This is a genomic window from Rhizobium sp. NFR07 (genome assembly GCF_900111905.1).
In the GTDB taxonomy this organism is placed as follows: domain Bacteria; phylum Pseudomonadota; class Alphaproteobacteria; order Rhizobiales; family Rhizobiaceae; genus Neorhizobium.
In genome coordinates, this window is record NZ_FOKM01000010.1 from 172119 (window position 1) to 265358 (window position 93240).

Below are 93240 nucleotides of genomic sequence, written 5' to 3' on the forward strand. Positions count from 1 at the left end.
TCCGCGCCCGCCCTCGCCGAAGTGGTCGGCAAGGTCGGGGTCGACTGGATCGGCAATGATATCATCGTCGAGGCGGTGCCGGACCCCGAGGTGAAGGGCGTGACCTGCCACGTCACCTATTTCGACCGCAGCGTCATCGATCGGCTGAAGAACGGCAACTGGTTCGAGGATCCGTCCAACAACTCGATCGCCTGCCGTCAGACCGGGCCGGTGGAGATCGGCGATATCGAGCTGGACGAGGGCGGAGAGGAAGTGTTCCGCCAGGGGCGCTCGCTGATCTGGAAGGACCTGCTCGTCAAGCGCATCTACGACAAGACGAACGACACGCTGATCTATCTCGCCCATTCGCGGCAGGTGGTGAACGGCTCGGCCAAGATGGCGATCTCGACCGTGCCGCTTTACGGCCAGCAGGTCACCTGGACGAAGGGCAAACCCTGATCCGGTTACGGTCTCCATATAGAGACTTTCGCGGATCAGCGCATATAGACAGTCCAGCGGCCATTGCGGCCCTCGTCTATGGCGATGACATTCCTGAGCTGGATATTGCGCCTCAGCAACTCGTTTCGCAGCGCGTCGTTGCTGCGAAGTTCGGCCTGGGCGCGGGCGATGCGGGCCGGCGTGGACGGGAAGCTTGCGTGCTTCGACATGCCGTCGAGCGACGGGTTCGTATAGACGATCATCACGCGGTTCTGGCCGGTGGGCCTTGACGTCTGTGCCTCAACAGCATCAGCCGAGACGAGGGCAATCAATGCTGCAAACGAGAACACTCTGACCATGGCCATCCTCCAATATCCCCACCAATCTAGCTGCCGTCCGGCCTCCATCGCTTGGATGGTTCGGCTGTCTCGGACTGCTGGAAATCTGGATGGCAAACGAGGGGCCTGCAAGGTCAGCCGTATGTCAAATAAAGTTTACCCTCCGGCGGAGGCCCGCCGGAGGGTATAAGGAAATCCAAATCTGCCGATGGATGATCAGGCTGCTTCGCGCGAAAGCTCTTCGGCGATGACGGTGTCGAGGTTGAGGAAGCAGACCATGGTCTTTTCGAGCGCCACGATGCCGCGGCAGAAGTCGCGCTGGGTTTCCGGAATGATTTCCGGCGCCGGCTGCAGGTCTTCGCTCTTGATCGTCATCATGTCGGAAACCTGCTCGACCAGAAGGCCAACCAGCTTGCCGGCGATATCGGTGACGATGATGGCGGAGCGCTCGGACGGCTCGGTCATTTTCATGCCGAGGCGGCAGGCCATGTCGATGACCGGGATCACCGCGCCGCGCAGGTTGATGAGGCCGAGAACGTAGGGCGGCGTGTGGGGCATCGGGGTGACCGGTGCCCAGCCGCGGATTTCACGGATCGCCATGATGTCGATGCAGAATTCCTGATCGCCAAGGTGAAAGGAGACAATCTCGAGATAGGCGCCGGACTGCTTGATCGCATTGCTCATGTGTGAACTCTTCCGTTGGTCTGGAGCCGAAGGTGTCTGCATGGCACCGGGCGTCGTGATTCCGTTATTGACCAATCATTGACCGCGATAAGTGAAAAACAAGTGAATCCCCAAGTGAAACGGGCGAGTTAGCGTCGGCTTGCAAAGAACAGCCCCACGTTCTGTTCAGCCGCGATAGGTTGCTGTAGACTTTTGCGCATGGAGCACAATCCGAGCCGTAACCTTGCCTTGCCGACCTCCGTCCTTCTCTGCCTCGCGGCGGTGGGTGTGTCGGCATGGGCGTTCTGGGGCTGGGTGACGTTCGGTTCGTCCATTCTGCTCTCGGCGGGCGAAACCGCTCTGTCTTGGTGCTTCTGATCAGACACGGCCGTTCTTGAGGCATAAGCGCGCGGGCGCCCTTCTCAACGCTCTGTTGAATTGCGCGGCTCGGCCGTTGGGTCTATCCATGCGTCCATCGATTTCGGGAACACGAGACGCGGAATGAAAAGCATTCGGATTGCATTGTGGGTCGCGGCATTCGCTCTGGCGGGCGTGCTGGTGTGGTTGACGCTGGAAGTCACCCGGCAGAAGCAGGATATCGCGGAGGGGCCGTTCGGCGTTCCCTTCACGCTTGTCGCCCAGGACGGCCAGCCGATTACCGAGCAGGCATTCCGCAACAAGCCGACCGCGGTCTTCTTCGGTTTCACCCATTGCCCGGAGGTTTGCCCGACGACGCTGTTCGAGCTGAACGGCTGGATGCAGAAGGTCGATCCGGACGGCACGAAGCTCAATGCCTATCTCGTCAGCGTCGATCCGGAGCGGGACACGCCTGAAATCCTCGGCCAGTATGTTTCCAACGTCAGCGACCGGATCAAGGGCATTTCGGGCGATCCTGCCGCCGTCAACGCGATGATCAAGGGTTTCAAGATCTATGCCAAAAAGGTGCCGGTCGATGAGGCCGATCCGAACGGTGACTACACCATGGATCACAGCGCCTCCGTTTACCTCCTCGACAATGGCGGCCGTTTTGCCGGCTCCATCGCCTACGGGGAAAATGCCGAAACGGCGGAGAAGAAGCTTTCCAACCTGATCAAGGGCTGATCGCGTTCGCGGTTGAATGCTGACCGCAATCTGTGGCAATGCTCTGCGCAACCATCAGCAGAGAGAAAAAGACCGTGGCCGAAATTCGCCTCTATGTAACCGCGACCGAAGAAACGGCGGGCATCATTCTCGATCTTCTTTCCGACGAGTTCGGCGAGGAGGATTACGCGATCGCCACCACCGAGGTGGACGAGAAGCGGGATCTCTGGGAAGCCTCGGTCTATCTCATGGCGGACGAGGAGGATGTGATCCGCGAGCGGATTGCGTCGGCTCTCAGCAAGGCGTTTCCCGATAGCCCGATCGAGCGCGAAGTCATTCCGGACGTGGACTGGATCGCCAAGTCGCTGGAGGGGTTGAAGCCCGTGCGTGCCGGGCGCTATCTCGTTCACGGATCCCATGACCGCGACAAGATCCGCCCCAACGACATCGCGATCGAAATCGACGCGGGCCAGGCTTTCGGCACCGGCCATCACGGCACGACGGCGGGCTGCCTTGAAGTGATCGACAAGGTGCTGCGCGCACGCCCGGTCAACAACGCGCTGGATCTCGGCACCGGCAGCGGTGTCTTGGCCATCGCAGTGCGCAAGGTCAAGAAGATCCCGGTTCTCGCGACGGATATAGATCCGATCGCCGTGCGCGTGGCGCGCGAGAATGCAAGGCGCAATGGCATCGTTTCCGGCATGCGGATGGAGACGGCCCCGGGCTTCCATTCCGTCGCTTTCCGGGAGGAGGGGCCATTCGACCTCATCATCGCCAATATCCTCGCCCGGCCGCTGATGAAGATGGCGCCGGAACTGGCCCACCATCTCACTCCGGGCGGTTCCGTCATTCTTTCGGGTATTCTGGCGGCACAGCGCTGGAAGGTGATTGCGGCCTATAAGGGTGCCGGCATCCGCCATCTATCGACCATCTGGCGCAACGGCTGGGTGACGATGCATCTCATCAACGGCTGATTGTGCGACGCACAATTGCATCTAGCGCATGCCGCATGCGGTTTTCGGATACTGAAAACAAAAAGAGGCGGCATTTGCATGCCACCTCTTGCCGACCTGAAGTCGACCGTCCCGCGAGCCAGGGAGGATACGCTCGAGCGGGAGACTTTCCTGCGGTGAGCGGCATTGCCGCTCGACCAGCTTAGAAGATGTAGCTGGTCGCGCCCTTGCGGCGAAGTTCTTCGCGGCTGGTGCCGAGGCTCTTCAGCGTCTGCTCGTCAAGGCCCATCAGGGCGCCGTTGACGTAGCGGGCTACCTGGCGCTCGCGAGCCACGACGACGCGGTTGAGGGCGTTGCGGAAGAAGGAGTTGGCCATCGATTTTGTCCTTTGATGTGAGTGCTTCGTCACTCTGTCTGGACCGGAATATAAGATGTTACGAAATGCCTAGTGAGTAGGCTTGCGTCATTGGTGTTATGCGTTGAGCGCATAAGGTGGTTTTCCTGACGTCATTTTCTTTTCGCGCCTGCACAAATATCATCCGATATGCCTGCAAGCGGTCCTTGCACTGGCGGTTGCGAGCTTAATTCTATTAAGTGCGAGCATTCGCTTTCCTGATTCAGATCACTCGGAATGTCCGCTCATGTTTCAATCCTTCGACAGCACTTCCACCCCCCAGTTCGGACGCGAGCGCGTCAACGCCATCCGTGCCCGGTTCGATGACCTTGGTATCGACGGCTTTCTCGTGCCGCGCGCCGACGAATATCAGGGCGAGTATGTGCCGAAGTGCGCGGAGCGGCTTTCCTGGCTGACCGGCTTTACCGGGTCCGCGGGCGTGGCGCTGATCACCCGGTCGCAGGCGATCGTCTTCGTCGACGGGCGCTATGTGACCCAGCTTGCGGAGCAGGTGGACGGCAGCGTCTTCACCGGCGGCGACCTCGTCAACGAGCCGCCGCATGTCTGGCTGCCTGCCCATGCGCCAAAGGGTTTTAGGCTCGGCGTCGATCCGTGGCTTCATGGCGGCACGGAGCTGAAGCGGCTGGCAAAGGCTCTTGCGGAAATCGGCGGCTCGATCGTTGTGCTGAACGAAAATCCGCTCGACAAAACTTGGAGCGATCGTCCGGCCGAACCGCTGGGTGCCGTGGCCGTGCAGCAGGATGCCCATGCGGGCAAGCCGGCGGCTGAGAAGATCGCCGAGATTGCCGCCGGCTTGAAGGCCAAGGATATCGCCGCAGCGCTGATTGCCGACCCATCATCGGTGGCCTGGATATTCAACATCCGCGGCGCCGACGTGCCGCATACGCCGCATCCCTTGTCGCGCGCGCTGATTACGGCAGACGGCAGGGTGGAAATCTTTATCGACGAGCGCAAGCTCGGCGAGGAGGCGAGGGCGCATCTGCAGCCGTTGGCGACGATCCAGGCGCCGGCGACGCTGACCGACCGCATCGGCATTCATGCCGCCGATGGAGGTCGTATCCTGGTCGATCCGGAACTGACGGCGCTGGCGCTGATAGGAGCGATCGAAAGCGCCGGTGGCGTCATCGTCGAAGGCACCGATCCCGCCCGCCTGCCGCGTGCGATCAAGAACGCGGTGGAGCTGAAGGGCTCGGCGGACGCGCATGTGCAGGATGGCGTTGCCATGGTCGAATTCCTCTACTGGCTCGATCAGGCGGAGCCGGGCTCGCTCACCGAGATCACGGCCGTGCAGGCTCTGGAGGCATCACGCTCGCGGGTCGGCCAGAACATGCAGAACCCGCTGCGCGATGTATCCTTTGACAGCATCTCCGGTGCCGGCGAGCATGCGGCCATCATGCACTATCGCGTGACACGGGAAAGCGACCGCAAGATCGAGGCTGGCGAGCTGTTCCTGATCGATTCCGGCGCGCAATATATCAACGGGACCACGGATATTACCCGCACGGTCGCGATCGGCGAGGTGCCGGAAGACCGCAAGCGTTTCTTCACGCTGGTGCTGAAGGGCATGATCGCGATCAGCACAGCGCGCTTCCCCAAGGGTACGCGCGGCTGCGACCTCGATCCGCTGGCGCGAATCGCACTTTGGAAGGCCGGTGCCGATTTTGCTCATGGCACGGGCCATGGCGTCGGATCCTATCTCTCCGTGCATGAAGGGCCGCAGCGCATTTCACGATTGGCGACTCAGGAGCTGCTGCCCGGCATGATCCTGTCGAACGAGCCCGGCTATTATCGCCCAGGCCATTACGGGATCCGCATCGAGAACCTGATCTTCGTGCGTGATGCGGAAGAGGTCGAGGGCGGCGACATGCCGATGCGTTCCTTCGAGACGCTGACCTGGTGCCCGATCGATCGCCGCCTTGTGGTCGCGTCCCTGATGACGGCTGAGGAGCTCGCCTGGCTGAACACCTATCACGCCACGGTTCGCGAGAAGCTGATGCCGCTTCTGAACGATGACGCCGTGCAGGCCTGGCTCGAAGCCGCGACAGCACCGATCGAGGGTTGATCCGGTCGGGTTAGAGGCCCAGACCGAAACCATAGCGGGCGGCCATCACGGCTGCCCAGCCGGCGGCAAGGATGGTTAGGCCCGGAAAGCGCAGACAGACGATCAGCGCCGCCGCCATGGCGATCTTGATATCCCAGCCGCCGTTGAAGAAGGGTGGGGCGACGAGCGTCGTCAGAACCGCTGCCGGCACGGCGTTGAGCGCGGATTCGACCCGTGGCGGGATACGCTTCATGCTGGCCATCAGCACATAACCGCCGATGCGCGTCAGATAAGTGGCGATGCCTGCCATGACGATCAGAAGCAGCGTGTGGCTGTCGATGGAAAACGCACTCATGTCGGACGTCATTTACATGGCCTCCTTTTCGAGAGGCGAGACGTCCGGTTCCATCTCCGGTTCGGCAATGGCTGGAGGCGGCAAAATGGCGGCAACGGCGATGCCGAGCACAGCCCCGACGCTGATATGCCAGGGCGAGCCGACGATGTGATAGGCGGCGACCGAGCCGATGCCACCCGCCAGCATGACGGGCAGGAAGTTGTGGCGCTTGCGGAAACCCATCACCAGGCCGAGGAAGTAGACCGGCAGCAGCACGTCGATGCCGAGCGCTTTCGGATCGCCGATCATCCGGCCGAAAAAGGCACCGATGATCGTGTTGATAACCCAGCCGCACCAGACGATGGAGCCCATTGCGATATACCAGGGAAAGCTTACCGGCTTGCCGGCATCGCCGCGTTTAACGGCCTCGGCGAACTGGGGGTCGACCAGCAGGAAGAAAGCGAGCCATCGTTCTGCGTGCGGATAGCGGCCGATGACCGGCGCAAGCGCTGCAGAATAGAGGACGTGGCGGAAATTGACTGCCAGCACTGACAGCACGATCACCCAGGCGGCGACATGCTGGCCGAAAAGCTCGATGCCGACCAGCTGGCTTGCACCGCCATAGACAATAGCGCTCATCAGCGCGGCTTCGGTCAGGCTGAAACCGTTGTCGACGGCGATCGCGCCGAAGAGGATGCCGAATGGGGCGGATGACAGCGCCACCACAACGCCGTTCTTGAAGCCGTCCCTGACCTGATCACTGGTATCCATGCAGTCTGTTCCAATCCGTCCGTCCGCACCATGGCGAACGTCTCCTCCAAGGCGAGCATCAGGGGCGCGCCGATCCTGCCCGGCGTTTAGGCGCAGACGTGGCGGCTGACAAACGAATTGCGCTTATTCAATCATCTATTTCGATGAACTGTAGGGCAAAGGAAGGGCTGCTCTTTGGTTAGGGGGCAGGGCGCGCTCAGTCGGCGAGGATTTCCTTGCTGGTGACGATGCCGATGCCTTTCGAGCGCATCTCGTCGATCGCATCGGCCACGCCCTTAGGATCGATGCCGCGGCTGGCATCCGAGACGAAGCGTACCTTGACGTCAGGCAGCATGTCGCGGGCGTCAAGGGCCGAGAATTTGACGCAATAGTCGGTTGCCAGACCACAGATGTCGAGTTCCGTGATCTGCTGCGCCTTGAGGTAACCGGCAAGCCCGGTCAGGGCCGCTTGGTCGTTGTCGCGGAAGGCGGAATAGCTGTCGACGGCCGGGTTCTCGCCCTTCTGCTGGATGTAGTCGATCTCGTCGGTCTCAAGGTCGGGATGGAATTCGGCGTCGGAACTGCCCTGGACGCAATGGTCCGGCCACATGACCTGGGGCTGGCCCGAGAGTTCGCCCATGTCGAAAGGCTTCCTGCCGGGATGCTGGGAGGCGAAGCTTCCGTGGTCGGCCGGATGCCAGTCCTGCGAGGCGGTGATGACGTCGTAACCACCGTCCCGGATCAGCCGATTTGCCACCGGAACGACCGCATCACCGTCCGCGACGGGGAGGTTTCCACCAGGGCAGAACCCGTTCTGGATGTCGACCAACAACAGCGCTTTCATGGTTGCTCTCCCGTCTCCAAGCTATTGTGACAAGGTCTCGGCGGGCGGGCAAGCGAAATTTCCCAATCAATTCAGAGCTGTCATTGAAATTATCTTCTTCATCTAAATTAGAAATGGCTTATTAAGCATATTGGAAAATGATAATTCTTACCGGAGTTGGAGAGTTGTCATGAAAAGGCTCGCAGTAACCGCTTTTTCCCTTATGCCCGTTACCCTTATCGCCGTGCTGAACAGCACGACAGCGCATGCCCAGTCAGCGCCTTTGGTGGATGTCTGCTCCGGTCTCAGCGTCGATCTTCCCGTCATCGCTCCGGTCGCTGCGGGGCTCGATGCCTTGCTTCAGCCTCTTGCCGGCCTCGTGGATCTGAATATCCGCGGCGCGTTGAGCGGGCAGAATATCGGTCTCACCGTTCTCGATACGAATGGTCAGGCTGTCAGCTCCTCGGATTGCGGACTTGCTGCGAACCAGATTGCCATCGATGCGCCGACGGGGATTTCCATGGGGGGAGGGACGCTCAATGGTCTCGGCGGTGCGGCGAACCCGACATCGGTCGCTGGCGAGGTCAACTCCATCGCGATCGGCAATGGCGCCAATACGAGCATTACCGCCGCCAATGCCGTCGCACTCGGCCTTCGCGGGCAAGTCACGGCGGCCGGCGGTGTGGCGCTCGGCGCGGACGCAAATGTCAGCGCGGTCGGCGGTGTGGCGCTGGGTGCGAACTCGATCGCCAGCCGGGCCGGTATGAACGGCGCTGCCGAACTGTTTTCGGGCACCGCCGTTGCCTCCACGGCCGGCGCCGTCTCGGTCGGATCTGCTGGTGGCGAGCGCCAGCTCACCAATGTTGCTGGCGGCACGGCCGATACCGACGCGGTCAATGTCCGCCAGTTGCGCGCCGTGCAGACCACGATGTCCACGGGTCTCGGGGACGTGGCCGATGCTCTCGGTGGCGGCTCCTCCTACAACGCGACCACCAACGTCTTCACAGGCCCGAGCTATACCCTACGTGGCAATACCTACAATGATGTCGGTACGGCGATCGCCGCGCTCAATTCCTTCATTGGAGGGACGGGTACGAACGGGGCGCTTGCGGCCAACAATACCAGCGGCCGACCGGATGCGGTCGCGACCGGTGCCGACGCGACCGCAATCGGTTACGGCTCGAGTGCCGCTCACGCCAACAGTACGGCGATCGGTGGCGGGGCGACGACAACGCGCGCCGGGCAGGTGATGATCGGCACGTCGTCCAACACCTATACGATGCCCGGTGTGACGTCGGCTGCCAGCCGTGCTGCCCAGAGCGGACCGACGCAGGTCCTGACGACCGATGCGGCCGGCAATATCGCCAGCGCCAATATCGACATAAACCGGGTGAACAGCGATATTTCCAATCTGCGCGGCGACGTTTCAAACCTGCGCAGGGAGGCGCGGCAAGGCATCGCCGCCGCCATGGCAATGACCCCGGCGCCAAAGCCATCCGCTCCCGGCAAGACATCCTGGGGCACGAACCTCTCCACCTATCACGGCGAAGTGGCAACCAGCTTCGCGGTCGCACACATGTTCGATACGAACTACCCGGTCATACTGGACGCCTCGGTCGGTTATTCACCAGGCGGCAGCGCCGGCGTCAGGGTCGGTCTTGCCGGCGAATTCTGACGCAAAAGTCCTTACGGTTTCCCCCGCCGGTCGGGTCCCCCATCCCGTCGGCACATTCCACCCCGCGCTCCCCACGCGGGGTGGAATTTTCAGTTTTGGAGCCGGTTTTGCTGCAAATCTCCCGTTCCGCGCGACGGGCTTCTATTTCTGTCGGGATTCATGGAATTTCATCTCTCGCGGGCCGCGGACGCTGCGCTTATCAAGGGCGCAATTCTAGGAGTATTCGAATGTCCATTTCTTCTACCGTCGGCTCGCGCGCTGAAGCGCTGCCGCCGCTGGGGACGCCCGGCCTTGTGTCGCTCGTCGTTCTCGTGCTCGGCACCGTTGTTCTCGGCGCGATCTACGGGCCGACCCACGGTGCGCTCTTCCTCATCGGCGGTGCGCTCGGAATGTCGCTTTATCACGCGGCCTTCGGCTTCACTTCCGCCTGGCGCGTCTTCATCGCCGAGGGCAGGGGGCGCGGGCTGCGGGTCCAGATGATCCTGCTGGCACTTGCCGTTATCCTGTTCTTCCCGGCGCTGTCGAGCGGCGTCCTGTTTGGCACCGAAGTGCGCGGCAATATCTCGCCTGCCGGCATCGGCGTCATCGTCGGCGCCTTCATGTTCGGCGTCGGCATGCAGCTCGGCGGCGGTTGCGCTTCCGGCACGCTGTTCACGGCCGGTGGCGGCAATGCCCGCATGCTGATCACTCTGTTCTTCTTCATCGTCGGTTCGGTCATCGCGACCATCAATTTCGACTGGTGGGTAAGCCTGCCGTCAGTGCCGCCCACCGCATTGTTCCAGACCTTCGGTGCAGCAGGCGGTATCGCGGCGTCGCTGGCAATTTTCGCGGCCATCGCGGCTATCACCGTCGTTGTCGAAAAGAAGCGCAATGGCGCGCTCGAGCAAGCGCCTCCTTCCCCGCGTCACGGCCTTGCCCGCTATCTGCGCGGCCCTTGGCCGCTGGTGTTCGGCGCGATTGCGCTTGTCATCCTGAACTTTGCCACGCTGGCGCTTGCCGGTCGTCCCTGGGGCGTCACTTCTGCCTTCGCGCTTTGGGGCGCAAAGGGTGCCCAGCTGATCGGGATTGATCCTACCGCCTGGGCATATTGGCAGCAGCCCGGCAATGCCAAGGCCCTTGCGCAGAGCGTGTTTTCCGATGTGACCTCGGTCATGGATTTCGGCATCATTGCCGGCGCCATGCTTGCCGCTACGCTTGCCGGCAAGTTTGCGCCGAACTTCAACATTCCCCGCCGGTCGATCCTGGCTGCCGTCGTTGGTGGCCTGTTGCTGGGTTACGGCGCGCGCATCGCCTATGGCTGCAATATCGGCGCCTATTTCTCCGGCATCGCGTCCGGCAGCCTGCACGGCTATCTCTGGGCGGTGGCCGCTTTCGCCGGCAATGTCATCGGCGTTCGCCTGCGCCCGTGGTTTTTCGAAGAAGGTCGGGCCATCCGTCGCATCGACGGTTGATCGAGCTGTAATCAACGCAAAAAAAAAGGCCGCCCGCCGATGTCGCGGGCGGCCTTTTTCTTTTCCGCGCCCCAGCTTTTTCTTGGTCTATACCAAAGGGCGCTCGGCAAAATTAACCCTGTTGCCTTGTATGACGGGCATTTTGTCGCTAAACAGCAACAGTCGCGGGGTTGACGTGCCTTAATCTGAAGTGGCCAGAAACACAGGCCTGCCGCATTTCGGTTAAACTTCCGGCGACTTGGGCTTTTATCAGCACCACCGAAACTGATCGGGGCGGCGTAAAGACATTGGTTACCATAATCGTTCATTCTCTCACCCATTCGCATGGCGGTTCGGCGCGGCACAGCTCCGTTTTCATCGACCGCTGGAGTCTGGAAGGCGAGGCGCGCCATGCGGCGCTCGCCCTGAAGAGTAACGGTTCGGGTAACGAGTGATGGCGCGTAGGGTCGAAACCTCCACAAAACGGAATCAGGTGTCGAAGCGGCCGGTGAAGCGCAAGCGGGGCCGCTCAGTCCTTGCGAACATGATGCTGGGCGTCGGTCTGACCGCCGCGGCGCTGTTCGGTGCTTCGGTCGTGACTGTCGCCACAGCTGTCAAGCCGGCCAACGATGTCCGGTTCCAGACGGCGCTGCTTTCGCCGGTTACCGCCGGTGATCACTTCTCAAGGGCCGGCGATGTCCGCTCGCTCGACGTTTCCAAATTCTCGCGGCTTCCCGGTAGCGCGCCGGCAGAGCCGAAGAAGGGCCGTCTCGAAGGCGCCGAAACGGCGGCGCTTGCCGCATTGCGCCCACAGAGTTCGGATGTTCGCCAGGCGCTGCATCACGCAATGGCCAAGGCTGCGCGGCATGCCGAGACCGAGCAGAGGTTTGCTGCTCTGGCGAAGGCCCGGCCGGCGGATGAATCGATTCGTACCGTTCTCGCTTCGGCGATGGAAAGCCTCGTCATGGTTGCCCCGCGCGGCGATGGGGCGATGCCCGACATGATCCAGGATGCAGAGACAGTCACCAAGGTGGCCGAGCTCAAGGAGATGAAGCCGGTCGAAATGGCCTCGCTCGAAACGCCTTCCGCCGAGGAGGCATCCGCTGACGAAGAGACGGCGGAGATCCAGGAAGAGACAGTCGCGCTGGCGCCCGCACAGGATTATTCGCTGCCGCAGGCAGGCCCTATGCCGGTTCTTCGGCCGGCCTCGGGAACCCGTGGCGACGATGCCCGGCCTAACGCTCTCGCTGCAATCGCTTCGGTTGCTCCGCAGAAGCCGGGCAGGGCAAGCGACAGCGACAAGCCAACCGTGCTTGCCTTTGCCAAGCCGGACAACCCGATGCGCGAAGAGCCAGTTTCGCCTTCGCCGACGCCGAAAATGCCGGGCATCGGCAGCAAGGTCGCGATCTACGACATCACCAATGGCGTCGTGCATATGCCTAATGGCACCAAGCTCGAAGCCCATTCCGGCATCGGCAGCATGCGCGACAACCCGAAATTCACCCATGTGAAGATGCGCGGCCCGACCCCTCCGGGCACCTACAAGCTTTCCATGCGTGAATCGCTGTTCCATGGCGTCGCCGCGATCCGCCTGACGCCGGTCGACGGCAAGCCGCCGCAGGGCCGCACCGGTCTTCTGGCGCACAGCTTCCTGCTCCGCGTCCGCGGCGATTCCCACGGCTGCGTCGCCTTCGCCGAATACCCGCGCTTCCTGAAGGCATTCCAGCGCGGCGAGATCACCCACATGATCATCGTGCCGAAGTGGGACGGAAAGCGTCCGGGCGCAGGCTCGAACGGCAATTTCCTCGCCAAGCTTTTCGGCAATAACGACGCCTGAGAAATGATAGGGGACGGAGCTTGAAGCTCCGTCAGCCCAATGTGTTCCTGATCGCGCGCAGGAAGATGCGCGAGCCGATCGGGATCAGGTCATCCGGAAAGTCATAATTCGGATTGTGCGGGGCCGGATGATTTTCACCGGCTCCGAGGAAGAGCATCGCCGATTTCGAAACCGCGCCGAAACGGCCGAAATCCTCCGAAGCGCGAAAACCCTCACCGGGTTCGTAGGTCACGCTCTCGGCGTCCATGGCTGTCCGAAGGATGGTCGCCGCCTCCGGGTCGTTGACGCAATGGCCGAAGACGTCCTGATAATCCACGCTCAGCACCAGTCCATTCGCCTCTGCCGCTTCGCGCGCCATGGTCTCGGCCTTGTCGACGAGGGCTGCCATCTGATCGTCGGTTGAGGTGCGCAGCGTCACCCAGATCTCGCCATGGCCCGGAGCCACGCCGACGGTCGGTTCGCCAATCGAGGCGTGCGTGACGGTGGCGCGCACGAGGTTGCCTTCGGATACCGTGCCGACCGACAGGGCATTCAAGGCCGGCATCAGTTGCGCGACGGCGCTGACGGGAGAGGTGCCGGTTTCCGGATAGGCGGCATGGGCCGTCTTGCCGGTCAGCACGATCTTCATGCCGCGCGAGGCGCAGTTGGCCGGACCGTCCTTCAGCCAAACATGGCCGAAGCGGACGCCCGGCATATTGTGGAGCGACAGGCTGAAGTCGGGTGTCAGCGCATCGAACTTGTCGTCGGCGATGACGGCGGCAGCACCCGCACCGTTTTCCTCTGCCGGCTGGAAGAGCAGGATGGCGCGGCCGGTCTTTGGCCGTTCGCGACCGAGCGCCCGGCCGACGCCGGCAAGCGTCGCCATGTGGCCATCATGACCGCACATATGGCTCTTGCCGGCTATCTTCGATCTGTATTCCGGTTCGCCCAGTTCCTCGATCGGCAAGGCGTCGAGTTCGGCGCGGATCATCACGCTCGGGCCGGGTACGCCGCTGTCATAGATGACGGCGACGCCCGTGCCGCCCAGATTCTCGACAATCGCGTCAGGGCCGGTTTCCTTCAGGAAGCGTACAACTTCCCTTGCCGTCTCCACTTCCTCGCCGGAAACTTCCGGCATGGTATGGAGCGTGCGGCGCCAGGCGGTGAGTTCGATAATGTCGTGATTGCTGAGGCTCGTCATTGTCGCTTCTTGAATGTTTCCGTCTACGGCATCCTAACGTGATGACCGTCGCGGCGGCAATCGTGCTGCAGCGGCTGCCAGACGGAAATCTTCCGCTCGCCGACCAGAAGATCAGGCAGGGCTGCATGCCACTCGTCGCGGTATGGCCGGGTGATCTGGACCGACATGACGTCCTCGTGGCTCTCCCATGTCTCGTGCAGCAGGAAATGATTCTGATCGTTGGGATCGGCATTCAAGGTGGCGGTGATGAACATGGGCTCCTCACGCATGGCATCCAGCACGCCGGTGAGCAGGTGCAGAAAGCGTTGCCGTTGCGCCTCCTTGACGGAGAATTCGATCACATAGGTCACGCTCATGGGATATCCTTCGCTGCCGTCAGTGCTGTTCGCGTCGCGTCGTCGGCAGGGTAAAAGCATTCCAGCGACAGTTCCGAAAGTGCGACGCTGGTGGCGGTGCTGAACACGGTCGTGGTCGACAGGAAGCGCAGGATGCGGTCGCCACCAAGGTCTCGCAGTTCCAGCGGGACGGCGATCGGGGGATGTGCGCGATCGGCTATGGCAGTGAGCAAGGAAGATGTAGCATAGCATGCCAGTTCGTCGTGGAGTGTGGCGAGAAAGCTGTCGCCGGTGCTGTCCATCTGTGCGCGCAACCGCTCCAACACATGGTGCCGCCATTCGGCCAGATTGACGATCCTCGGTGCAAGGCCGTCAGGATGTAAGGTGAGGCGCAGGACGTTGACCGGTGTTGTTAGCAGAGCCGGATCGATACCTTCCAGCAGCGACATTGCTGCATCATTCGCTTCGAGCAGCGTCCAGCGCCCGTCGGTGGCAATTGCCGGGAAGGGCATGTGGCCGACGAGGATCGCCCGCACCATGTCTCGGAAATGCGCCAGTTCTTCACCATCGAAATTCGTTTCGGAATGGACCGGAGCGTAACCCGCCGACAGCAACAGGCGATTGCGGGCGCGCAGGGGCATGGACAGGCGTTCGGCGAGGGTCGACAGCAGATGCCGGCTCGGGGAGGTGCGGCCGCTCTCGACGAAGCTCAGGTGACGGGTCGAGATTTCGGCGTCGAGCGCAAGTTCCAGCTGGCTCATGCGGCGCAGCTTGCGCCATTCGCGCAGCACATTGCCGGTCGTCTCGCGAGTGGTTGTGTCGGCTTGGGTCATGCAGGCATCCTAGCAGGGGAGTGGCGGAAAGCGATTACCTCGCAGGTAATCGTTTGCAGCGCGCGTCGCCGCCATGGATGGAACCGCAGGGTACCTTCAGCTCTTTCGGTTCTGAAACACGCCGGCAACAATCCGGGCGCCAGATGCCGATCTCTCAACTGAATGCGACTGGAATTCCCATGCATATTCTCCGCCACTTGTCCCGCGCGTCGATGCTCGCCGCGGCGCTGATCGTAACGGCCGTCTCGCCCGTTGCCGCACAGCAGGCAAATATCAAAGCCTGCCGGGCGGACTTTCGCGCCTATTGCGCTGGCACCGCTCCCGGCGGAGGACGCATAGTGGGTTGCCTGCTTGATCATAAAAGCCAGCTATCCCAGGGCTGCCTTATGGCACTGGCCGCACGGCAGCCCTCTGGATCGCCGAGCGGCGGTATTGCTTCCAGCGTAAAGGTCGATCGCGACGTTGCTTATGGCTCTGCGCCGGAGCAGAGAATGGATGTCTATCTGCCACCGAAGGCAAGGAATGCGCCGATCATCGTCATGGTGCATGGCGGCGCCTGGAAGGCGGGATCGAAGTCGGCGGCCGGCGTGGTCGACAACAAGGTAGCCCATTGGCTGCCGCAGGGTTTCATCTTTGTTTCCGTCGAGACACGCCTGGTACCACAGGCAAATCCTCTCGAGCAGGCGCAGGATGTCGCTGCCGCACTCGCAAGCGTGCAGCGAAAGGCGTCGGGTTGGGGAGGAGATGCATCAAGGATCGTCCTGATGGGACATTCCGCCGGCGCGCATCTGGTTGCGCTCGTTTCCGCCGATCGCTCGATTGCCGAAAAGGCCGGTGTCAGGCCCTGGGCGGGCACGGTCGCGCTCGACAGTGCGGCCTATGACGTGACGAAGATCATGAAGCAGCGTCACGCAGGCTTCTATGACGATGCCTTCGGTTCGGACCCGGCTTTCTGGACCAGGGTCTCCCCAAGCCTGCAGGCAAAGGGCGACGGCCCCAGGATGCTGCTCGTCTGCTCCAGCCTGCGCAGCAATTCGTGCCCGCAGGCGCAGGCTTTCGCGGCGAAGGCTGGTAGAGGGACCAAGGTGCTTCCTATCGCCCTGCGGCACGGTCCGATCAATGCCGAACTCGGCAAGCAAAGCGCCTATACGAGGCAGGTCGATGCGTTTATCGCTTCGGTGGGGTTGCGATAGGCGTCTTTTAGGCCAGGTCAGCCGGAATGGATCTACCCGCCGGGCCTTATCCGGCCTTCTCCACGAACCCGTCCAGTACGCGCTTCTGCCCCGCACGGTCGAATTCGATCGTCAGCTTGTTGCCTTCGATGGCCGAGATGTTGCCGTTGCCGAACTTGATGTGGAAGACGCGGTCGCCGACGGCAAATTTCGATGGTGTGTCAGCCACCGACTTCGCCACCAGCTCACCGTCGATCGTGCGGCCGCGCGGGCCGCTTTCGCCATAGCCGATCCGCTCCACTGCGTGGCCGGAGCGGCTGCCCCAGTTGTCGCGGGTGGCATCGCTCTTGTTGGCCTGGGCCCGTTTCCAGCCGGGCGTCGAATAGGTGTTGGCAAAGGGATCGGCCTTATCGAAGCGTGACTGGCCGTAACCGCCGCGTCCGCCATACCCGCCGTAACTGTTGGACGAATCCGAGGCGGCGACATCGACATGGCTGGGCGGCAGTTCGTCGAGGAAGCGCGACGGCATGGTCGATTGCCACAGACCGTGGATGCGGCGGTTGGAGACGAACCATATGTGGCAGCGACGCTTCGCGCGGGTGATGCCGACATAGGCGAGGCGGCGTTCTTCCTCCAAGCCGGAGCGGCCGCCTTCGTCCAGCGCGCGCTGGTGCGGGAACAGGCCTTCTTCCCAGCCGGGTAGGAAGACGGTTTCGAATTCCAGGCCCTTGGCGGAATGGAGCGTCATGATCGAGACCGCGTCAAGGTTCTCGTTCTGCTCGGCATCCATGACCAGCGAGACGTGTTCGAGGAAGCCGCGCATGGACTCGAAGGCTTCCATCGAGCGGATCAGTTCCTTCAGGTTGTCGAGACGACCGGGCGCTTCCGCCGACTTGTCGTTCTTCCACATGTCGGTATAGCCCGACTCTTCGAGGATCTGTTCGGCAAGCTCGGTATGTTCGGTGGTTTCAAGCCGTTCCTGCCAGTTCCTGAAGCTCTGCACGACGTCGTAGAGCGCCTTGCGCGCCTTCGGCTTCAGCTCGTCGGTCTCGACCATCTCGCCGGCTGCCTGCAGCATCGGGATGTCGCGGGCACGGGCGCTGTCATGAAGATAGCGCACTGTCGTGTCGCCGAGGCCGCGCTTCGGGGTGTTGACGATGCGTTCGAAGGCCAGATCGTCCGCCGGCTGGCAGACGAGACGGAAATAAGCCATCGCATCGCGGATCTCGAGCCGCTCGTAAAAGCGCGGGCCGCCGATGACGCGGTAGTTGAGGCCGAGCGTGACGAAACGGTCTTCGAACTCGCGCATCTGGAAGGAGGCGCGCACGAGGATCGCCATGTCGTTCAGCGCATGCTTCTTGCCGTCGCCATCTCCGCGCTGCAGCCGCTCAATCTCTTCGCCGACGGCGCGCGCTTCCTCTTCCGAATCCCACGCCGCGTGGACGATCACCTTCTCGTCGTCGGGATCGACGCGGTCGGTGAACAACGTCTTGCCGAGGCGGCCCTCGTTATGGGCGATCAGATGGCCGGCGGCGCCGAGAATATGCTCGGTGGAGCGGTAGTTGCGCTCCAGCTTGATGACCTTGGCGCCGGGAAAATCCTTCTCGAAGCGCAGGATGTTGTCCACTTCCGCGCCGCGCCAGCCATAGATCGATTGGTCGTCGTCGCCGACGCAGCAGACATTCTGTGGCACGTCCTTTGTTCGCTGGGCGAGCAGGCGGAGCCACATATACTGGGCGGTATTGGTGTCCTGATACTCGTCGACGAGGATGTAGCGGAAGCGCTGGTGATATTCCTTGAGCAGGTCCGGCGTCTTGCGGAAGATCGCGATTGGATGCAGCAGGAGATCGCCGAAGTCGCAGGCGTTGAGCGTCCGCAGACGCGCCTGATAGGCGGAGTAGAGTTCGCGGCCCTTGCCGTTGGCAAAGGCGCGGGCATCGCCCTCCGGGATGTCGTGGGGCAGGAGCCCCTTGTTCTTCCAGCCGTCGATCATGCCGGCGAACTGCTTTGCCGGCCAGCGCTTGTCGTCCAGGCCTTCCGCCTGGATCAACTGCTTGATGAGGCGCACCACGTCATCGGTGTCGAGAATGGTGAAGTCGGAGCGCAGGCCGACGAGTTCGGCATGGCGGCGCAGGATCTTGACGCCGATCGAGTGGAAGGTGCCGAGCCAGGGCATGCCTTCGACCGCGCCGCCGACGAGGACGCCGATGCGTTCCTTCATCTCGCGTGCGGCCTTGTTGGTGAAGGTTACGGCGAGGATCTGGCTGGGATAGGCCCGATTGGTTTCGAGGATATGGGCGATGCGTGTCGTCAGCACGCGGGTCTTGCCGGTGCCGGCGCCGGCCAGCACGAGGACCGGGCCATCGAGCGTTTCGACCGCTTCGCGCTGCTCAGGGTTCAGGCCGGAGAGATAGTCGGGCGCGGCGCGATTTCCGTCGCGCGCCGCCATGGCGCGGGCGGCAATTCCCAGCCCACCCGCCTGGCCACCCTGCTGTCCACCGGCGACCTGCTGGCGATCAGCCGGCTTGGGCTTGCGAGGCTCGTGGTCCGGTTCCTCGTCGAAGAACGGAATATCGTCGAAACTGTTACTCATGCGGCCAATGTAGTGATTCGAGCCTGAAAGGCCAGAACATGTTCACTTTTCATTCCTGTCTTTGTGTGGGTCAGGAGAAAGGTGGATTGATGGTGGTCCCGAATTTTATCCCCAGACGCTGACATGTGCGTGAAATGGCGTGATGTTACAATTCAGTAAGGTGTGGTCCCGGGGCATTGCTTGTTGCATCTGAAACGGGGATACTTTCGGCGATATTTTTCAACCATTACGAGGAAATGCATGCGGATCTGGAATCAGCTCCTCCTTTCGGTGGCCGTTTTACTCGTGGGCCTCTGTCTGTGGGTCTACATGTCGGCCGATGCCGGCCGTACGCTGGTTTCCATGGGCGCGCCCGAGAATGTGGTGGCTGCCATCAATCCGCAGGTCATGGAGCCAGCTGGCGCCGTAGCGTCCGGCAACGGCGCCCAGGCGGAGCAGGCGCGTGGCAACGCCGGCGCCCAGGCGGTTCTCGTTGCCACCCGTCCGGTCGGCACCGGCATCGTCAACGACCAGCTGTCGGCTATCGGTAGCGGCGAGGCAATCCAGTCTGTCATCGTCATGCCGCAGGCCACGGGCACGATCAACGAGATCCATGTGGCTTCTGGCGACCGGGTGAAAAAAGGCCAGGTCCTCGTCCGGCTCGACGATGACGAACAGTTGATCCTGCGTGATCAGGCCCAGGTTCTTCTGCGCAGCGCCCGCGAAAAGGCCGACAGCTATGCGACGCTGAAAAGCTTCTCGCGCCTCGAAGTGCTGGACGCCCAGATCGCCAAGGAAACGGCGCAGCTCGCGCTCACCAATGCCGAGCTGGCGTTGAAGCGCCGTTCAGTGGTTGCTCCGATCGACGGCATCGTCGGCATCGTTGCGGTCAATATCGGCGACAACGTAACGACGTCGAGCAATGTCGTGCAGCTCGACAACCGGTCCGAACTGCTGGTCGATTTCTGGGCGCCGGAACGTTTCGCCGTCCAGGTCAAGGTCGGCATGCCGGTCGAGGCGAGCTCGGCGTCGCGCCCGGGCCGCGTGTTCCAGGGCTCTGTCGAGGCCGTCGACAACCGCGTCGATCCGGCCAGCCGCACCATCCGCATCCGCGCCAAGATCGAAAACCAGGAAGACATGCTGCGTGCCGGCATGTCCTTCGGTGTGACCATGCGCTTCCCCGGCGAGACCTATGCCTCGGTCGATCCCCTGGCCGTGCAGTGGGATTCCAAGGGTTCCTTCGTCTGGCAGATCGTCGACAAGAAGTCGGTGAAGAGCCGCGTGCGCATCATCCAGCGCAATCCCGATGCCATCCTGGTCGCGGGCGATGTGAAGGAAGGCGATGTCGTCGCCACCGAAGGCCTGCAGCGCGTTCGCGAAAACGGCCCGGTTCGCATTGCTGGTGAGAAGCCGCCGGAGGTTGCCAGCCGATGAGTGCAAACGGATCCGGTGACAGCATGAATTCCGGCCATAACGGTGCCGGTGCCCAAGGGCAGAAGAGTTTTACGGCGCTGTTCGTGCGCCGCCCGGTTCTCGCTGCGGTTCTCAACACGCTTCTCGTGGTCGCGGGTCTCGCCGCGCTGGTCGGCATCGAAGTGCGCGAACTGCCGGATGTCGACCAGCCGGTCATCAGCGTGCGCACCACCTATGACGGCGCCTCGGCCCAGACTATGGACCAGGAAGTCACCGACATCATCGAAGGGGCCGTCGCGCGCGTCAGCGGCCTCAAGTCGATCTCCTCGATCTCCGATTTCGGCCAGAGCCGCGTGACGCTCGAATTCAGCGATACCGCCGATCTTGCCGTCGCAGCGAACGACGTGCGTGACGCGCTCGGCCGCGTCACCGATCAGCTGCCTGACGATGCCGATGAACCGCGCATCATCAAAGCCGATAGCGACAGCCAGCCGATCATGCGTCTTGCCGTCACCTCCACGACCCTGTCGATGGAGGACCTGACGCTGCTGGTCGAGAACGAGATCTCCGACCGTCTGGCCGCCGTCGATGGTGTTGCCGACGTCGAACTCTACGGCGACCAGGAGAAGGTTTTCCGCGTCGATGTCGACCAGGAAGCGCTCGCAGGGCGCGGGCTGACGATTGCCGATCTTTCCGCCGCGCTATCGACCGCCGCCATGGACGTGCCTGCGGGATCGCTGGAATCCTCGACGCAGGACATCATCGTCCGCGCCACCGCAAACCTCACCAAGCCTGAGGATTTCGAGAATATCCTGATCGGCAACAATGTGCGCCTGCGCGACGTTGCCACCGTCATGCTCGGCCCGGACGACGGCACGACGGCGCTGCGCTCGAACGGCGTTCCCGGCGTCGGCCTCGGCGTGCTGCGTCAGGCCCAGTCGAACACGCTGAGCATTTCGGAAGGCGTCAAGGCTGCGGTCGCCAACCTGAAGGAAGGGCTGCCGGAAGGAACCCGCATCGCCATCACCAGCGATGATGCCGTATTCATCCAGGGCGCGCTGCATGAGGTGGAGATCGCACTCGGCCTCTCCAGCCTTATCGTCGTCGTCGTCATCTACCTCTTCCTGCGGGACTGGAAGGCGACGCTCATCCCGGCGCTGACCATCCCGGTGGCGCTGATCGGCACGCTGGTGGCGATCTACATGGTGGGCTTCTCCATCAACATCCTGACGCTGCTCGCCATCGTTCTGGCCACCGGTCTCGTTGTCGACGACGCAATCGTGGTTCTCGAAAACATCGTGCGCCGCCGCGCCGAAGGCATGGGGCCGCGTGCGGCTGCCGTGCTGGGTACCCAGGAGGTTTTCTTCGCGGTTCTGGCCACCACGGCGACGCTTGCCGCCGTCTTCATTCCGCTCTCCTTCCTGCCGGGCCAGATGGGCGGCCTGTTCCGCGAATTCGGTTTCGTGCTCGCGTTCGCCGTCGGCCTGTCGTCGATCACGGCGCTGACGCTCTGCCCGATGATGGCGTCGCGCATGCTGACCAAGCCAATGCGCGAGGATCACGGCATGCTCGGCCGTTTCGGCGGGTTTCTCGCCGGCCTCTATGCCAGCAGCCTGCGTGCCTGCCTCAACACGCCGCTTGCCGTCATCATCGTCGGCCTGCTGCTCGGCGGAGCCGCCTATGTCACGTTCGGCCAGGTCCACAGCGAGCTTACGCCGCCGGAAGACCGTGCGATGGTGATGCTGCGCGCAACCGCACCGGAAGGTGTCAGCCTGCAATATACCCGCGACAAGCTGCAGCTGATCGAGGAGAAATTGAAGCCGCTGCGCGATTCCGGCGAAATCCAGAACGTGTTCTCCATCTCGGGGCAGGGTGGCGCATCCAATAGCGGCTTTATGGTGCTGACACTGGCACCGTGGTCCGAACGCGAGCGGACGCAGGCGGAGATCGTCAAGGATATCAACGCCGCCGTTGCCGCTGTGCCTGCATTGCGAGGCAATGCGGTGCAGCAGAACAGCCTTCGAATTCGCGGCGCCGGCAATGGCCTGCAAATGGCGCTGGTCGGTACCAGCCACGAACAGCTGACGCAGGCGGCAATCCAACTGGTCGAAGCGTTGCGGCAGACCAACCTGTTCGACACGCCGCGCCTCAACGACGAGCCGAACCAGGCGCAGATCTTCGTTACGGTGAACCGCGAGCGCGCCTCCGACATGGGCATCGACATCAATGCGCTCGGCACGTCTATCCAATCGCTGCTCGAAGGTCGCTCCGTCGTGGACGTCTTCGTCGAGGGCGAGGCGATCCCGGTCAAGCTCAAGTCGACCACGCGGCCGATCGATGATCCTACCGATCTCGAAAACATCTACCTGAAGGCCAAGGATGGTCGGATGGTGCCGATGTCGACCGTCGCGACACTGGAGGAGCGGGCTGTCGCGCCGACGCTTCGCCGCGAACAGCAGCTGGCCTCCGTCTCCTTTTCGGCCAACCTCAGGGAAGGCGTCTCGCTCGGCCAGGCCGTGCAGGTCGCGACCGAACTGGCAAAGCCGATCATGCCGCAGGGCACGCGCCTCATCCCGCTCGCGGAAGCGGCGACGCTGGAGGAGAATTCCAGCGGCATGGCGCTGACCTTCGGCTTCGCCATTGCGATCATCTTCCTGGTGCTCGCCGCGCAGTTCGAGAGCGTGCTCTCGTCGATCATCATCATGTCGACGGTGCCGCTCGGTCTTGCCTGTGCCGTGTTCGCACTGGTGCTGACCGGGTCGAGCCTCAACGTCTACAGTCAGATCGGGCTGGTGCTACTGATCGGCGTGATGGCGAAGAACGGCATTCTGATCGTCGAATTCGCAAACCATCTGCGCGATGCCGGTGCCTCCTGCCGCGAGGCGATCGAGAAGGCCTGCAGCATGCGCCTGCGGCCGGTCATGATGACGATGATCGCAGCCGTGCTGGGTGGCGTGCCGCTAGTGCTGGCGCAGGGCGCGGGTGCTGAAGCCCGTATTGCGCTCGGCTGGGTCATCGTCGGCGGTCTCGGCATGGCGACGCTCGTGACGCTCTACATCACGCCGGTCGCCTATCTCCTGCTCGCCCGCTTCGGTAAACCGCATGCCCAGGAGGCCCAGCGTCTCCACGACGAGCTGGAAAGCGCCAAGAAGGGCGGGGCGAACGACAAGAAGCAACCGCCGCTGATGGCGGCGGAGTGAGGCCTGAAACGTTGTGAGGGCGGCCGCTCCGGCCGCCCTCATGCGGGTTTAATGAACTCGATCCGGTCGACGATGCTGCGCATTGCGGCCAGTATCGGGCCGCGCGACCGAGCGTCGTAATAGCCGGTAAAGTCGAGAAAGCGATGCCGGCTGAACAGGCTCAAGGTCGTGGAAAAGCGCCCCGCCATGAATTCGAGCTCGGCGGATAACACCCCGCGAACATGTGGCCCTTCGAGGCTCCGGGGCTCGACGCCGGCACTACCGGCCATCTCTCTGGTCATTTCGAACTGATCCTGAATGAGTTTCTCCCATTCCTCGTTATCGCCGCCCGTGGCCAAGGTCATCACGGAGGCACAGCGAATTGCCGGTCCGTTCGCGGCCCAGGCCTCGCCATTGGTGCACGGGGACGAAAGGCTCAGGATCAGGTTCCTGCCGGTTATGCGCGGATGAAGATGCGGTGCGTCGAGACGGATACCGACTTCCGCCAGCGCCTGCACGATCGGCGGCTGAGGCCGGATCGTGATAGAAGCGAACAGGGTTTCGGTCCTTTCGCGCCAGCGGGCAATCTGTCCCTCGGGCGGCGAGGTCGGCAGGCCGAGATTCTGTGTCGAGGCCTCGACCTGACCCATCCAGTCCGCATCGCGCAAGACGATGGATCTGGCAGAATAATCCTTGCTGTCGCCATAGCGGAGATCACGGAATTCACGGATCTCGAAACCGTCACGCCTGATGGATGGCTCCACGCGCTCGCTTCGGTCATCCTTCTCCCAGATATAGTCATCCCCATCTGGCCCAAGGCGTAACTGCTCGTAGACATCGACGCTGAACCCGTGATCTCCCGACAGGAGACGCGAGGCTTCAGTCCATGTCTCGATGCCTTCCGGCGCAATGAAGCCGATGCGGCCGGCAGGCACGAAATAGGGTCTGCTGCCTGCAGCCGGCGCGTCCTCAGCCTTTGCCGGTGCATTCAGCGCCACCAGTGCGGAGGCGCCCAATTGCAGCGTAGTTCGGCGGGTGAGGGGAGGAAGTGACATGATGCGGTAAACCCTTTGGAGCGGCAGAACAGGATGTCGTCATATCAATCTTGGAATACAGGTGGATGGAGATAGGGCTGTCACGGCATGGCACAAGCTCCGGCAGAGCCGCGACCTGCCGACCTCCGCCTGCTTCGTTCTGGACAAAGGTCCGGCAGTCGCCTAACCACGTCGGAAGAGCATGCAGGAGAATTCGATATGGCCGTCAAGGATGTCCAGGCAGAGCCCCGTAACGAGGAGGGCATTGCGACCGTCCTCGGCATCTTGAAGCAGCTGTTCGGCAATTACTTTCAGACCGGCCAGTCGTTCCGCGAACAGCATGCCCACACGACCACCTATCTGCCGGCGCAGCTGCCGGATGGTGTCGTCTTCGTCGAGACGAGCGAAGAGGTGCAGTCGGTGGTGAAAATCTGCGCGGAGCATCGCGTGCCACTTATTCCGTTCGGCGTCGGCTCCTCGCTTGAGGGCCAGGTTAATGCGGCGGCAGGTGGCATTTCCGTCGATTTCTCTCGAATGAACAAGGTTCTCCGGATCAGCCCCGAGGATCTCGATGTCACCGTCGAGCCCGGTATCACCCGTGAGGAGCTGAACCGGGAATTGCGCGATACTGGCCTGTTCTTCCCGATCGATCCCGGTGCCAATGCCACGATCGGCGGCATGGCTTCGACGCGGGCTTCCGGCACCAATGCGGTGCGCTACGGCACGATGAAGGATAACGTCCTGGCACTCACCGTGGTCACGGCCGCTGGCGAAGAGGTTCGCACAGCACGCCGGGCCAGGAAGTCGTCGGCAGGTTACGACCTTACACGGCTGTTCGTCGGCGCGGAGGGGACACTCGGTGTCATCACCTCGGTGACGTTGAAGCTGCAGGGTATCCCGGAGAAGATCGGTGGCGGTGTCTGCGCCTTTCCGGACGTCGAATCCGCCTGCAATGCGGTGATCATGACCATCCAGATGGGTATTCCCGTGGCGCGCATCGAACTGCTCGATGACGTGCAGATCAAGGCCTGCAATGCCTATTCCGGGCTCGCTTATCCTGAGAAGCCGACGCTGTTCCTCGAATTCCACGGCACCGAGGACACGGTGCGCATCCAGTCGGAGCAGTTCGCCGAGATCGCTGCCGAATGCGGCGGCGATGAGTTCCAGTGGACGGCCAATGCCGAGGAGCGGACGAAGCTGTGGAATGCGCGCCACAATGCCTATTGGGCAGGCCGTGCGCTCGATCCGTCGCTGAACGGTCTTTCGACAGACGTCTGCGTGCCGATCTCCCGCCTTGCCGGATGCGTGGCCGAGACCCAGGCCGATATCCGCGAGTCGGGCCTGCTTGCACCGATTGTCGGTCACGCGGGTGACGGCAATTTCCATGTCCTCGTCCTGTTCGACGACAAGGACCCGGCTTCGGTCGCTAATGTCGAGGCATTCACCGCTCGTTTGAGCCGCCGCGCGCTGGCGATGGACGGCACCTGCACCGGCGAGCATGGCGTGGGGCAGGGGAAGATGTCCTATCTCGATGAAGAGCTTGGCGGGGCGGTCGATCTCATGCGCTCCGTGAAGCGCAGTTTCGATCCGGATAATATATTCAATCCCGGCAAGATCTTCCGGCTGGCGAAGGCGTGACTTGAACGGGACCGCCGATGGTCTAATCTTGAGGCGACAAAGGGAGGTTGGACGGTGCTCGGACGCGTAATGTTGGCAATCGGCGGCGCCGTCGTGCTCCTGCTGTTCACAGCGTTGCTGGTGCCGTTCTTCGTCGAATGGTCGAGCTTCCGCGTCGAGTTCGAGCAGCAGGCCAGCCGCCTGCTCGGCAAGAAGGTCTCGGTGCATGGCGAGGTCGATGCCCGTATCCTGCCTTTTCCGTCCGTGACCCTGCATGACGTCCGGATCGGCCAGGACGTCGACGGCAAGCCGCAGGTTCAGGTCGCCCGCTTTTCCATGGACATGGAACTTGCGCCCTTGCTCTCCGGGGAGGCGCGCATTTTCGATATGCGCATCGAGGAACCGAAAACCCGCCTTCGCATCCTGAAGGATGGAACGCTCGACTGGATGCGCGGCAGCCGTCCGTCGATCCCGACCCGTGTTGTGGCCATCGAGGATGTCCATATCGTCGGCGGAGAGGTGGCGATCATCGACGAGCAGTCCGGCCGCTCGCGTAGCATCACGGGTCTGACGGCGGCCATGTCGGCTGCGTCGCTCGCAGGGCCCTGGCGTGGCGAAGGCGATGCGACGCTCGACGGCCAGGAGGCACGGTTCAGCCTTGCGACCGGTGCGGCGAATGTCGAGACCAGGCGCCTTCCGCTGCGGCTGCGGCTTTGGCCGGATGCCGAACCGCTGGAGGTCAATCTCGACGGCGAGATTGCGCTCTCCGAAAGCGTGCCCACCTATAGCGGCGGTTTTACCGCGAATGTGCTGCAGGAAGAGGACGAGAGCGAGCCGGTGGCCGCACCCCCGCCCGGGCCGCGCGTGAAGGGAAGTTTCGAACTCACCAATGATCGGATACGCGTTGCCGATTACCGGCTGGAAGTGGGCGCGCTCGACAATCCCTATGTCGTCACGGGTGAGGCAACGCTCGATACCGGCAGCAATTCCGAATTTCTTCTGACGGCCGAGGGGCAGCAGATCGACGTCAATCATCTGGCCGAGGGGCCGCGCGGCAAGACCGGGCGGGATGGGGCAGCATCGGCGCAGCGCCGATTGCAGGCATTCGTCGAAATGGCGGCGTCGATCCCGATCCCGCAGGTGCCGGGCCGTGCCAGCCTGAAACTTCCCGCCGTAGTCCTGAACGACACGACCATCCGCGACATCCAGCTTGACGTGCAGCCGGCCGGGCAGGGTTGGACCGTGGACAAGGCCGTCGCGACCTTCCCCGGTCGCACGCGAATGGAAGCCAGTGGCGCTCTCGTGCTGGAGGGCCAACCCTCGTTCGAGGGACGCATGCTGTTTGCCTCGACCCAGCCTTCCGGCCTCGCCGACTGGTTGTCCGGTCATGTCGATCCGGCGATCCGTCAGCTTCGGACCGCAGGCTTTTCCGCGAATGTGAACCTGACGGCCGATCTGCAGCGGTTCCAAGACCTGGAACTTGCGATCGGTCCGGCGACCCTGCGGGGAAGCGTCGAGCGTCATTCGCAGGACAGTCAGGTCCAGAATGCACAGCCGCAAGGCGGGCAGGCAGCCGGTCTCTCGGTCGACCTTTCCGGAGACGAAATCGATCTCGATGCGATGCGGGCTCTTGCCTCGCTGATCACCGGCGAGGATGCCGGCATGGACGTGCTGGATCACCGCCTGGCGGCGAGGCTCAAGGCGCAGCGTTTCACGGCACTGGGTGTGGCGGCAAGCGACGTCGACACGGCCTTCACCATGGCGGGAGGCGTATTGTCCCTGGAACGGCTCAATGTCGGGGACCTTGCGGGTGCCAGCCTGTCGGGAGAGGGTAAGGTTGAAGGATCGCTGCTGGATTATCACGGCACCGCCAATGTACGGCTCAAGTCGGATGACCTTACGGCCTTCCTGGGCATGCTGAAGCGGCAGCTGCCGGCGCATCCGGTGCTGGACCGAATTGCAGCGAATGCTTCGTTCTATTCCGATGCCGATCTGACGGCTGGCCTGACGATCGGCAACGGTTCTGCCGGCGCGCAGGCCAAGATTACCGGTTCGGTCAATGGAAGCGTAGTCAAGGCGGATATCGATCTTCCGACCCTTTTCGACCTGACGGGCGGCAGCGCGATGACGGTGGCGGCCTCTCTGGAAAATCCGCAATCCGAGATCCTGATCGGCCAGGCGGGCGGCGAGATACTACCCTTTGGCGGCGATGGACCGGGCACGCTTTCGCTTGCCATCCAGCAGCCCGCTGAGGGGGCAACGCAGACGCGGATCGACTTCAAGACTGAGCGGACCGAGTTCTCGGCCAATGCCGAGATGTCGCTCCTGCCGGAGAATTTCGGCGAGGGCCGGGGCCACGCCGCTCTGCGCAGCCAGGACCTCGAACCCTATCTCTTGCTGGCCGGCATCGGAATTCCGCAGTTCGGCGGTGGCCTGCCGGTCAATGTCGAATCTGATTTTACCGTCACGCCACAGGCCTTCGAACTCGCTGCACTTCGTGGTGATGCGGATGGCAACGCATTTGACGGTGCTATTTCCATCGACAGGAGTGTGACTGGCCTCAAGGGAAAGGGTGCGCTCGATATCGATGCGCTCGACCTGACCTGGCTTGGCGAGGCCGTGTTCGGACCGTTGACGGATCCGGCGCACGGCGCACCGTCAACCACGCCGTTCGCCTTGCCGGTGTTCGGCAACAGCGAGATCGCGCTCGATCTGAAGGCCCGCAATTTCCACGCCGGCGAATTCGGTGAGGTGACCAACCTTACCGCCAAGCTCGCCCATCGCGGCGGCGGCATTTCTCTCGACGAACTCTCGGGCGACTGGCGGGGCGGCAAGCTGACCGGACGGGTACTGATGTCAAACGGCAATGGTACAGGCATTCTGCAGACGAAGCTGCATGCGGAGAACGCCGACCTTGCCTCTCTCGTCTGGTACGATGGCGAGCAGCCCGTCGCAGCGGGCAAGGTTACATTCGACGCTTCGGCTGAGGCGAGTGGCGCAAGCGCAAGCGATCTGATCGCGGCGATGAGCGGTTCGGGGCAGGTCCAGTTGTCCGGCCTCGAGATCGAAGGGCTCAACTCAGGCCTGCTGGCCTCGCTGATGCAGGCGGCGGATCAATCCAAGGGTGAGTTGACCGAGAAGCGCGTGGGCGGGATCGTTGCGCAGCAGATCCGTCAGGGGGCACTGTCGCTCGGTGATGTGAATATCCCCTTCACGATCACCGGCGGCGAGTTCCGCGTCCAGGAGGTTAGGGCGCAAGCGGAAGGATTGAGCCTTGCCGCCGAGGGCCGTGCCAACCTGACACGCGGCGAACTCGATGCCTCGATGTCCGTCACCTATGCGGCGGGTGACGAGGCGATTGCGGGCGGCGATCCTACGGTTCGTCTGCTTTACTCCGGAAAACGCGAAGAGCCGCGGGAAGCGCTCGACGTCTCGGCCGTGACGAATTTCCTGTCGATGCGTGCCTATGAGCAGGAACGCCGCAGGGTGGAGATGCTGCAGTCGAGCGTTCTGGAAAAGCAGAGGCTGCGCCGGGAGGTGGCGCTCTACAATTTCGAGGCGGCCGCACGGGCGGCCGAAAAGGCAAGACGGGCGGAAGAAGAGGAACGAGCACGCCAGGCGATCATCGAAGCCGCGAAGGCTGCCGAGCGGCAGCGTCAGAGCGAAGGGACCGTACTGGAATTGCAGGTCCCTCCAACCGTCAACAATCTCGGAACCGACAATCAGACGTTGGAGCCCTTCGGTTCGGGCACACTACCGGGCGTCGGTCAGTAGTCGTCAGACCCAGGCTTCGCGATCGCCGAAGGGGGTATCTTCTTCGAAATTGGTCGTGCCGATCTGCTCGCTTTCGCCGGAGAGCAGCGTCGAGGCAGCCGACTGCGTCGACGCGGATGACGTATCCTTCGATTTTTCGGCTGCCTGCGCGGCGGAAAGCTCGGCCTTCAATGTCGCGATCGCTTCCTGAAGCTCTGTTTTCGCCTCTTCGTCGGTCGCGCTCGCAAGCTCGCTCTGCTTGGCGGCGATCTGCGCTTCGATTTCCGATGCGCTCGAACCGGAGGTGGAGGATGTCGTCGTCGATGACGTGCTGGAAGAAGACGTCAGCAGGCTGACTGCGGAAGTGGAAACGGACGTGACCATCGTGGAAGCTTTCAAAGGTGGCTTCAGGAGAAACTGGCACCACCTTAGAAGGTGCTTATTTCGATGTGGTTAATGTTTATTAGGAAACGATTTCGTTTTTAAAATTGTCTTGCTGCTTGACGTAGCGAAGAACATAGACCCGCAAGGCGGAAGACAGATTGCTTCCGGAGGTTCGCTGGTCGTCGATGTCGGTAATGAGGCCGGCCAGGCTCATGCTTCTGGCCTTGGCGATCGTCTTCAATTCCGACCAGAATTCGTCCTCGAGGGAGAAACTGGTGCGGTGTCCGTGAAGGGTCGCAGAATGCTTGTGAATCAAGTGGGGCTCCGTGATCATCATGACCAATGCGCCTATACAGGCGGCGGAGCGAAATGGGTCAAGCGGCTCCAAATAGGACAGATAACGCGCTCTTAATGTCCACTTACTCTGGATCTTTCTGGGACTTTTCCAGGCGTCCTTGATCCAGTTTCTTCTCGGCCTTCTCGTTCAGGGCCGTGGTCAGTGATTTTTCGGTCTTGGTGCGGCCGTGGCTCAGGCGGTTCTGCTCGGCCTGCATTTCCTTCTCGGACCGGGCCTTTGTCTTACGGAACTGCCTGAGGTTGACGACGTCACCCATGGTCCCGCCTATTGCTTCTTGCGGAAGGAATCGAGTGATACGACGGAACCTTCCTTCTTCTCCTCGCCGCCTTCCTTCTTTTCCTCGGCAGGCTTGGAAACTGCATCGACCGGGATCGCGGTGATCTCGGCGGAAGCTTCCTCTTCCTCGACGAGAGGCACTTCGAACTCGAGTTCGAAGTTCACGGAAGGGTCATAGAAACCGCGGATGGCGTTGAACGGAATGACGAGGCGTTCCGGCGTGTCGGAGAAGGAGAGGCCGATCTCGAACTGCGTGTCGGTGATCTTGAGGTCCCAGAACTGGTGCTGGACGACGATGGTCATCTGCTCGGTGTATTTCGCTTTCAGATGCTGCGAAATGCGTACGCCCGGCGCGCCGGTCAGGAAGGTGATGAAGAAGTGGTGATCACCTGGAAGCCGGCCGGTGGCCGCAACTTCCGAAAGAACCTTGCGAATGACGCCGCGCAGCGCATCCTGAGCCAGAATATCGTAACGGATGTGATCCTGAGCCATACGGTCCTGTCTTTCCCTATTCGTCTTTCATTTAAGACGGCTTATGCCATGCCATTCCGGCGGACGGTAGTCCCGCCCGGTCGAGTCAGTTGGTGATTGTATTCCAGTGAGGGGGGAAGGTGAAGGCTTCTGTTGCCAGGTGCCTTCGGACCCCGCCTTAAGGGGCTAACCCTAAGGACTTAGTTCGGATTTCCCGCACCGCCATTAGGCAGCGAGAGCATAACCCTTAGCGTTGTTGTCGTTTGCAACTACACTTGTGACCCGATAACGGCGGTATCATGCCGAGCAAAAGTTCGATCTTTACACCCTTGTCGATCCTATTTCGCCCCCATCATAAACCGGCCTGATCATGCCAGCTTGTGGTGGAGGCGCCGGGTACCGCCCCCGGGTCCAATAGGTTTATTACACCGACCGTTTATCGCCATAGCCGGACCGAAATCCGGCAGGGGTGATATAGGTGTTTGCATGCGGATTGAAAAGAGGCTTCGTCACAGAAGCATCGCAATCGCGTCCGGAAGCCTTGCGAAAAGGCTGGATAAGCGACGACAGTGACCGGCAGGTGATTGGTGTCGGCGGTCCATGCTATTATGTAGGTCTCGATTTCAGGAATCGGTGGCCAGACCCATGAAGCAATATCTCGACCTCCTTCGGCATGTGATGGAAACCGGCACCGACCGCGGTGACCGTACGGGAACGGGCACTCGCTCCGTGTTCGGCTACCAGATGCGCTTCGATCTTTCTAAGGGCTTTCCCGCGCTCACCACCAAGAAACTGCACTTGCGCTCGATCATCATCGAGCTCTTGTGGTTCCTGCGCGGCGATACAAATATCGCCTATCTCAAGGAGAACGGCGTTTCCATCTGGGACGAATGGGCGGACGAAAACGGCGATCTCGGCCCGGTCTACGGCTACCAGTGGCGCTCATGGCCGCGGCCGGAAGGCGGCCATGTCGACCAGATCGAGCAGCTTATCGAAGGGCTGAAGACCAATCCGAATTCCCGCCGGCATATCGTGTCGGCCTGGAACCCGGCGCAGGTCGACGACATGGCACTGCCGCCCTGTCATTGCCTGTTCCAGTTCTATGTCGCCGACGGCAAGCTCTCCTGCCAGCTCTACCAGCGTTCTGCCGACATCTTTCTCGGCGTGCCTTTCAACATCGCGTCCTATGCGCTCTTCACGATGATGGTGGCGCAGGTGACAGGACTCAAGCTCGGCGAGTTCATCCATACGTTCGGCGATGCGCATATTTATTCGAACCATGTCGAACAGGCAGAGCTTCAAATGACGCGGGAGCCGAAGGCGCTGCCGACAATGAAGATCAATCCTGATGTAAGGGACATCTTCTCCTTCAAGTTCGAGGATTTTGAACTGCAGGATTACGTTGCCGATCCGAACATCAAGGCACCGATCGCCGTATGAGTGTTCCCGTCTCGATCGTCGTTGCAATGTCGGAGAACGGCGTGATCGGCCGGGACGGTGACATGCCCTGGAGGCTTTCGACTGACCTGAAGCGGTTCAAAGCTCTGACTTTGGGCAAGCCGGTCGTGGTGGGCCGCAAGACGCTCGAATCCTTCGGTGGCAAGCCTTTGCCCGGACGGCCGCATGTGATCGTCACGCGCAATCCCGATTTTGTCGTTGAAGGCGCGGTGACGGTGACCTCCATCGAGGAGGGGCTCGCCGTTGCCCAAAAGATCGCTGCCGAGACGGGGGCGGGCGAAGTCGCTGTGATCGGCGGCGGTGAAATCTACAAGCAGGCGATGCACGCAGCCGACATTCTCTACGTCACGCATGTCGAAACCGTCATCGACGATGGCGACACCATGTTTCCGGATATCGATTCCGCGCTCTTTGATAAATGCGAGGAAACCCAGGTCCCGGCGGGTGAGAGGGACAGCTATCCCACGCGTTTTGCGATTTATCGCCGGAAATCTGCGGCAAACTGAAACATTTCGTTACCGTTGACTTGGAAGTTATTGAACGCGCGTTGAAAGCCGTGCCTGGCATACCTATAACGGGCGATAACCCTGCGGTTCTTCGAAGAGTTGCGCCGTGAGGGAAGGGAGACACTTACAAAGAGGTTTTGATGCCCTGGAGCAATCAGAATGGCGGCGGCGGCCCATGGGGCGGCGGCGGCGGTGGCGGTAACAATCAAGGACCCTGGGGGCAGGGACCTAACCGCCCACGCGGCGGCGGCGGCGGTGGCAATGGCGGCCCGCCAGATATCGAGGACATCATCCGCAGAAGCCAGGATCGCCTGAAGGGCTTCATGCCCGGCGGTTTCAACGGTGGCGCACTCGTCATCGTGGCGCTGGTGATCGCGGCGTTTCTCGTGTTCCAGTCGGTATACACGGTGCAGCCGGACGAGCGCGGCGTCGAACTGAGATTCGGCAAGCCCAAGGAAGAGATTTCCATGCCGGGCCTGCATTTCCATCTCTGGCCGCTTGAGTCGGTCGAGATCGTCAAGGTCACCGAGCAGCAGCAGAATATCGGCGCTCCGAGGGGTTCGAATTCGAACGTCGGCTGGATGCTGACCGGCGACCAGAATATCGTCAACGTCCAGTTTTCGGTTCTGTTCACGGTTACCGATCCCAAGGCCTATCTGTTCAACCTGGAAACGCCGGCATCGACATTGCAGCAGGTCGCCGAAAGCGCCATGCGCGAGGTCGTCGGACGTCGCCCGGCGCAGGACATTTTCCGCGACAACCGCGAGGAAATGTCGACCGAGGTTCGCAACATCATCCAGGGCACGATGGACACCTACGGCTCAGGTATTGCCATCAATGCAGTTCCGATCGAGGACGCGGCTCCGCCGCGTGAAGTCGCCGATGCCTTCGAAGAAGTGCAGCGCGCCGAACAGGACGAGGATCGTTTCGTCGAAGAAGCCAACCAGTATGCCAACCAGAAGCTCGGTCAGGCACGCGGTCAGGCAGCCCAGGTCCGCGAAGAGGCTTCGGCCTACAAGGACCGGGTCGTCAACGAGGCAACGGGTGAAGCCCAGCGCTTCGTTTCGATCTACAACGAATATGCCAATGCACCCGACGTCACCCGTCGACGCATCTTCCTGGAAACAATGGAAACAGTGCTGAAGTCGTCCAACAAGATCATCATGGACGGTCAGCAGCAGGGTGCTGTTCCGTATCTTCCGCTCAACGAAATGATCCGTAATCCGAATGCAACGCAGCAGGGAGGCAGCCGATGAACTCCAACCGACTGCCCGCAATCCTGATCGGCCTGGGCGCCGTACTCTTCCTGCTTTACTCGTCCGTCTTCGTGGTGAACGAGCGTGAACAGGCCATCGTGGTCCGCTTCGGTGAGATCCAGTCCGTCAAGCAGGAGCCCGGCATCTACTTCAAGCTGCCGTTCGCCTTCATGGACGCCGACCGCGTCCAGTATCTTGAAGACCGCGCGCTGCGCTTCGACCTCGACAACATCCGCGTCCAGGTTCGGGGTGGCGCGTTCTACGAGGTTGACGCCTTCGTCGTCTATGCGATCACCGATCCGCGGCGCTTCCGCGAAACCGTCTCGGGTGACCGGGAATCGGCGGAATCGCGTCTGAGCACACGTCTCGACGCAGCGCTGCGTCGTGTCTACGGTCTGCGCGATTTCAGTGTCGCACTGTCCGACGAACGCGTGTCGATGATGCAGGAAGTGCGGGCCGACCTGAACGGTGCTGCCGAATCGCTCGGACTTGCAATCCGCGACGTGCGCATCCGTCGTACCGACCTGACGCAGGAAGTCTCGCAGCAGACCTTCCAGCGCATGCGGGCCGAGCGCCTTGCCGAGGCCGAGCTCATCCGCGCACGCGGTAACGAGCAGGGCCAGCGTCGTCGTGCGATTGCCGACCGCCAGGTCGTGGAGCTGGTCTCGGAAGCCCAGAGGGATTCCGAAATCCTCCGCGGTGAAGGCGATGCAGAGCGGAACCGCATCTTCGCCGCGGCCTTCCAGCGCGATCCGAGCTTCTTCGAGTTCTATCGCTCGATGCGGGCCTATGTCGCGTCGCTGGCTGACAACGGAACCACGATGGTGCTTTCGCCTGATTCGGAGTTCTTCAAGTTCTTCGAAACGCCGGACGGAAAGGCTCCGGCAACGCCGCCAGCCCCTCCGGCAGGTGGCACTCCGGCACCGGCAAACTGATACAAGAGATGAAAGAGCGGCTTAGGCCGCTCTTTCTTTTTCCGTGTCTTTGCACGGCTATCTCACGAAAAGGTAATTTCGCGTCGCGGCATTCCGCCCTATTGTTTGCCGAAACTCTGCCTGATTCAGTCGTTCGAATAGGCCGCAGCTGAAAGCCCTTGTCCCTGGGCTATACGAATAAGTCCAAAATGCTAGGAGGCCAGATGGCTCAGCAGGTTCGATCGCCCTGGAAGCGCGTTGCCATCGGAGGCCTTGCAGCCGCGATTGCGGCGGCACCGATGTCCGCATGGGCACAAACCCAGGCTCAGGCGCCTGCTCCGGCTCCCGCGGCACCTTCGCAGGCGCAGCCGAACGCGCCCGGCGCGATGCTGCCGGCCCCGCCGCCGCCATCCTCTTCCATCAACCCGCCGCCGGCTCCCGGGGCCGCCGCCGCACCAGCCGGGCCTGCGTCGATCGCCGACCTGTCCGAAGGCCTGCTCGACGCGGTGGTGAACATCTCGACCTCCCAGAGCGTCAAGAACGACGGCAACGGGCCGCAGCAGCCGCAGATCCAGGACGGCTCGCCTTTCCAGGAATTCTTCGACGACTTCTTCGACGGCGAGGGCGGCCAGCAGGGCAATCAGAAAGTCTCGTCGCTGGGATCAGGCTTCGTCATCGATCCGACGGGCTACGTCGTGACCAATAACCACGTCATCGAAGGTGCCGACGATATCGAGGTCGTGTTTCCGAACGGTTCGAAGCTCAAGGCGACGCTGATCGGGACGGACACGAAGACCGACCTGTCGGTGCTCAAGGTGGAGCCGAAGGCGCCGCTCAAGGCCGTGCCGTTCGGTGATTCCCGGCGCATGCGCATCGGCGACTGGGTGATGGCGATCGGCAACCCGTTCGGCCTTGGCGGTTCGGTGACGCTCGGCATCATCTCGGCACGCGGCCGTAACATCAATGCCGGTCCCTACGACAATTTCATCCAGACGGATGCGGCGATCAACAAGGGCAATTCCGGCGGTCCGCTGTTCAACATGCGCGGCGAGGTCATCGGCATCAACACGGCGATCATTTCGCCGTCGGGTGGTTCGATCGGCATTGGCTTTGCCGTGCCGACCGAGATCGCGGAAAACGTCGTGCGCCAACTGATCGAGTTCGGCGAGACCCGCCGCGGCTGGCTCGGCGTGCGCATCCAGCCGGTCACCGACGAGGTGGCTGATAGCCTCGGCCTTGACCGCGCGCGCGGTGCACTGGTTTCGGGCATCGTCAACGAGGGCCCGATCAAGAACGGTGAGATCAAGGCTGGCGATGTCATCATCAGCTTCGATGGTTCCCCGGTGAACGAGATGCGCGATCTTCCCCGCATCGTGGCGGAAAGCCCGGTCGGCAAGGCCGTCGACGTCGTCATCATGCGCGACGGCAAGGAACAGACCGTCAAGGTGACGCTCGGCCGCCTGGAGGACAGCGCACAGTCCGCTTCGGCCGACGACAGCGACGAGCCCGACAGCACTGATGAGCCCGATGCCAACAATGGCGATCAGGGCAACAATCAGGGGGGCGAGCAAAGCAAGGAGCCCGTGCAGGCCTATGGCATGACCATTGCGCCGCTGGGTGAGGAGCAGCGCAAGAGCTTCGGCATTGCTGAAAGCGTCGAGGGCGTGGTGATCACGGACGTCGCGGCCGGTTCGCTTGCGGCCGAAAAGGGGGTCAAGCCGGGCGAGGTCATCGTCGAGGTGGCCCAGGATTTCGTCGAGACGCCGAAGGATGTCACGACCCGCATGGAGGCGTTGAAGGCCGAAGGTCGCCGCAACGCCCATATCATGATCGCCGACAAGACCGGCAACCTGCGCTTCGTCGCGATCCCGCTGGATTAGTTCCGCCGGCGGATTGCGTATCGGTTTCAGCCGGGCTCAAGCCCGGCTGGCCATCTGGCGTTTCCACTCGTCCCGAGTGACCGCGTAGACGACATGCCGTTTCAGGTGCGGATAGTTATCCGGCACACGGGGATGGTCAAAATCCAGCCCCTCTATCCTGTGCAGGCCGAGCCGCTTCATCACGCCTGTGGAACGATGGTTGGCCTCGACCGCGAAGGATATTACCGCATCGAGGTTCCTGGCGACGAACGCCCAGTCGAGTAGTCCCTTGGCTGCTTCCGTGGCGTAGCCATTGCCCCAGAAACGGGTAGCAAGCCGCCAGCCGATCTCGACCGTCTGTTCAGGGAAAACACTTGGGAGATTGGGCCGCGACAGGCCGCAGAAGCCCACAGGCTCCTGGGTCTCCTTGAGGACGACCGCGTAGAAGCCGAGACCGTCTTCCTTCAGCATCCCGTTCAGCTTGGCGAGAAAGGTATCGGCCTCTTCGTGGCTGCGACGGAAGGGAAAGAATTCCATCACCTTGGGGTCGGCGTTGATCTCGCGAAACAGGTCACGGTCGGACGGCAGCCATGTGCCGAGGATCAGGCGCGGCGTTTCGACGATGACAACGCGTTCCGTCATGGCGTCACGAAGTCGCTCTTGCGATAGCCCTGGATGTAGAGAAGGGCCGTCAGGTCGCCGTGGTCGATCCGCATCTTCGCCTGGGCGGCGACGGTGGGCTTGGCGTGTAGCGCGACGCCCGATCCTGCTATGCCCAGCATGCCGAGATCGTTTGCCCCGTCACCGACGGCAATGACGTCCTCGGGCGTGATGCCGAGTTTCGCCGAGATCTCTTCCAGCGCATCGACCTTGGCCTGCTTGCCGAGGATCGGTTCGGCCACTTCGCCGGTAAGGATGCCGTCCTTCTCGATCAGGATGTTGGCGCGGTTCGCGTCGAAGCCGAGCGTAGCGGCGATCCGGCTGGTGAAGACGGTGAAGCCGCCGGAGACGAGGGCGGTGTAGAAGCCCTTCGCCTTCATAGTCGCAATCAGCTCCGGTCCGCCGGAGGTCAACGTGATGCGCTTGGCGATGACTTCGTCGACGACGGTGATCGGCAGGCCCTTCAAGAGGGCAACGCGTTCGCGCAGCGCAGGTTCGAACGCTATCTCGCCGTTCATCGCCTTTGCGGTGATGGTGGCCACCTTGTCCTTCAGGCCGACGACGTCGGCGAGCTCATCGATGCATTCCTGGCCGATCATGGTGGAATCCATGTCGGCAATGAGAAACTGCTTGCGGCGCGTTTCTGCCTGCTGCACGACGACATCGATCGGAGCGCTGCCGATGACGGCGCGCAGTTTGGCGTCCGCCGCCGCCGGATCCTCGTCGTCATGCAGGGCGATGTCGCAGGCGATGCCATCCGCCAGCCAATAGAGGCCGGAGGTTTTCACCGCGCCTTCCGCTTGTTCTGCGAGCGCCGGCGTGAGAACCGGGTTTGACGGATGGGCAATGAGCGTGGCAACGAAAGCCATATGGAAAACCTTGTGCAGAATTTCGACGCCATCCTGATAACCGGGCCGACTGCCAGCGGCAAGTCGGCGCTTGCCGTCCGGCTGGCGAAGAACTGCAACGGCGTCGTGATCAATGCCGACAGCATGCAGGTCTATGATACGCTGCGCATGCTGACCGCGCGTCCAGCCGATGATGAGATGGAGGGTATTCCCCATCATCTGTATGGCCACGTGCCCGCGACGACCGCCTATTCGACGGGTGAGTGGCTGCGAGACGTCTCCGCACTACTGCCCGCGATTCGCGCTGCCGGAAAATTGCCGGTCTTCGTCGGCGGCACCGGGCTCTATTTCAAGGCATTGACCGGAGGCTTGTCGGACATGCCGGAAATCCCGCAGGAGATCCGCTGCGCGGTGCGGCTGCGGTTGAAGGAGGAAGGGCCGGAAGCCTTGCATGCCGAGCTCACCGGCAAGGATGCGGCGCTTGCCGGGACATTGGAGACTCGGGATGGGCAGCGGATCGTAAGGGCGCTTGAAGTTCTTCAGGCAACCGGTCGCTCGATCCTGGATTTTCAGGGCAGGCAGGGGCCGATGATCGTTGATCCGGAAAAGTCGCGCAAGTTCGTCGTTCTGCCCGATCGCGCGCTTCTCCATGAGCGGATCAACCTGCGCTTCGAGAAGATGCTGGAGCAGGGGGCCGTCGAGGAGGTTCAGGCGCTCATGGCTAAAAAACCAGCCGCCGATCTGCCCGTCATGAAAGCGATCGGTGTGCGCGAGATCGCGGACATGCTCGATGGCGGCATGTCGCGGGCCGATGTGGTCGAGCGCGCATCAGCCCTGACAAGGCAATATGCCAAGCGGCAGATGACATGGTTCCGAAATCAGATGGACGAAACATGGCTGCGGATCGACGGTTCGCCGGCCTTGCTTCAGTCCTTGTCGTAAAGGCTGCTCAGCGGCTTTTTCAACAGGCTTTCACGGAAAGAGCCTTCGCGTTTGACGAAGGGATTGGGGCGTGAAGGCACATCGCTTGCAGGCGCGGCAGGCGTTGCGGGACGGTCGCGCCATATGGTGCGGGCCTGTGGAGCCGATGCTTCCGCCGTTTGGGCGCGGCCCGGAAGCATATCCGGCCTGTAGGGCGTAAGCGCTTCCTGCTCCGGCTGAGCGGGTGCGTTGATCTGCCGTTCGGAGCGGATCTCGCGCCGCCAGTCTTCTATCTCCTGATCGTTTGCCGGCGGAAAATCGGCACCCATCGCGGGGGCTGCGGCGGCGGCAGGCGGGCTTGTGTAGCTCGCTTCGGCCGAGAGATAGCTCTGCTGGAACGCACTGATGTCTGGTCCGCTTACGGAGCGCATGCGCGAGACGATCGTCCTCAGGTCCACTGTGTCGGACGTGCCTTCCATGCCCTTGTCCGCAATGCCGCGGGCCTTGGGCAGATATTTGCTCTCGACATGTGAAAACTTCATCCGCATCGGAACAGCGATTGCCTCGCCGAATGCTATCGCCTCGCCATTGCCGATCGAAGACAGGAAGCTGGTGGTCGATATCGACGAATTCGGGATCGCCGATTTGATGATCTCCTGGTCGCGATCGTTCGACAGGCGCATGGCAAACAGGGTCGAGCATTGCGACAGGATCGTCTGGTCCAGTTCGCCCGGCCGCTGGGTGATCACACCGAGGGACACGCCGTACTTGCGGCCTTCTTTGGCGATGCGGGAGATTGCCTGCACGGTGGGCACGAAGCCGAGCTCGCGGTCGGCCGGAACATAACGGTGCGCTTCCTCGCAAACGACGAGCATGTGGATCGCTCCATTGCTCCAGAGCGCCAGCTCGAACGCCATGCGGCAGAGGATGGAGGCGACCGAATTGACCACTTCCGACGGGATACCGGACAGCTGGAATGTGGAGATAGGCCGATCACCGCCCGGGATGCGGAAGATGTGGGCGATGGTCTCCATGATCGTGTCGTTGATCGTGTTGTTGGAGAACATGAAGTGGTAGCGCGGATCGTTGATGGCGGAGATGACGCGCATCTTGATGGATCGCAATGCAGGCTTTTCCGTCCGACCTTCCAGACGGCCGATGCGGTCGTCGATCAGGGCGAGCAGATCTGCCATACGATAGGGCACCGGCGTATCCGCCGTAACCGAGCTCTTTTCGGACGTACGGCGGGTCAGGCTACTGTCGCTGCCGCGGAAGGCGCGCTTTGCCTCCGGAATGAGATCGCGAAGGATGTCGAGTTCCTCCGGGATGGCCGGGCGGCCGCGGAAGACGACTTCGGCGAATTCTTCCAGGCGCATGAGCCAGAAAGGGAGGTCGAGCGTGTCGGTGTCGATGACAACGGCGTGGTCAGGGAAGGCCGCAGCGAACTCGTTGTGGGGATCGAGAATGAGGACACGCAACTTCGGATCGGCTTCGATTGCCCGATGCAGAAGCAGCGATACTGCCGTCGACTTGCCGACACCGGTGGAGCCGACGATGGCAAAATGCTTCGACAACATGGACGGGATATGGATCGCCGCGTCGATGCTCTCATCCTGGCTGAGCTTGCCGATGACGCAGGTTTCTTTTCTGCCTGGATCGTAGATGCGCACCAAGTCGGCCGCGCGGATGCGGTGGGCGATCGCGCCGAGATAGGGATAGCGCGAGATGCCGGTCGAGAACTGTTCAGTGCCGTCGGCGTCGACGCGCACTTCGCCGAGAAGCTCGACCTCGATCTGGAAACGTGTGTCTTCGCCCTCGGCCCAGTCCTGGGTGGCGGTCTCCATGGAATAGGCCAACGCCACGACGCGGTTCGACCCGACGCTGATGGAGATCAGGCGGCCGACGGACCAGAGTTCCGTCAGTTCGGTCTCGCCCTGCGCGGCGACGGCTGCGATTGTCGCGTGGGACCCGTTACAGGCGACGACCCGACCGAGGAAGCGATTGCCGCGCTTCTGCGTGTCCCGACGTTCGTTTTCTCCGGCTTGCGCCGGGCGATGGATGTCGTCATTCAGCAAGAGGCGCCCCTTCGACTGGGGGGTGTGAGACTCGATGGCCATGATTGCTCACAGCCAGAATTGCGAGCGGCCAGATTACCGAAGCCGGCTTAACAACAAGTATAATCTCAGAAATCGGCGAAAGGAGGCATCGTTTCAAAATCGGTCGGTTGCGCATTTTGTCCGATCTCGCGTTGACGAATGATATTTATGTGGCTAACACTCGCTGCCATGAAAATCTCGACGGCACTTATTGTGGTGGGAGCGCGCATGGGCAGGACGGTGTAACCGTCCGGCGATAGCCACCCATGCGCGGAAAGACAGGCTCCCTCAAGGGGCCTTTTTTTATGCCTTAATCCGGCTCGGAGGAGCCGCCGGTAACAATCAGCAGTGAACGGACCAAGATGATGACGGACACCAATAATCAGAACCCCGACAACCAGATGACTGGTGCGGAGATCGTTCTGAGGGCGCTGAAGGACAATGGCGTCGAGCATATTTTCGGCTATCCCGGAGGAGCGGTGCTGCCGATCTATGACGAGATCTTCCAGCAGGAAGAAATCCAGCACATTCTGGTGCGCCACGAGCAGGGCGCCGGTCACGCGGCCGAGGGTTATGCGCGTTCCACCGGCAAGGTCGGTGTCATGCTGGTTACCTCCGGTCCGGGTGCCACCAATGCCGTTACGCCGCTGCAGGATGCACTGATGGATTCGATCCCGCTGGTCTGTCTGACCGGCCAGGTGCCGACGACGCTGATCGGTTCGGACGCGTTTCAGGAAGCCGATACGGTCGGCATCACGCGACCCTGCACCAAGCACAACTGGCTGGTGAAGAATGTCAACGATCTGGCCGGCATCATCCACGAAGCCTTCCGTATCGCCCAGACGGGTCGTCCGGGTCCGGTCGTCGTCGACATTCCGAAGGACGTGCAGTTTGCCACCGGCACCTACACGCCGCCGTCCGAGACGCCGATCAACAAGAGCTACAAGCCGAAGCTCGACGGCGACATGAAGGCGATCCAGGCGGCCGTCGAACTGATGGCGACGGCGCGTCGCCCTATTCTTTATACCGGCGGCGGTGTCATCAATGCCGGCCCGGAAGCCTCCAAGCTGCTGCGCGAACTGGTCGAGCTCTCCGATTTCCCGATCACGTCCACGCTGATGGGCCTCGGAGCCTATCCGGCATCCGGCAAGAACTGGCTCGGCATGCTCGGCATGCACGGTTCCTACGAAGCCAACATGGCGATGCATGACTGTGACGTCATGGTTTGCGTCGGAGCACGCTTCGACGACCGCATCACCGGCCGCATCAACGCGTTTTCGCCGAATTCGAAGAAGATCCACATCGACATCGACCCGTCCTCGATCAACAAGAACGTCCGCGTCGACGTTCCGATCATCGGTGACGTTGCCCATGTTCTGGAGGATATGGTGCGTCTGTGGCGGGCACTGCCGAAGAAGCCGGAAAAGGCCCAAACTGCCGACTGGTGGTCGCAGATCGAGGGCTGGCGGGCGCGCAAGTCGTTTTCCTACAAGAACTCCAACGACGTCATCATGCCGCAATATGCCTTGGAGCGTCTCTACGAGGCATCGAAGGGACGCGAGACCTTCATCACGACTGAAGTCGGCCAGCACCAGATGTGGGCGGCACAGTTCTTCGGCTTCGAAGAGCCGAATCATTGGATGACCTCCGGCGGTCTCGGCACGATGGGCTACGGCCTGCCGGCAGCGCTCGGCGTGCAGGTCGCGCATCCGGATGCTCTGGTCATCGACATTGCCGGGGACGCATCGATCCAGATGTGCATCCAGGAAATGTCCTGCGCCATCCAGTATAATCTGCCGGTCAAGATCTTCATCCTCAACAACCAGTATATGGGCATGGTGCGCCAGTGGCAGCAGCTGTTGCATGGCAACCGTCTGTCGAATTCCTATACGGAAGCGATGCCGGACTTCGTCAAGCTGGCGGAAGCCTATGGCGCCGTCGGCATGTATTGCGACGATCCGAAGGAACTGGACGACAAGATCGCCGAGATGATCGCGGTGAAGAAGCCGGTCATCTTCGATTGCCGTGTCGCCAATCTCGCCAACTGCTTCCCGATGATCCCGTCCGGCAAGGCGCATAATGAAATGCTGCTTCCCGATGACGCAACCGACGAGGCCGTTGCGACGGCAATCGACGCCAAGGGCCGTCAGCTCGTTTGATGCGCGCTGCTGTTCTTAAGACAATACTTGAGGAAACGGACCCAAGATCATGAATGCACATCAGCAGCCCACCGGATCGGCCTACTTCATCAACCCGGAGACGGCAAAGCCGGAGAACCATACGCTGTCGGTTCTCGTCAGCAACGAACCGGGCGTTCTCGCGCGCGTCATCGGCCTGTTTTCCGGCCGCGGCTACAATATCGAAAGCCTGACGGTTTCGGAAACGGAGCATGAAGCGCACCTATCCCGCATCACGATCGTCACCAATGGCACGCCGCTTGTGCTGGAGCAGATCAAGGCGCAGCTCGAACGTATCGTGCCGGTGCATCGGGTCGTTGACCTGACGGTGCGCGCTCGCGATTTCGGCCAGGAGCGGCCGATCGAGCGCGAAGTGGCGTTGATCAAGGTCGTTGGTGAGGGCGAGCGCCGGGCGGAAACGCTGCGTCTTGCCGATGCCTTCCAGGCGAAGGTGGTGGATGCGACCGTCGAGCACTTCATATTCGAGATCACCGGCAAGTCGTCTAAGATCGACCAGTTCGTCGCGATCCTGAAGCCGCTCGGCCTGATCGAGATCTGCCGCACCGGCATTGCCGCGATGAACCGCGGCCCTCAAGGCATGTAGTCGGGGCATGTAACGCATCGCTCGATCCGGCGGGCATCGACAAAACCTGCCCGCCGGGTTAGGCGAGAGCAACTCGATTGTGAGGGGATGCTCAAGTCTTGAAATCCGATGACTCGCTCAGGATCGGCGGCAAGCCATGGCTGCCGCCCGTCGGCACGCCACTCGGTGCCATGCACTGGCTCCGGGACGATCTGCCTTGGGTGAAGGATTATCTCGGGCTCGACGAGATCCGCACCTGCTTCACGCCGGGCATTGCCGGCACCATGGCCTGGGGCGGGCGCATCGGTTCCAAGATCACGCGAGCGATCGCAACGGCCCGCCTGCTGCCGCATTGGCGGCTGGAGGATGGCTTTCTTCGGTCCGTCGGTCTCGGCAAGTCCGGCAGCCTGCCGCTGTCGATCGTTGCCGACGATCTCGGACTTTCAACAGACGCATCCGTCGCGTCCCGGCTTGAGCGGCTGATCATCGAGGCGGACGATGCCGATGCAAGCCTCGGCGCTGGCGTGCGCGAGGCGATCGTCCATCACGGCCTTTCCAAGTACAATCACTTGCCGCATGACGAGCCGAAATTTTCGGGTAACGGTAAGCGTCGGGTGCTGCTGGTCGATCAGGTGCGGGGCGACGTCTCGGTTCCCCGGTCGCTCGGATCGGAAAAATCGTTCGAGACCATGCTGAACGATGCGCTCGCCAGCGGCGCTCATTGCATCGTGCGCACCCATCCGGACGTGATTGCCGGATATCGGAGGGGGTATCTGATCGAGATGGCGTCGGGACGGCCGGGTGTCACGCTTTCCGCAGAACCCGTCTCAGCGGCGGCGATCTTGAAGGTTGTGGACGAAGTCTGGACCGTCGCCAGCCAGTTCGGCTTCGATGCGCTCCTGAGAGGCGTTCCCGTCCGCTGCTATGCCGCCCCCTTCTATTCCGGCTGGGGACTGACCGAGGACCGGATGAGTGACACGGCCCGCCGCACCGTCAGCCGCCGCAGGACGGTGAATCGCGGCGTCGATCATCTGGCGGCGGCAGCTTTTGTCCACTATCCGATCTACCGGAACCCGGAGACATGGGAGGCGACCGACGTGTTTCAGACCATCGACGCGATCGTCGCTGGCCGGAAGTCGCTATAGCATTTCAAGCGGTCGCTTGCCCCTCGGTGCGGGGAAGGCCGCATCGAGTGAGGCCCAGTCCGCGTCGCTGATCTCAAGCCCGATCGCGCCGGCATTCTCCTCGACCCGCTCGGGGCTCGACGATTTGGGAATGGCCATGACACCGCGTTTCAGCAGGAAGGCAAGGGCGACCTGCGCCGGTGTCGCCTGGTTGGCCTTGGCGATGCGGATCAGCTCGGCATTGCGTACGATCCGGCCCTGTTCGATCGGCGAATAGGCCATGATGGGAATGTTACGTTCCTGGCACCAGGGCAGGAGATCATGCTCGATGCCACGCCGGGAGAGGTTGTAGAGCACCTGATTGGCGGCGCAGTTCTCGCCGCCCGGCACGTCCATCAGTTCCTCCATGTCGTCGACATCGAAGTTCGAGACGCCCCAGGCGCCGATCTTGCCTGCCGCGCGCAGGTCTTCAAAACCGGCGACGGTTTCTTCAAGCGGATGCTGGCCGCGCCAGTGGAGCAGATAGAGGTCAATCCGATCGGTCTTGAGACGCCTCAGGCTCCGCTCGCAGGCGTCGATGACACCCTGGCGGCTTGCATGGTGAGGATAGACTTTGCTGACGAGAAATACATCGTCGCGGCGTCCGGCAATCGCCTCGCCGGTGATCGTCTCCGCGCCGCCTTCCGCATACATCTCAGCCGTGTCGATCAGCGTCAGGCCGAGATCCACGCCACGCCGTAGACTTGCGATCTCCCTGTCTGCATGCCGCTGATCCTCGCCCATCTTCCAGGTGCCGAGCCCGAGTGCGGGCACGGATGGTCCGGAGGGGAGGGTGACGGTGGGCATGTCGGCCATGGCGCGGGACCTCGATCTGAATGGATCGGGACAATCTAATGCAGCATGCCCGAATGCCAAGCGCCTTCACTGGAAGAGCGAAATGTCCGGCTTGGTTAGCATCAGGAAAAAGATGCCGATGACGGCGAAGAAGGCCGGGAAACCGCAGGCGAACCAGATGCGGTAGAGCCGGAACCAGATTGCTGGCAGCGGCTGCGAATTGGCATCGGCAGCGCGAGCGATGTCGCGCAGACGGATCTGTATCCAGACGACCGGCAGCCAGAACAGGCCCGTCACGACATAGAGGATGAGCGAGAGGGCGATCCAGCCCTCCGTCATCGGCCAGCCGATCCTGCTGGCCAGAAGATAACCGGTGATCGGCTGCAGCACCACCGCCGTGGCGGTAAAGACGGTGTCTGCGAGGACTACCGTATTGGCGGTATGCGCGATCAGCTTCGGATCCTCTGTGCCCCTGGCGATCACCATGAAGAATGCGATGCCTGCTCCGGTGCCGAACAGCACAGTCGCGCCGATGACATGCAGGAGGAGAAGGATGTTCTCGATGTTGAGCAGCCCGTCCATCAACGTTCATCCAGTATGGCAAGCGTCATCAAAGTGAGCATGAGAGACGGCAGGACCTTCACCAGCGGGCCGAGCGGATCGAGCCACAGCTGCGGCTCCAGGACCGTGCCGCCGGCCAGATAGGCGAGACTGACCAGGATCATGCCGAGCATGGCCCGGCGGGCAGCCGGCCGGAAGAGCACCGCCAGCCCGAGCAGTATGTCGATCAGACAGGTACCGAGCGTCAGCGCCATGGCCGCCGGCGCCGGCATGAAGGCAAGGAAATGCGCGGCTGCGGCGCTGGCGTCGGCAAGCGGGATCAGGCCGGACAACAGCCAGAAGATGGAGAGCGTGAGGATGGCAAGCGGCTTCAGGAGATAGAGCCGGGCAAACCAGAGATCCTGCACGCCGCCCGGATTTCGGGCGAGAACCGTGGCGGCGTCGGACATGCTCAAGCCGTTCGGCCGCGGCCGGGTGCTGACCACGCCCTCGGTCATCACCGTCATCGCGGTCGTGCGCAGCGGCGATCGCCAGCCAAGCTTTCCGGCCAGATCTGCGGCAATGGCAACTGGTTTTGCCAGCAAGACGGGCAGAGCAATCTGCCTTGCCGGCGCGAGGCCGAGCCAGGCGCGGTGCAGCCGCACGAGCTCGGCAAGCGTCACGCTGTCTTTCGCAGCGAGATCGATATCGGTGCCGGATGGAAGCGCGCCGCTCACCGCGAGCGCGACCGCTTCAGCTACGTCACCAAGGGCGACCGTCTGGATCGGGTTTTCGGCGTGAACAAGCGGGACGACCGCCGGCAAGCTTGCAAGCGCGCGGATCAGCGCCGTGCCGCCATGGGCGTTGCGACCTATCACCAGTGCGGGACGCAGGATGACGAAGGGAAGGCCACAGGCCGCGAGCGCTTCGTCGGCCTGTCGTTTGGTTGCGAGAAAGGGCAGGGCGGAGGCTGCGCCTCCGGTGCGCGCCGAGATCTGGATGATCAGCCGGCCGCCCGACGCTCTGGCCGCTTCATACAGTAAAATCATCGCCTTCTGCTGGGTTGCCAGAAGATCGTCGGACCAGCCGTCCTGCAGGGCGCCGGCACAGTTGACGATCGCATCGCAATCCTCGATCAGCGGCCGCCAGTCGGAGGCGGAGAGCCTGCCGATATCCGCGGCAATCCAGCGGGCCGACGGCGTCTTCTCCCTTGCGCGATCTGGCGCACGGCCGATGCCCGTGACATCGTGCCCATCAGCCAGCAGTCTTTGGAGAATCGCCTGCCCGATGAAGCCGGTGGCGCCGAGAATCAGGATCTTCATGGTCGGATCCTAGACGACCCGTATGAATGATGAGTATTCATCTTTGATAGCTTTGATTCATCTTTCGTTCTTTTCTGTTGCGCTTTGCGGCAGAATCCTGCCAAGTCGCGGCCATGCAATTTGCACCGCAACAGGACGAGGCCCTCAAGGCCGTTTCCCGCTGGCTGAAAGAGGGGCGTAGCCCCGTTTTTCGCCTGTTCGGCTACGCCGGAACCGGCAAGACGACGCTCGCCAAGCACTTTGCCGAGCATGTCGATGGCGAGGTCCTGTTTGCGGCCTTTACCGGCAAGGCGGCGCAGGTTCTCAGATCCCGCGGCGCGCGCAACGCCAAGACGATCCATTCGCTGATCTACCGGCCGCGCGGCGAAGAGGCCGTCGAGGACGAGGAGACCGGCAAGACCTCCGTCTCGCCGATGTTTTCCATCAACCGCCAGAGCCCGGTCGCCAAGGCGGCGCTCATCGTCATCGACGAATGCTCGATGGTCGACGAGGCGCTCGGCAGGGACCTGATGAGTTTTGGTACGCCTATCCTGGTTCTGGGTGATCCCGGCCAGCTGCCGCCGGTGTCCGGCGGTGGTTTCTTCACCGAGCAGGAACCGGACTACCTGCTGACCGATATCCATCGCCAGGCGCAGGACAACCCGATCATCCAGCTCGCCATGAATGTGCGCGAGGGCAAGGAGATCATGCATGGCGACTACGGCAAGGCGCAGGTGATCTCGCGCAACGAAGTCACCCAGGAACTGGTGCTCGAAGCCGACCAGGTTCTGGTCGGCACCAACCGCACCCGCAAGCGCTATAACCAGCGTCTGCGCGAGCTGAAGGGTTTCACCACCGACTATCCGCAATCCGGCGACAAGCTCGTCTGCCTGCGGAACGACCAGGTGAAGGGCCTGCTGAACGGCTCGCTGTGGCAGGTGATGAGTTCGTCCCGCGAGACCGTCAAGCCCGGCATCAACCTGATGATCCGGCCGGAAGACGACGACATGGATCGTGGTGCGGCCAAGATCAAGCTCCTGAAGGCGGCCTTCGAGAGCGAGGATGAAATCCCCTGGTCGACGCGCAAGCGCTACGACGAGTTCGATTTCGGCTACGCCCTGACGGTGCACAAGGCACAGGGCTCGCAGTGGAACAATGTCGTGCTGTTCGACGAGAGCTTTGCCTTCCGCGACAGCCGCGAGCGCTGGCTCTATACGGCGATCACGCGTGCTGCCGAGACGCTGACGATCGTCCGTTGAACTGCGGGGCATCCCTGTGGGACAAGGGTGCTGGACAGGGCGCCCGACGGCGGAAGCGGTCGTTGACAATGAACCCTGGACGCGGCAAAAGCGTTCTAGCCGCTGGAGTGCGGTCCGTATGAGTCATAACGCCTGTCTATCAGGTGATCGTGTCGGCTCAACGGACAGGAATTATGGGGTGATTGGCCAAATGACCGCGAAGATTTACCGTCCCACCAAGACTGCTATGCAATCGGGCAAGGCGAAGACCCATCTCTGGGTGCTGGAATTCGATCAGGAAACGCCACGCCGTATCGATCCCATTCTCGGCTACACCTCGTCGTCGGACATGAACCAGCAGGTTCGCCTGAATTTCGAAAGCCAGGAACTGGCCGAAGCCTATGCCAAGCGCGAAGGCATCGAATACCGGGTAATCCAGCCCAAGGAAGTCGCGCGCCAGACCGTATCCTACACGGATAACTTCCGGTTCACCCGGACCCAGCCCTGGACGCATTGACGATCTAGCGGCAGCCTCGCTGCCGCCTTCGGCCCCTTAGCTCAACTGGATAGAGCAACTGCCTTCTAAGCAGTAGGTCGCAGGTTCGAGTCCTGCAGGGGTCGCCATTTTCTTCCTGTCCATACCGGAGACATAGGTAGCATCTTGTACCTAAGACATGGGTGACAACCTCGTGCCGAACGGGTTGTCGATTGTTTGTAAGGTCTTCTGTTCCAGGTCGATGTAACCGAGATCATAGTGCATGAAGCTGACAAGCCAAATGCCGTCATCGACTTCTTTTATTCCCAGTCTCTGGCCTCCCATGACGATCGAGATGTTGATCTTCTTTCGGTACATGCATATGCGCCCGCAATTGGTGACGAGCGCATCCCTGTCGTGGAAGGGATAGTCCACGTCCGGTAGTCCGTTATAGCGTCGCGTTGCGGCTGAATAGACGTCCTGCGGGTTCTGCATGCCAAGTGCCTCGTGCGGTCGTTCGGTATTGAATTCGTTGAGAAAGGCATCGAAACGAGCCTGCTGCTGGAGCATGTTCATTTGGGGTGGCCTGGTGGCTTCTTTCTTGAGCGTCACATGCATACGCTCGTGGCGACCGTTCTGCTGCGGATGGCCCGGCCTGATGCGTTCGATGGCAATGCTAAGCCTGAGCCACCAGACGGAAAGCTTCTGCAGATTATAGAGACCGTTCGGGCTGGCGAATGGGACGCCGTTATCACTTCGGATTGCGCCCGGCAGGCCACGTTCGGCAAACAGTCTTTGGAAGGCCTCGAAGACGGGGACTTCCTTCGTCGATCCGAAGGCTTCGCAGGCAAGAAGATAACGCGAGGCCTGGTCGGTGACCGTCAATGGGTAACAATATCGCCCGTTGCCAAGCTTGAATTCCCCCTTGAAGTCGACGCACCACAGATCGTTTGGATCAAGCGGATGCGACAGCACCGTGCCTTCTGCCTTGTGACGATGGCGCTTGCGGGCATGAGTGACCAGTCCGTAGCGGTCAAGAACTGCATGCACCGTGCTGGTCGCAGGAATGCGGACATCACCAGCCAGCTTGCGAATCAGCAATTCCCGGATTTTGCGGGCACCCCAATGCGGCTTGTCCCTCTTGGATGTGACGATCAGCGTTTCGATCTGGGTCGGGAGCTGGTTGGCATAGCGTACCGGACGCCGGGATCGATCCGTCAGCGCCTCCAGCCCGTCGTCCCTGTAGCGATTGAAGATCTTGTAGCCGGTCTTGCGCGAGATGCCGAAATCCCGGCAAACCTCGCTCATCCCTTCGCCCTCCAGAAGCCGAGCGACAAAGCGTAGACGTTCCTCCATGACCGAAGTCTCTCTCCACGGCATCAACACCTCCCGCAAAGCGAAAAGTGTTACCCATGTCTCCGGTACAAAACGTCACCTATCTCTCAAGTCGGACATCCCGTATATTTTGAAAAGGTCGTTTGCTGTTAGCGCGCGACTGTCGGCTGCCCATAAAGCGGAACCGGATAGACATAGCTGCCGTCGCCGAAATAGCCCTGGCGATAGAGGCAGGATTTCAGCGAGATCCGGTAGTAGAAGTTTTCCGTGCGCGGCGTGCCGCGGAGGGGCGTCGATGCCTCGACCATGCAGAACTCACGGGCCGCCTGGAAGCGCAGGTCCATATCCGAACCTTCCACGATCGGCACGCCGCCGTAGGTGAGGGTGGCGGCGTCGGCGCTCTGGGCAAGAACTGCGGCAAGAAGAAGTGAGGCGAAAGCGGCTTTCATGCGTCGGCTCCGTGGATCTGCTGCGCAGCAACGGCGAAGGCAGCGATTTGTTCCCGCGCTACCTACAAGAATTCATATATGCGTGTTCGCATCTGCGAGATGGTCTTTCGGGATTCCAATTTTGGGCCATTTGCGATAGAGTCTCCGACATCGGTTCCGTTGCATCACGCAGGGGAAGGTAGATTTGGCGTTGGGAGCAGGAGTTCCCATTTGGCGCTTTCAATACATTGAAAATGGTTTTTGCGGGTCGCGCGGGGCGGCCCGGACCCTTGCATTGTCTTTGAGCCTTCGAGTGGGGATACATATGAACAGACATTTGCTCGCGGCCGCGGGGGCGGCTTTTGCGTTTGTCGCCATGTCGGGCATCGCCCGAAGCGACGAGAGGCCGCTGATCTGGCAGCCGATCAAGAATTCCAACACCAGTTATGCCGTCAAACTTGGCCTGCGTTTGCCAACACGCCTGGAGCCGGAGGCGGGCTTCAATCTCGGCGTCAACACCACGGAAAAGGGCGGCAGGGTTGTCGATACCCCGCTCGTCTTCTGGAGCAGGATCAAGGCCGCGAGCATCACGCGCCCGGCCTATGAGATGAGCCGCGATATCGGCGTCAATCTGGACGGCATGGCCGGCAGTGCGACGATTTCGATGAATTACTACGAGAAGCAGATCGCCACGCCTTCGTTCAATGTCGAGCGACACAGTACCTATTCCATGCATTACAGCGGCGAGCAGGGCGACTGGACGGGACTGGAGGCCAGTCAGTCGATCAAGCTCAGGCGGGCCGCTACCGGTACGGCTTTCAGCGCTTCGGCCAATAGCGCGGGCGGTTTTAATACGTTCGGCGCAGGCCTGGGGATCGAGCAGAAGCTTGGCGAGAACATCACGCTTTCCGGCAATGTGAACCGGAGGTTTTCCGACGCCGATACGGTTGCCAGCGTGAATGCCAATTATTCGTTCAGGTGGTAGAGAGAGCGAGACGTCAGCATCAAAAAAGGGCGCCGTGGGCGCCCTTTCTCGTTTCCGTAACTGCGGATCCTAGTGAAGGATCTGGCTGAGGAAGAGGCGGGTGCGCTCGTGCTGCGGATTGTCGAAGAACTCGGCCGGCGAGTTCTGTTCGACGATCTGGCCCTGGTCCATGAAGATGACGCGGTTGGCGACCTGACGGGCAAAGCCCATTTCGTGGGTGACGCACATCATCGTCATGCCTTCTTCGGCCAGGCCGACCATGGTGTCGAGCACTTCCTTGACCATTTCCGGGTCGAGCGCCGAGGTCGGTTCGTCGAACAGCATGATCTTCGGCTTCATGCAGAGCGAGCGGGCGATCGCCACGCGCTGCTGCTGGCCGCCGGAAAGCTGGCCCGGATACTTGTGGGCCTGTTCCGGGATCTTGACGCGCTTCAGGTAGTGCATCGCGACCTCTTCGGCTTCCTTCTTCGGCATCTTGCGGACCCAGATGGGGGCAAGTGTGCAGTTTTCCAGGATCGTCAGGTGCGGGAAGAGGTTGAAGTGCTGGAACACCATGCCGACTTCGCGGCGCACTTCATCGATCTTCTTCAGGTCGTTGGTGAGCTCGATATTGTCGACGATGATGTTGCCCGACTGGTGTTCTTCCAGGCGGTTGATGCAGCGGATCATCGTCGACTTGCCGGAGCCCGACGGGCCGGCGATGACGATGCGCTCGCCCTTCATCACTTTCAGGTTGATGTCGCGCAGGACATGGAAATCGCCGTACCACTTGTTCATGCCGATGATCTCGACGGCAGTGTCGGTGGTGGAGACGGTCATTTTGGGTTGGGCTTCAGCCATTGTTTTTCCCCTAATTATCGCTTGTGGCCGGTGTCCATGTGCCGTTCCATGAAGACGGAATAGCGGGACATGCCAAAGCAGAAGATCCAGTAGATGAAACCGGCAAAGATAAGGCCGGTGATCGGAGTGACTGGGGTGATCCAGGTCGTGTCGGTGAAGTTCAGTCGGATGATGTTGAGCAGGTCGAACATGCCGATGATAGAGACCAGCGACGTATCCTTGAACAGACCGATGAAGGTGTTGACGATGCCGGGAATGACCAGCTTGATCGCCTGCGGCAGCACGATCAGGCGCATCTTCTGCCAGTAGCTGAGGCCGAGTGAATCTGCGCCTTCGCTCTGTCCCTTCGGGATCGCCTGGAGGCCGCCGCGGATGACTTCGGCCATGTAGGCGGAGGCAAACAGGGCGACGCCGACCACGGCACGCAGGAAGTTGTCGATCGTCCAGCCGGTGGGCAGGAAGAGCGGCAGCATGACGTTCGCCATGAACAGGACCATGACGAGCGGAACGCCGCGGATCACTTCGATAAAGACGACGCAGAAGGTCTTGATCACCGGCATGTCGGAGCGTCTTCCGAGAGCCAGCAGAATGCCGACCGGGAAGGACACCGCAATGCCGACGAAGGACAGGATCAGCGTCACCGTCATGCCGCCCCAGAGCGAAGTCTGGACCGTCTGGAGGCCGAATACGCCGCCATGGAGCAGGAAGAAGGCAACGACCGGAAAGACGATGAACAGCAGGACTGCGTTCAGCGCCTTGTGCGGCATCTTCGGGATCATGAGCGGCACCAGAAGGACCACGAGCATGATGCCGACGAGGACGACGCGCCAGCGTTCATCAAGCGGATAACGCCCGAACATGAACTGCAGGAAACGGTCCTCGACAAAGGCCCAGCAGGCGCCCTTCCAGCCGTCCGGCTGAATGCCGCCCTGGGCTACGGTGGCGCAGGCGGTGCGATCGGCACCGACCCAGGCCGCCTGGACGAAGAGCCAGTTCAAGGCCCCCGGGATGACGGCAAGCAGCAGAAGCACGGCGAGGATCGTCAGGACGACGTCCTTCGGCGTTGCGAGCAGGTTCGTCCTGATCCAGCCGGAGACGCTGCGTTGGCTGAGTGGCGCCGGCTCGGCCGCGAGCATGTCGCCGCGGACGTAGGAGAGATTTTTTGTCGACATGGCTTATCTCTCCACCAGGGCCATCTTGGCGTTGAACCAGTTCATGAACAGCGACGTCGCGATGCTGATCGACAGATAGATCGTTAGCATGATCGAAATCATCTCGACGGCCTGGCCTGTCTGGTTGAGCGACGTGCTGCCGGTCGAGAACAGCTCCGGAAAACCGATCGCCACACCGAGCGAAGAGTTCTTCGTGAGGTTCAGATACTGGCTTGTCAGCGGCGGAATGATGATGCGGAATGCCTGCGGCACGACGACCAGCTGCGTGGTCTTTGCCGGCTGCAGGCCGAGCGCCGAAGCGGCTTCCGTCTGTCCTTTGCCGACGCCCTTGATGCCTGCACGGATGATTTCCGCGATAAAGGCGGCCGTATAGAGCGACAGGGCGAGGTAAAGCGCCACGAACTCGGGACGGATCGTGCCGCCGCCGGAGAGGTTGAAGCGGCCTTCGACGGGATAGTCGAAGGTCAGCGGTGCGCCCATGACCAGAAAGGTGATGATCGGCAGGCCGATGATGATGGCGGCGGCAATCCAGCCTGTCGGCAATTGCTTGCCCGTCGCCATCTGGCGCTTCTTGGTCCAGATTCCGAACGCGATCGCGGCGATGATGCCGACGATGAAGGCGACCGGAATGGCAGCGGCGCCTTCTCCCCACACAGGGTAGGGGAAGGTGAGGCCGCGGTTGGACAGGAATGTCGACAGCGGCAGCACGATCGCATCGCGCGGCTGTGGCAGGATGGCAAGGACGCCGGAATACCAGAAGAAGATGACCAGCAGCGGCGGAATGTTGCGGAACACTTCCACATAGACCGTGCAGAGCTTGGCGATCAGCCAGTTATGAGACAGGCGCCCGATGCCGATGATGAAGCCGACGATCGTTGCGGTAATGATGCCCGTTACTGCGATGAGAAGCGTATTGAGGAAGCCGACGAGAATCGCGCGGCCATAGGTCGAATCGCTCGTATAGGCGATGAGCGACTGTCCGATGTCGAAGCCGGAGCGGCCTCTCAGAAAGCCGTAGCCGGAGGCGGTATTGCTGCGCGCGAGGTTCGCGGCGACATTGTTATAGATGGCCCAGACCACGAGAACGACGATGACCGCCGTCAGGATCTGGAAGAAAATGCTGCGCACCTTGGGATCGTAGAGAGGCGAGGCCTTTTTACTTGCCCGGGGCGCCGCTTGGTTCAGGGCGTGGTCCGTCATACGTTGTGCCAATTTTCCCGATGGCCCTGATGGGCCTTATGTTCTGATTGTTGGCTAAAATGAACAAGGCGGCCGCAGCCGCCTTGTCCCGGTGCGTATGGTTTAGCGGATCGGCGGTGCGTACTGCAGGCCGCCCTTGGTCCACAGAGCGTTCAGGCCGCGCTCGATCTTGAGCGGGGTGTTGGCGCCGATGTTGCGCTCAAACACTTCGCCGTAGTTACCGACGCCCTTGACGATGTTGTAGGCCCAGTCGTTGGTCAGGCCGAGATCGGTACCGATCTTGGTGTCGGCCTCAGCGCCGAGGAAGCGCTTGATGTCCGGGTTGGTCGAGTTCTTCATCTCGTCGACGTTTGCCTGCGTGATGCCGAATTCTTCGGCCTGTACCAGCGCGTAGCCGGCCCAGGTTACGATGTCGAACCACTTGTCGTCACCCTGGCGAACGGCCGGAGCGAGCGGCTCCTTGGAGATGATTTCCGGCAGGATCATGTGATCGTCCGGGTTGGAAAGTGCGAGGCGCGTGGAATACAGGCCCGACTGGTCGGTGGTGTAGACGTCGCAACGGCCGGCCTGGTAGGCGGCGTTCACTTCTTCGAGCTTTTCGAAGACGACCGGGTTGTACTGCAGGTTGTTGGCGCGGAAGTAGTCGGCGAGGTTCAGTTCGGTCGTGGTGCCGGACTGTACGCAGACAGCAGCGCCGGACAGTTCGAGAGCCGACTTTACGTTCAGGCTCTTCGGAACCATGAAGCCCTGGCCGTCGTAGTAGTTTACATAGCGGAAGTTGAAGCCCAGCGCGGTGTCGCGGCTGATGGTCCAGGTGGTGTTACGAACCAGAACGTCGACTTCACCCGACTGAAGAGCGGTGAAACGGCTCTGGGCAGTGGTGGGCGTGTAGCGAACCTTGGTTGCATCGCCGAAAACAGCAGCGGCGATGGCCTTGCAGTAGTCGACGTCAAAGCCGGTCCAATTACCGGAAGAGTCAGGCTGCGCAAAGCCAGCCAGACCCGTGTTGACGCCGCACTGTACGAAGCCCTTGGCCTTCACATCGTCAAGCGTGGCTGCAGAAGCGGCCGTCCCGAGGCCGAATACCGCTGCGCCAATCGCGGCAGACAGAAGCGTCTTTTTCATTTTCCCAACCTTTATCTATGTTTTTGAACTGTTGAAACGAGGCCGGTAATTCGGCTTGTCACCAACTCGGCCCCCTCCCGCCAACCTCCCGGATGCGGGTAGCTCCTATCTCATTCACAAATCGAGTTAGGGTCAAGTCTCGCGGTTCGGAATTGTGGTAGAATTGAGGTTATTTCCTTAATTCCGCCCAGTGGATGGGCAATTGCTTCAAGTGTAGTCAATTCCGCCGAGGTTTTGCCGAGTCATTGTGCATTTGTAATCAATGTGATGCCCGGGTTTAGCCTATCTATTTGGCTGGTTTTGCCTTTGGCTGTTGACCGCGCCGCTTTGAGCGGCAAAAACTGCCTGCACCCGCCACATGCAAGTAAGCGATCCCCGATGAGTAAAAAAGAATTTATCAGCGCTGCCGGCCCGAACACCCGACTGGCGCATATGGGCAACGACCCTCTGGCCTATCACGGCTTCGTCAATCCTCCGATCGTGCGCGGATCGACCGTGCTCTTCCCGGATGCGGGTGTCATGGAAAAACGCGGCCAGCCCTACAGCTATGGAACGCGAGCTACACCCACGACGGACGCGTTATGCGCGGCATTCGACGAACTCGAAGGCTCGGCTGGAACCGTCCTCGTGCCCTCCGGGCTTGCCGCGATCTCGGTTCCGTTCCTCGCCTACCTGTCGGCGGGCGATCATGCGTTGATCGTCGATTCGGTCTACACGCCGTGCCGGAATTTCTGCAATGGGATGCTGACGCGTCTCGGTGTCGAGGTGGAATATTATGATCCGGAAATCGGGGCGGGGATCGAGGCTCTGATCAGGCCGAACACGAAGCTCGTACATACGGAAGCACCGGGTTCCAACACGTTCGAAATGCAGGATATCCGTGCGATTGCGGATGCTGCGCACAAGCATGATATCGTCGTAACGTTGGACAATACCTGGGCGACGCCGCTCTATTTCCGTCCGCTCGATTTCGGCGCCGACGTCTCGATCCACGCGACGACGAAATACCCGTCCGGCCATTCCGACATCGTCATGGGATCGGTCTCCGCTAATGCGAAATGGTGGCCGAAGCTGGAGGAGGCGCGTCTGCTTATGGGCATCTGCGGTTCGCCGGATGATTCCTATCTCATCCTGCGCGGCCTTCGGACGATGGGTGTCCGGCTCGACCACCATCAGAAGAGTGCCTTGGAAATCGCACAGTGGCTGGAAAGCCGGGACGAGGTGGTGCGCGTCCTGCATCCGGCGCTGCCTAGCTTTCCGGGCCACGACATCTGGAAGCGCGACTTCAAGGGCTCCAGCGGCATTTTCTCCTTCGTGCTGAAGGCCGGGCCCGATCAGGCCAAGGCGAAGGCGCATGCCTTCCTCAACGCGCTGACCTATTTCGGCCTCGGTTATTCCTGGGGTGGATACGAGAGCCTGGCGCTGCATGTGAACCTGTCGGATCGCACGATCCGCAAGCAGCCGGCCGAAGGCCCGGTCATCCGTTTGCAGATCGGTCTGGAAGACACGGTCGACCTGCAGCGGGATCTGGAACAGGGATTTTTGGCGGCGGCGGCCGTCTGATCAGCCGGCCCGAAAACCGTAGAGCCAGTCGAAGTCCGCCGCGAGCGATTGCGGCGGGCGGAGCGACAAAACGATGTCCCGCCCGATGCGGAACGGGCCGCGCGCATGGTAGGCGAAGCGGTTGAACGCACCGCGGGCCCGGACCTTGGCGGCGCGGGCGGCGCGCACCGTCTCGAAATTTGACAAGGCAGCGGGCAGGGACGTCGCTTTTTCCACTTCGAGCGCCAGCACGAAAGCATCCTCGATCGCCATCGCCGCGCCCTGGGCTGCGAAGGGCATCATTGCATGCGCCGCATCGCCGATCAGGACTATGTCGCTGCCATTGTGCCAGCGGCCGGGCGTGACCTGGTGCAGAGGCCAGAAGGTCGGCTGCCCGGATCGCGACAGAAGCTTTGTGACTTCCGGGCTCCAGGCGCGGAACTGCTGGATCAGCATCCGCCTCTGACTGTCGCTTGCCGTCGCATCCCATGTTTCGCCGGGGCTGATGCCCGATGCGATCGCAACGATGTTGATGACGCCCATTTCGGAAAGAGGGTAAGCCACCAGATGGCTGGCCGGACCGAGAAGCGCGGTGACGCTGTCGCGCGGCAGCCAATCCGGTGCCTCGCTCAGCGGGACCGTGAAACGCCAGGCGATATTGCCGGAAAAGTCCGGCTGGGGCGCATTGGTGATAGCGGCGCGCACGTTTGACCAGACGCCGTCGGCGCCGATGACGAGCGGATAGGATGTGCCGGTCAGTTCCCGCAGCGCCTCGCGAGGATTGCCGCGGATCGGAGTGCCGAGCCTTACGGTGCAGAGCGGATCGGCCTCTACGGCTTGCAGCAATGCCTGCTGGAGCGTTGCCCGGTGCAGGACGCCATAGGGGGCGCCCCAGCGGTTGCGAGCAAATTCGCCGGCCGGCACTGAGGCAAGGCGCCGCAGGGATCGGCCGGAGGCAAGCCCGATCTCGCGCGGCTCGGTCCAGACGCGTTCGAGGTTTGCCAATATGCCGAATTCGCGCAGGATGGCGGAGGCATTCGGCGACATCTGCAGGCCGGCGCCCACCCCGACGAGCGCATCGGCCTCCTCGAATATGTCGCAGGCGACGCCCAAACGGGAAAAGCTCAGCGCGGCCGCGAGGCCGGCCATGCCGGCGCCCACGATCGCAACCTTGTCGAGATGCATCAGATCAACGTCCGAACGATGGCTTTAAGCGGCCTTGATGTGGAATACGCAGCCCGGCGGATCGGTCTGCTCGGCCTTGAGGCCCGGGTTGTAACGGAACAGCGTCGAGCAATATGAGCAGACCTTCTCGTTGTCGTCGCCGAGGTCGATGAAGATATGCGGGTGGTCGTAGGGCACGGACGCGCCGGTGCACATGAATTCCTTCACGCCGATCTGGATCACCGGATATCCGCCGTCGTTCTGGAAGTGAGGAATGCTGTGGCCAGCCATGATCGTCTCCATGCATCTGATTTGCGGCGGACATTATCGCCCCTCGCGCGGAATGTGTAGGGGGTATTGCGCCACACCCGCACTTCTCTGCCGGGCGCGATCGGTGCTTCTGGTCGTCATTCACCAAGGCGCCGACGGAATGGTTTTCATTTGGGCGCGAAACGCTTAGAGGTCGACAGCAATAAGAGGATTGCCCGATGAACCTGAACGCTCCCGCCTTTTCCTCCTTCGTCCATGATGGACTGAACCTGCGCTATTTCGACGAGGGTGATCCGTCGGGTACTCCGGTGCTGATGATCCATGGCTTTGCCTCGAGCGCCCTAGTCAACTGGGTTCATCCGGGCTGGCTGAAGACGCTTGGCGATGCCGGCTACCGGGTGATCGCAATCGACAATCGCGGTCACGGCGGAAGCGATAGACCGCGTGATGTGGGGGCATACCGCCCATGGGTGATGGCAGGGGATGCGATCGCTCTGCTCGATCACCTGCGCATTCCGGAGGCGCATCTCTTCGGTTATTCCATGGGTGCGCGGATCTCGGTATTCGCAGCTCTGGCCCATCCGGAACGTGTCCGCTCGCTGGTCCTTGGCGGGCTCGGCATCGGCATGACCGACGGAGTAGGGGACTGGGATCCGATCGCGGACGCTCTGCTGGCGCCCGATGCGGCTGCCATCACGCATGATCGCGGCCGCATGTTCCGCAATTTTGCCGACCAGACCAAGAGTGATAGGGACGCGCTGGCCGCCTGCATTCGCGGATCACGCGATCTCGTTGAGCGCTCCGATATGGGCCGCATCGAGGCGCCGACCCTGATCGGGGTCGGTACCAAGGACGATATCGCCGGATCGGCGCAGGAACTGGCAGACCTGATGCCCAACGCAAAAGCGCTCGACATACCCGGTCGCGACCACATGCTCGCCGTCGGCGACAAGGTGTTCAAGCAGGCGGTTCTGGAGTTTTACGCGGGACTTTCCGCTGGCTGAAATGGAAAATGCGTGGCCTTGGTGGCAAGGTCTCAGGTTTTCTCATCATCACGATCAACGCAATGCGATTTCATCGGCGTTGGTAATGTTGTAATTGTAATCTATATAATGCGCCTCACGCAAACGAGGAGACGGCCATGGCCGCTAGAACCGAAGTTCGCCAGACCGAGACTGTCGCAAGCGTGGACCCGATCTGGGATACGCTGAGACAGGAAGCCCGCGCGGCGATCGAGCAGGATCCTTTGCTCGCCGCATTTCTTTACTCGACGGTGCTCAATCACCGCTCGCTCGAGGAATGCGTGGTGCATCGGATATGCGAACGGCTCGACCATCCGGACCTGCAGGCCGTGCTTCTGCGCCAGACCTTCATGGAAATGCTGGTCGATTGGCCGGAATGGGGTTCGATCCTGCGCGTCGATATCCAGGCCGTCTATGACCGTGATCCGGCCTGCCTGCGGTTCCTCGAACCGGTGCTCTATTTCAAGGGCTTTCACGCGATCCAGACCCATCGGCTGGCCAACTGGCTCTATACGCGGGGCCGGCGCGATTTCGCGCTCTATCTACAGAGCCGTTCGTCGAGCGTCTTCCAGACCGACATCAATCCGGCCGCTCAGATCGGCAAGGGCATCTTCCTCGATCACGCGACCGGCCTCGTCGTCGGCGAGACGGCCGTCATCGGCGACAACGTCTCGATCCTGCATGACGTGACGCTGGGCGGCACCGGCAAGGAGGGCGCGGACCGCCATCCGAAGATCGGCAATGGCGTCCTGATCGGCGCCGGCGCGAAAATTCTCGGCAATATCGAAATCGGCTCCTGCTCGCGGGTGGCGGCCGGTTCGGTCGTGCTGAAGCCCGTGCCCTCCAAATCCACCGTCGCCGGTGTTCCGGCCAAGGTGGTCGGCGAGGCTGGCTGTTCGGAGCCCGCGCGGGTGATGGATCAGTTGCTGATGTCCGAGGATTGACGCCGACTTTTCGAGCGCCACTTCATGAGCCGGCGGACATCTTGTCTGTCGGCTTTACTTTTGCCGCGCAGCCATGCCAAAAGCGGCGCAAATCAAGACTACGAGACGGAGAATTGTCGTGAAGCCCGACGAAATCAAAAAGATCGACGCCTATTTCAAGCGCCTTCTGAACCCGCAGATCATCGTCAAGGCGCGCCCGCGCAAGAACGACTCGGCTGAGGTCTATCTCGGTGAAGAATTCCTCGGTGTCGTTTACGTCGATGATGAGGACGGCGAGCGTTCCTACAACTTCTCGATGGCGATCCTCGACGTCGATCTCGACGCCTGAGACCTTTGGGCGCGAGCGCAAGCTTGAAGGGCGGGCCTGCATGGCCCGCTTTTGATTCCTGCATGGCGACTGCAGGCCTGATCGGCATCGGTGCCGTCGCTGCTCTTGAACCGGCCGTCCTCGCTCCCCATTAATAGGGAGCGGTCGCAGTATGGGCCGCTTGCTTATGTTTTCGGCCGCCCATTGCCTGCTGCAGGTCAGCAAAAGGTGTTCGTATCAGCCTTGAGCCCGATTTTGCTGCCCTGAGTTCGCGCCGGGCGCGCCGGAATGTGTTAATTATCGTAGTTGGACGCCGCTCTAGCGGAATAGTGATTGCGCCGCCGCAAAGGGGGCTTAAAATCCGTGTCCAATGAACTAAGTTAGGAAGACTGGTTCGGCGTGGCGTTATGGTCGTCGGCACCGGGGGATGATGAATGATGATCGCACTGCCGATCTCTATGCAAAAAGAAAAAGGTGATGACGGGGATAACGCCGGTCGCGGTACCTCGGTGATCACCCGCACGAAGCCAAAGACGAAACGCCCCAACGTTTATCGTGTGCTCATCTTGAATGACGACTACACTCCGATGGATTTCGTCATCCATATCCTGGAGCGTTTCTTCCAGAAAGACAGGGAGGCTGCCACGCGCATTATGCTTCACGTTCATAACCACGGCGTAGGCGAATGCGGCATTTATACCTACGAAGTAGCGGAGACCAAGGTGAGCCAGGTCATGGATTTCGCCCGTCAGCATCAGCATCCGCTACAGTGTGTCATGGAAAAGAAGTGAGGAACCCGACGTGCCCACATTTTCGCCTAGTCTCGAAAAGGCGCTGCATCAGGCACTGACCTTCGCAAACGAGCGGCATCACGAATATGCCACGCTCGAACACCTGCTTTTGGCATTGATAGACGATGCCGATGCGGCGGCGGTCATGGGCGCTTGTAACGTCAATCTTGAAAACCTGCGCAAGACGGTTACCGACTATGTCGATAACGAGCTTGCCAACCTTGTCACCGGCTATGACGAAGACAGCAAGCCGACTTCCGGCTTCCAGCGCGTCATCCAGCGGGCGGTGATCCATGTCCAGTCATCCGGCCGCGAAGAAGTAACCGGTGCCAACGTGCTCGTCGCGATCTTCGCCGAGCGCGAGAGCCATGCTGCCTTCTTCCTGCAGGAGCAGGAAATGACCCGCTACGACGCGGTCAACTACATTTCCCACGGTATCGGCAAGCGCCCGGGTTCCTCCCAGACCCGTTCGCCGCGCGGCGCCGAGGAACCGGATTCCGACTCCAAGCCAACCCGTGGCGGCGAGCCGGAGGACGGTTCCAGCAAGAAGCCTGCCGATGCGCTCAAGGCCTATTGCGTCAACCTCAACGACAAGGCCAAGGACGGTCGCATCGATCCTTTGATCGGGCGTCATTCCGAGGTCAACCGTACGATCCAGGTCCTGTGCCGCCGGTCCAAGAACAACCCGCTTTATGTGGGTGATCCGGGCGTCGGCAAGACGGCCATCGCCGAAGGTCTTGCCAAGCGCATCGTCGAAGGCAAAGTGCCGGAAGCGCTGGCCGATGCGACCATCTTCTCGCTCGACATGGGCACGCTGCTCGCCGGTACCCGCTATCGCGGTGACTTCGAGGAACGCCTGAAGCAGGTCGTCAAGGAACTGGAAGATTTTCCGGGTGCCGTTCTGTTCATCGACGAGATCCACACCGTCATCGGTGCGGGTGCGACGTCGGGCGGCGCCATGGATGCGTCCAACCTGTTGAAGCCGGCTCTGTCCTCCGGGCAGATCCGCTGCATCGGTTCGACCACCTACAAGGAATATCGCCAGTTCTTCGAAAAGGACCGGGCTCTGGTCCGTCGCTTCCAGAAGATCGACGTCAACGAGCCGTCGATCGATGATGCGATCGAGATCATGAAGGGCCTGAAGCCCTATTTCGAGGACTATCACAAGCTGCGCTACACCAACGACGCTATCAAGTCGGCGGTGGAACTGTCGGCCCGCTACATCTCCGACCGTAAGCTGCCGGACAAGGCGATCGACGTGATCGACGAGACCGGTGCGGCGCAGATGCTGCTGCCGGCCTCCAAGCGCCGCAAGCTGATCACCGAGAAGGAGATCGAGGCGACCATCGCCACGATGGCCCGTATTCCGGCAAAGACGGTTTCCAAGGATGACGAGCAGGTTCTCGCCAATCTGGAAAAGGAACTGCGTTCCGTCGTCTACGGTCAGGATGAGGCGATCGAAGCGTTGTCTACCGCGATCAAGCTGGCTCGTGCCGGCCTTCGCGAACCGAACAAGCCGATCGGTTCCTACGTCTTTTCCGGCCCCACGGGCGTCGGCAAGACGGAAGTGGCCAAGCAGCTTGCCGCCTCGCTCGGCGTGGAACTTCTGCGCTTCGACATGTCGGAATACATGGAACGCCACACGGTCTCGCGACTGCTCGGCGCACCTCCCGGTTATGTCGGCTTCGACCAGGGCGGTCTTCTGACCGACCAGGTGGACCAGCATCCGCACAGCGTGGTCCTGCTCGACGAAATCGAGAAGGCGCATCCGGATATCTACAATATCCTGCTGCAGGTCATGGACCATGGTTCGCTGACCGACCACAACGGCAAGAAGATCGACTTCCGCAACGTCATCCTGATCATGACGACCAATGCGGGCGCATCGGAAATGGCCAAGGCCGCGATCGGCTTCGGTTCCTCCAAGCGCACCGGCGAAGACGAAGAGGCATTGAACCGCCTGTTCACGCCGGAATTCCGCAACCGTCTCGACGCGACGATCCCGTTCGCGCCGCTGCCGACGGAAGTCATTCATCAGGTCGTGCAGAAGTTCGTCATGCAGCTGGAAACGCAGCTGTCCGAGCGCAACGTCACTTTCGACCTGCACGAGGACGCGATCGCCTGGCTGGCGGACAAGGGTTACGACGAGAGAATGGGCGCACGTCCGCTGTCTCGCGTCATCCAGGAACACATCAAGAAGCCGCTCGCCAACGAGATCCTGTTCGGTGCGCTGCGCAAGGGTGGTGTCGTCCGCGTGACGGTCGGCAAGGGCGAAGACGGCAAGGACAAGCTGGTGCTGGATTCCATTCCGGAAGCCGTGCCGGTGAAGCCGAAGCCTGAAGCCGAGGTCGAAGAGGCAGTCGAGGAGGCGAAAGCCAAGACGGCCAAGCCTAAGGCAGCCAAAAAGTCCGCGCCGAAGGGTAAGGATGGTGGCAAGTCCACCGGCGCTGCCAAGGCCAAGGCGGACGACGACGGCGACGTGATTGCCGAAGACGCCCCGAAGCCCGCTTCCCGCAAGGGCAGCACGGTTCCACGGGTGCCGAAGAGCAAGTAATCGCTCTCATATCGATTGAAAGAAAGATGCCGGGCTTGTCCCGGCATCTTTGTGTTTGTAGGCATGGATTGACCAATAACAGATGGAATCCCGATGTCTGCAGAGCAGCGCATTGAGCGCGGGAGCTTGAACTGGTTCCTTGTCGGCATGCGCGGCGTGCTGTCATTGCCAGCCCTGATCCTCATGACATCCTATGTCGGTTTCAGCGCCTTTGCGCTTGAGGCGGGTCTTTCCCGATCCGAGGCGGTGGCGATGACGCTCGGCATATGGGCGCTGCCGGCCCAGATGATCCTGGTTGGCTCGATGCTGGGCGGCGCCAATATCGCGGCGTCCTTTCTCGCAGTCACGCTTTCGTCGATCCGCATGATGCCGATGGTCGCCTCGATCGTACCGGAAATGCGCACGCCGAAGACGCCGGTGTGGATCCTGCTATTCCTGTCGCATTTCATTGCGATCACATCCTGGGTGTTCGCGGCGACCCATCTTCGAGACGTGCCGCGCCAGCATCGCGTCGTCTTTTTTGCCGGGTTCGGCATGACGCTGACGCTGACCAACGCCGTCATCGTCGGTATCAGCTACGGTATCGTCTCGCAGTTTCCACCGATGGTCGCCGGGGCGCTTTTCATGCTGACGCCGGTCTATTTCGTCTCGTCGATATGGGCGAGCGCCAAGCAGGTCGTCGTCAAGCTGGCCTTCGTCATCGGCGTCGTTCTTGGTCCGCTGATGGCACTCGTCTCGCCGCAGTTCGACGTACTGATCGCAGGCATCGGCGGCGGCACGATTGCCTATCTGATCGACAGATATCGCCGCCGGCGAAAAGCCGTCTCGCAGGAGAGCGCTTGATGCTGGAAGAATATTGGGTCTATGTGCTGATTGCCGTGGCGGGCTTCCTTGCGACCGATTTCTGGCGCTGGCTCGGCGTGCTTGCGGGCAACCGGCTGAATGAGGAATCCGAGGCGTTGAACTGGGTGAGGGCGGTCGCGACCGCTCTTGTCATGGCGGTTACGGCAAAGCTCATCGTTTTTCCGACGGGCACGCTTGCGAATTCGCCGCTGTGGCTTCGGCTCGCCGCGGCAGGCATCGGCTTTGCCCTCTTTCTCGCCAGCGGAAAGAAGGTCGCGGTCGGCGTCGCGGCGCCGATCGCCATTCTCGTTGTCGGGCTGCTGATCCTGCAGCCCTGACCGGTGGCCGGTCAGCCGCCGAGTTCGCCGATCACCTTTTCGGCGTTCGCGGCCAGAACCGCGTTGTCTTCCATCTGACCCGAGTGAGGCTTCATGGGCACGCTCTCGTAGCGCGGGATCACGTGGAAATGCAGATGGAACACGGTCTGGCCTGCTGCCGGCTCGTTGAACTGGATCACCGTCACGCCATCGGCGTCGAAGGCGTCCTTGGCCGCCTTGGCGAGCTTCTGCACGATCGGGATCAGTTTGGAGAGTACAGCCGGATCGGCATCCAGGATATTACGGGAGGGCGTTTTCGGTATCACCAGCAGGTGACCTGGCGACTGTGGCATCACGTCCATGAAGGCCAGCGTATCGGCATCCTCGTAAACGCGATGGCAGGGGATCTCGCCGCGCAGGATCTTGCCGAAGATATTGTTCGGATCGTAGCTCATGGGATGTCCTCTCCTTAAGTTTCTGATCAGTCTTCCTGCTGCCGTTCGCCTTTGCGGAAGGGGCTGTGCTCGGACAGATATTCGTTCATGTGCTCCACGTCATCCCGCTCGCGTTCCAGATAGTCGGCGACGGCGTGGCGGAGGCCCGGATGGGCGATGTAGTGCATGGAATGGGTGGTGACGGGCAGGTAGCCGCGCGCCAGCTTGTGCTCGCCCTGCGCCCCGGCCTCCACCCGTTTCAGGCCTTTTGCCAGCGCGAAGTCGATTGCCTGGTGATAGCAGACCTCGAAATGCAGGAAGGGGTGGTCCTCGATACAGCCCCAGTGGCGGCCGTAGAGCGTATCGCCGCCGATGAAATTGATCGCGCCGGCGATGTAGCGGCCATCGCGTTTTGCCATGACGAGCAGGACGTCTTCGGGCATGCGCTCGCCGATCAGGGAATAGAAACTGCGCGTCAGGTAGGGCCGGCCCCATTTGCGCCCACCGGTATCCATGTAGAAGTCGAAGAACTGGTCCCAGATCTCCTCGGTCAGGTCCTTGCCGGTCAGCCAGTCGATGGTGATGCCGTTTTCCAGCGCGGCACGGCGTTCCTTCTTCAGCGCCTTGCGCTTGCGGGACGCCAGTGTCTCGAGGAAGGCGTTGTGATCGGCATAGCCTTCATTGATGAAGTGGAACTGCTTGTCGGTGCGGTGCAGATACTCAGCGTCGGTGAAGATCTCGACCTCCTCGTCCGGCACGAAGGTGACATGCGCCGATGAGACGCCGAGTTGCCGTGTCACTTCCTGGAGACCTGCGGCGAGCGTCGCCTGCATCCCCTCGCGATCGTAGCCTTCCGCGACCAGAAGGCGCGAGCCGGTCGCGGGGGTAAACGGGATCGAGCATTGCAGCTTCGGATAATAACGCCCGCCGGCTCGCTCGAAGGCGTCCGCCCAGCCGTGGTCGAAGACATATTCGCCCTGGCTGTGGTTCTTCAGATAGGCGGGAATCGCGCCGACCAGCATTCCACTCTCGTTTTCGAGCAGGACGTGATGCCCGAGCCATCCGCTCTTGGCATTGGCCGAACGGGATTCCTCCAGCGCCGACAGGAAGGCGTGGGAGAGAAACGGATTGTAGGGCGTTTCCTCGGAGGCGCTGGCCTTCGACGCGCCCGAAAGCCGCGACCAGCTTTGCGGGCTGATCGCGGCAAAGGACTTTTCGATGCGGATCGTCAGGTTTGCGGTCATTCCTGAATATTCATGACTTCCTGTGACGCCCCGCAGGATACGGGACGCGATATCACTTAATAACATTCACGCATCTTGCCGCCGAAGATCGATGGATGACCTCCGAAACAATGCGTCAGCGGGCAGTAACCTCGCGCGGGTCGAACCCTTCGAAGGTTATCTGGTCGCCGTGAAGATAGCTATGCACAAGCGCGTTTTCATCCCTCACCGTCCAGGTAATGACCGGCATGCCCGCACGTCTCTGGGCGGTGATGAAGGAATTCGGCAGATGCGGCCAGTGGTAGGAGATGAAATCCAGGCCGAGCTGCATCGCTTCGTCGTGCTGGAAGAACTCTTCCGGCTTGTCGCCCATGGCGGTGAGGCCGATGGGGTAGGGCGCGCCGACCCTCTTCAGGTCGCGAAGGATATGGTGGTCGAAGCTCATCAGCGCGACCTTGCCCTGATAGCCCTCCAGCACCTCCAGCACGTCCTCGACGAAGCCGTCATCCTCTTCCGCGGCGCGTCCCTTGATCTCGATGACGAGGGGAGCGCGCCCGGCGACCAGCGTCAGCATCTGCTTCAGCGTTGGGATCTTGTCGGCGGTGCCGCCGATCGCCAGCATGCCGAGTTCGGAGGCGGTGCGCTCGCGCACGTCGCCCTGGATGCCGCAGAGGCGCTCCAGCTTGTCGTCATGGAAGACCATCGGAATGCTGTCGGCCGAAAGCTGGATATCGCATTCGATCGCGAACCCCGCCTCGATGGCGCGTGAAAAGGCCGAGAGAGAATTCTCCCAGACCTTATCGTTCATGTCGTGGTAGCCCCGGTGGGCGACCGGCAGATCCTTGATCCACGCTAGGGATGTCATGCGTCGATCTCGATGATGGCTTCGACCTCGACCGCCGCGTTGAACGGCAGGCCGGCCATGCCGACGGCCGAGCGGGCATGCTTGCCGGCATCGCCGAAGACGGTGGCGATCAGGTTCGATGCGCCGTTGGTGACGAGGTGCTGTTCGGTGAAGCCGGGCGCGGAGGCAACGAAGCTCGTCAGCTTGACGAACTGGCGGATGCGGGAAAGGTCGCCGCCGAGGGCGGCCTTGGCCTGGGCGATCACGTTGATGGCGCAGAGTTCGGCGGCGCGCTGTCCGGTGGCGACGTCGATCTCGGCGCCGAGAAGGCCGAGTGCAGCGATCTTGCCATTTTCAAGCGGCAGCTGGCCGGAGACATAGAGCGTGTTGCCGCTGATGCGCGTCGGCAGGTAGTTCGCGGCGGGCGCGGCTGCTTCCGGAAGGGTGTAGCCCAGTTCCTTCAGGCGGCTTTCGATGGCATCTGACATTTCGGTCTCCGGTTGTTTTGTTGTCAAGCGTACAAAAATCCTGCATCAAGGTCATAACCTCGGCGGATGGCGTTCTTATAACACCTGACCTCGAGTCCAACAGGAGAATGTGAATGCTGCGCACGAGCCTCGCGCTGTTCCTTGTCGCTGGTACCGCTTTGTCGGGTGCCGGTGTCGCCATGGCCGCCCCGCTGACGCCTCCATTGACGGCAGACAGCGCCGCGCGCCTTCTGGTGCCGCATCGCGCAGTCTATGACCTCAAGCTCAAGGATGCCTCGGAACGTTCCGGCATCGAGGGCATGTTCGGCCGTATGGTGTACGAGTTCAACGGTTCGGCCTGCACCGGCTTCACCACCAATTTCCGCCTCGTGACCAAGATCAGCACCGGCGAGGAAACGCGTGTCAGCGACCAGCAGACGAAGACTTTCGAGGATCTCTCCGCCGGCCAGTTCCATTTCGAGACAAAGTCCTTCACCGACGAACAGCCGGACAAGGCGCTCACCGGCGATGCCAGCCAGGGCGAGGGCGGGGTGAAGGTGGAACTGCAGGGCCAGAACGGTCGGGAGATCGATCTACCCGCCAGCGACTTCCCCACCAGCCACATGCTCGACATCATCCGCAATGCCAAGGAAGACAAGCGCATCTTCGAAACGCGGGTCTTCGACGGTTCGGAAAACGGCGACCAGTCGCTCCTGACCTCAACGGTGATCGGCAAGGCCGAGACACCGGAAAAGGGCGATGCGGATGCAGGCAGTGCCGGCGAGTTTGCCCAGACGCAATACTGGCCGGTGACGATAGCCTATTTCAACGACGGGGCTGCCGGTGATCCGACGCCGGTCTACAACATGTCGTTCAAGCTCTATGAAAACGGCATCACCCGGGACCTCACCATGGATTACGGCGACTTCGCCCTGCAGGGCAGCCTGGTGAAGCTGGAAGTGCTGAAGAAGCAGCAGGACCCGTGCCCCGCCACGCCGAAATAGTTGTGCCTCGTAAGGATGTCCGCCTATCTGCGGATGTCTCGACACCGTGTCGGAACCATGTGTATCTCTTCCATGTGAAGGAGTGATTCATGGCGTTGATCGGTTTCAAGAATACCCACAATCAGGAGATCTACGTCAATCCGGCGCAGATCCTCTATCTGATGCCGTTCGAGGAGGGGGTGACGATCATCACCTTCGCGGCCGCCGGCAGTAGCGGCCAGCCGCATGCGGTCTACGTCCGTGGCCATGTCGATCAGGTGCGGCAGAAGATTGGTACGGGTTGAGGGCAGGGCCGCTCGCTTTTGCTGAAAGGTGACAAAGCCCTTGCATTTGTGGGCAATGGCTTGTATGGCCACCCGCATTCCACACGTAAGGCATGGGATTGACCGGGAGAAATCCGGAAAATTCCGCCGGTGGCCGGCCCGAAGGGTCTGCTGTTCGCCTTGCGGAGGTTCAACCGGAAAAGGATAACAAGGCATGGCATTGCCCGATTTCTCTATGCGCCAGCTTCTCGAAGCAGGCGTCCACTTCGGCCACCAGACGCACCGCTGGAACCCGAAGATGAAGCCGTACATCTTCGGCGACCGTAACAACATCCACATCATCGACCTGGCCCAGACCGTTCCGATGCTGTCGCGCGCCCTTCAGGTCGTGTCCGACACCGTCGCCCGTGGCGGCCGCGTTCTCTTCGTCGGCACCAAGCGTCAGGCTTCCGAGCTGATCGCTGATTCGGCCAAGCGTTCTGCCCAGTACTACGTCAACTCCCGCTGGCTCGGCGGCATGATGACCAACTGGAAGACCATTTCGAACTCGATCGCCCGTCTGCGCAAGCTCGACGAGATCCTGGCTTCGGAACAGTCCGGCTACTCCAAGAAGGAGCGCCTGAACCTCGAGCGCGAACGCGAGAAGCTGGACAAGGCTCTCGGCGGTATCCGCGACATGGGCGGCGTTCCGGACCTGATGTTCATCATCGACACGAACAAGGAAAAGATCGCAATCGACGAAGCCAAGCGCCTGGGCATCCCGGTCGTCGCTATCATCGACTCGAACTGCGATCCTGACCAGATCGACTACGCGATCCCGGGCAACGACGACGCTTCGCGCGCCATCGCTCTCTACTGCGACCTGATCGCTCGCGCTGCGATCGACGGCATCGCTCGCCAGCAGGGCGCTTCGGGCCGTGACCTCGGCGCTTCCGCCGAAGCTCCGGTCGAGCCGGCTCTCGAAGGCGAAGCCGAAGCCCAGGCTTAATCGCCGGGTTGGAGCGGACGATCCGCTCCCCATCCAGGTAAAAGCCCAAGGCCAGAGATATCAATCCCTGGCCTTGGTCGTTTAAGGCCCAACGTCTTGCCGGCCACGTTGCCGACGAACGAGACGAGGGCTGGGGCTGATCTTCATCACCCTGTCACACTTCCGGGTACATTCGTTCCCAAAACCTTGAGTTCGCCGAGGTTTTCCGGCGACACGCAACAAGAACCGACAAGAGGCTCACAATGGCTGAAATCACCGCTGCACTGGTCAAGGAACTGCGCGAAAAGTCCGGCGCAGGCATGATGGACTGCAAGAAGGCGCTGACCGAGAACAACGGCGACATCGAAGCAGCGATCGACTGGCTGCGCGCCAAGGGCATTGCCAAGGCCGACAAGAAGTCGGGCCGCACGGCTGCTGAAGGCCTGATCGGCGTTGCTTCGGCCGGCACCAAGGCTGTCGTCGTCGAAGTCAACTCCGAAACCGACTTCGTTGCCCGTAACGACGCCTTCCAGGCCATCGTTCGCGGCGTAGCCGACGTAGCGCTGACCACCGATGGTACCGTTGAAGCCGTAGGTGCTGCCACCTATCCGGCAACCGGCAAGTCGGTCAGCGACACGATCAAGGACGCTGTTGCCACGATCGGTGAAAACATGAACCTGCGTCGCTCGGCTGCTCTTGAAGTCGAAGACGGCGTTGTCGCGACCTACATCCACAACGCTGCTGCCGATCGTCTCGGCAAGCTCGGCGTTCTGGTTGCCCTAAAGTCGACCGGCAACAAGGATGCGCTGAACGCTATCGGCCGTCAGGTTGCCATGCACATTGCTGCAACGGCTCCGCTCGCCGTCCGCGCCGAAGAAGTCGATGCCGCCGTCGCCGAGCGCGAACGCAACGTCTTCATCGAGCAGTCGCGCGAATCCGGCAAGCCGGAAGCCATCATCGAAAAGATGGTCGAAGGCCGCATGCGCAAGTTCTTCGAAGAAGTCGCCCTTCTGTCGCAGGCTTTCGTCATCAACCCGGACCTCACCGTCGGTGAAGCCGTCAAGGCTGCCGAGAAGGAAGTCGGCGCGCCGATCGAAGTTACCGGCATGGCTCGCCTGCTGCTCGGCGAAGGCGTCGAAAAGGAAGAGACCGACTTCGCCGCTGAAGTGGCTGCTGCCGCAAAGGGCTGATTTTCGTCGGCTATATGCACTGAAAAACGTTGAGGGCACCGGTGACAAGCCGGTGCCCTTCGTGTATCCGCAACCCGTTTGATCTCTCCGCAGACCCCGTTTCGCTTTCCAAGGAGCCGTCATGTCGCCTCAGCCGATCTACAAGCGTGTTCTTCTCAAAGCCTCCGGTGAGGCTCTCATGGGCAGCCAGGGCTTCGGTATCGATGTCGCCGTCGCCGACCGTATCGCCTCGGACATTGCCGAAGCCCGCCGGATGGGCGTCGAAGTCGGCGTAGTTGTCGGTGGTGGCAATATTTTTCGCGGCGTAGCCGTGGCTTCAAAGGGTGGCGATCGCGTCACCGGCGACCACATGGGCATGCTGGCGACCGTCATCAACGCGCTGGCGCTCGCCACCTCGCTGCGCAAGCTCGAGATCGACACCGTCGTCCTCTCGGCCATCGCCATGCCGGAAATCTGCGAAAGCTTCTCGCAGCGCCAGGCACTGCATCACATGGCCCAGGGCCGCGTGGTGATCTTTGCCGGTGGCACCGGCAATCCGTTCTTCACCACCGACTCGGCCGCAGCACTGCGTGCCGCCGAAATCGGCGCCCAGGCCATCTTCAAGGGCACGCAGGTGGACGGCATCTATTCGGCCGATCCGAAGAAGGATCCGAACGCCACGCGCTTCGACAGCCTGACCCATAGCGAAGTTCTGGAAAAGGGCCTCGCCGTCATGGATGTGGCAGCCGTGGCACTCGCCCGCGAAAATCATATTCCGATCGTCGTATTCTCGATCCACGAGGCCGGCGGTTTCGCCCAAATCTTGACCGGCGGCGGCCTGAAGACCATCGTATCCGACAACTGACAGTGGCCCGGCTCGTCCGAGCCGGCGCCGCCAAGAACAACACAACGGGAGTTCCGACCGATGACAACCGATCTCAACGATATCAAGCGCCGCATGGAAGGCGCGGTCAACGCCTTCAAGAGCGACATCGCGTCGTTGCGAACGGGCCGCGCCTCGGCAAACGTTCTCGACCCGGTAACGGTCGAAGCCTACGGCTCGCGCGTGCCGCTCAACCAGGTTGCCAACATCACAGTGCCAGAGCCCCGCATGCTGGGTGTATCGATCTGGGACAAGTCGATGGTCGGCGCCGTCGAGCGCGCTATCCGCGAATCGAATCTCGGCCTCAACCCGATCGTCGACGGCCAGAACCTGCGCATTCCGCTGCCTGAACTCAATGAGGAACGCCGCAAGTCGCTCGTCAAGGTGGCGCATGATTACGCCGAAAAAGCCAAGGTCGCAGCGCGCCATGTTCGTCGTGACGGCATGGAAGGCCTGAAAAAAGCCGAAAAGGACGGCGTAATCGGCCAGGACGACAGCCGTTCGCAGTCTGACAAGGTTCAGAAGATGACTGACGATACGATTTCTGAAGTCGACCGCTTGCTTGCGGATAAGGAAAAGGAAATCATGCAGGTCTAGGCCGGGCTCCTTCGCCCTCCCTCGGCTGCTGAAGGAATTGCATAGAATATGCTGACGCCAGAAATAGCGATCATCCCGGAGCATGTTGCCATCATCATGGATGGTAACGGCCGCTGGGCAAACAAGCGCGGACTGGCGCGAACCATGGGCCACAGCAAGGGCGTCGAGGCGGTCAAGGAGACTGTCCGGGCGGCGGCTGAGATCGGGGTCAAATACCTCACGCTGTTCGCCTTCTCTTCCGAGAACTGGAATCGCCCGCAAACCGAGGTCAACGATCTTCTCGGTCTGCTCAAACGCTTCATCCGCCGCGACCTCGCCGAACTGCACCGCGAAAACGTTCGCATCAAGGTGATCGGCGAGCGCGAACGGCTGCGGGGCGACATCCTGCCGCTTCTTCTGGAAGCAGAGGAGACGACCCAGGACAATACCGGCCTGACGGTCGTCATCGCCTTCAACTACGGCTCGCGCGACGAGATAGCGCGGGCGATGAACAAGATCGCCGCCAAGGTCGCTGCCGGCCTGATCAAGCCCGGTGCGGTCGATTCCGACATGATCACCGATCATCTCGATACGGTGGGAATTCCCGATCCGGATCTGATCATCCGCACCAGTGGAGAGGAAAGACTGTCGAACTTCCTGCTATGGCAGGCGGCCTATGCCGAGTTCGTCTTCCTTCCCGATTTCTGGCCTGATTTCGATCGCAATCTCTTCCTCGAAGCGCTGAAGATCTACGCTGCGCGTGACAGGCGTTTCGGAGGGCTGTCGGCAGAACCGGCTGCAGTCGTCGGCTGATGACCCGCGAACTCAGGCTTCGCATCATATCGGCAATCGTGCTGGCAGCCGTCGTGCTTGCCGCGACGCTGGTCGGCGGAACTGCATTTCATGCAGTCGCCGCCGTGATTGCCCTGCTTATCTACTATGAATGGTCCACCATCACCGGGCTCGCGGACGTCAATTTCAAGACGAATGCCTTCGGTTGGCTGATCATAGCGCTCATTGCGTTCAACATCGTCGTGGGCGAGGGCGATCTTTCCGTGCCCCTGCTGTGCGGTGGCGCCATCACGACGGTTCTGCTCGTTCTTCTCGGCCGCGGCTCCTGGTGGCTGCCGGGCGGTGTTGTCTATGCCGGCCTCAGCGGGATTTCGCTCGCGGCCATCCGAGGCGACAACCAGGCGGGTCTCGTCGCAACGCTGTTCGTCTTCGCCGTGGTCTGGGGAACGGATATCCTTGCCTATTTCGTCGGGCGTGCGATCGGTGGGCCGAAGCTTGCTCCGAGGATCTCGCCCGGCAAGACCTGGTCGGGCGCCATCGGTGGCGCTGCGGCGGGTGTGATCGCGAGTGCCATCCTGACGCTCGGCGTGTTCTCGCGCCTGTCGCTTTGGACGATGGCGCTGGCCTTCCTGCTCTCGGTCGCCAGCCAGATCGGCGACCTGTTCGAATCCTTCATCAAGCGGCGATTCGCGGTCAAGGATTCGAGCCATCTCATTCCCGGACACGGGGGTGTGATGGATCGTGTGGATGGATTGGTGTTTGCCTGCTTCCTGGCATTCCTGCTGACGCTTGTGGATGCGGCGCTTAAGGGCCATGTTAGCAGCTCGGTTGCAGCCTTCCTCTTCGGTCTGTAAGGCGACCCCCTAGCCGATGGAATATTGAGCGGAATCACAATGGCGATCTTCAGCTTCATCACGGGTTACATCGTCCCGTTCGTCCTCGTTCTCTCGCTTCTCGTGTTCGTTCACGAGATGGGCCACTACCTCGTTGGCAGATGGAGCGGGATCCGTGTCACGGCCTTCTCGGTCGGCTTTGGCCCTGAACTCGTCGGCTTTACCGACAGCCACGGTACGCGCTGGAAGCTTTCTGCCATTCCGCTCGGTGGCTATGTGAAGTTCTTCGGCGACGAGGATGCATCCAGCCTGCCGGACGCGTCGAGCGTCGCGCATATGAGCGACGCCGACCGTGCGCAGACGCTTGCCGGCGCAAAGCTGTGGAAAAGGGCGGCTACGGTTGCGGCCGGTCCGATCGCGAATTTCATCCTGGCGATCGCGATCTTCGCGGTTCTTTTCTCCGTCTACGGCAAGATGGTTGCCGACCCGGTCGTGGCGGAAGTGCGCCCCGATAGTGCTGCCGCAGAAGCAGGCGTACAGCCGGGAGACCGCCTGAAGGCGCTCGACGGCTATGACGTCAACACGTTCGACGACGTGCGGCGTTATGTGAGCGTGCGCCCCGAGACTTCGATCGTCGTCACGGTGGAGCGCAACGGCCAGGACATGGATCTGCCCATGGTGCCGAAGCGGACCGAAATCACCGACCAGTTCGGCAACAAGGTCGAGCTCGGCCTGATTGGCATCGTCACCAACGAGGAGCGCGGCAATTTCCGCCTGCAGACCTTCACGCCGCTGGAAGCCGTCGGCGAGGGCGTTAAGGAGACCGGCAACATCATCACCGGCACCTTCCGCTATATCGGCAATCTGGTGACCGGCCGCATGAAGGCCGACCAGCTCGGTGGACCGGTCCGTGTGGCCCAGGCATCCGGCCAGATGGCAACGCTTGGCTTTGCGGCCGTCATCCAGCTTGCGGCCGTTCTTTCGGTTTCCATCGGCCTCCTGAACCTCATGCCGGTCCCGGTGCTTGACGGCGGCCATCTGGTTTTCTACGCAATAGAAGCGGTGAGGGGGAAGCCACTCGGCGCTGGTGCCCAGGAGATCGCGTTCAGAATCGGTCTTGCGATGGTGCTCAGCCTGATGGTCTTCGCGACATTCAACGACATTACAAATCTGATCGGTTAACCGTCTCAGGGCGTTGAAATAACGGATTATTCACCATGTTTGCATGTGTTGCGTGGCGATATGGTCACGCATCAAAAGGAAGTAAATAGAAATTAACACGATAGCTTGCTTGTAGGGCAAAAGAAGGTAAAACGACACACGTGGCCGGAGTCGGGTTACACCGTCGAGGGACAACGGGAAAAGGTAAGAATTGAAAATGAAGGCTGGTTCAAAGTTTTTGAACGCAGTGTCGGCGTTTGCGCTGTCTGCTAGTGTTGTCGCGTCCGGCGCAGGTGTAATGGTTCTTGCCACTGCCCCAGCTGCCGAAGCTGCTGTCATCCGCAGCGTGCAGGTCCGTGGTGCGCAGAGGGCAGGCGAAGAAGCCGTCCGTTCCAACCTCACGATTCGCCCCGGCGTTTCTTTCTCCGCTTCGGATATCGATGAATCGGTCAAGCGACTGTATTCGACCGGTTACTTCTCCGACGTGAAGATCAGCGTTTCCGGCAGCACGCTTGTCGTGTCGGTCAGTGAAAACCAGCTGGTCAACCAGGTCGTTTTCAACGGCAACCGCAAGATCAAGGACGACAAGCTGCAGGGCGTCGTTCAGACCCAGCCGCTCGGCCCTTACAGCCAGGCCATGGTCAATGCCGACATCGAGCGCATCCGCGAGGCCTATGCCGCGATCGGACGCAGCGAAGTCGAAATCACCACTCAGACCGTCAATGTCGGCCAGGGCCGCGTCAACATTGCCTTCGTCATCAATGAAGGTGATCGTACGAAGATCGCCGACATCAACTTCGTCGGCAATCAGGCTTATGGCGATGGTCGCCTGAAGGCTATCATCGTCACCAAGGAAACGGGCCCGCTGTCCTTCCTGACCCGCAAAGACGTATATAGCCAGGACAAGCTGCGCGCCGATGAAGAAGCGCTGCGCCAGTTCTACTACAATCACGGCTACCCGGACTTCCGCATCATCTCGTCCGACGCCACGCTTGATGCTGCGTCGAACAAGTACAACATCACCTTCACCGTCGAAGAAGGCGCCCGCTACCAGTTCGGTGACGTGAACGTCGAATCGAGCGTCGAAGGCATCAGCGGCGAATCGCTGCAGGGCCTGGTCGAGACCAAGCCGGGCGCGACCTACGATGCCCGCGAAATCCAGAAGTCGATGGAAGCGATCTCCCGCAAGGTGGCTTCCCAGGGTTACCCGTTCGCCCGCGTTACTCCGCGCGGCGACCGCAACCTGCAGACCAACACGATCGGCGTTTCCTACATGGTCGACCAGGGCGAGCGCGCCTATGTCGAGCGTATCGAGGTTCGCGGTAACACCCGCACGCGTGACTACGTCATTCGCCGCGAGTTCGATTTCTCGGAAGGCGACGCCTTCAACCAGGAAATGATCTCGCGCGCCAAGCGTCGTCTGGAAGCGCTCGGTTACTTCACATCCGTCAATATCTCGACCGCCCAGGGCAGCGCTCCTGACCGCGTCGTCGTCATTGTCGATGTCGAAGACCAGTCGACCGGTTCGTTCGGTATCGGTGCCGGTTACTCGGCAGGCGGCGACGGCTTCGTTCTCGAAGCCTCGATCGAAGAGAAGAACTTCCTCGGCCGCGGCCAGTATGTCCGCGTCGCCGTCGGCGGTGGTCTCGATGACGCGCGTACCTACTCGCTGTCCTTCACCGAGCCCTACTTCCTCGGCTACCGCCTGGCGGCAGGCTTCGACATCTTCCGCAACGAGACGTCGTCGAACGACTACTATGATTACTCCGAGCAGGGTGTGACGCTGCGCGTCACCGCGCCGATCACCGAAGATCTGGCGACGACGTTCCGTTACACCTACAAGGAAATCAAGTACGAAGAAGACGGCGCATTCGGTAGCGATGGTATCCCGTTCAATGCGGACGACCGCGTTTCGCCGATCTTCGCTGACCTGATCGACGAGGGCAAGTTCGTCTCGTCGTCGGTCTCGCAGACACTGACCTACAACACGCTGGACAGCCAGACGCTGCCGCGCGAAGGCATCTATGCGAGCTTCACGCATGAATTCGCCGGCCTTGGCGGCGATTCGGAATATTACAAGATTTCCGGTCGCGCTCGTTACTTCCACCTTCTGTCGACCGAAGCCGATCTCGTCGGTTCGTTGGCAGTCGGTGCGGGTCACGTCATGGGCACGGGTGACAACCTGAACGTCTTCGATCAGTTCACGATCGGCGGCCGCCAGATCCGTGGCTTCAAGAACGATGGTATCGGCCCGCGCACGGTTGAACACAGCGATGCGATCGGTGGCACGACCTACTTCAACGCGTCTGCTGAAATGTCGATGCCGATGCCGGCTGTACCGGAAGATATCGGCCTGCGCCTCGCAGCCTTCGCCGATGCCGGCACGCTCTACGGCAGCGATGTCGACAAGCTCGGCTCCGAGGTCGAGGGTACGGGCATGTCCTGGCGCGCTTCGGCTGGCGTCGGTGTCATGTGGGCTTCGCCGTTCGGTAACCTGCGCTTCGACTACGCGGTTCCTGTCGTCAAGGAAGACTTCGACGAAACCCAGGAATTCCGCTTCAGCATGGCGAACCAGTTCTGATTGTTTCCGGCCGCGAAAGCGGCCGGAAACATCTCTGGAGCTCTGGCTTTATGGACCACAACGAATTCTTTCCGCCCCACGATGGTGTGAGCCTGCGCGCGCTGGCAGCCCATCTTGGGGTTGAGCTTTTGGACGACAGCGCGGGCGACCGCGTGATCCGCTCCGTCGCGCCCGTTTCTCGGGCGCAGGAGGGGCAGGTTTGTTACCTGCTCTCACGCAAGAACCGCCACGAGCTGGAGACCTGCCATGCGTCCGCGATCATTTGTGATCCCGGGCTGGCAAACATCGTTCCCTCGCATATCCCTGTCCTGACGACCAAAGCCGCTCACGCGGCCTTTGCGATGGCCGGTGCGCTGCTTCACCCACAGGCGATGCGCCCTGTGCTGACCACATCTGCTGGCGAAGGCATCTCACCCGCCGCTTACGTTGATCCGACCGCTCATCTCGAAGAGGGCGTAACGGTAGAGCCCATGGCCGTCATCGGTGCGCGCGCGCATATTGGCAGCGGTACGCGCATCGGGCCGGGTGTCGTGATCGGGCCCGATGTCCAGATTGGCCGTGATTGCAGCATTGCAGGCGGCGCGAGCGTGATCTCGGCTCTGATCGGCAATGGCGTCATCATTCACAATGGCGCCCGCATCGGGCAGGACGGTTTCGGTTTCGCACCAGGCCCGCGCGGCATGTTGAAGATCGTGCAGGTCGGCCGGGTGGTTATCCAGGACAATGTCGAGATCGGCGCCAATACCACTGTCGACCGAGGAGCCATGGACGACACGGTCATCGGCGAAGGCACGAAGATCGACAATCAGGTACAGATCGCGCATAACGTGCATATCGGCCGGCATTGCGGCATCGCTTCGGGCGCCGGCATCGCCGGATCGACGAAGATCGGCAATGGCGTATTGATTGGCGGCGCTTCGGGCATAAATGGTCACATTACGATTGGCGACCGGGTTCAGATCGCGGCGATGAGTGGTGTTGTCGCGGATATACCTGCCGGTCTCATCTATGGTGGCATACCGGCGCGCCCGATGAGGGATTTCCTTCGCGAAATGGCCGAAAAAATGGCTCAGTCGGACGATAGGGCAAAACGCAAAGGAGAGAAGACCAATGACTGATGAGACCAAGCCGGAACTCGGCGCGGCCGATATTCAGGAAATCATGAAGCTGCTGCCCCATCGCTATCCCTTCCTGCTCGTGGACAAGATCATCGATATCGACGGTGACAACTCGGCCATCGGCATCAAGAATGTTACGGCGAACGAACCGCACTTCACCGGTCATTTCCCTGAGCGTCCGATCATGCCGGGCGTCCTCCTGGTCGAGGGCATGGCCCAGACCGCCGGCGCGATCTGCGCCCGCAAGGAAGGCGAAAGCGGCAATCTCGTGTATTTCATGACGATCGACAACGCCCGTTTCCGCAAGCCGGTCGTGCCGGGTGATCGCGTGGAATACCATGTCGTGAAGCAGAAGCAGCGCGGCAATATCTGGAAGTTCCATTGTGATGCGAAGGTCGACGGCGTGCTGGTCGCAGAAGCTGATATCGGTGCGATGATCGTCCGTAAGGATGGCGAATGAGCACTGTTTCTGCCAGCGCGCGCATTCATCCGCTCGCGGTCGTCGAAGACGGCGCGGTGATCGGCGAGAATGTGGTCGTCGGACCTTTCAGCCATGTGGGCCCCCGCGTCGTGCTTGGGGACAATGTGGAACTGATGTCCCATGCCATCGTGACCGGCAAGACCGAGATCGGCAAGGGTAGCCGCGTCTTTTCGATGGCGGTGATCGGTGGTGTCTCGCAAAGCCTTCATGAAGCAGGTGAGGAATCCTCGCTAACGGTCGGTGAAAACTGCGTCATGCGCGAAGGCGTGACGATGAATACGGGCACCGTTGGCGGTGGCGGCACGACGGTTGTCGGCGACAACTGCCTGTTCCTCGCCAATAGCCATGTAGCGCATGATTGCCAGCTCGGCAGCGGTATCATCATGTCCAACAACGTGATGCTGGCCGGCCATGTTCACGTCGGAGACCGCGCTATCCTGGGCGGCGGCTGCGCCGTGCATCAGTTCACGCGCATCGGTCGTCAGGCTTTCATCGGGGGTCTCTCGGCCGTCAACTACGACGTCATTCCCTACGGCATGCTGAACGGCAATCCGGGCATTCTCGGTGGCCTCAATGTCGTCGGCATGACCCGTGCGGGCATGGACAAGCAGACGATCCACCGCGTTCGTCGCGCCTTCAAGGATATCTTCGAAGGCGAAGGCAATGTCCGCGCGAATGCCACGGCAATCCGCGAAAACTATCTCGATTGCCCCGAGGCGATGGAGATCGTCGATTTTGTCGCGGCCGAAAGCGACCGCGCCATCTCCTCGCCCTTCCGCAGGAAGGGATGAGGCCAGTGGCCGGCGCCTCGGTCAAGGCGCGGCAGGGCGGCCGCCTGGCGATCATCGCCGGGCGAGGCCTGCTGCCGCTCCATCTCGCGCAGGCGGCAAAGGCTGCAGGCGAGGACCCTTTTATCGTCGCCCTGAAGGATGAAGCGGATCACCGTTTCGACCAGTTCGAGACATTGGCCGTCGGTGTCGGAAACCTTGCCGAGATCGAGAAGACCTTTCGCCAGAAAGGGATAGGCCGGGTGGTCATGTCGGGCGGCGTTGCCCGCCGTCCCGAGTGGCGCGACATCCGCCCGACATTCAAGACAATCCTGAAAATGCCGTCCGTCGTGCGTACCCTGTTGTCGCGCGGTGACGATGCCGTTTTGCAGATGGTCATCAAGCTGATCGAGGCTATGGGCTGCGAGGTTGTCGGTGCCCATGACATCGCGCCGAGCCTTTTGGCAACGCTGGGGCCGGTCGGCAATGTTCAGCCGACGGATGAAGACCTGCGTGATATTGCGAAGGGCGTGGAATCGGCTTTGGCTCTCGGCCAACTGGATATCGGCCAGGGCGCGGTCTCCGTCGGCGGCAGGGTTGTCGCGATGGAAGGTGTCGAGGGCACGGACGCCATGCTGCAGCGGGTGGAGGAACTGCGTGCGGATGGGCGCATATCCTCGCGCCGCCGGGGTGTCCTGGTAAAACTCTGCAAGCCGCAGCAGGATATGCGGGCCGACCTGCCGACGATCGGCCCGTCAACGGTCAAGAATGCCGCGAAGGCGGGCCTTGCCGGCATCGCGGTGGAGGCGGGGCGCGCCATCGTTCTGGACGAGGCGGCAATGATTGCGGCCGCAGATGCGGCCGGCATTTTTGTCTGCGGGATCGAGCCGACGCTCCCCGATGGAGGTCTTGGATGAGCCGCGCGTTGAAGGTTGCCGTCATCGCGGGCGAGGTGTCCGGCGATCTTCTTGGCGGGGATATCGTCGCGGCGCTCAAGTCCGCGCATGAACGTCCGGTAGAGCTCATCGGCGTCGGCGGCGACGCGCTCACCGCCCAGGGACTTCGCTCGCTGTTCGACTTTTCCGAACTGTCTATCATGGGGCTCACTCAGGTTCTCGCGCGGCTGCCCAACCTTATCAGGCGCATCAACGAGACCGCCAAGGCGATAGCCGAGGCGCGGCCGGATGTGCTCATCATCATCGATAGCCCCGACTTCACCCATCGCGTTGCAAAGAAGGTGAGGGCGGCTCTGCCGGACCTGCCGATCGTCAACTATGTCTGCCCGAGCGTGTGGGCATGGAAGGAATATCGCGCAAAGGCCATGCTTTCCTATGTGGATCGCGTCCTGGCCGTCCTGCCTTTCGAACCGGCGGCGATGGCGAAGCTGGATGGTCCGGAGACGATCTTTGTCGGCCATCGTCTCACCGATGATGCCGATCTGCTCAAGGTGCGCGGTCTGCGCGCCGGGCGGCCGGTGAAATCGGCGACCGAGGAGAAGACGATCCTGCTTCTGCCCGGATCACGCTCGGCCGAGATCAAGGGCCTGCTGCCGGTCTTCGGCGAAGCTGCGCAGGAATTTGTCTCGCGCAACGGCAAAACGCGCTTCCTGCTGCCGACAGTCCCGCGGCGCGAGGCGATGGTGCGCGAAATCGCGGCCACGCTTCCTGTTTCCGTCGAGATCACATCGACGGCTGAGGGCAAGTGGACCGCCTTTGCGGAGGCCGATGCAGCCATCGCAGCCTCCGGCACAGTGCTCCTGGAACTTGGCCTTGCCACCGTTCCGGTCGTTTCGGCCTACAAGACCGACTGGCTGATCAAGCTTCTTGCCGGCCGCATCAAGATCTGGACCGGAGCGCTTCCCAACCTGATCGCCGACTATGCGGTCGTCCCGGAATATTTCAATGAGGCGGTTCGGCCTGGAAGCCTTTGCCGCTGGGTCGAGCGGCTGTCGAACGATACGCTGCAGCGTCGCGCCATGCTGGAGGGCTTCAACCTCGCCTGGCAAAGGCTGCAGGTGCCTGTTCCGCCGGGGGAGGCGGCCGCAGGCGCGGTACTGGACCTTCTGGACAAGAAAAAACCCGGTCATTTCTGACCGGGTTTTTTGTTGGCTATGCCTGCGGCTTAGCGCTTGGTGACAGGCACGTAGTCGCGCTTGGCTTCGCCGGTGTAGAGCTGGCGCGGGCGACCGATGCGCTGCTGCGGATCTTCGATCATCTCGGCCCACTGGGCGATCCAGCCGACGGTGCGGGCGAGCGCGAAGAGCACGGTGAACATCGTCGTCGGGAAGCCCATCGCCTTCAGCGTGATGCCCGAATAGAAGTCGATGTTCGGGTAGAGCTTCTTCTCGATGAAATACTCGTCGGTGAGAGCGATCCGCTCGAGTTCCATGGCGACCTGCAGAAGCGGATCGTCCTTGTTGCCGAGTTCGGCGAGGACCTCATGTGTGGTCTTCTGCATGATCTTGGCGCGCGGATCGTAGTTCTTGTAGACGCGGTGACCGAAGCCCATCAGGCGGAACGGATCGTTCTTGTCCTTGGCGCGGGCGATATATTCCGGAATGCGGTCGACCGAGCCGATTTCCGACAGCATGTTGAGGGCTGCTTCGTTGGCGCCGCCGTGAGCCGGGCCCCAGAGGCAGGCAATGCCGGCCGCGATGCAGGCAAACGGGTTGGCGCCGGAAGAACCGGCAAGGCGAACGGTCGAGGTCGAGGCGTTCTGTTCGTGGTCAGCGTGCAGGATGAAGATACGGTCCATGGCGCGGGCCAGAACCGGGTTCACCTTGTATTCTTCGCACGGCACGGCAAAGCACATGCGCAGGAAGTTCGACGCGTAGTCGAGGTCGTTCTGCGGATACACGAAGGGCTGGCCGATATGGTACTTGTAGGCCATGGCGGCGATCGTCGGCATCTTGGCGATCATGCGCAGCGAAGCGACCATGCGCTGGTGCGGATCGGTGATGTCGGTAGAGTCGTGGTAGAAGGCCGAAAGCGCGCCGACCGTGCCGACCATGACGGCCATCGGATGGGCGTCACGACGGAAGCCGGTGAAGAAGCGGCTCATCTGCTCATGAACCATCGTGTGATGGGTCACGCGATAGTCGAAGTCCTTCTTCTGGGCCGCGGTCGGCAGTTCCCCGTAGAGAAGCAGGTAGCAGGTTTCCAGGAAGTCACCGTGCTCTGCAAGCTGTTCGATCGGATAGCCGCGATGCAGGAGCACGCCTTCGTCGCCGTCGATATAGGTGATCTTGGATTCGCAAGAAGCAGTCGACGTGAAGCCAGGATCGTAAGTGAAGGCGCCGGTCTGCTTGTAGAGAGCGCCGATATCGATGACATCGGGGCCGATCGTGCCGGATCGAACCGACATGTCGACATTCTTTTCACCGAGCGTGATAGTTGCGCTTTTTTCCGTCATTCTGATCCTCCAACCAGTTGCCTGCGTAGCGCCCAAAAAGCGCCATAAGAGTTAAGCGTCCCAGCTTAGCTATATGATCCGAAACGCAAAGCCAAGCTTTCCTGACGGCAATTTGTGCAGCGCGAAAAAATATTGGGCAGACGGATTTTGAGCTGCGCCAACTTACTGTTGCAATCGCGATCAGGTCCATCCGGGATGCCCTGATCCGCCTCCCGTTGACGTTATGCAAAAGAACGCTCAGGTTGTGTCGGAGCGATCGGGCGGGCTGGCTTTCATCATGCCGGAAGATCTTACACGGGAAGGCGTCGGTGATATCGGCGCACGCGCGGAGCGCGTGGCCTTTGCCGACCTGCGCCCCGATTCCATGCTGCCGGTCATGGGCGCGGGCGACCTCCCGCTTCGCCGCTCGGATGGGGCAGGGCGAGGCCTGGCGCGCGATCTCAAACGCCTCGGCAAAAAGACCGCGCGGCTGGCGCCCGGGCTGTCTGCGGCACTCGATGTCGAGAGGGCCTATGGTCACGTTTTTCTGTTCGTGCCCGTCGCAATCGGCCTGGGCAGCGCGGTCTGGTTCCTCTTGCCGCAACAGACAAGCGCGTGGTCATGCGCCCTCGCGCTTCCGGCGTTCGCTGTCACCGGCCTGATGGCCAGGGGCGGCAGTGCACGCGCGGTCCTCTTGATGCTTTGCCTCATCCTCACCGGCATGCTGTTGGCCAACTTCGAGGCGTGGCGACGGGCGGCGGTCATTCTCGATTCACCCGTGACGACGACGGTCACCGGCGTGGTGGAGCGTGGCGAGATGGTGGGGCCGGGGATGCGCTATCTCGTCAGCATCACCGGCACGAGCGAGCCCAGCCTTCGCAGGCCGCCGCTTCGGGTAACCCTTGTCGCACGCGGGCGGCATGTGCCGTTCGAAAATGGCGCCGCCATTACCGGCCGGGCAAGGCTTTCGCCGCCTTCCGGACCGGCCCTGCCCGGGCTGAACGACTTTGCTTTTTCTGCCTATTTCGACGGTATCGGTGCTGTCGGCCATTTCTACGGTGCGCCGAAGGCCGCCACAGCTTCCGAGAAAAGGGCCGGACCGACGGAGCAGGTGGAGCGCTGGCTCTTTGCGCTGAGGCGTCAGATCGGCGACCGGATCCGGTCGATAGCGCCGGGTGATGCCGGTGCGTTTGCCGCCGCCATCATCACCGACGAACGCCGGGCAATCTCCAACGATACGGTGGAGGCTCTGCGCGTCTCGGGACTTGCCCATATCGTCGCGATCTCGGGGCTCAACATGGCGCTGGCGGCCGGCATCTTCTTCGTCGGGCTGCGCACGCTGCTGGCGCTTTCGCCCGCCGCCGCCCAGGCTCTCCCGGTCAAGAAAATCGCCGCGGCCGGCGCGCTTGCCATGGTCACCGGCTATTATCTCATTTCAGGCTTCGGCGTGTCGGCGCAGCGTGCCTATATCATGATGGCTGTCATCCTGATGGCGGTTCTTCTCGACCGGCCGTCGATCAGCCTGCGCAATGTCGCGCTCTCCGCCCTGATCATCATCGTCTGGACGCCGTCCGAGATCCTGGGCCCGAGTTTCCAGATGTCTTTTGCCGCGACGGCAGCGCTCGTGGCGGGTTATGCCGCCTGGGCGCGGCGGGGGCAGGAGCGTCCCCATGAGCCATTGCCCTTTCGTCACCCGATGGTGATGTCGATCGTCCGAATATGGAATTTCGTCGCGGGCATCATCCTGACATCGCTGATCGGCAGCCTTGCGACGGCAATGTTCTCCGTCGAGCATTTCCACCGGATCGCGACCTATGGCCTTGCCGCCAATCTGGCGGCGATGCCGATCATCAGCTTTCTCGTCATGCCCGCCGGGCTTGCGGCCATGCTGCTCATGCCCTTCGGTCTCGACGCGCCATTCATCACGATCATGGCGGAAAGCCTCGACTGGGTGATCGCCATAGCGCGGCATGTGGCCAGTTGGGGTGGGGATGTAGTCATCGGCCAGCAGCACCCGTGGTTTCTTCCGCTCGGCGTCATCGGCTTCCTGCTGCTGACTTTGTTGCGTTCGCGGCTGAGGCTGGCAGGGCTGCCGTTTCTCGCTGCTGCAATCATCCTGTTCTCGTCGCATACGCTGCCTGCCTCCGATCTGCTGATCTCCGAGGACGGTACGCTTGCCGCAATGAAGACCGGCGAAGGCATTGCAATAAAACGGACACGGCCACCCGCCTTCATTTACGACCAGTGGCGACGGGCAAGGCGACTTCCCGACGCGCAGGCGCCGGTCATCCAGAAAGACGAGGCCAGCACGCCCCAACCGCCGGCGCGGGGAGAACCGCTGTCTGCCAGCGCCATCGCCGATGCCCGGCGCGGCATGAGAGAGGTCGGCGATGGCAAATTCACATGCCGGGAACGGGCCTGGTGCACGGCCATGTCTCCGGCCGGTGTCATCGTCGTTGTGGTCGAGGATGGACGCTATACGGGCGCAGCCTGCGATGTCGCCGATCTGGTCATCGCTCCACGCGCGCGCTTCGATACCTGCCGCTCCGGCAAGCCTCTGCTCAACGTTGCCACATTGCGAAAGACCGGTGCGCTGGAGATCGATTTCGCCGGCTCAAGAGTGCATGCGGATTGGCAAATCGCCACCGCCATGACGGGGTCGTCCCGCCCCTGGAGCATTCACCGCCAGTATGACTGGCGGCGTGACGCGTATGACCCAAGTCTGCCGGATTGGCTTACCCGCGTTACCGGCAGCGCAATAGCGACAACCAGTGACTCGGCAGCCAAAACTCCAGGATCAAGCCTCATTGATGCCGCGTCCGAGATCCGGGCCCCGGACGTTGCCTCCGACTTCGAACTCAGTGATAGCGGCGGATGAGGCCGATCAGCTTGCCTTGGACCTTGACCCGATCCGGCGGGAAGATGCGGGTCTCGTATGCCGGGTTGGCGGCCTCGAGTGCAATGGAGGCACCCTTGCGACGGAAGCGCTTCAGCGTCGCTTCCTCGTCGTCCACAAGGGCGACGACGATATCGCCGGGATTTGCGGTATTGCCGTTGCGGATGATGACGGTGTCACCATCGAGGATGCCGGCCTCGATCATCGAGTCGCCTCGGACCTCCAGGGCATAGTGGTCGCCGGAACCCAGCATTTCCGCCGGTACCGAAATATCGTGCGTGTTGTTCTGGATGGCGGAGATCGGAACGCCGGCGGCGATGCGGCCCATGACCGGCACGCTTGCCGCGTTGATCGTTTCTTCAACCGAAGGCTTGGCGGGTGCGGCGGGAACCGGCTTCTTGCCGAGGCTGCCCTCGATGACGCTCGGCGAAAAGCCACGACGCGGCTGCAGGCTCGGCGTATAGGCTTCCGGAAGCTTGATCACTTCGAGCGCACGGGCACGGTTCGGAAGGCGGCGAATGAAGCCGCGTTCCTCAAGAGCGGTGATCAGGCGATGGATACCGGACTTGGAAGCCAGGTCCAGCGCATCCTTCATTTCGTCGAAGGAGGGCGGCACGCCGGACTCCTTCATTCGTTCGTGAATGAACAGAAGCAGTTCCTGTTGCTTTCGGGTCAGCATCGCCAAGGCACCTTTGTATTCGAAACAAATGCAGAACGGACACTATATGTTCCATATGTGTTCCGCAAGTCCCTAAATTTTGGTGAAGGCGCTATCAGTTTCTCAGATAGCTCATGAAAATTGTCGGCAGGAATCTACTTGCGCTAATCGGCAGTTCGCCCAATGTACTTAAGCGATTGGAAGTGCGGGGGCATTTGTGAGCATTAGGAAAATTGATCATCTCGTTTTGCCGGTCTCTGACCTGGCAAGGACGCGTAGCCGTTTGGCGGACTTGGGTTTCACGGTGGCGCCTGACGGCCATCATCCGTTCGGCACGGCCAATGCCTGCGTATTCTTCGAGGACGGGACTTATCTCGAGCCTCTGGCGCTGGCAGATCGGCGCAAGGCGGGTGCCGCGGCAAAGCGCGGAAATGTCTTCACCGATCGCGATCTGATCTACCGCGGGCGCCGGGGGCGCGAGGGGTTTTCGGCCTTCGTGGTCGCCAGCGATGATGCTGCCGCCGATCATGCGCGCTTTTCTGCCGCGGGGATATCCGCGGGCCAGCCGTTGGAATTCGGACGGATGATGGTGTCACCGGGGGGTGATACGCTTGAGGCGCGGTTCCAGCTGGCGTTTGCGGCCGCCGAAGCCTCGCCGGATTTCTTCGCTTTCGCCGTTCAGCGGCTCGTCTCGTTTCCGCAGGATATGGGAGCGCTCCGCTCCCACGCCAATGCGGTCGTCGGCATCAAGGAGATCGTGCTTTCGGCCGAAGATCCGCTCCAGTCGGCGCAGCTCCTTACGCATGTCTTGCAAGTCCAGGGGGAGGAGGGCGAGACGGGGCTTGCCTTTCCCGTCGAGAACAGCCGTGTCCGGGTGCTTGATCCCGAGCAGCTGGCGCATGATTTCGGTGCCCCCGTGCGAGGTGGCGCAACTGGCCTTTCCGGGCAGGTGGTCGTGTTCCGAACGACCGATCTGGCCGTGACAGAGATCATCCTTGCTGCTAATGACGTCGCGTTCATCCGCCGGGATGGCCGAGTGCTCGTGTCGCCGGCCCCTGGGCAGGGCGTCCTGTTCGGCTTCGAGGAATAGCAAATGGCAGTCTCTCCCAATTCTGAGGTCATCGTCGGCGAAGGCGCCGCGAAGGTCACGTTTTCCAACTCCGGCAAGCTGTCGCTGATCGCCGGTCCGTGTCAGATGGAAAGCCGCGACCATGCCTTCATGATCGCCGGAACCCTGGTGGAACTCTGCGGCAAGCTCGGTATCGGCCTCGTCTACAAGTCGTCCTATGACAAGGCCAACCGCACCTCGCTGTCGGGCAAGCGCGGCATCGGGCTCGATACGGCGATGGAAGTCTTCGCCGACCTCAAGAAGGAATTCGGTTTTCCGGTGCTGACCGACATCCACACGGAAGAGCAGTGCGCGGTGGTCGCAAAGACCGTCGATGTGCTGCAGATCCCGGCCTTCCTGTCGCGCCAGACGGACCTGCTCGTCGCAGCCGCCAAGACCGGCCGGGCGATCAACGTCAAGAAAGGCCAGTTCCTCGCCCCCTGGGACATGAAGAACGTCCAGGCGAAGTTCCTCGAAAGCGACAATCCGAATGTCATGCTGTGCGAACGGGGCGCATCCTTCGGCTACAACACGCTCGTCTCCGACATGCGCTCGCTGCCGGTCATGGCGGCCATGGGTTCGCCGGTGATCTTCGACGCCACCCATTCGGTGCAGCAGCCGGGCGGGCAGGGCGGTTCTTCCGGCGGCGACCGGACCATGGTTCCTGTTCTGGCACGCGCAGCTGTCGCCGTCGGGGTTGCCGGCCTTTTCATCGAGACCCATGAGGATCCGGACAACGCTCCGTCCGACGGCCCGAACATGGTGCATCTGAAGGACATGCCGGCGCTTCTCGAAAAGCTGCTGGCGCTTGATGCCGTCGCAAAGGGCTGATGGCGTCAAAATTCGGCCAGATGGAGCCGCATTGTAATTTGCCTGTCATCGACTAAGACACATTGTCGGTGAATGCCTGTGCGGGCCGATGCCTGCACGTCAAACTGAGGAGAGACCTTTGACCGCCATTACCGACATCATCGCCCGCGAAATCCTCGACAGCCGCGGCAACCCGACCGTCGAAGTCGACGTCTACCTGGAAGACGGCTCGATGGGCCGCGCGGCGGTTCCGTCGGGTGCCTCCACCGGTGCCCATGAAGCGGTCGAACTGCGCGATGGCGGCAAGCGTTATCTCGGCAAGGGCGTCGAAAAGGCTGTTGAAGCGGTCAATACCGAGATCTTCGATGCGATCGGCGGTTTTGATGCCGAAAGCCAGATCCATATCGACAAGACCCTGATCGCGCTCGACGGCACGCCGAACAAGTCGCGCCTCGGCGCAAACGCCATTCTCGGCGTCTCGCTCGCCGTCGCCAAGGCTGCCGCCGAATCGGCCGGTCTGCCGCTTTACCGTTACGTAGGTGGCGCTGGCGCCCATGTCCTGCCGGTTCCGATGATGAACATCATCAATGGCGGCGCCCATGCCGACAACCCGATCGACTTCCAGGAATTCATGATCCTGCCGGTCGGCGCAGAGACGCTGCGCGATGCCGTGCGCGTCGGTGCGGAGATCTTCCACACGCTGAAGAAGGAACTGCATGCCGGCGGTCACAACACCAATGTGGGTGACGAAGGCGGTTTCGCTCCCAACCTGAAGAGCGCGCCGGAAGCACTCGACTTCATCATGAAGTCTATCGAGAAAGCCGGCTACCGTCCGGGCGAGGACGTCTATCTCGGCCTCGACTGCGCCTCGACCGAATTCTTCAAGGACGGCAAGTACGTGATGGAGGGCGAGGGCCGCACGCTCGAGCCGGAAGCCATGGCAGCTTACCTCGCCGAACTCGCAGCCAAGTACCCGATCGCCTCGATCGAGGACGGCATGGCTGAAGACGACTGGGACGGCTGGAAGTCGCTGACCGACAAGATCGGCAAGTCTGTTCAGCTGGTCGGCGACGACCTTTTCGTCACCAACTCGGCCCGCCTGCGTGACGGCATCAAGATGGGAGTCGCCAACTCCATCCTCGTCAAGGTCAACCAGATCGGCTCGCTGACGGAAACGCTCGACGCCGTTGAGACCGCCCACAAGGCTGCCTACACCGCCGTCATGTCGCACCGTTCGGGCGAAACCGAAGACTCGACGATCGCCGATCTCGCCGTCGCGACGAACTGCGGTCAGATCAAGACCGGCTCGCTGTCGCGCTCGGACCGCATGGCCAAGTACAACCAGCTGATCCGCATCGAGGAAATGCTCGGACCGCAGGCTTCTTACGCCGGCCGCTCTATCCTCAAGGGTTAAGGAACGGTCGGCGAAGCCGCCGAAACGATCCAGTGAATCGTTTCGAGTGACGCCCTGAGCTAAAGCGAAGGGCCGGTGTTGCCGGCGGTGGGACATTTCCAAAAGCCATAAAAGGCCCGCGCCGCCATGAACTGACCCCATTAAGTTGGACAGATTAGGCGCTGGGCAGTTTTGAGGGCTGGGTCCTGTATTGTACAGGGCTCAGCCCTTTGAGTTTCAGTTTGATCCTGTCGTTGTTGTAATATCGGATATAGTCGGCAATGCCGTCTTTGAGAGTTTGGACGCTTTCGAATTTGGTCGGGTAGAAGAATTCGGATTTGAGAATGGCAAAGAAGCTTTCCATGGCTGCGTTATCGAGGCAGTTGCCCTTGCGCGACATGCTCTGGACGATGTTGTGCTTTTCGAGCTGCCGCTGATAGCCGACCATCTGGTAGTGCCA

The 93240-nt window shown here is 61.5% G+C and carries 88 protein-coding genes, 1 tRNA gene and 1 other RNA gene (1 of these 90 cut by a window edge); 52 read left to right on the plus strand and 38 right to left on the minus strand.

What is annotated here, in order from left to right; translation table 11 throughout:
• Positions 1-438: the 3' portion of a CreA family protein gene (locus BM216_RS20965; protein ID WP_093001152.1), read on the plus strand. It extends 66 nt beyond the left edge of the window; the window shows 438 of its 504 coding nt (coding positions 67-504); its start codon lies beyond the left edge, outside the window; its stop codon occupies positions 436-438.
• Positions 439-473: 35 nt separating this feature from the next.
• On the opposite strand, the gene BM216_RS20970 is transcribed toward BM216_RS20965, so the two are convergent.
• Both BM216_RS20970 and BM216_RS20975 read right to left on the minus strand, forming a co-directional pair.
• The gene (locus tag BM216_RS20970) at positions 474-776 is read right to left on the minus strand and encodes a hypothetical protein (protein ID WP_093001153.1); all 303 of its coding nucleotides are present in this window, start codon (positions 774-776) and stop codon (positions 474-476) included.
• Positions 777-971: 195 nt separating this feature from the next.
• On the minus strand, positions 972-1439 hold the full coding sequence (locus tag BM216_RS20975; protein ID WP_093001154.1) for a chemotaxis protein CheW: 468 nt from the start codon (positions 1437-1439) through the stop codon (positions 972-974).
• Between the two features lie 480 nt (positions 1440-1919).
• Here BM216_RS20975 and BM216_RS20985 point away from each other — a divergent pair, with 480 nt between their 5' ends.
• Complete coding sequence (locus tag BM216_RS20985) at positions 1920-2519, plus strand: SCO family protein (protein WP_093001156.1); 600 nt, start codon at positions 1920-1922, stop codon at positions 2517-2519.
• A 74-nt stretch (positions 2520-2593) separates the two neighbouring features.
• The gene (locus BM216_RS20990; protein WP_093001245.1) at positions 2594-3472 is read left to right on the plus strand and encodes a 50S ribosomal protein L11 methyltransferase; all 879 of its coding nucleotides are present in this window, start codon (positions 2594-2596) and stop codon (positions 3470-3472) included.
• 181 nt (positions 3473-3653) lie between these two features.
• Here the strand turns inward: BM216_RS20990 and BM216_RS34080 are convergent, their stop codons facing one another.
• Positions 3654-3827, minus strand: coding sequence for a hypothetical protein (locus tag BM216_RS34080; RefSeq protein ID WP_177230860.1), 174 nt, complete (start codon positions 3825-3827; stop codon positions 3654-3656).
• Positions 3828-4092: 265 nt separating this feature from the next.
• On the opposite strand from BM216_RS34080, the gene BM216_RS20995 reads away from it, so the two are divergent.
• Complete coding sequence (locus BM216_RS20995; RefSeq protein ID WP_093001157.1) at positions 4093-5928, plus strand: aminopeptidase P family protein; 1836 nt, start codon at positions 4093-4095, stop codon at positions 5926-5928.
• 10 nt (positions 5929-5938) lie between these two features.
• Here the strand turns inward: BM216_RS20995 and BM216_RS21000 are convergent, their stop codons facing one another.
• From BM216_RS21000 to pncA, 3 genes are all read right to left on the minus strand, one after another.
• Complete coding sequence (locus BM216_RS21000) at positions 5939-6274, minus strand: AzlD family protein (protein WP_244530253.1); 336 nt, start codon at positions 6272-6274, stop codon at positions 5939-5941.
• Positions 6275-7012 carry an AzlC family ABC transporter permease gene (locus tag BM216_RS21005; protein WP_093001158.1) on the minus strand — a complete coding sequence of 246 codons (738 nt, stop codon included), beginning with the start codon at positions 7010-7012 and terminating at the stop codon, positions 6275-6277.
• A gap of 196 nt (positions 7013-7208) precedes the next feature.
• Positions 7209-7835 (minus strand): bifunctional nicotinamidase/pyrazinamidase, encoded by a 627-nt coding sequence (pncA, locus tag BM216_RS21010; RefSeq protein ID WP_093001159.1) that lies wholly within the window; start codon positions 7833-7835, stop codon positions 7209-7211.
• Positions 7836-8004: 169 nt separating this feature from the next.
• Between pncA and BM216_RS21015 the strand changes: the two genes are divergently transcribed.
• Both BM216_RS21015 and BM216_RS21020 read left to right on the plus strand, forming a co-directional pair.
• Positions 8005-9489, plus strand: a complete 1485-nt coding sequence (locus BM216_RS21015) for a YadA-like family protein (protein ID WP_093001160.1) — start codon at positions 8005-8007, stop codon at positions 9487-9489.
• 227 nt (positions 9490-9716) lie between these two features.
• Entirely contained in the window at positions 9717-10940 is a 1224-nt protein-coding gene (locus BM216_RS21020) for a YeeE/YedE family protein (protein WP_093001161.1), read from the plus strand.
• Positions 10941-10951: 11 nt separating this feature from the next.
• On the opposite strand, the gene BM216_RS33590 is transcribed toward BM216_RS21020, so the two are convergent.
• Entirely contained in the window at positions 10952-11332 is a 381-nt protein-coding gene (locus tag BM216_RS33590) for a hypothetical protein (RefSeq protein ID WP_143102814.1), read from the minus strand.
• A 95-nt stretch (positions 11333-11427) separates the two neighbouring features.
• Between BM216_RS33590 and BM216_RS21025 the strand changes: the two genes are divergently transcribed.
• Complete coding sequence (locus BM216_RS21025) at positions 11428-12756, plus strand: tlde1 domain-containing protein (RefSeq protein WP_244530254.1); 1329 nt, start codon at positions 11428-11430, stop codon at positions 12754-12756.
• Between the two features lie 31 nt (positions 12757-12787).
• On the opposite strand, the gene BM216_RS21030 is transcribed toward BM216_RS21025, so the two are convergent.
• Genes BM216_RS21030 through BM216_RS21040 form a run of 3 tightly spaced genes read right to left on the minus strand, consistent with a single transcriptional unit; the run spans position 12788 to position 15104 of the window.
• On the minus strand, positions 12788-13936 hold the full coding sequence (locus BM216_RS21030) for an amidohydrolase (RefSeq protein WP_093001162.1): 1149 nt from the start codon (positions 13934-13936) through the stop codon (positions 12788-12790).
• Positions 13937-13959: 23 nt separating this feature from the next.
• Entirely contained in the window at positions 13960-14292 is a 333-nt protein-coding gene (locus tag BM216_RS21035; protein WP_093001163.1) for a putative quinol monooxygenase, read from the minus strand.
• Positions 14289-15104 carry a helix-turn-helix domain-containing protein gene (locus tag BM216_RS21040; RefSeq protein ID WP_093001164.1) on the minus strand — a complete coding sequence of 272 codons (816 nt, stop codon included), beginning with the start codon at positions 15102-15104 and terminating at the stop codon, positions 14289-14291. The genes BM216_RS21035 and BM216_RS21040 overlap by 4 nt, the downstream gene beginning before the upstream one ends.
• A gap of 179 nt (positions 15105-15283) precedes the next feature.
• Between BM216_RS21040 and BM216_RS21045 the strand changes: the two genes are divergently transcribed.
• The gene (locus BM216_RS21045) at positions 15284-16297 is read left to right on the plus strand and encodes an alpha/beta hydrolase fold domain-containing protein (protein WP_210217057.1); all 1014 of its coding nucleotides are present in this window, start codon (positions 15284-15286) and stop codon (positions 16295-16297) included.
• A gap of 46 nt (positions 16298-16343) precedes the next feature.
• Here the strand turns inward: BM216_RS21045 and BM216_RS21050 are convergent, their stop codons facing one another.
• Positions 16344-18869: an ATP-dependent helicase gene (locus BM216_RS21050; RefSeq protein ID WP_093001165.1), complete on the minus strand. Its 2526-nt coding sequence runs from the start codon at positions 18867-18869 to the stop codon at positions 16344-16346.
• A gap of 240 nt (positions 18870-19109) precedes the next feature.
• On the opposite strand from BM216_RS21050, the gene BM216_RS21055 reads away from it, so the two are divergent.
• Both BM216_RS21055 and BM216_RS21060 read left to right on the plus strand, forming a co-directional pair.
• Positions 19110-20282, plus strand: a complete 1173-nt coding sequence (locus BM216_RS21055) for an efflux RND transporter periplasmic adaptor subunit (RefSeq protein ID WP_093001166.1) — start codon at positions 19110-19112, stop codon at positions 20280-20282.
• Between the two features lie 23 nt (positions 20283-20305).
• Positions 20306-23461 carry an efflux RND transporter permease subunit gene (locus tag BM216_RS21060; RefSeq protein WP_093001249.1) on the plus strand — a complete coding sequence of 1052 codons (3156 nt, stop codon included), beginning with the start codon at positions 20306-20308 and terminating at the stop codon, positions 23459-23461.
• Between the two features lie 38 nt (positions 23462-23499).
• Here BM216_RS21060 and BM216_RS21065 read toward each other — a convergent pair whose 3' ends face one another.
• Positions 23500-24495: a hypothetical protein gene (locus tag BM216_RS21065; RefSeq protein ID WP_143102815.1), complete on the minus strand. Its 996-nt coding sequence runs from the start codon at positions 24493-24495 to the stop codon at positions 23500-23502.
• A 198-nt stretch (positions 24496-24693) separates the two neighbouring features.
• Between BM216_RS21065 and BM216_RS21070 the strand changes: the two genes are divergently transcribed.
• On the plus strand, positions 24694-26112 hold the full coding sequence (locus BM216_RS21070) for an FAD-binding oxidoreductase (protein WP_093001168.1): 1419 nt from the start codon (positions 24694-24696) through the stop codon (positions 26110-26112).
• Between the two features lie 54 nt (positions 26113-26166).
• The gene (locus BM216_RS21075) at positions 26167-29865 is read left to right on the plus strand and encodes an AsmA family protein (protein WP_143102816.1); all 3699 of its coding nucleotides are present in this window, start codon (positions 26167-26169) and stop codon (positions 29863-29865) included.
• 3 nt (positions 29866-29868) lie between these two features.
• Here BM216_RS21075 and BM216_RS21080 read toward each other — a convergent pair whose 3' ends face one another.
• The 5 genes from BM216_RS21080 to ssrA all read right to left on the minus strand — a co-directional run bounded on the left by BM216_RS21080 (position 29869) and on the right by ssrA (position 31837).
• The gene (locus BM216_RS21080; RefSeq protein ID WP_093001170.1) at positions 29869-30228 is read right to left on the minus strand and encodes a hypothetical protein; all 360 of its coding nucleotides are present in this window, start codon (positions 30226-30228) and stop codon (positions 29869-29871) included.
• Between the two features lie 79 nt (positions 30229-30307).
• Entirely contained in the window at positions 30308-30544 is a 237-nt protein-coding gene (locus tag BM216_RS21085; RefSeq protein WP_093001250.1) for a ribbon-helix-helix domain-containing protein, read from the minus strand.
• Between the two features lie 103 nt (positions 30545-30647).
• Positions 30648-30842, minus strand: coding sequence for a DUF4169 family protein (locus BM216_RS21090; RefSeq protein WP_093001171.1), 195 nt, complete (start codon positions 30840-30842; stop codon positions 30648-30650).
• Between the two features lie 8 nt (positions 30843-30850).
• Complete coding sequence (locus tag BM216_RS21095) at positions 30851-31354, minus strand: SspB family protein (RefSeq protein ID WP_093001172.1); 504 nt, start codon at positions 31352-31354, stop codon at positions 30851-30853.
• Between the two features lie 118 nt (positions 31355-31472).
• Positions 31473-31837: a transfer-messenger RNA gene (gene ssrA / locus BM216_RS21100) on the minus strand.
• 141 nt (positions 31838-31978) lie between these two features.
• On the opposite strand from ssrA, the gene BM216_RS21105 reads away from it, so the two are divergent.
• The 5 genes from BM216_RS21105 to BM216_RS21125 all read left to right on the plus strand — a co-directional run bounded on the left by BM216_RS21105 (position 31979) and on the right by BM216_RS21125 (position 37347).
• Entirely contained in the window at positions 31979-32773 is a 795-nt protein-coding gene (locus BM216_RS21105) for a thymidylate synthase (RefSeq protein WP_093001173.1), read from the plus strand.
• Complete coding sequence (locus BM216_RS21110) at positions 32770-33297, plus strand: dihydrofolate reductase (protein ID WP_093001174.1); 528 nt, start codon at positions 32770-32772, stop codon at positions 33295-33297. Before BM216_RS21105 ends, BM216_RS21110 begins: the two co-directional genes overlap by 4 nt.
• A 140-nt stretch (positions 33298-33437) precedes the next feature.
• Positions 33438-34553, plus strand: coding sequence for an FtsH protease activity modulator HflK (gene hflK, locus BM216_RS21115; protein ID WP_093001175.1), 1116 nt, complete (start codon positions 33438-33440; stop codon positions 34551-34553).
• Positions 34550-35488 (plus strand): protease modulator HflC, encoded by a 939-nt coding sequence (locus BM216_RS21120; protein ID WP_093001176.1) that lies wholly within the window; start codon positions 34550-34552, stop codon positions 35486-35488. Before hflK ends, BM216_RS21120 begins: the two co-directional genes overlap by 4 nt.
• Positions 35489-35691: 203 nt before the next feature.
• Complete coding sequence (locus tag BM216_RS21125) at positions 35692-37347, plus strand: Do family serine endopeptidase (RefSeq protein ID WP_093001177.1); 1656 nt, start codon at positions 35692-35694, stop codon at positions 37345-37347.
• A gap of 36 nt (positions 37348-37383) precedes the next feature.
• Here BM216_RS21125 and BM216_RS21130 read toward each other — a convergent pair whose 3' ends face one another.
• Both BM216_RS21130 and serB read right to left on the minus strand, forming a co-directional pair.
• A complete protein-coding gene (locus BM216_RS21130; RefSeq protein ID WP_093001178.1) occupies positions 37384-37968 on the minus strand; it encodes a GNAT family N-acetyltransferase in 585 nt (194 codons plus the stop codon).
• On the minus strand, positions 37965-38855 hold the full coding sequence (gene serB / locus BM216_RS21135; protein ID WP_093001179.1) for a phosphoserine phosphatase SerB: 891 nt from the start codon (positions 38853-38855) through the stop codon (positions 37965-37967). The genes BM216_RS21130 and serB overlap by 4 nt, the downstream gene beginning before the upstream one ends.
• Between serB and miaA the strand changes: the two genes are divergently transcribed.
• Positions 38856-39776: a tRNA (adenosine(37)-N6)-dimethylallyltransferase MiaA gene (miaA, locus tag BM216_RS21140; protein WP_093001180.1), complete on the plus strand. Its 921-nt coding sequence runs from the start codon at positions 38856-38858 to the stop codon at positions 39774-39776.
• Here miaA and BM216_RS21145 read toward each other — a convergent pair.
• Positions 39761-41830 carry an ATP-binding protein gene (locus tag BM216_RS21145; RefSeq protein ID WP_093001251.1) on the minus strand — a complete coding sequence of 690 codons (2070 nt, stop codon included), beginning with the start codon at positions 41828-41830 and terminating at the stop codon, positions 39761-39763. The two genes, miaA and BM216_RS21145, sit on opposite strands and share 16 nt — an antisense overlap.
• A gap of 386 nt (positions 41831-42216) precedes the next feature.
• Between BM216_RS21145 and BM216_RS21150 the strand changes: the two genes are divergently transcribed.
• From BM216_RS21150 to BM216_RS21160, 3 genes are all read left to right on the plus strand, one after another.
• Positions 42217-44010, plus strand: a complete 1794-nt coding sequence (locus tag BM216_RS21150) for an acetolactate synthase 3 large subunit (protein WP_093001252.1) — start codon at positions 42217-42219, stop codon at positions 44008-44010.
• A 49-nt stretch (positions 44011-44059) separates the two neighbouring features.
• A complete protein-coding gene (ilvN, locus tag BM216_RS21155) occupies positions 44060-44632 on the plus strand; it encodes an acetolactate synthase small subunit (RefSeq protein ID WP_093001181.1) in 573 nt (190 codons plus the stop codon).
• Positions 44633-44730: 98 nt separating this feature from the next.
• Positions 44731-45756: a capsular polysaccharide export protein, LipB/KpsS family gene (locus BM216_RS21160; protein WP_244530255.1), complete on the plus strand. Its 1026-nt coding sequence runs from the start codon at positions 44731-44733 to the stop codon at positions 45754-45756.
• Here BM216_RS21160 and BM216_RS21165 read toward each other — a convergent pair.
• From BM216_RS21165 to BM216_RS21175, 3 genes are all read right to left on the minus strand, one after another.
• Entirely contained in the window at positions 45751-46590 is an 840-nt protein-coding gene (locus BM216_RS21165; RefSeq protein WP_093001182.1) for an aldo/keto reductase, read from the minus strand. The two genes, BM216_RS21160 and BM216_RS21165, sit on opposite strands and share 6 nt — an antisense overlap.
• 66 nt (positions 46591-46656) lie before the next feature.
• Positions 46657-47151 (minus strand): DUF2269 family protein, encoded by a 495-nt coding sequence (locus BM216_RS21170; protein ID WP_093001183.1) that lies wholly within the window; start codon positions 47149-47151, stop codon positions 46657-46659.
• A complete protein-coding gene (locus tag BM216_RS21175) occupies positions 47151-48431 on the minus strand; it encodes an SDR family oxidoreductase (protein WP_093001184.1) in 1281 nt (426 codons plus the stop codon). The genes BM216_RS21170 and BM216_RS21175 overlap by 1 nt, the downstream gene beginning before the upstream one ends.
• 113 nt (positions 48432-48544) lie before the next feature.
• On the opposite strand from BM216_RS21175, the gene BM216_RS21180 reads away from it, so the two are divergent.
• The 3 genes from BM216_RS21180 to BM216_RS21190 all read left to right on the plus strand — a co-directional run bounded on the left by BM216_RS21180 (position 48545) and on the right by BM216_RS21190 (position 50272).
• Complete coding sequence (locus BM216_RS21180; protein ID WP_093001254.1) at positions 48545-49669, plus strand: ATP-dependent DNA helicase; 1125 nt, start codon at positions 48545-48547, stop codon at positions 49667-49669.
• 190 nt (positions 49670-49859) lie between these two features.
• The gene (locus BM216_RS21185) at positions 49860-50165 is read left to right on the plus strand and encodes an ETC complex I subunit (protein ID WP_093001185.1); all 306 of its coding nucleotides are present in this window, start codon (positions 49860-49862) and stop codon (positions 50163-50165) included.
• A 30-nt stretch (positions 50166-50195) separates the two neighbouring features.
• Positions 50196-50272 (plus strand) — tRNA-Arg (locus BM216_RS21190).
• Between the two features lie 43 nt (positions 50273-50315).
• Here the strand turns inward: BM216_RS21190 and BM216_RS21195 are convergent.
• Both BM216_RS21195 and BM216_RS21200 read right to left on the minus strand, forming a co-directional pair.
• Positions 50316-51503: an integrase core domain-containing protein gene (locus tag BM216_RS21195; RefSeq protein ID WP_093001186.1), complete on the minus strand. Its 1188-nt coding sequence runs from the start codon at positions 51501-51503 to the stop codon at positions 50316-50318.
• Between the two features lie 104 nt (positions 51504-51607).
• Positions 51608-51907 (minus strand): hypothetical protein, encoded by a 300-nt coding sequence (locus BM216_RS21200; protein WP_093001187.1) that lies wholly within the window; start codon positions 51905-51907, stop codon positions 51608-51610.
• A gap of 304 nt (positions 51908-52211) precedes the next feature.
• On the opposite strand from BM216_RS21200, the gene BM216_RS21205 reads away from it, so the two are divergent.
• Complete coding sequence (locus BM216_RS21205) at positions 52212-52871, plus strand: hypothetical protein (protein WP_093001188.1); 660 nt, start codon at positions 52212-52214, stop codon at positions 52869-52871.
• A gap of 69 nt (positions 52872-52940) precedes the next feature.
• On the opposite strand, the gene BM216_RS21210 is transcribed toward BM216_RS21205, so the two are convergent.
• The 4 genes from BM216_RS21210 to BM216_RS21225 all read right to left on the minus strand — a co-directional run bounded on the left by BM216_RS21210 (position 52941) and on the right by BM216_RS21225 (position 57208).
• On the minus strand, positions 52941-53711 hold the full coding sequence (locus BM216_RS21210; protein WP_093001189.1) for an amino acid ABC transporter ATP-binding protein: 771 nt from the start codon (positions 53709-53711) through the stop codon (positions 52941-52943).
• A gap of 14 nt (positions 53712-53725) precedes the next feature.
• Positions 53726-54883, minus strand: a complete 1158-nt coding sequence (locus BM216_RS21215) for an amino acid ABC transporter permease (RefSeq protein ID WP_093001190.1) — start codon at positions 54881-54883, stop codon at positions 53726-53728.
• A 3-nt stretch (positions 54884-54886) separates the two neighbouring features.
• Complete coding sequence (locus BM216_RS21220; protein ID WP_093001191.1) at positions 54887-56083, minus strand: amino acid ABC transporter permease; 1197 nt, start codon at positions 56081-56083, stop codon at positions 54887-54889.
• Between the two features lie 102 nt (positions 56084-56185).
• Entirely contained in the window at positions 56186-57208 is a 1023-nt protein-coding gene (locus BM216_RS21225) for an amino acid ABC transporter substrate-binding protein (RefSeq protein ID WP_093001192.1), read from the minus strand.
• A 378-nt stretch (positions 57209-57586) separates the two neighbouring features.
• On the opposite strand from BM216_RS21225, the gene BM216_RS21230 reads away from it, so the two are divergent.
• Positions 57587-58771, plus strand: coding sequence for a cystathionine beta-lyase (locus tag BM216_RS21230; RefSeq protein WP_093001193.1), 1185 nt, complete (start codon positions 57587-57589; stop codon positions 58769-58771).
• Here the strand turns inward: BM216_RS21230 and BM216_RS21235 are convergent, their stop codons facing one another.
• Both BM216_RS21235 and BM216_RS21240 read right to left on the minus strand, forming a co-directional pair.
• Positions 58772-59935 (minus strand): FAD-dependent monooxygenase, encoded by a 1164-nt coding sequence (locus BM216_RS21235; protein WP_093001194.1) that lies wholly within the window; start codon positions 59933-59935, stop codon positions 58772-58774. It abuts the gene before it with no gap.
• 24 nt (positions 59936-59959) lie between these two features.
• Entirely contained in the window at positions 59960-60205 is a 246-nt protein-coding gene (locus BM216_RS21240; protein WP_093001255.1) for a zinc-finger domain-containing protein, read from the minus strand.
• A 197-nt stretch (positions 60206-60402) separates the two neighbouring features.
• On the opposite strand from BM216_RS21240, the gene BM216_RS21245 reads away from it, so the two are divergent.
• The 7 genes from BM216_RS21245 to BM216_RS21275 all read left to right on the plus strand — a co-directional run bounded on the left by BM216_RS21245 (position 60403) and on the right by BM216_RS21275 (position 66983).
• Positions 60403-61188 (plus strand): alpha/beta fold hydrolase, encoded by a 786-nt coding sequence (locus tag BM216_RS21245; RefSeq protein ID WP_093001195.1) that lies wholly within the window; start codon positions 60403-60405, stop codon positions 61186-61188.
• Between the two features lie 137 nt (positions 61189-61325).
• Entirely contained in the window at positions 61326-62150 is an 825-nt protein-coding gene (gene cysE, locus BM216_RS21250; protein ID WP_093001196.1) for a serine O-acetyltransferase, read from the plus strand.
• A 118-nt stretch (positions 62151-62268) separates the two neighbouring features.
• A complete protein-coding gene (locus BM216_RS21255; RefSeq protein WP_093001197.1) occupies positions 62269-62478 on the plus strand; it encodes a DUF3126 family protein in 210 nt (69 codons plus the stop codon).
• Positions 62479-62894: 416 nt separating this feature from the next.
• Positions 62895-63248: an ATP-dependent Clp protease adapter ClpS gene (gene clpS / locus BM216_RS21260; protein WP_093001256.1), complete on the plus strand. Its 354-nt coding sequence runs from the start codon at positions 62895-62897 to the stop codon at positions 63246-63248.
• Positions 63249-63258: 10 nt separating this feature from the next.
• Entirely contained in the window at positions 63259-65802 is a 2544-nt protein-coding gene (gene clpA / locus BM216_RS21265) for an ATP-dependent Clp protease ATP-binding subunit ClpA (RefSeq protein ID WP_093001198.1), read from the plus strand.
• A 93-nt stretch (positions 65803-65895) separates the two neighbouring features.
• Positions 65896-66645: an AzlC family ABC transporter permease gene (locus BM216_RS21270; protein WP_093001199.1), complete on the plus strand. Its 750-nt coding sequence runs from the start codon at positions 65896-65898 to the stop codon at positions 66643-66645.
• Positions 66642-66983: an AzlD domain-containing protein gene (locus tag BM216_RS21275; protein WP_177230861.1), complete on the plus strand. Its 342-nt coding sequence runs from the start codon at positions 66642-66644 to the stop codon at positions 66981-66983. Before BM216_RS21270 ends, BM216_RS21275 begins: the two co-directional genes overlap by 4 nt.
• Before the next feature lie 11 nt (positions 66984-66994).
• Here the strand turns inward: BM216_RS21275 and BM216_RS21280 are convergent, their stop codons facing one another.
• From BM216_RS21280 to BM216_RS21295, 4 genes are all read right to left on the minus strand, one after another.
• On the minus strand, positions 66995-67417 hold the full coding sequence (locus tag BM216_RS21280; protein ID WP_093001201.1) for an HIT family protein: 423 nt from the start codon (positions 67415-67417) through the stop codon (positions 66995-66997).
• Between the two features lie 26 nt (positions 67418-67443).
• The gene (locus BM216_RS21285) at positions 67444-68640 is read right to left on the minus strand and encodes a GNAT family N-acetyltransferase (protein ID WP_093001202.1); all 1197 of its coding nucleotides are present in this window, start codon (positions 68638-68640) and stop codon (positions 67444-67446) included.
• A 115-nt stretch (positions 68641-68755) separates the two neighbouring features.
• Positions 68756-69484 carry a glycerophosphodiester phosphodiesterase gene (locus BM216_RS21290; RefSeq protein WP_093001203.1) on the minus strand — a complete coding sequence of 243 codons (729 nt, stop codon included), beginning with the start codon at positions 69482-69484 and terminating at the stop codon, positions 68756-68758.
• Positions 69481-69951 (minus strand): RidA family protein, encoded by a 471-nt coding sequence (locus BM216_RS21295; protein ID WP_093001204.1) that lies wholly within the window; start codon positions 69949-69951, stop codon positions 69481-69483. Before BM216_RS21295 ends, BM216_RS21290 begins: the two co-directional genes overlap by 4 nt.
• 113 nt (positions 69952-70064) lie before the next feature.
• Between BM216_RS21295 and BM216_RS21300 the strand changes: the two genes are divergently transcribed.
• The 15 genes from BM216_RS21300 to lpxB all read left to right on the plus strand — a co-directional run bounded on the left by BM216_RS21300 (position 70065) and on the right by lpxB (position 84617).
• Positions 70065-70934, plus strand: a complete 870-nt coding sequence (locus BM216_RS21300; protein WP_093001205.1) for a cell envelope integrity EipB family protein — start codon at positions 70065-70067, stop codon at positions 70932-70934.
• 89 nt (positions 70935-71023) lie between these two features.
• Positions 71024-71218: a hypothetical protein gene (locus tag BM216_RS21305; RefSeq protein ID WP_093001206.1), complete on the plus strand. Its 195-nt coding sequence runs from the start codon at positions 71024-71026 to the stop codon at positions 71216-71218.
• A gap of 193 nt (positions 71219-71411) precedes the next feature.
• Positions 71412-72185 carry a 30S ribosomal protein S2 gene (gene rpsB / locus BM216_RS21310; RefSeq protein ID WP_093001207.1) on the plus strand — a complete coding sequence of 258 codons (774 nt, stop codon included), beginning with the start codon at positions 71412-71414 and terminating at the stop codon, positions 72183-72185.
• Positions 72186-72427: 242 nt separating this feature from the next.
• Entirely contained in the window at positions 72428-73354 is a 927-nt protein-coding gene (gene tsf, locus BM216_RS21315; RefSeq protein ID WP_093001208.1) for a translation elongation factor Ts, read from the plus strand.
• Between the two features lie 121 nt (positions 73355-73475).
• Positions 73476-74198: a UMP kinase gene (gene pyrH, locus BM216_RS21320; RefSeq protein WP_093001209.1), complete on the plus strand. Its 723-nt coding sequence runs from the start codon at positions 73476-73478 to the stop codon at positions 74196-74198.
• A 60-nt stretch (positions 74199-74258) separates the two neighbouring features.
• The gene (gene frr / locus BM216_RS21325) at positions 74259-74813 is read left to right on the plus strand and encodes a ribosome recycling factor (RefSeq protein ID WP_093001210.1); all 555 of its coding nucleotides are present in this window, start codon (positions 74259-74261) and stop codon (positions 74811-74813) included.
• A 48-nt stretch (positions 74814-74861) separates the two neighbouring features.
• Positions 74862-75605 (plus strand): isoprenyl transferase, encoded by a 744-nt coding sequence (locus tag BM216_RS21330; protein ID WP_093001211.1) that lies wholly within the window; start codon positions 74862-74864, stop codon positions 75603-75605.
• Entirely contained in the window at positions 75605-76438 is an 834-nt protein-coding gene (locus BM216_RS21335; RefSeq protein ID WP_093001212.1) for a phosphatidate cytidylyltransferase, read from the plus strand. Before BM216_RS21330 ends, BM216_RS21335 begins: the two co-directional genes overlap by 1 nt.
• Positions 76439-76477: 39 nt before the next feature.
• Positions 76478-77599, plus strand: coding sequence for an RIP metalloprotease RseP (rseP, locus tag BM216_RS21340; RefSeq protein ID WP_093001213.1), 1122 nt, complete (start codon positions 76478-76480; stop codon positions 77597-77599).
• A gap of 196 nt (positions 77600-77795) precedes the next feature.
• Positions 77796-80159 carry an outer membrane protein assembly factor BamA gene (bamA, locus tag BM216_RS21345; protein ID WP_093001214.1) on the plus strand — a complete coding sequence of 788 codons (2364 nt, stop codon included), beginning with the start codon at positions 77796-77798 and terminating at the stop codon, positions 80157-80159.
• Between the two features lie 50 nt (positions 80160-80209).
• On the plus strand, positions 80210-81277 hold the full coding sequence (gene lpxD / locus BM216_RS21350) for a UDP-3-O-(3-hydroxymyristoyl)glucosamine N-acyltransferase (RefSeq protein ID WP_093001215.1): 1068 nt from the start codon (positions 80210-80212) through the stop codon (positions 81275-81277).
• A complete protein-coding gene (gene fabZ / locus BM216_RS21355; RefSeq protein ID WP_093001216.1) occupies positions 81270-81737 on the plus strand; it encodes a 3-hydroxyacyl-ACP dehydratase FabZ in 468 nt (155 codons plus the stop codon). Before lpxD ends, fabZ begins: the two co-directional genes overlap by 8 nt.
• On the plus strand, positions 81734-82549 hold the full coding sequence (gene lpxA / locus BM216_RS21360) for an acyl-ACP--UDP-N-acetylglucosamine O-acyltransferase (RefSeq protein WP_093001217.1): 816 nt from the start codon (positions 81734-81736) through the stop codon (positions 82547-82549). Before fabZ ends, lpxA begins: the two co-directional genes overlap by 4 nt.
• Positions 82546-83442, plus strand: coding sequence for an LpxI family protein (locus BM216_RS21365; RefSeq protein ID WP_093001218.1), 897 nt, complete (start codon positions 82546-82548; stop codon positions 83440-83442). The genes lpxA and BM216_RS21365 overlap by 4 nt, the downstream gene beginning before the upstream one ends.
• Positions 83439-84617 carry a lipid-A-disaccharide synthase gene (gene lpxB / locus BM216_RS21370; RefSeq protein WP_093001219.1) on the plus strand — a complete coding sequence of 393 codons (1179 nt, stop codon included), beginning with the start codon at positions 83439-83441 and terminating at the stop codon, positions 84615-84617. Before BM216_RS21365 ends, lpxB begins: the two co-directional genes overlap by 4 nt.
• 29 nt (positions 84618-84646) lie before the next feature.
• Here the strand turns inward: lpxB and gltA are convergent, their stop codons facing one another.
• Positions 84647-85936, minus strand: a complete 1290-nt coding sequence (gltA, locus tag BM216_RS21375; protein ID WP_093001220.1) for a citrate synthase — start codon at positions 85934-85936, stop codon at positions 84647-84649.
• Between the two features lie 277 nt (positions 85937-86213).
• Here gltA and BM216_RS21380 point away from each other — a divergent pair, with 277 nt between their 5' ends.
• The gene (locus tag BM216_RS21380) at positions 86214-88793 is read left to right on the plus strand and encodes a ComEC/Rec2 family competence protein (protein WP_093001257.1); all 2580 of its coding nucleotides are present in this window, start codon (positions 86214-86216) and stop codon (positions 88791-88793) included.
• Here BM216_RS21380 and lexA read toward each other — a convergent pair.
• Positions 88774-89490: a transcriptional repressor LexA gene (lexA, locus tag BM216_RS21385; RefSeq protein ID WP_093001221.1), complete on the minus strand. Its 717-nt coding sequence runs from the start codon at positions 89488-89490 to the stop codon at positions 88774-88776. The genes BM216_RS21380 and lexA overlap by 20 nt on opposite strands.
• Before the next feature lie 196 nt (positions 89491-89686).
• On the opposite strand from lexA, the gene BM216_RS21390 reads away from it, so the two are divergent.
• From BM216_RS21390 to eno, 3 genes are all read left to right on the plus strand, one after another.
• The gene (locus BM216_RS21390; RefSeq protein ID WP_093001222.1) at positions 89687-90559 is read left to right on the plus strand and encodes a VOC family protein; all 873 of its coding nucleotides are present in this window, start codon (positions 89687-89689) and stop codon (positions 90557-90559) included.
• Between the two features lie 3 nt (positions 90560-90562).
• Positions 90563-91408: a 3-deoxy-8-phosphooctulonate synthase gene (gene kdsA, locus BM216_RS21395; protein WP_093001223.1), complete on the plus strand. Its 846-nt coding sequence runs from the start codon at positions 90563-90565 to the stop codon at positions 91406-91408.
• Between the two features lie 118 nt (positions 91409-91526).
• Positions 91527-92801 carry a phosphopyruvate hydratase gene (gene eno / locus BM216_RS21400; RefSeq protein ID WP_093001224.1) on the plus strand — a complete coding sequence of 425 codons (1275 nt, stop codon included), beginning with the start codon at positions 91527-91529 and terminating at the stop codon, positions 92799-92801.
• A gap of 154 nt (positions 92802-92955) precedes the next feature.
• Here eno and BM216_RS21405 read toward each other — a convergent pair.
• The coding region (locus BM216_RS21405; RefSeq protein WP_143102817.1) for an IS3 family transposase at positions 92956-93240 on the minus strand (285 nt) is incomplete at its 5' end.

Coding starts and splice junctions, on each gene's coding strand:
- BM216_RS20970 (WP_093001153.1), bottom strand. CDS start 776: ATGGTCAGAGTGTTCTCGTTTGCAGCATTGATTGCCCTCGTCTCGGCT.
- BM216_RS20975 (WP_093001154.1), bottom strand. CDS start 1,439: ATGAGCAATGCGATCAAGCAGTCCGGCGCCTATCTCGAGATTGTCTCC.
- BM216_RS20985 (WP_093001156.1), top strand. CDS start 1,920: ATGAAAAGCATTCGGATTGCATTGTGGGTCGCGGCATTCGCTCTGGCG.
- BM216_RS34080 (WP_177230860.1), bottom strand. CDS start 3,827: ATGGCCAACTCCTTCTTCCGCAACGCCCTCAACCGCGTCGTCGTGGCT.
- BM216_RS20995 (WP_093001157.1), top strand. CDS start 4,093: ATGTTTCAATCCTTCGACAGCACTTCCACCCCCCAGTTCGGACGCGAG.
- BM216_RS21000 (WP_244530253.1), bottom strand. CDS start 6,274: ATGACGTCCGACATGAGTGCGTTTTCCATCGACAGCCACACGCTGCTT.
- BM216_RS21005 (WP_093001158.1), bottom strand. CDS start 7,012: ATGGATACCAGTGATCAGGTCAGGGACGGCTTCAAGAACGGCGTTGTG.
- pncA (WP_093001159.1), bottom strand. CDS start 7,835: ATGAAAGCGCTGTTGTTGGTCGACATCCAGAACGGGTTCTGCCCTGGT.
- BM216_RS21015 (WP_093001160.1), top strand. CDS start 8,005: ATGAAAAGGCTCGCAGTAACCGCTTTTTCCCTTATGCCCGTTACCCTT.
- BM216_RS21020 (WP_093001161.1), top strand. CDS start 9,717: ATGTCCATTTCTTCTACCGTCGGCTCGCGCGCTGAAGCGCTGCCGCCG.
- BM216_RS33590 (WP_143102814.1), bottom strand. CDS start 11,332: ATGGCGCGCCTCGCCTTCCAGACTCCAGCGGTCGATGAAAACGGAGCT.
- BM216_RS21030 (WP_093001162.1), bottom strand. CDS start 13,936: ATGACGAGCCTCAGCAATCACGACATTATCGAACTCACCGCCTGGCGC.
- BM216_RS21035 (WP_093001163.1), bottom strand. CDS start 14,292: ATGAGCGTGACCTATGTGATCGAATTCTCCGTCAAGGAGGCGCAACGG.
- BM216_RS21040 (WP_093001164.1), bottom strand. CDS start 15,104: ATGACCCAAGCCGACACAACCACTCGCGAGACGACCGGCAATGTGCTG.
- BM216_RS21045 (WP_210217057.1), top strand. CDS start 15,284: ATGCATATTCTCCGCCACTTGTCCCGCGCGTCGATGCTCGCCGCGGCG.
- BM216_RS21050 (WP_093001165.1), bottom strand. CDS start 18,869: ATGAGTAACAGTTTCGACGATATTCCGTTCTTCGACGAGGAACCGGAC.
- BM216_RS21055 (WP_093001166.1), top strand. CDS start 19,110: ATGCGGATCTGGAATCAGCTCCTCCTTTCGGTGGCCGTTTTACTCGTG.
- BM216_RS21060 (WP_093001249.1), top strand. CDS start 20,306: ATGAATTCCGGCCATAACGGTGCCGGTGCCCAAGGGCAGAAGAGTTTT.
- BM216_RS21065 (WP_143102815.1), bottom strand. CDS start 24,495: ATGTCACTTCCTCCCCTCACCCGCCGAACTACGCTGCAATTGGGCGCC.
- BM216_RS21070 (WP_093001168.1), top strand. CDS start 24,694: ATGGCCGTCAAGGATGTCCAGGCAGAGCCCCGTAACGAGGAGGGCATT.
- BM216_RS21080 (WP_093001170.1), bottom strand. CDS start 30,228: ATGGTCACGTCCGTTTCCACTTCCGCAGTCAGCCTGCTGACGTCTTCT.
- BM216_RS21090 (WP_093001171.1), bottom strand. CDS start 30,842: ATGGGTGACGTCGTCAACCTCAGGCAGTTCCGTAAGACAAAGGCCCGG.
- BM216_RS21095 (WP_093001172.1), bottom strand. CDS start 31,354: ATGGCTCAGGATCACATCCGTTACGATATTCTGGCTCAGGATGCGCTG.
- BM216_RS21105 (WP_093001173.1), top strand. CDS start 31,979: ATGAAGCAATATCTCGACCTCCTTCGGCATGTGATGGAAACCGGCACC.
- BM216_RS21110 (WP_093001174.1), top strand. CDS start 32,770: ATGAGTGTTCCCGTCTCGATCGTCGTTGCAATGTCGGAGAACGGCGTG.
- hflK (WP_093001175.1), top strand. CDS start 33,438: ATGCCCTGGAGCAATCAGAATGGCGGCGGCGGCCCATGGGGCGGCGGC.
- BM216_RS21120 (WP_093001176.1), top strand. CDS start 34,550: ATGAACTCCAACCGACTGCCCGCAATCCTGATCGGCCTGGGCGCCGTA.
- BM216_RS21125 (WP_093001177.1), top strand. CDS start 35,692: ATGGCTCAGCAGGTTCGATCGCCCTGGAAGCGCGTTGCCATCGGAGGC.
- BM216_RS21130 (WP_093001178.1), bottom strand. CDS start 37,968: ATGACGGAACGCGTTGTCATCGTCGAAACGCCGCGCCTGATCCTCGGC.
- serB (WP_093001179.1), bottom strand. CDS start 38,855: ATGGCTTTCGTTGCCACGCTCATTGCCCATCCGTCAAACCCGGTTCTC.
- miaA (WP_093001180.1), top strand. CDS start 38,856: ATGGAAAACCTTGTGCAGAATTTCGACGCCATCCTGATAACCGGGCCG.
- BM216_RS21150 (WP_093001252.1), top strand. CDS start 42,217: ATGACGGACACCAATAATCAGAACCCCGACAACCAGATGACTGGTGCG.
- ilvN (WP_093001181.1), top strand. CDS start 44,060: ATGAATGCACATCAGCAGCCCACCGGATCGGCCTACTTCATCAACCCG.
- BM216_RS21165 (WP_093001182.1), bottom strand. CDS start 46,590: ATGGCCGACATGCCCACCGTCACCCTCCCCTCCGGACCATCCGTGCCC.
- BM216_RS21170 (WP_093001183.1), bottom strand. CDS start 47,151: ATGGACGGGCTGCTCAACATCGAGAACATCCTTCTCCTCCTGCATGTC.
- BM216_RS21175 (WP_093001184.1), bottom strand. CDS start 48,431: ATGAAGATCCTGATTCTCGGCGCCACCGGCTTCATCGGGCAGGCGATT.
- BM216_RS21180 (WP_093001254.1), top strand. CDS start 48,545: ATGCAATTTGCACCGCAACAGGACGAGGCCCTCAAGGCCGTTTCCCGC.
- BM216_RS21185 (WP_093001185.1), top strand. CDS start 49,860: ATGACCGCGAAGATTTACCGTCCCACCAAGACTGCTATGCAATCGGGC.
- BM216_RS21195 (WP_093001186.1), bottom strand. CDS start 51,503: ATGCCGTGGAGAGAGACTTCGGTCATGGAGGAACGTCTACGCTTTGTC.
- BM216_RS21200 (WP_093001187.1), bottom strand. CDS start 51,907: ATGAAAGCCGCTTTCGCCTCACTTCTTCTTGCCGCAGTTCTTGCCCAG.
- BM216_RS21205 (WP_093001188.1), top strand. CDS start 52,212: ATGAACAGACATTTGCTCGCGGCCGCGGGGGCGGCTTTTGCGTTTGTC.
- BM216_RS21210 (WP_093001189.1), bottom strand. CDS start 53,711: ATGGCTGAAGCCCAACCCAAAATGACCGTCTCCACCACCGACACTGCC.
- BM216_RS21215 (WP_093001190.1), bottom strand. CDS start 54,883: ATGTCGACAAAAAATCTCTCCTACGTCCGCGGCGACATGCTCGCGGCC.
- BM216_RS21220 (WP_093001191.1), bottom strand. CDS start 56,083: ATGACGGACCACGCCCTGAACCAAGCGGCGCCCCGGGCAAGTAAAAAG.
- BM216_RS21225 (WP_093001192.1), bottom strand. CDS start 57,208: ATGAAAAAGACGCTTCTGTCTGCCGCGATTGGCGCAGCGGTATTCGGC.
- BM216_RS21230 (WP_093001193.1), top strand. CDS start 57,587: ATGAGTAAAAAAGAATTTATCAGCGCTGCCGGCCCGAACACCCGACTG.
- BM216_RS21235 (WP_093001194.1), bottom strand. CDS start 59,935: ATGCATCTCGACAAGGTTGCGATCGTGGGCGCCGGCATGGCCGGCCTC.
- BM216_RS21240 (WP_093001255.1), bottom strand. CDS start 60,205: ATGGCTGGCCACAGCATTCCTCACTTCCAGAACGACGGCGGATATCCG.
- BM216_RS21245 (WP_093001195.1), top strand. CDS start 60,403: ATGAACCTGAACGCTCCCGCCTTTTCCTCCTTCGTCCATGATGGACTG.
- cysE (WP_093001196.1), top strand. CDS start 61,326: ATGGCCGCTAGAACCGAAGTTCGCCAGACCGAGACTGTCGCAAGCGTG.
- clpS (WP_093001256.1), top strand. CDS start 62,895: ATGATCGCACTGCCGATCTCTATGCAAAAAGAAAAAGGTGATGACGGG.
- BM216_RS21270 (WP_093001199.1), top strand. CDS start 65,896: ATGTCTGCAGAGCAGCGCATTGAGCGCGGGAGCTTGAACTGGTTCCTT.
- BM216_RS21280 (WP_093001201.1), bottom strand. CDS start 67,417: ATGAGCTACGATCCGAACAATATCTTCGGCAAGATCCTGCGCGGCGAG.
- BM216_RS21285 (WP_093001202.1), bottom strand. CDS start 68,640: ATGACCGCAAACCTGACGATCCGCATCGAAAAGTCCTTTGCCGCGATC.
- BM216_RS21290 (WP_093001203.1), bottom strand. CDS start 69,484: ATGACATCCCTAGCGTGGATCAAGGATCTGCCGGTCGCCCACCGGGGC.
- BM216_RS21295 (WP_093001204.1), bottom strand. CDS start 69,951: ATGTCAGATGCCATCGAAAGCCGCCTGAAGGAACTGGGCTACACCCTT.
- BM216_RS21300 (WP_093001205.1), top strand. CDS start 70,065: ATGCTGCGCACGAGCCTCGCGCTGTTCCTTGTCGCTGGTACCGCTTTG.
- BM216_RS21305 (WP_093001206.1), top strand. CDS start 71,024: ATGGCGTTGATCGGTTTCAAGAATACCCACAATCAGGAGATCTACGTC.
- rpsB (WP_093001207.1), top strand. CDS start 71,412: ATGGCATTGCCCGATTTCTCTATGCGCCAGCTTCTCGAAGCAGGCGTC.
- tsf (WP_093001208.1), top strand. CDS start 72,428: ATGGCTGAAATCACCGCTGCACTGGTCAAGGAACTGCGCGAAAAGTCC.
- pyrH (WP_093001209.1), top strand. CDS start 73,476: ATGTCGCCTCAGCCGATCTACAAGCGTGTTCTTCTCAAAGCCTCCGGT.
- frr (WP_093001210.1), top strand. CDS start 74,259: ATGACAACCGATCTCAACGATATCAAGCGCCGCATGGAAGGCGCGGTC.
- BM216_RS21330 (WP_093001211.1), top strand. CDS start 74,862: ATGCTGACGCCAGAAATAGCGATCATCCCGGAGCATGTTGCCATCATC.
- BM216_RS21335 (WP_093001212.1), top strand. CDS start 75,605: ATGACCCGCGAACTCAGGCTTCGCATCATATCGGCAATCGTGCTGGCA.
- rseP (WP_093001213.1), top strand. CDS start 76,478: ATGGCGATCTTCAGCTTCATCACGGGTTACATCGTCCCGTTCGTCCTC.
- bamA (WP_093001214.1), top strand. CDS start 77,796: ATGAAGGCTGGTTCAAAGTTTTTGAACGCAGTGTCGGCGTTTGCGCTG.
- lpxD (WP_093001215.1), top strand. CDS start 80,210: ATGGACCACAACGAATTCTTTCCGCCCCACGATGGTGTGAGCCTGCGC.
- fabZ (WP_093001216.1), top strand. CDS start 81,270: ATGACTGATGAGACCAAGCCGGAACTCGGCGCGGCCGATATTCAGGAA.
- lpxA (WP_093001217.1), top strand. CDS start 81,734: ATGAGCACTGTTTCTGCCAGCGCGCGCATTCATCCGCTCGCGGTCGTC.
- BM216_RS21365 (WP_093001218.1), top strand. CDS start 82,546: ATGAGGCCAGTGGCCGGCGCCTCGGTCAAGGCGCGGCAGGGCGGCCGC.
- lpxB (WP_093001219.1), top strand. CDS start 83,439: ATGAGCCGCGCGTTGAAGGTTGCCGTCATCGCGGGCGAGGTGTCCGGC.
- gltA (WP_093001220.1), bottom strand. CDS start 85,936: ATGACGGAAAAAAGCGCAACTATCACGCTCGGTGAAAAGAATGTCGAC.
- BM216_RS21380 (WP_093001257.1), top strand. CDS start 86,214: ATGCCGGAAGATCTTACACGGGAAGGCGTCGGTGATATCGGCGCACGC.
- lexA (WP_093001221.1), bottom strand. CDS start 89,490: ATGCTGACCCGAAAGCAACAGGAACTGCTTCTGTTCATTCACGAACGA.
- kdsA (WP_093001223.1), top strand. CDS start 90,563: ATGGCAGTCTCTCCCAATTCTGAGGTCATCGTCGGCGAAGGCGCCGCG.